At 34.6% G+C, this 115,343-nt stretch carries 108 protein-coding genes, 3 tRNA genes and 2 pseudogenes (1 of these 113 cut by a window edge); 103 read left to right on the top strand and 10 right to left on the bottom strand.

Annotation, left to right across the window (positions count from 1 at the left end):
• Window positions 1-67: 67 nt before the first annotated feature.
• The 10 genes from QOR44_RS06290 to pezT all read left to right on the top strand — a co-directional run bounded on the left by QOR44_RS06290 (window position 68) and on the right by pezT (window position 7,710).
• Complete coding sequence (locus QOR44_RS06290; protein WP_017648288.1) at window positions 68-367, top strand: DUF5962 family protein; 300 nt, start codon at window positions 68-70, stop codon at window positions 365-367.
• A gap of 13 nt (window positions 368-380) precedes the next feature.
• Window positions 381-680 carry a DUF5966 family protein gene (locus tag QOR44_RS06285; RefSeq protein ID WP_025195498.1) on the top strand — a complete coding sequence of 100 codons (300 nt, stop codon included), beginning with the start codon at window positions 381-383 and terminating at the stop codon, window positions 678-680.
• Window positions 681-798: 118 nt separating this feature from the next.
• Window positions 799-3,480, top strand: coding sequence for a hypothetical protein (locus tag QOR44_RS06280; RefSeq protein ID WP_283572700.1), 2,682 nt, complete (start codon window positions 799-801; stop codon window positions 3,478-3,480).
• Between the two features lie 128 nt (window positions 3,481-3,608).
• Window positions 3,609-4,247, top strand: coding sequence for a hypothetical protein (locus QOR44_RS06275; RefSeq protein WP_017648285.1), 639 nt, complete (start codon window positions 3,609-3,611; stop codon window positions 4,245-4,247).
• 39 nt (window positions 4,248-4,286) lie between these two features.
• Window positions 4,287-5,363 (top strand): toprim domain-containing protein, encoded by a 1,077-nt coding sequence (locus tag QOR44_RS06270; RefSeq protein WP_017648284.1) that lies wholly within the window; start codon window positions 4,287-4,289, stop codon window positions 5,361-5,363.
• 53 nt (window positions 5,364-5,416) lie between these two features.
• On the top strand, window positions 5,417-5,644 hold the full coding sequence (locus QOR44_RS06265; protein ID WP_017648283.1) for a DUF5965 family protein: 228 nt from the start codon (window positions 5,417-5,419) through the stop codon (window positions 5,642-5,644).
• Window positions 5,641-6,030 carry a DUF5945 family protein gene (locus QOR44_RS06260; protein WP_017648282.1) on the top strand — a complete coding sequence of 130 codons (390 nt, stop codon included), beginning with the start codon at window positions 5,641-5,643 and terminating at the stop codon, window positions 6,028-6,030. The genes QOR44_RS06265 and QOR44_RS06260 overlap by 4 nt, the downstream gene beginning before the upstream one ends.
• Before the next feature lie 49 nt (window positions 6,031-6,079).
• Window positions 6,080-6,370, top strand: a complete 291-nt coding sequence (locus QOR44_RS06255; protein WP_017648281.1) for a hypothetical protein — start codon at window positions 6,080-6,082, stop codon at window positions 6,368-6,370.
• Window positions 6,371-6,439: 69 nt separating this feature from the next.
• Window positions 6,440-6,916: a type II toxin-antitoxin system antitoxin PezA gene (gene pezA, locus QOR44_RS06250; protein WP_017648280.1), complete on the top strand. Its 477-nt coding sequence runs from the start codon at window positions 6,440-6,442 to the stop codon at window positions 6,914-6,916.
• Window positions 6,916-7,710, top strand: a complete 795-nt coding sequence (pezT, locus tag QOR44_RS06245) for a type II toxin-antitoxin system toxin PezT (protein WP_017648279.1) — start codon at window positions 6,916-6,918, stop codon at window positions 7,708-7,710. Before pezA ends, pezT begins: the two co-directional genes overlap by 1 nt.
• A gap of 65 nt (window positions 7,711-7,775) precedes the next feature.
• On the opposite strand, the pseudogene QOR44_RS06240 reads toward pezT, so the two are convergent.
• Window positions 7,776-9,006 (bottom strand): annotated as a pseudogene (locus QOR44_RS06240) (IS110 family RNA-guided transposase).
• A gap of 303 nt (window positions 9,007-9,309) precedes the next feature.
• Here QOR44_RS06240 and QOR44_RS06235 point away from each other — a divergent pair.
• From QOR44_RS06235 to QOR44_RS06125, 23 genes are all read left to right on the top strand, one after another.
• The gene (locus tag QOR44_RS06235) at window positions 9,310-11,382 is read left to right on the top strand and encodes an ATP-dependent nuclease (protein ID WP_069987943.1); all 2,073 of its coding nucleotides are present in this window, start codon (window positions 9,310-9,312) and stop codon (window positions 11,380-11,382) included.
• Window positions 11,364-13,289: a UvrD-helicase domain-containing protein gene (locus tag QOR44_RS06230; RefSeq protein ID WP_069987935.1), complete on the top strand. Its 1,926-nt coding sequence runs from the start codon at window positions 11,364-11,366 to the stop codon at window positions 13,287-13,289. Before QOR44_RS06235 ends, QOR44_RS06230 begins: the two co-directional genes overlap by 19 nt.
• Window positions 13,290-13,308: 19 nt before the next feature.
• Complete coding sequence (locus QOR44_RS06225; protein ID WP_024390982.1) at window positions 13,309-13,899, top strand: hypothetical protein; 591 nt, start codon at window positions 13,309-13,311, stop codon at window positions 13,897-13,899.
• A gap of 337 nt (window positions 13,900-14,236) precedes the next feature.
• Complete coding sequence (locus QOR44_RS06220; RefSeq protein ID WP_000529541.1) at window positions 14,237-14,596, top strand: SAG1252 family conjugative relaxosome accessory protein; 360 nt, start codon at window positions 14,237-14,239, stop codon at window positions 14,594-14,596.
• A 9-nt stretch (window positions 14,597-14,605) separates the two neighbouring features.
• On the top strand, window positions 14,606-14,971 hold the full coding sequence (locus tag QOR44_RS06215) for a MobC family plasmid mobilization relaxosome protein (RefSeq protein WP_000263045.1): 366 nt from the start codon (window positions 14,606-14,608) through the stop codon (window positions 14,969-14,971).
• Window positions 14,958-16,820: an SAG1250 family conjugative relaxase gene (locus QOR44_RS06210; protein WP_017648276.1), complete on the top strand. Its 1,863-nt coding sequence runs from the start codon at window positions 14,958-14,960 to the stop codon at window positions 16,818-16,820. Before QOR44_RS06215 ends, QOR44_RS06210 begins: the two co-directional genes overlap by 14 nt.
• A gap of 181 nt (window positions 16,821-17,001) precedes the next feature.
• Window positions 17,002-17,757 carry a DeoR/GlpR family DNA-binding transcription regulator gene (locus QOR44_RS06205; RefSeq protein WP_001032085.1) on the top strand — a complete coding sequence of 252 codons (756 nt, stop codon included), beginning with the start codon at window positions 17,002-17,004 and terminating at the stop codon, window positions 17,755-17,757.
• 224 nt (window positions 17,758-17,981) lie between these two features.
• Window positions 17,982-18,407 carry a galactose-6-phosphate isomerase subunit LacA gene (gene lacA / locus QOR44_RS06200; protein WP_000215989.1) on the top strand — a complete coding sequence of 142 codons (426 nt, stop codon included), beginning with the start codon at window positions 17,982-17,984 and terminating at the stop codon, window positions 18,405-18,407.
• 32 nt (window positions 18,408-18,439) lie between these two features.
• Window positions 18,440-18,955 carry a galactose-6-phosphate isomerase subunit LacB gene (gene lacB / locus QOR44_RS06195; protein WP_000686148.1) on the top strand — a complete coding sequence of 172 codons (516 nt, stop codon included), beginning with the start codon at window positions 18,440-18,442 and terminating at the stop codon, window positions 18,953-18,955.
• A 10-nt stretch (window positions 18,956-18,965) separates the two neighbouring features.
• On the top strand, window positions 18,966-19,898 hold the full coding sequence (gene lacC / locus QOR44_RS06190) for a tagatose-6-phosphate kinase (RefSeq protein WP_000604311.1): 933 nt from the start codon (window positions 18,966-18,968) through the stop codon (window positions 19,896-19,898).
• A 2-nt stretch (window positions 19,899-19,900) separates the two neighbouring features.
• Entirely contained in the window at window positions 19,901-20,881 is a 981-nt protein-coding gene (gene lacD, locus QOR44_RS06185; protein ID WP_000244546.1) for a tagatose-bisphosphate aldolase, read from the top strand.
• A 235-nt stretch (window positions 20,882-21,116) separates the two neighbouring features.
• Window positions 21,117-21,950: a PRD domain-containing protein gene (locus tag QOR44_RS06180; protein WP_141444559.1), complete on the top strand. Its 834-nt coding sequence runs from the start codon at window positions 21,117-21,119 to the stop codon at window positions 21,948-21,950.
• Between the two features lie 36 nt (window positions 21,951-21,986).
• The gene (locus QOR44_RS06175) at window positions 21,987-22,304 is read left to right on the top strand and encodes a PTS lactose/cellobiose transporter subunit IIA (RefSeq protein WP_141444560.1); all 318 of its coding nucleotides are present in this window, start codon (window positions 21,987-21,989) and stop codon (window positions 22,302-22,304) included.
• Complete coding sequence (locus QOR44_RS06170; protein ID WP_001013688.1) at window positions 22,304-24,001, top strand: lactose-specific PTS transporter subunit EIIC; 1,698 nt, start codon at window positions 22,304-22,306, stop codon at window positions 23,999-24,001. The genes QOR44_RS06175 and QOR44_RS06170 overlap by 1 nt, the downstream gene beginning before the upstream one ends.
• 72 nt (window positions 24,002-24,073) lie before the next feature.
• Window positions 24,074-25,480, top strand: coding sequence for a 6-phospho-beta-galactosidase (gene lacG, locus QOR44_RS06165; RefSeq protein WP_000169291.1), 1,407 nt, complete (start codon window positions 24,074-24,076; stop codon window positions 25,478-25,480).
• A 24-nt stretch (window positions 25,481-25,504) separates the two neighbouring features.
• Window positions 25,505-25,783, top strand: coding sequence for a DUF3884 family protein (locus QOR44_RS06160; RefSeq protein ID WP_000477312.1), 279 nt, complete (start codon window positions 25,505-25,507; stop codon window positions 25,781-25,783).
• A 22-nt stretch (window positions 25,784-25,805) separates the two neighbouring features.
• Window positions 25,806-26,693, top strand: a complete 888-nt coding sequence (locus tag QOR44_RS06155; protein ID WP_017648274.1) for an aldose 1-epimerase family protein — start codon at window positions 25,806-25,808, stop codon at window positions 26,691-26,693.
• A 188-nt stretch (window positions 26,694-26,881) separates the two neighbouring features.
• Window positions 26,882-27,106, top strand: coding sequence for a helix-turn-helix domain-containing protein (locus QOR44_RS06150; protein WP_000284847.1), 225 nt, complete (start codon window positions 26,882-26,884; stop codon window positions 27,104-27,106).
• Window positions 27,107-27,240: 134 nt separating this feature from the next.
• Window positions 27,241-27,378 carry a hypothetical protein gene (locus QOR44_RS06145; protein WP_176721358.1) on the top strand — a complete coding sequence of 46 codons (138 nt, stop codon included), beginning with the start codon at window positions 27,241-27,243 and terminating at the stop codon, window positions 27,376-27,378.
• Window positions 27,375-27,623: a DUF3173 family protein gene (locus tag QOR44_RS06140; RefSeq protein ID WP_017648273.1), complete on the top strand. Its 249-nt coding sequence runs from the start codon at window positions 27,375-27,377 to the stop codon at window positions 27,621-27,623. Before QOR44_RS06145 ends, QOR44_RS06140 begins: the two co-directional genes overlap by 4 nt.
• A 2-nt stretch (window positions 27,624-27,625) precedes the next feature.
• Window positions 27,626-28,831 carry a tyrosine-type recombinase/integrase gene (locus QOR44_RS06135; RefSeq protein WP_000208707.1) on the top strand — a complete coding sequence of 402 codons (1,206 nt, stop codon included), beginning with the start codon at window positions 27,626-27,628 and terminating at the stop codon, window positions 28,829-28,831.
• Between the two features lie 280 nt (window positions 28,832-29,111).
• Window positions 29,112-29,492 carry an ATP-binding cassette domain-containing protein gene (locus tag QOR44_RS06130; RefSeq protein WP_001883227.1) on the top strand — a complete coding sequence of 127 codons (381 nt, stop codon included), beginning with the start codon at window positions 29,112-29,114 and terminating at the stop codon, window positions 29,490-29,492.
• A gap of 557 nt (window positions 29,493-30,049) precedes the next feature.
• Entirely contained in the window at window positions 30,050-30,583 is a 534-nt protein-coding gene (locus tag QOR44_RS06125) for a hypothetical protein (RefSeq protein ID WP_001042297.1), read from the top strand.
• A 254-nt stretch (window positions 30,584-30,837) separates the two neighbouring features.
• On the opposite strand, the gene QOR44_RS06120 is transcribed toward QOR44_RS06125, so the two are convergent.
• The gene (locus QOR44_RS06120) at window positions 30,838-31,434 is read right to left on the bottom strand and encodes an Ltp family lipoprotein (protein ID WP_000162273.1); all 597 of its coding nucleotides are present in this window, start codon (window positions 31,432-31,434) and stop codon (window positions 30,838-30,840) included.
• Between the two features lie 229 nt (window positions 31,435-31,663).
• Here QOR44_RS06120 and QOR44_RS06115 point away from each other — a divergent pair, with 229 nt between their 5' ends.
• From QOR44_RS06115 to QOR44_RS06105, 3 genes are all read left to right on the top strand, one after another.
• The gene (locus QOR44_RS06115; RefSeq protein ID WP_000582585.1) at window positions 31,664-32,161 is read left to right on the top strand and encodes a DUF8821 family protein; all 498 of its coding nucleotides are present in this window, start codon (window positions 31,664-31,666) and stop codon (window positions 32,159-32,161) included.
• 3 nt (window positions 32,162-32,164) lie between these two features.
• A complete protein-coding gene (locus tag QOR44_RS06110) occupies window positions 32,165-32,581 on the top strand; it encodes a VOC family protein (protein ID WP_000245060.1) in 417 nt (138 codons plus the stop codon).
• 99 nt (window positions 32,582-32,680) lie between these two features.
• On the top strand, window positions 32,681-34,021 hold the full coding sequence (locus QOR44_RS06105) for an MATE family efflux transporter (protein ID WP_000285042.1): 1,341 nt from the start codon (window positions 32,681-32,683) through the stop codon (window positions 34,019-34,021).
• A 58-nt stretch (window positions 34,022-34,079) separates the two neighbouring features.
• Here the strand turns inward: QOR44_RS06105 and QOR44_RS06100 are convergent, their stop codons facing one another.
• Window positions 34,080-34,847, bottom strand: a complete 768-nt coding sequence (locus tag QOR44_RS06100) for an epoxyqueuosine reductase QueH (RefSeq protein ID WP_000567588.1) — start codon at window positions 34,845-34,847, stop codon at window positions 34,080-34,082.
• A 159-nt stretch (window positions 34,848-35,006) separates the two neighbouring features.
• Here QOR44_RS06100 and uvrC point away from each other — a divergent pair, with 159 nt between their 5' ends.
• Window positions 35,007-36,788 carry an excinuclease ABC subunit UvrC gene (gene uvrC / locus QOR44_RS06095; protein ID WP_001003967.1) on the top strand — a complete coding sequence of 594 codons (1,782 nt, stop codon included), beginning with the start codon at window positions 35,007-35,009 and terminating at the stop codon, window positions 36,786-36,788.
• Between the two features lie 41 nt (window positions 36,789-36,829).
• Here uvrC and QOR44_RS06090 read toward each other — a convergent pair whose 3' ends face one another.
• Complete coding sequence (locus QOR44_RS06090; RefSeq protein WP_283572685.1) at window positions 36,830-38,611, bottom strand: glycerophosphodiester phosphodiesterase; 1,782 nt, start codon at window positions 38,609-38,611, stop codon at window positions 36,830-36,832.
• A 169-nt stretch (window positions 38,612-38,780) separates the two neighbouring features.
• On the opposite strand from QOR44_RS06090, the gene QOR44_RS06085 reads away from it, so the two are divergent.
• The 6 genes from QOR44_RS06085 (at window position 38,781) to QOR44_RS06060 (ending at window position 47,245) form a co-directional block, all read left to right on the top strand.
• Window positions 38,781-39,383 (top strand): nitroreductase family protein, encoded by a 603-nt coding sequence (locus QOR44_RS06085; RefSeq protein WP_000670189.1) that lies wholly within the window; start codon window positions 38,781-38,783, stop codon window positions 39,381-39,383.
• A gap of 46 nt (window positions 39,384-39,429) precedes the next feature.
• Window positions 39,430-40,836: a dipeptidase PepV gene (pepV, locus tag QOR44_RS06080; RefSeq protein ID WP_000150950.1), complete on the top strand. Its 1,407-nt coding sequence runs from the start codon at window positions 39,430-39,432 to the stop codon at window positions 40,834-40,836.
• Window positions 40,837-40,932: 96 nt separating this feature from the next.
• Window positions 40,933-41,517: a uracil-DNA glycosylase family protein gene (locus QOR44_RS06075; protein WP_000130593.1), complete on the top strand. Its 585-nt coding sequence runs from the start codon at window positions 40,933-40,935 to the stop codon at window positions 41,515-41,517.
• Window positions 41,518-41,531: 14 nt separating this feature from the next.
• Window positions 41,532-42,266 carry a PHP domain-containing protein gene (locus QOR44_RS06070; RefSeq protein ID WP_001205489.1) on the top strand — a complete coding sequence of 245 codons (735 nt, stop codon included), beginning with the start codon at window positions 41,532-41,534 and terminating at the stop codon, window positions 42,264-42,266.
• Window positions 42,267-42,434: 168 nt separating this feature from the next.
• Window positions 42,435-46,193 (top strand): pullulanase, encoded by a 3,759-nt coding sequence (locus QOR44_RS06065; RefSeq protein ID WP_000823018.1) that lies wholly within the window; start codon window positions 42,435-42,437, stop codon window positions 46,191-46,193.
• Between the two features lie 134 nt (window positions 46,194-46,327).
• Window positions 46,328-47,245 (top strand): TDT family transporter, encoded by a 918-nt coding sequence (locus QOR44_RS06060; RefSeq protein ID WP_000800355.1) that lies wholly within the window; start codon window positions 46,328-46,330, stop codon window positions 47,243-47,245.
• A gap of 41 nt (window positions 47,246-47,286) precedes the next feature.
• Here QOR44_RS06060 and QOR44_RS06055 read toward each other — a convergent pair whose 3' ends face one another.
• The gene (locus QOR44_RS06055; protein ID WP_000239229.1) at window positions 47,287-47,463 is read right to left on the bottom strand and encodes a DUF3042 family protein; all 177 of its coding nucleotides are present in this window, start codon (window positions 47,461-47,463) and stop codon (window positions 47,287-47,289) included.
• Window positions 47,464-47,573: 110 nt separating this feature from the next.
• Here QOR44_RS06055 and miaA point away from each other — a divergent pair, with 110 nt between their 5' ends.
• The 15 genes from miaA to rfbB all read left to right on the top strand — a co-directional run bounded on the left by miaA (window position 47,574) and on the right by rfbB (window position 63,968).
• Window positions 47,574-48,464, top strand: coding sequence for a tRNA (adenosine(37)-N6)-dimethylallyltransferase MiaA (gene miaA, locus QOR44_RS06050; RefSeq protein WP_001226485.1), 891 nt, complete (start codon window positions 47,574-47,576; stop codon window positions 48,462-48,464).
• A gap of 90 nt (window positions 48,465-48,554) precedes the next feature.
• Window positions 48,555-49,793, top strand: a complete 1,239-nt coding sequence (hflX, locus tag QOR44_RS06045; RefSeq protein ID WP_000573351.1) for a GTPase HflX — start codon at window positions 48,555-48,557, stop codon at window positions 49,791-49,793.
• The gene (locus QOR44_RS06040; protein ID WP_000568317.1) at window positions 49,786-50,433 is read left to right on the top strand and encodes a hypothetical protein; all 648 of its coding nucleotides are present in this window, start codon (window positions 49,786-49,788) and stop codon (window positions 50,431-50,433) included. Before hflX ends, QOR44_RS06040 begins: the two co-directional genes overlap by 8 nt.
• Before the next feature lie 41 nt (window positions 50,434-50,474).
• Window positions 50,475-51,404 carry a ribonuclease Z gene (rnz, locus tag QOR44_RS06035; protein ID WP_000405388.1) on the top strand — a complete coding sequence of 310 codons (930 nt, stop codon included), beginning with the start codon at window positions 50,475-50,477 and terminating at the stop codon, window positions 51,402-51,404.
• Window position 51,405: 1 nt separating this feature from the next.
• Window positions 51,406-52,167 carry an SDR family NAD(P)-dependent oxidoreductase gene (locus QOR44_RS06030; RefSeq protein WP_000124580.1) on the top strand — a complete coding sequence of 254 codons (762 nt, stop codon included), beginning with the start codon at window positions 51,406-51,408 and terminating at the stop codon, window positions 52,165-52,167.
• On the top strand, window positions 52,164-54,362 hold the full coding sequence (gene recJ / locus QOR44_RS06025) for a single-stranded-DNA-specific exonuclease RecJ (protein WP_000622226.1): 2,199 nt from the start codon (window positions 52,164-52,166) through the stop codon (window positions 54,360-54,362). The genes QOR44_RS06030 and recJ overlap by 4 nt, the downstream gene beginning before the upstream one ends.
• A gap of 151 nt (window positions 54,363-54,513) precedes the next feature.
• A complete protein-coding gene (locus tag QOR44_RS06020; RefSeq protein ID WP_283572684.1) occupies window positions 54,514-57,078 on the top strand; it encodes a GBS Bsp-like repeat-containing protein in 2,565 nt (854 codons plus the stop codon).
• A gap of 122 nt (window positions 57,079-57,200) precedes the next feature.
• On the top strand, window positions 57,201-57,719 hold the full coding sequence (locus QOR44_RS06015) for an adenine phosphoribosyltransferase (protein ID WP_000365343.1): 519 nt from the start codon (window positions 57,201-57,203) through the stop codon (window positions 57,717-57,719).
• A gap of 117 nt (window positions 57,720-57,836) precedes the next feature.
• Window positions 57,837-58,517, top strand: a complete 681-nt coding sequence (locus tag QOR44_RS06010; protein WP_000221657.1) for a DnaD domain-containing protein — start codon at window positions 57,837-57,839, stop codon at window positions 58,515-58,517.
• 103 nt (window positions 58,518-58,620) lie between these two features.
• A complete protein-coding gene (locus QOR44_RS06005; RefSeq protein WP_000365677.1) occupies window positions 58,621-59,304 on the top strand; it encodes a tRNA (adenine(22)-N(1))-methyltransferase in 684 nt (227 codons plus the stop codon).
• Window positions 59,294-60,082: a Nif3-like dinuclear metal center hexameric protein gene (locus QOR44_RS06000; RefSeq protein ID WP_000647415.1), complete on the top strand. Its 789-nt coding sequence runs from the start codon at window positions 59,294-59,296 to the stop codon at window positions 60,080-60,082. Before QOR44_RS06005 ends, QOR44_RS06000 begins: the two co-directional genes overlap by 11 nt.
• An 8-nt stretch (window positions 60,083-60,090) precedes the next feature.
• Complete coding sequence (locus QOR44_RS05995; RefSeq protein ID WP_000716833.1) at window positions 60,091-61,194, top strand: NAD(P)/FAD-dependent oxidoreductase; 1,104 nt, start codon at window positions 60,091-60,093, stop codon at window positions 61,192-61,194.
• Between the two features lie 58 nt (window positions 61,195-61,252).
• Entirely contained in the window at window positions 61,253-62,122 is an 870-nt protein-coding gene (gene rfbA / locus QOR44_RS05990; protein ID WP_000676112.1) for a glucose-1-phosphate thymidylyltransferase RfbA, read from the top strand.
• Window positions 62,122-62,715: a dTDP-4-dehydrorhamnose 3,5-epimerase family protein gene (locus QOR44_RS05985; RefSeq protein WP_000139156.1), complete on the top strand. Its 594-nt coding sequence runs from the start codon at window positions 62,122-62,124 to the stop codon at window positions 62,713-62,715. Before rfbA ends, QOR44_RS05985 begins: the two co-directional genes overlap by 1 nt.
• Before the next feature lie 206 nt (window positions 62,716-62,921).
• The gene (gene rfbB, locus QOR44_RS05980) at window positions 62,922-63,968 is read left to right on the top strand and encodes a dTDP-glucose 4,6-dehydratase (RefSeq protein WP_000134280.1); all 1,047 of its coding nucleotides are present in this window, start codon (window positions 62,922-62,924) and stop codon (window positions 63,966-63,968) included.
• A 51-nt stretch (window positions 63,969-64,019) separates the two neighbouring features.
• Here rfbB and hylB read toward each other — a convergent pair whose 3' ends face one another.
• Window positions 64,020-67,253 carry a hyaluronate lyase gene (gene hylB / locus QOR44_RS05975; RefSeq protein ID WP_017646963.1) on the bottom strand — a complete coding sequence of 1,078 codons (3,234 nt, stop codon included), beginning with the start codon at window positions 67,251-67,253 and terminating at the stop codon, window positions 64,020-64,022.
• Window positions 67,254-67,470: 217 nt separating this feature from the next.
• On the opposite strand from hylB, the gene QOR44_RS05970 reads away from it, so the two are divergent.
• The 6 genes from QOR44_RS05970 (at window position 67,471) to budA (ending at window position 73,427) form a co-directional block, all read left to right on the top strand.
• Window positions 67,471-67,953 carry an NUDIX hydrolase gene (locus QOR44_RS05970; RefSeq protein ID WP_000163512.1) on the top strand — a complete coding sequence of 161 codons (483 nt, stop codon included), beginning with the start codon at window positions 67,471-67,473 and terminating at the stop codon, window positions 67,951-67,953.
• Window positions 67,943-68,404: an NUDIX hydrolase gene (locus tag QOR44_RS05965; protein ID WP_000796044.1), complete on the top strand. Its 462-nt coding sequence runs from the start codon at window positions 67,943-67,945 to the stop codon at window positions 68,402-68,404. Before QOR44_RS05970 ends, QOR44_RS05965 begins: the two co-directional genes overlap by 11 nt.
• A gap of 91 nt (window positions 68,405-68,495) precedes the next feature.
• Complete coding sequence (locus QOR44_RS05960; RefSeq protein WP_001081531.1) at window positions 68,496-69,686, top strand: AI-2E family transporter; 1,191 nt, start codon at window positions 68,496-68,498, stop codon at window positions 69,684-69,686.
• Complete coding sequence (locus QOR44_RS05955; protein WP_000934874.1) at window positions 69,676-70,902, top strand: tetratricopeptide repeat protein; 1,227 nt, start codon at window positions 69,676-69,678, stop codon at window positions 70,900-70,902. The genes QOR44_RS05960 and QOR44_RS05955 overlap by 11 nt, the downstream gene beginning before the upstream one ends.
• A 109-nt stretch (window positions 70,903-71,011) precedes the next feature.
• Entirely contained in the window at window positions 71,012-72,694 is a 1,683-nt protein-coding gene (alsS, locus tag QOR44_RS05950; protein WP_000140344.1) for an acetolactate synthase AlsS, read from the top strand.
• Between the two features lie 13 nt (window positions 72,695-72,707).
• Window positions 72,708-73,427 carry an acetolactate decarboxylase gene (gene budA, locus QOR44_RS05945; RefSeq protein ID WP_000005480.1) on the top strand — a complete coding sequence of 240 codons (720 nt, stop codon included), beginning with the start codon at window positions 72,708-72,710 and terminating at the stop codon, window positions 73,425-73,427.
• Between the two features lie 53 nt (window positions 73,428-73,480).
• Here budA and QOR44_RS05940 read toward each other — a convergent pair whose 3' ends face one another.
• Window positions 73,481-75,136: an Rqc2 family fibronectin-binding protein gene (locus QOR44_RS05940; protein ID WP_000006729.1), complete on the bottom strand. Its 1,656-nt coding sequence runs from the start codon at window positions 75,134-75,136 to the stop codon at window positions 73,481-73,483.
• 358 nt (window positions 75,137-75,494) lie between these two features.
• On the opposite strand from QOR44_RS05940, the gene trpX reads away from it, so the two are divergent.
• The 13 genes from trpX to QOR44_RS05875 all read left to right on the top strand — a co-directional run bounded on the left by trpX (window position 75,495) and on the right by QOR44_RS05875 (window position 87,950).
• Window positions 75,495-76,499 carry a tryptophan ABC transporter substrate-binding protein gene (gene trpX / locus QOR44_RS05935; protein WP_000790866.1) on the top strand — a complete coding sequence of 335 codons (1,005 nt, stop codon included), beginning with the start codon at window positions 75,495-75,497 and terminating at the stop codon, window positions 76,497-76,499.
• A gap of 12 nt (window positions 76,500-76,511) precedes the next feature.
• Entirely contained in the window at window positions 76,512-77,375 is an 864-nt protein-coding gene (locus QOR44_RS05930) for an ABC transporter permease (protein ID WP_283572683.1), read from the top strand.
• On the top strand, window positions 77,375-78,136 hold the full coding sequence (locus QOR44_RS05925) for an ABC transporter ATP-binding protein (RefSeq protein ID WP_000245087.1): 762 nt from the start codon (window positions 77,375-77,377) through the stop codon (window positions 78,134-78,136). Before QOR44_RS05930 ends, QOR44_RS05925 begins: the two co-directional genes overlap by 1 nt.
• A 296-nt stretch (window positions 78,137-78,432) precedes the next feature.
• Entirely contained in the window at window positions 78,433-80,094 is a 1,662-nt protein-coding gene (locus tag QOR44_RS05920; protein ID WP_001280077.1) for a ribonuclease J, read from the top strand.
• A gap of 56 nt (window positions 80,095-80,150) precedes the next feature.
• The gene (locus QOR44_RS05915; RefSeq protein ID WP_000863790.1) at window positions 80,151-80,939 is read left to right on the top strand and encodes an alpha/beta hydrolase; all 789 of its coding nucleotides are present in this window, start codon (window positions 80,151-80,153) and stop codon (window positions 80,937-80,939) included.
• Between the two features lie 89 nt (window positions 80,940-81,028).
• Window positions 81,029-81,739 carry a matrixin family metalloprotease gene (locus tag QOR44_RS05910; protein WP_001259480.1) on the top strand — a complete coding sequence of 237 codons (711 nt, stop codon included), beginning with the start codon at window positions 81,029-81,031 and terminating at the stop codon, window positions 81,737-81,739.
• 237 nt (window positions 81,740-81,976) lie between these two features.
• On the top strand, window positions 81,977-82,648 hold the full coding sequence (gene rpiA / locus QOR44_RS05905; protein WP_000343882.1) for a ribose-5-phosphate isomerase RpiA: 672 nt from the start codon (window positions 81,977-81,979) through the stop codon (window positions 82,646-82,648).
• Between the two features lie 56 nt (window positions 82,649-82,704).
• Window positions 82,705-83,916, top strand: coding sequence for a phosphopentomutase (locus QOR44_RS05900; protein ID WP_000077187.1), 1,212 nt, complete (start codon window positions 82,705-82,707; stop codon window positions 83,914-83,916).
• A 50-nt stretch (window positions 83,917-83,966) separates the two neighbouring features.
• Window positions 83,967-84,374, top strand: a complete 408-nt coding sequence (gene arsC / locus QOR44_RS05895) for an arsenate reductase (glutaredoxin) (protein WP_000411551.1) — start codon at window positions 83,967-83,969, stop codon at window positions 84,372-84,374.
• 38 nt (window positions 84,375-84,412) lie between these two features.
• A complete protein-coding gene (locus tag QOR44_RS05890; protein ID WP_000173381.1) occupies window positions 84,413-85,222 on the top strand; it encodes a purine-nucleoside phosphorylase in 810 nt (269 codons plus the stop codon).
• Between the two features lies 1 nt (window position 85,223).
• The gene (locus QOR44_RS05885; protein ID WP_283572682.1) at window positions 85,224-86,480 is read left to right on the top strand and encodes a chloride channel protein; all 1,257 of its coding nucleotides are present in this window, start codon (window positions 85,224-85,226) and stop codon (window positions 86,478-86,480) included.
• Complete coding sequence (gene deoD / locus QOR44_RS05880) at window positions 86,464-87,174, top strand: purine-nucleoside phosphorylase (protein ID WP_000022113.1); 711 nt, start codon at window positions 86,464-86,466, stop codon at window positions 87,172-87,174. Before QOR44_RS05885 ends, deoD begins: the two co-directional genes overlap by 17 nt.
• 8 nt (window positions 87,175-87,182) lie before the next feature.
• Window positions 87,183-87,950 carry a hypothetical protein gene (locus QOR44_RS05875; protein WP_000129264.1) on the top strand — a complete coding sequence of 256 codons (768 nt, stop codon included), beginning with the start codon at window positions 87,183-87,185 and terminating at the stop codon, window positions 87,948-87,950.
• A 24-nt stretch (window positions 87,951-87,974) separates the two neighbouring features.
• Here QOR44_RS05875 and QOR44_RS05870 read toward each other — a convergent pair whose 3' ends face one another.
• Complete coding sequence (locus QOR44_RS05870) at window positions 87,975-88,898, bottom strand: LysR family transcriptional regulator (RefSeq protein ID WP_001222599.1); 924 nt, start codon at window positions 88,896-88,898, stop codon at window positions 87,975-87,977.
• A gap of 189 nt (window positions 88,899-89,087) precedes the next feature.
• On the opposite strand from QOR44_RS05870, the gene cpsA reads away from it, so the two are divergent.
• From cpsA to QOR44_RS05780, 18 genes and pseudogenes are all read left to right on the top strand, one after another.
• Entirely contained in the window at window positions 89,088-90,545 is a 1,458-nt protein-coding gene (gene cpsA, locus QOR44_RS05865; RefSeq protein ID WP_000064998.1) for an LCP family glycopolymer transferase CpsA, read from the top strand.
• A gap of 5 nt (window positions 90,546-90,550) precedes the next feature.
• Window positions 90,551-91,282: a capsular polysaccharide biosynthesis protein Cps4B gene (gene cps4B, locus QOR44_RS05860; protein ID WP_000565383.1), complete on the top strand. Its 732-nt coding sequence runs from the start codon at window positions 90,551-90,553 to the stop codon at window positions 91,280-91,282.
• 8 nt (window positions 91,283-91,290) lie between these two features.
• On the top strand, window positions 91,291-91,983 hold the full coding sequence (locus QOR44_RS05855; RefSeq protein ID WP_001033073.1) for a Wzz/FepE/Etk N-terminal domain-containing protein: 693 nt from the start codon (window positions 91,291-91,293) through the stop codon (window positions 91,981-91,983).
• A 10-nt stretch (window positions 91,984-91,993) separates the two neighbouring features.
• Window positions 91,994-92,692 (top strand): tyrosine-protein kinase, encoded by a 699-nt coding sequence (locus QOR44_RS05850; RefSeq protein WP_000197412.1) that lies wholly within the window; start codon window positions 91,994-91,996, stop codon window positions 92,690-92,692.
• 12 nt (window positions 92,693-92,704) lie between these two features.
• Window positions 92,705-94,093, top strand: coding sequence for a sugar transferase (locus tag QOR44_RS05845; RefSeq protein WP_000659576.1), 1,389 nt, complete (start codon window positions 92,705-92,707; stop codon window positions 94,091-94,093).
• A 23-nt stretch (window positions 94,094-94,116) separates the two neighbouring features.
• A complete protein-coding gene (gene pssD / locus QOR44_RS05840; protein ID WP_000686634.1) occupies window positions 94,117-94,566 on the top strand; it encodes a PssD/Cps14F family polysaccharide biosynthesis glycosyltransferase in 450 nt (149 codons plus the stop codon).
• Complete coding sequence (locus QOR44_RS05835; protein ID WP_000578442.1) at window positions 94,566-95,048, top strand: glycosyltransferase; 483 nt, start codon at window positions 94,566-94,568, stop codon at window positions 95,046-95,048. Before pssD ends, QOR44_RS05835 begins: the two co-directional genes overlap by 1 nt.
• A gap of 23 nt (window positions 95,049-95,071) precedes the next feature.
• Window positions 95,072-96,283, top strand: a complete 1,212-nt coding sequence (locus QOR44_RS05830) for an O-antigen ligase family protein (protein ID WP_000778889.1) — start codon at window positions 95,072-95,074, stop codon at window positions 96,281-96,283.
• The gene (locus QOR44_RS05825; protein WP_000415346.1) at window positions 96,283-97,257 is read left to right on the top strand and encodes a glycosyltransferase family 2 protein; all 975 of its coding nucleotides are present in this window, start codon (window positions 96,283-96,285) and stop codon (window positions 97,255-97,257) included. The genes QOR44_RS05830 and QOR44_RS05825 overlap by 1 nt, the downstream gene beginning before the upstream one ends.
• 33 nt (window positions 97,258-97,290) lie before the next feature.
• Window positions 97,291-98,238: a glycosyltransferase family 2 protein gene (locus QOR44_RS05820; RefSeq protein WP_000591739.1), complete on the top strand. Its 948-nt coding sequence runs from the start codon at window positions 97,291-97,293 to the stop codon at window positions 98,236-98,238.
• 83 nt (window positions 98,239-98,321) lie between these two features.
• Window positions 98,322-99,278 carry a glycosyltransferase family 52 gene (locus tag QOR44_RS05815; protein WP_000181210.1) on the top strand — a complete coding sequence of 319 codons (957 nt, stop codon included), beginning with the start codon at window positions 98,322-98,324 and terminating at the stop codon, window positions 99,276-99,278.
• Entirely contained in the window at window positions 99,275-100,675 is a 1,401-nt protein-coding gene (locus QOR44_RS05810; RefSeq protein ID WP_001093052.1) for an oligosaccharide flippase family protein, read from the top strand. Before QOR44_RS05815 ends, QOR44_RS05810 begins: the two co-directional genes overlap by 4 nt.
• Window positions 100,675-101,700: pseudogene (neuB, locus tag QOR44_RS05805) on the top strand (N-acetylneuraminate synthase). Before QOR44_RS05810 ends, neuB begins: the two are co-directional and overlap by 1 nt.
• A gap of 76 nt (window positions 101,701-101,776) precedes the next feature.
• A complete protein-coding gene (neuC, locus tag QOR44_RS05800; protein ID WP_000717636.1) occupies window positions 101,777-102,931 on the top strand; it encodes a UDP-N-acetylglucosamine 2-epimerase in 1,155 nt (384 codons plus the stop codon).
• Complete coding sequence (locus tag QOR44_RS05795; protein ID WP_000727601.1) at window positions 102,928-103,557, top strand: acetyltransferase; 630 nt, start codon at window positions 102,928-102,930, stop codon at window positions 103,555-103,557. Before neuC ends, QOR44_RS05795 begins: the two co-directional genes overlap by 4 nt.
• A 10-nt stretch (window positions 103,558-103,567) precedes the next feature.
• Complete coding sequence (gene neuA / locus QOR44_RS05790) at window positions 103,568-104,809, top strand: N-acylneuraminate cytidylyltransferase (RefSeq protein ID WP_000802354.1); 1,242 nt, start codon at window positions 103,568-103,570, stop codon at window positions 104,807-104,809.
• Window positions 104,810-104,922: 113 nt separating this feature from the next.
• On the top strand, window positions 104,923-105,408 hold the full coding sequence (locus tag QOR44_RS05785) for a hypothetical protein (protein ID WP_001209321.1): 486 nt from the start codon (window positions 104,923-104,925) through the stop codon (window positions 105,406-105,408).
• A 98-nt stretch (window positions 105,409-105,506) separates the two neighbouring features.
• Complete coding sequence (locus QOR44_RS05780; RefSeq protein ID WP_000682956.1) at window positions 105,507-106,160, top strand: uracil-DNA glycosylase; 654 nt, start codon at window positions 105,507-105,509, stop codon at window positions 106,158-106,160.
• Between the two features lie 65 nt (window positions 106,161-106,225).
• On the opposite strand, the gene plsY is transcribed toward QOR44_RS05780, so the two are convergent.
• Entirely contained in the window at window positions 106,226-106,864 is a 639-nt protein-coding gene (gene plsY / locus QOR44_RS05775) for a glycerol-3-phosphate 1-O-acyltransferase PlsY (RefSeq protein ID WP_001021320.1), read from the bottom strand.
• A gap of 113 nt (window positions 106,865-106,977) precedes the next feature.
• On the opposite strand from plsY, the gene parE reads away from it, so the two are divergent.
• The 8 genes from parE (at window position 106,978) to QOR44_RS05735 (ending at window position 114,660) form a co-directional block, all read left to right on the top strand.
• Window positions 106,978-108,927 (top strand): DNA topoisomerase IV subunit B, encoded by a 1,950-nt coding sequence (gene parE / locus QOR44_RS05770; protein ID WP_001118440.1) that lies wholly within the window; start codon window positions 106,978-106,980, stop codon window positions 108,925-108,927.
• 133 nt (window positions 108,928-109,060) lie between these two features.
• Window positions 109,061-111,520, top strand: a complete 2,460-nt coding sequence (gene parC / locus QOR44_RS05765) for a DNA topoisomerase IV subunit A (RefSeq protein WP_000065537.1) — start codon at window positions 109,061-109,063, stop codon at window positions 111,518-111,520.
• A gap of 113 nt (window positions 111,521-111,633) precedes the next feature.
• Complete coding sequence (locus QOR44_RS05760; protein WP_000217780.1) at window positions 111,634-112,656, top strand: branched-chain amino acid aminotransferase; 1,023 nt, start codon at window positions 111,634-111,636, stop codon at window positions 112,654-112,656.
• A gap of 83 nt (window positions 112,657-112,739) precedes the next feature.
• Window positions 112,740-112,970 carry a DUF2969 domain-containing protein gene (locus QOR44_RS05755; protein ID WP_000037098.1) on the top strand — a complete coding sequence of 77 codons (231 nt, stop codon included), beginning with the start codon at window positions 112,740-112,742 and terminating at the stop codon, window positions 112,968-112,970.
• A gap of 60 nt (window positions 112,971-113,030) precedes the next feature.
• Window positions 113,031-113,111, top strand: a tRNA-Tyr gene (locus QOR44_RS05750).
• 5 nt (window positions 113,112-113,116) lie between these two features.
• A tRNA-Gln gene (locus QOR44_RS05745) sits at window positions 113,117-113,188 on the top strand.
• Window positions 113,189-113,313: 125 nt separating this feature from the next.
• Window positions 113,314-114,516: a 30S ribosomal protein S1 gene (rpsA, locus tag QOR44_RS05740; RefSeq protein ID WP_001001614.1), complete on the top strand. Its 1,203-nt coding sequence runs from the start codon at window positions 113,314-113,316 to the stop codon at window positions 114,514-114,516.
• Window positions 114,517-114,588: 72 nt separating this feature from the next.
• A tRNA-Arg gene (locus QOR44_RS05735) sits at window positions 114,589-114,660 on the top strand.
• A 268-nt stretch (window positions 114,661-114,928) separates the two neighbouring features.
• On the opposite strand, the gene QOR44_RS05730 is transcribed toward QOR44_RS05735, so the two are convergent.
• On the bottom strand, window positions 114,929-115,343 hold the 3' portion of the coding sequence (locus QOR44_RS05730; protein ID WP_000612513.1) for a DUF3862 domain-containing protein. It continues 209 nt past the right edge of the window; only the last 415 of its 624 coding nucleotides appear in the window; the start codon falls outside the window, past its right edge — the gene reads right to left on this strand; its stop codon occupies window positions 114,929-114,931.

The raw sequence follows: 115,343 nt of genomic DNA, 5'->3' as shown, positions 1-115,343 counted from the left end.
AAAAGGCTGACAAATATTTTTGAACGCGGTAAAATGAAGTCAAGAAATAACATAAGGAGAATAGATCATGGCCCAAACACTAGAAGAAATGCGTTATCAACTTGAAGAATGGTTGGCACAAGGTTTTACAAGCCCAGAAGATAGGGCAAACTACCAAAACTTAAAGGAACAGTATGAAGATGAAACTCTTGATTATAGCTTTTCAAAGCGTGAAATCACTAGACAGTTGGAACTCATCATCACAACTCGTGAGAATGATTTTCCAAGCTTAGATGAGGTGACGAAGGCAGAATACCTTGATTTGGTTGCCCAACTTGATGATTTAGACAAGGGACAGGCTGACTATTATCGCAAGCAATTAGCCTAGAAAGAGGTGTAAGATATTGGAACAAATTCTACAAAGCCTTCTGATTATCATAGCAATAGGACTGATGTTGCTTGTCCTTTATCGGATTGTGAAAGTTTCAGGTGCTTTGTTACTTACCGGACTTATCAATGGATTAGTCTTTATTGAAATCTATGGGGTTTACCTCTTCCTCACAGAACGAAATCTCTATACAGAAGATTTAGCCACCAATGGTATTTGGAGTTTTACAGGATTTTTTATTATTTTTAATATTCTGCTAGTGCTTGGACTGATGACCAACATCGTGAAAAGGAGAATTATGGAATATAAATAGGGCTACCTAAGTTTGGGTAGCCCTATTTATATTCCATAATTTAGAGACAAACTCATATTGGTATTTGTATGCTTTCTATATATCAGGTATAATCATTATTAATTTGAAAAAAGAAGAGGTGTTTTGCTTGTTTGAAAAATTAATCCTATATTCCCCAATAATTATTCTTATATTGTCCTATATTCTGAAGTTTTTTTGGCTTAGATTTTCAATCTTTGTAGATGAATTAATTTCAGGTGACAAAATAAAATATTTTTCTCATATTTTATTTTGGTCAATTATAAGTTATATATATTGGGTATGCCATCAATACGAGATTTTAATATTTCAAACTAGTGATAATAATTTAGATTTAGTATCACTAGTTTCTCTAGTCTTGACAATTTGGGCAAGTTATGGTGTTTATATCGGTTTTTTACAATTTATGGCTGGTTATGATAATAAAGAAAAAGGAACGTACTTAGGTTATCATAAAATGGATTTTTTGACCAAAAGCAATGTTTGGTACCATTTAACAAATTGTTGGGAATTCTTCGGCTCTTTATTACTTTCAATTGTTATTCCTATTATAGTTAAATTTAATACATCAATTGATATTCGTTATCAATATCTTTGGCAGGCTATAGTTGGTTTCCTATTGATTTTGTTTATTTTTCTTTTGAAATTTAGCTTAAAAGTGGTTAAAATAACCATATTTATCAACAAAAATACAGATGGAGGTCTGAAAGCAGTTATTAAATCGGATATTGAAAATAGATATAATAAATACTTTAATAAATTAATCAAGCAAAAATTTTCTTATGGTGCTAGGGAGAGTTACTTTAGACAAGTCAAAATGGATTTATCCAATATTGACAATAATACAGATAAAATCATATTTTTAAATGTTGTTTATTTTACCAACTCAAGTTCTAAAATAATTGATAAAGTTGAGGGATATAAGGAATGGGATATTGTCAATTATAAGTCCTTTATAAAAGAAAAATACGATTTAATTTCTCATAATAATTGTGAAGATGATAAATTAATTTCTTTTGCAATTTCTTTATTCAAGCTAGATGTTCAGATATTTGATAAATTAATTAAAAAGGATATACGTTGGATAGAGATTGATAATAGTTTTGAGTCTTTAGGTATTACGAGAAAAAAAGAAGTTTTAGGTGTAGAGTATAATTCGAAAGTTCGCAGACTTGGAATTAATTGGTATGAATATAGTAAAATAAATAACATACATTTTTGTATTTTTGAAATATTAGCGGAGATGGCCAAAAATAAACTAGCAATATCACAACTGGTAAATCTAATTCAGGAAAGATTTTCTCAAAATTTTAGTAGGGGCAGTTACTGGGAAACAAATAACACAGATAAATTATTTGTTTTTGAAAAGTCAATTTCTGATTCTAGTCTTCTGATTTCCAAAGAAGACTTTAAAAGAATCGAGAAGATAGATGTATTTTACTCTTCGACCTACCCTGAAATTGAATCTAATTCTGATACTAGCAACATATATTTCTTATTGCATTCAAATATAATAAAAATTGATTTCCATTTTAAAAACGGCGGACAGTATTATGTTAAACGTAATGAGATTAGAGACTATTATAATGAATATGAAGAGAAGGTTTGGAATATTCTGTTTGATAAATATAGTGACTCGGATGATTTGTCAGATGTATTTCTCCCTAATTTAAGAGAGCCTGAGATAATATTAGATTCTTTTGGAGATCGTGATGAGATTGTTATTCGAGACTATGATAATAAGCTTGGCTATTCTAGAATATGTTTTAAGTACCTAACTGATAATTATGACTATGTTGACAGTAGTACTTCAAATTTTACCAATTTATTAGAAATCGTAAAAACGATGTCTGTTAACTACCGTGGGGCATTTGCATTATATCAATTGCTGTATCCAGAAAATCGGAATTGGGATTCGAGTGTTGAAAATTACTTAGAGATTCTATCAGAAGTTTTGTCATCAAGAAGAGAAGAAAGAGGAAAAATTTATAATGATATAGTTTCAATAATCACTGAGATTGAATACGGTAAGGGTCTTGATGAGAAAGTTCTTGGAAAGGTATTTGAGACAAAAGATATTGAACTTATTGATGATGAGTTTTTGAAAGATTTCAAAGGGATTCCTAACTTAAAACTCATTGTAGTTCAAAGTATATTGTCTACCCATACATATGGTTTTAGAAGTATAGAGTTGCAAGACAGATGGGAAAAACAAGATTTAGTTGAACAATATATAAGAGGGCTTTCTATAACCCCTAATTTATTTCCTAGCTATACTGATGATAATAAGACTTTGAATTCATCTATGAGTGAGTTTTTATTGAAGAATATGGAGTTACTAACCTCTTATGATTTTGGACAGTTACCTTTAAGTTCACTTTTATTGTTTGAAAAACTCTTACATCGGAAATGGTGGGGAGATAACAAGCATGATGAACAAGAATTTATGGTTAATCTTATTAAAGAAAAAGTTGAATATCGATTGAGCGGTTATCGTTACAGCCTCGAGAGGTCTTTATTGAAATTTTTCACTTTAAAATTGACAGAGGGTCAAGGGAATCAGTATTTAAGAGTTGTTAATGAAAAAGATTTTAAAAAAGAATTTAAGTTTTCTTTACTTAATCATCTTAAGAGAAATCAATTGACACTAGATATGTATTTAGATGGGATTACTGATGAACTTAAAAAATATGATTGTATAATGATCGGTATTTATGAAAGAGAATTAATTAAAAGAGAGGTAGAAAAAATTATTTTTTCAAATTATTTTTCGCTTGAATAATTGCGATTATAAAATATAGACTTCATAATAAAAGTAACTGGATTACCAATGCGTAGTCCTTTTTCTTGTGATAAAATCTCCAAGTTAATCTTGATATGATGTAGCTATCACTAATAAAGGAGTAAGCCATGTTAAACAAAGCGAAGGCTCAATTTCTAATTGGAGTAGGTAGTTTAATCGCAGTCAGTTTTATGGTTATGATTGGCTATACGATTGGCTCACAATCCATTTCAAAGCAAACAGAGAAGCAAATACGAGCAGAAGCCAATAAACTTGTGACAAAGGAAAAGCAGGAAGAAAAAGCAACGGTCTTATCAGGTGAGCTTGTCAAAGAATTTCTCACTCAATATTATACAAAGGTCCACCTAGGAGAAAATAACACTCGTATCAAGCCTTACATGACGGATTCGGCATATTCAGAAGAGGAAGCAAATCAGAATAAAGCGATTAATCAAGTTTATAAAGATTATATGCTTGACTACCGATTCGAATTAGCCAGTATCTATGTCAATATAGAAAGCAATGTTGCACTTGCGGAAGTTACCTATCAAGTGACCTATGTATCTGATTTGAGTGAGCAACAACAGCGAACCACTCAGACAGAAACCAAGACAGTTATGGTGTCCTACTCCAAAGTTTCCGACAAGCTCCTGGTTAATCAGTTGACTATTTGGAATGGGAAACTAGAGGACATGAAAGAAGCCACAAATGGTACCAATTCCAGCATACCAATGATCCAAGGAACTACAACAAGTGAGAACAACTAGCAGGAGACAGTCTTCTGCTTTTTTTGATAGGGAGACAAGATGACACGAATTAAAGCAGTAAAACAAAAGGCTATTTTAGAAGTTGCGGAAAGTCTGGGTTATTCCTTCAGACGTTTATCAGAACAAATTTATGAACACCCAGATCATGATTCCTTTCGGATTTTTGCGGATACCAATACTTTCAAATGGTTTTCAAGAGATATACAAGGGGATGTAATTGACTTTGTTCAATTAGTGGCAGGTGTTTCTTTCAAAGAGGCTGTATCTTATCTTGAAACCGGGGATTTTGAACAGACCAAAGTAATAGAAGAGGTTTATCAACCGTTTCACTATTATTTGCGTGAAGAACCCTTTCAGCAAGCACGTACTTACTTGAATGAAGTTCGTGGTCTAAGTGATCAGATTATCAATACCTTTGGTAGACAAGGATTGCTTGCTCAAGCTACTTATCAAGCGGAGTCGGTTTTAGTGTTTAAAAGCTATGACCATAATGGGATTTTACAGGCCGCTAGCCTTCAAGGTCTCATCAAAAATGAAGAAAAGCACGATCGAGGTTATCTCAAAAGAATCATGAAAGGATCTCATGGCCATGTCGGTATTAGTTTCGATATTGGGAATCCCAAGCGACTCATTTTTTGTGAATCAGTTATCGATATGATGAGTTATTATCAGCTTCATCACAAGCAGCTATCAGATGTTCGCCTGATTTCAATGGAAGGCTTAAAACTTTCAGTGATGGCTTATCAGACTTTGCGTCTAGCAACAGAGGAACAGGGAAAATTGGCATTTCTAGATACAGTAAAACCAAGCAGATTTAGCCATTATCTTCAGGCAATACAAGAGACGACAACCTTTTTTCAAACTCATTCAAACGTCATAACAACGGCTGTTGATAACGATGAAGCAGGAAGAGAATTTTGTCAGAAACTGTCAGATAAAGGATTTCCGATTTCTCAAGATTTACCACCATTGCAGGGCCTTGAAACAAAGTCAGATTGGAATGATATTGTGAAACAGCAGAGTGAACTACCCTTAAGTGATTTTATCCAAACAGCCCAAGCACAAGTCAATAAGAATCATCCTCCACCAAAACGAGAGTGTGTTTTGGAATTGTGATAACAAAATCAAGTCCGCTATCATAATCTAGAAAGTGACAAGGAGGATACCTTATGAGTGTGATTGAACGTCTGGCTGAAAAAGTAGCTAGGCAAGAAGAAAAGGTCTCACGTGAGACGGAGAAATTGGGAAACTATCGTGATCAACTACAAACAGCTATGTACAGTACATTTATCAAACGGCAACAATCTAGTCAGTTGTCATTTCATGAAGCACTAGAGCAAGCCTTTGGTAAAGAATCTACACTACCCCCAGATTACAGAAATGAGGATACAGAATGAGTAAAACATGGAATTTTGATCAGCCACTAGACGATGTGAAACCAACATCGTCCCATGAAGAACGAGCTAAAATCGCAGCACTTTTTCATAAACAGGTTGAAAAACCAATTGAAGAAGTAGATTATGAGGCTGCTTTTGAACAGCAACAAAAGGAGTCAGAATCTAAAGATGTACAGATGCCTGAATCAAAAGTTAAACAAAATCAGCCGAAGAAGGTAAATATTACAAGTGACTACAAACAGCACTTGGCAGATACCATTGCACAAAATAACAAGGATATTTCCGCCTGTCAGACGCAAATTGAAGAACTTCATCAATTGATTGATGAAAAGAAAATCCAAAATAAAAAGTTACAGGCTATCTCAGTAGCCATTGATGATTTATAAATTAGGTAGTCTTATGCGGGCTACCTTTTTACAATGTAAGGAGAAGATAATGAAATTTTTTCAAAAGAAAACACAGAATCAAGACCGATTTAAACGACTGATCCATCGACTTTCAGAGATGTCAGATATTGAATTAACCAAAGTAGAGAAACTCGTAGATGTGGTTTTCGATACAAGTTTCAAGTCTAGTGAGAGAGCAGAATTATCCCGAAACGATATAACTACTGAGGAACAAAGTCTTGATAGATCAATCCAGGAAGCGAAAAATAAACTGAATACTGGGCAGTTGGAGAAGCGAATAGAGCAGTTTAAGCAATCGAAGAAACCTAAAAACAGATAACGCACCAAATATGGTGCGTTATCCGTTTTTTATGGTATAATGAAAGCAAATATGAGGAGGTCTTTATCTATGATTGGAGACAATATAAAATCACTACGCCGAACACACGATTTAACACAGCCAGAATTTGCGAAAATGGTCGGGATTTCACGCAATAGTCTGAGTCGCTACGAAAATGGAACCAGCACTGTTACAACTGAACTCATCGACCGTATTTGTCAGAAATTTAACGTTTCTTATGTCGATATTGTAGGAGAGGACAAGATGTTAACACCTGTTGAAGATTACCAACTGACTTTAAAAGTAGAAGTGATCAAAGAACGTGGAGCAGCCATTTTATCACAGCTTTATAGATACCAGGATAGTCATAATATTGCTTTTGATGATGAATCTAATCCTTGGATTTTGATGAGTGATGACTTGGCCGAATTGATCAATACGAAAATTTACCTTGTTGATACTTTCGATGAAATAGAGCGTTACAATGGCTATTTAGATGGTATTGAGCGGATATTAGACATGGTGTATCATCGGGTGGTGGCATAATGAGATTGGAAGAATTTAGTAAGGCTGACTTTCAGAAGGCCTTGCAGCGAACCATTCGGGCTTTAACCAGAGGAAAGACGATTCCAGATCGACCGAAAGCTATCTTGCTTGGAGGACAAAGCGGGGCAGGTAAGACGACTATTCATCGTATCAAGCAAAAAGAATTTCAAGGTAATATCATTATCATCGATGGTGATAGCTACCGTTCTCAGCATCCCAATTACTTAGCCCTGCAAGAAAAGTATGGAAAGGACAGCGTGGACTATACCAAGGGATTTGCAGGAAAAATGGTAGAGCATCTGGTTGATGAACTTAGCACACAAGGTTATCATTTGCTGATTGAGGGAACCTTGCGAACTACTCAAGTTCCTCGTCAAATTGCTCAATTATTAGCTTCTAAAGGATATCAGATTTCCTTAGCTGTGATTGGTACCAAACCAGAATTGTCCTATCTCAGCACTCTGATTCGTTATGAAGAGCTTTATGCCATAGATCCCAATCAGGCTAGAGCAACACCAAAAGAACACCATGATGGGATTGTAGAGAACTTGGTTGATAACCTAAGGGAGTTAGAAAGAGAGCAACTCTTTGATTGTATTCAGATTTATCAAAGGGATAGGACTTGTATCTATAATTCTGAAACAGATGAAGGTTCCGCAGCAGAAGTGCTACAAGAGTGTCTCTTTGGAAAATGGAGTAAAGTCGAGGAAGAGATGATGAAGGCAGGACAGGAACGGTTGAGGGAGTTGTGTAATAGAGATAGAGAGGAAAAGTTTGAAAAAAATAAAAGCTAATTGATTTATTGTTTATCCTGATTTTGGGCGCACTAAAAAGAGGTGTTGAAACCTGATTTTTGAGATTAAGCGACATTGAATCCGTGCTGTTGTGCAAAACGAACAGCGTCTTGAACAAACATCGTTTTATCAGGATTTCGTATTTCGGTCAGTCCTAGTAAAACAGGATTGTAGTCTTCTTGTTTCCGTAGCACTTGGTACACAGAAACCAGTAATCTGCGACAGATAGCGATAATAGCTTTTCGATGTCCACGGCGTTTCTTGAGTTTAAGATACTTGTTTCTCAATTCTGGATGCTTATCAGATTTGACAACAGCGTTTGCGACTTGAACAAGGAAAGGTTTCAGGTATTTTCCCCCTTTAGAAATGCGCGTAGAAAACTTTTTCCCAGCACTTTCATTGTTGGCAGGGACAAGTCCAGCCCAGGAACACAGTTTGGCAGCTGAATCAAAGACTGTCATATCGCAACCAATTTCTGAGATGATTCTGAAAGCAGATAAGTCTTCTTTGAAACGAGGTACGGTTTGAATTAGTTTTACTTGATGTTGATAGTCTTGTCCCAGTTCCCGAATCATCTGTTCCAAATCTTCTTTACAGATAGCTAAGGCATCATAATGAGCTTTGATAACTCTGATTTTCTCAGCTTGTTCAGGTGGTAAAGCACCTTCCATAGCGATTTCCAAGTCTTGGACTTTATTCTTCATTCTCTTGTGAACCAGTTGCTCAATACTGGGTTTATCTTGTGGATTGTCAAGGATGCTCTTAATAATAGCTTGAGCACTTTTTCCGAAAAAATCGGAAACGACACTTGCAATTTGAAGATTAGACCAAGTGAGACAGTTCTGATACCGATTTTTCTCGCCAACCTGAAGTTGTGTTAGCTTCATGCGATATCTGAAAAGGTCACGGAGTTGTCTGATTTTGAGCTGGGGAATAAAGCTAGAAGCAACTAAATCATGCTTGAAAAGGTCGGCTATCCATTGCGCATCTTTCTTGTCGGTTTTCTTTCCTCGAATAGCTTTGACATATTTGGGATGAGCTAAGCAGACATTGGTCTGTTCTTCTAGGATATTGAAACCAGGAATCCAGTATTTACCAGTAGATTCCATACAGACATCGAAGCAGGAATAATATTCCAACCAATCACGTAGCTGAGTGAGTCCATTGGTAAAGGTGGAGAAGCGTTTACGATGGTACTCAGTAATTCCTTGATTATTGGTGATAGCAATAACTGCTACGACAAAAGTTTTATGCACATCAATTCCACAACAATTTAGGATAAACGATTTTTAACATAGGAGGAAACTCCTTTCTCAAAAGTAGAGAAGCTCCTATCCCTTGACTGCTCTTCCCTTTCACAAACGAGTCGCTTATCCAAGTATAAGTTTACGTGCTCTTAGTCACAGTTAGTTGTGCTTGATAGGAAGAACCACACCTATAATTATTCGAGGTAGTAGCTGAACTACTCACTTACTCTCCTCCCCGTGATTTATAGTAGTGATAGGGCTTCTCACTGTTATTATAGACAAAAATAAAGAGCATAACACCTTTTCATTCAGTGTTGTGCCTTGAGTGAAACGAAAGGAATAAATTATAATTATGAAAATTAAAAAAATTTATGTACAAAATTATCGTTTATTGAAGGATTTTTCTCTAGAGTTGAAAAATGATTTATCTTTAATTGTTGGTAAAAATAATTGTGGTAAGACTTCGGTTTTATCTGTGTTAGAAAAGATATTCAATAAGAGTTCTAGTAATACCCTAACATGGGAAGATATTAGCTTAAGTCATAGAAAAGAAATTTATGAAAAAATAAAGTTAGTTTCTGGCATTCCTGAGAAAGACTGGGAACCCATTTTGGGTATTAGTCTTCAAATTTGGATTCAATATTCGGAAACAGATTCGTATCAGAATATCAAAACGTTCATGATGGATTTAAATCCCGATAATGATTTTGTTATTCTTGAATTTACGTATATAATCCCTATTCAAAAACTTCGTGATTTAAATCTTCAAGTTAGTGATTTTATAGATGATTTTTCAAAGTTTGAGTCGTTCATGAAGAAAAATCTGAGTAAACTTTTCGAAATGCAGATTTACTCACTGGGATACGATCCTTCTACTCAAAAATTAACAGAAGAAAAATCTGATTTACTTGAAATGAAAGATGTTCATAAAATTATTAAAGTAAGAGGGATCAGTGCTAGTCGAGAAGTATCTAATAAAGAAAATAACCATTCATTGTCTAAGACGTCAAATCGATTTTATAAATTAAATAATGGTGAAGATATTGACAGCGCTGCAAATAATTTATTTCAATCTGCAATTTTAAAGGCCGATGAGACTTTAACGAAAGCTTATAGTGGTGATGATAGTAGCGAAGGTATATTTACTCCAGTCTTTGAACGAGTAAAAAGATTTGGTGGAAATGATAGTGAGGCAGAGTTGGCAATTCATTCATCATTGTCTGAGAAAGATATTTTAAGTAATAATACGACGCTATATTATAAGCATGATGATAGTCTCTTGCCTGAAACATATAATGGTTTGGGGTATTTAAACCTATATGGAATAATTTTTGAAATTGAGACTGTAATGGCAGATATAAAAAAAGATCCTGCAGAGATTAACCTAGTTTATATTGAAGAGCCAGAATCGCATACACATCCACAATTACAGTATATTTTTATCAAGAATATTAAAGATTTGTTAAAAGTACACGATGATGAACTGAAAACACGTGGAGCTACTAGTGGTATTCAAACTTTAATTACAACTCATTCATCTCACATAGTTTCTGATTGTAACTTTGATGATCTAATTTATTTTAAGCGTGATAATGGCACAGCAGTATCAAAAGCTTTTAACTCATTGAAAGAAGAATATGGTGATGAACAATTAGGATATAGATTTGTAAAGCAGTATCTTACTCTTAATAGTAGTGAATTATTTTTCGCTGATAAAGTGATCTGTATTGAGGGTGACACGGAAAGAATTATACTGCCAACGATGATGCAAAAGGTGGATATAGCCAATCCGATAAAACAAAATTCAAATATAATGCCATTACTTTCTCAAAACATTTCAATCATTGAAACAGGTGCTCATTCACAAGTATTTAGAAAACTATTTGAGTTCTTAGGAATTAAAGTACTAATTATTACGGATATTGACAGTACGAAGGAAGAAGAAGTAACGGATAAAAATGGAAGAGTGCGTACTGTTAATAAATCTTGTGCTCCTATAAACGGTACTCATATTAGTAATAACTCTATCATAGATTTTTTTGGAAAAGATAATTTGAAATCTGATACAAAGACTCAATTTGAATTAGTGGCTGAAAAACAAAAAGATGAAAAATGCATTGGGAATTTTCGAATTGCATATCAAATTCCCGAAGATGACAACGGTTATCAGCCTGCTAGTTTTGAGGATGCCTTTATCGGTTTAAATAAAGAATTCATTATTAAACGAAAAGATGGTCTTATTGAATATGAAGCTTTAAAAAATTTTGATGATGGTGAGATAGAAGATTTCTATAAATTTGCTAGGAATAAAGTGAACAAAAAATCTGCATTTGCATCAAGTTTATTATATTTTGAAGATGAAGAAAATACTTGGAAAGTACCTAACTATATTTCGGAGGGATTATTATGGTTGAGAGAACAATAGAATCAGAGGTAGAAAAAATATTTGAAATAATAAAACAAGATCAAAATTTTATTCTTGAGGGTGGTGCTGGAAGCGGGAAAACTTATTCGTTAATTTCCATTATTGAAAAAATATCTATTGAGGAACCGAAACAATCGATTATATGTATTACTTATACTAACAACGCTGTTGCAGAGATTAGGTCACGAATCATTAATGATAATTTATGGGTTTCAACAATTCACGAGTTTATCTGGTATGTCATTGGAAGTTTCCAAAAAGAGATTAAAGAATGTCTTGTTGAGTTGATAAATGATGATTCACAAAAGTTATTCGTTATACCAAAGGAAGTATTTGAAGAAGAAATTATTTCACTTGATTATTTTGATTATGTTCGTGTTGAATATGCTGAATGGTATTCTATGAGTAAAACAGACCAAAATAAAGTTCAAATAAGTCATGACCATATTCTTATAGTTGCTGAAAAAATGTTTTCGAAATATAAGAAACTGTGTGATATTTTAGCGGATACTGCAAACTATATTTTTGTTGACGAATATCAAGATACAAGTCCACTAATTGTGAAAATATTATTAGAACATCTTCAAAAGAGTACTAAGAAAAATGTTGTAGGCTTTTTTGGAGATTCTATGCAAGCTATTTATGATTCAGGGGTAGGAGACTTAAATTCTTATAATTTGGCAAAGATACAAAAAGTTCAAAATCGTCGTAATCCTAAAAAAGTTATTGATTTAGCCAATAAAGTTAGAAATGATGGTTTAGTTCAAACTCCCTCCAACGATGATACAGCTCCCAATATGGAAGATGGGAGTGTCATTGCTGGAACAGTGAAATTTGTCTACGGGAACGATATTAATCAACTTGATGTTCTTAGAAAGAGTAAACTATATAAATCTTTAGAATTTGATATAGCTAAAAAAACAAAAGAATTACGTCTGACACATAAACTTAATGCAGAAATGGCGGGTTTCTCTAAGTTATTTGAATTATATAATACTGATCTATTTGTGAAATTAATTACAGGTATAAAGAAAAAAATCAACGAAAATAAGATATCTGATAAAGGAAAAACGTTTGAAGAACTAGTAGAAGAGGCTAAAATAGCTGTTAGAAGGGGAGGTCCATTAATAATTGATGTGGTTAATTCCATCCCAGAACTTTTGGCTTTTTACGATGAAATTAAGACGTGCTCGTTTGAAGAAGTTAGTAATAAGAGTAAAGTTAATAAAGAATCGCTGTTAGCTTATAAATTTAATGGATTAAGTAATAGATATGAAGCGGGCACAGATAGGGATAGGATTCTTAAAAGGTTAGATTTAATGTATGAGCTATTAGAGCTGTATAAAACAGGTAAGCATAATGAATTCTTACGTATTACTAAATTTAATATATCTTCGTCAGAAGATAAAATTAGTCTATCTAAAGTTATGTCAAAAATCTCTGTTGATGATATTACAATTGGAAAAGTCATAGAACTTGCAGAGGAAAGTGGATTAATTTCAAAGGATGACTTATTTACTAATTTTATTGAAAGTAGGGGACATTATTTATGGTCACGACTTAAGATAATGCCATTTCAAGAATATGTAAATAGTATTGCTTATCTCAGAGAATATGTATCTGTTATAACGCAGCATAAGGTTAAAGGTAGTGAATATGAGAATGTTTTAGTTTTATTAGATAATGGAAAATGGAATCAATATAATTTTGATACCTTGTTTGGAAAAGGTTCTCCTAATGAGAATGTTCAAAATAGAACGAGAAAATTATTTTATGTCACTATTACTAGGGCGATGAAAAATTTAATTATTTATATGCCGAGTAATGATAAACAGATTATTGAAAAGGCACAAGATTACTTCGAATTAGATGATATTGTTGATGTTTTGTCTTTCGTTGATGAATAGATTTTAGTAAGGAGGAAGTATGATTATATTAGACACTGAATTGTTGGAATTTGATATTACTGGTATTTTTGGTTCTGAAATTAATCAACACATTGATTTTTATAATGATGGGGTTAATGAAGCCTATATGGCAATAAAAAATAATGATAAGAGTACTGCATTATCTATTTTACGAGCATTAAAATCACAATTAGATAGGGAATATAAGTATTTCGATTCTAAGAGGTTTTGGGATTTTAATTCTCTAAACGATGCATATAGTTATGTTGACGGTATAAATAGAGCGAGTAGAGCGTTAGTAGGAACACCAAATTATAGAAATATGAATTCTATGCTTTATGATATTAAAGATTATATGACTAGGCATAGATATGAAGAGGATATTCTTTATGGGAATAAATTCGCACTCGCAGTAGATATTCGTTTAGATGAGATGACAAATCAAGAGTATCATTCCCGTGTCGGACAATTACTTCATGGGATAAGAGCATTTTATCTGCGACCAGGAAAAGGAACTGCAAAAGAATGTATTGAACTTTCTAAAGTTTTTTCACAAAAGAGTTTAGAACCGTATGTCTTTAAAGAATATTTTGCTAAATATTTAAGATAATTTTTTGAGAGCTATGGCTCTCTTTTCTCTTACCCTCATTTTTCATTTTGTGATACCTTTTCCAAATCACCTCTATTATCCTAATATCATTCCTAAAAAAATCAATCCATGATTTTTCACTTGGGGTTTGGGGGCGTAGCCACCAAGTTATCTTATCGTTAGCTGTCAAAACTGGAAAGTTCTGGTCAGCTGGCGATATGATTTTTGGGATATTGTGGCCACAATATCTGAGCTCGCAAAGACCGAAAAAGAAGAGAGTGAGGTCTTTAGGAAGCGTACTGACAATGTGAGGCAGCCTGACATTGTCAGACAAGTATAATGTTGAAAGGATAGTAGGATGGGACAAGAAATTAAGTTGATTCGTAAGCAATTTAGAATCACGAGACAAGAAGAAAAACAGATAAAAGAAATGATGAGGGAACAAAAACTGGATAGTTTCTCAGAATTTCTTCGTCAAAATTTGTTGAAAAAGAATTATCAGGATAGAATTTTTGAAAGTTGGTTCTCCCTTTGGCAATCTCAAAAGTTTGAGCAGATTAGTCGAGATGTGTATGAAGTTTTGATTATTGCAAGAGAAAATCACCAAGTGACTCAAGAACACGTTTCAATCTTATTGAGCTGCGTTCAAGAATTGATAGCGGAAGTCAATCAAGTACAACCACTCAGTCATGAGTTTCGTGAAAAATACATGAGATAGGAGGCTACTATGGTTTATCGATATCGCACTAATCTCAAAAAAGTATTTTTAACAGATTCAGAGTTACATCAATTGAATGAACGAATTGCTAAGAGTCATTGTCAAAATTTTTCAGTCTATGCCAGAAAAGTGTTGCTGAATCCCAATATGTCATTTGTCACGATTAACACTGATACCTATGAGCAGTTAGTGTTTGAATTGAGACGGATTGGAAATAACATCAATCAAATTGCGCGTGCGATCAATCAAAGTCATCTGATTTCTCAAGAACAGTTACAAGAATTAAGTAAGGGAGTTAGTGAGTTGATTACTGGAGTGGAGAAAGAATTTCAAGTGGAAGCGAAAAGACTGAGGGAGTTTCATGGTAGTCACTAAACACTTTGTAACGCACGGAAAAAAATACCGTAGGCGTCTGATTAAGTATATCCTCAATCCCGATAAAACGGACAATTTGAAATTGGTATCTGATTTTGGCGTGAGCAATTACTTAGACTTTCCCAGCTATGAAGAAATGGTAGAAATGTACAATGTCAACTTTACCAATAACGACAAGTTGTACGAATCTAGAAATGACCGACAAGAAAAACACCAGCAAAATATTCATGCCCATCACCTCATTCAATCATTTTCTCCTGAGGATAATCTGACACCTGAAGAAATTAACCGCATTGGTTATGAGACCATGATGGAATTAACAGGGGGCTATTTTCGTTTCATCGTGGCAACTCATACAGACAAAAATCATGTTCATAATCACATCCTAATCAACGCCATTGACCGTAATTCAGATAAAAAGTTGATATGGAACTATGCCTTGGAACGAAACCTTCGTATGATTTCAGACCGTATTTCTAAAATGGCGGGAGCAAAAATTATCGAGAAGCGGTACTCCTACCGTGACTATCAAAAATATAGGCAGTCTAGTCATAAATTTGAATTGAAACAACGTCTGTATTTTTTGATGCAACAGTCAAAGTCTTTTGATGATTTTTTAGAAAAAGCAGTGCAGTTACATGTTTATATTGATTTTAGTCAGAAGCATAGTCGATTCATGATGACGGATAGAGCAATGACAAAACCAATTCGAGGACGCCAACTCAGCAAACGAGATTTATATGATAAAGAATTTTTTAGAACGCATTTTGCTAAGCAAGAGATTGAAAGTCGTTTAGAATTTTTGTTGAACCGTGTCAATTCTTTAGAAGAGTTACTAACAAAAGCAAAAGAATTGAATCTAACCATTGACTTGAAACAAAAAAATGTTGTCTTTACTCTTGAAGAAAATGCCAAGCAGATAAGTCTGAGTCATAAAAAAATAAGTGAGACAAAGTTGTATGATACTGCCTTTTTTCAGAATTATTTTGAAGATAAGGAGTTGCTTTCCTCAGAAGTAGTTGAAAGTCTTCGAGAACAATATCATGCTTTTCAAGAAGAACGAGATAAGGATAAGGTATCCACTGAAGAGATTGAAGAAGCCTTTGAGACATTTAAGGAAAAACGAGATGCCGTTCATGAATTTGAAGTGGAACTTGCAGAGCACCAAATAGAGAAGCTAGCTGATAAGGGCGTTTTTATCAAGGTGTCTTTCGGTGTCAAACAGAGCGGTCTTATTTTCATTCCCAACTATCAATTAGATATTCTTGAAGAAGAGAATCGGAAAAAATTTAGAGTCTATATCCGTGAGACAACCTCATACTTTATCTATAACAAAGAACATTCGGATAAGAATCAGTATATAAAAGGGCGAACCTTGATTAGACAGCTAACCAACGATAGTCGAGTGATACCATACAGAAGACCAACTGTTGAACGACTTCAAGAAAAGATTTCTGAGATTAACCTCTTGATTGAGCTAACTGAGACAGACAAAAAATACCAGGACATCAAAGACGAACTGGTCGCAGAAATAGCAGAGCTAGATATCAAACTGACTCAAACAAATGAAAAAAACGCCACCTTAAACAAGATGGCGGAAGTGCTTATCAATCTAAAGAGTGATGATCCGAATAGTCGAAAACTAGCAAGGTATGATTTTTCAAAACTGAATATGACAGAATCAATTTCAATAGAACAAGTGAATAAAGAGATTGTCATGGTTCAACAGGATTTCAAACTTTATGTGAATGACTATGAGAAGAGTACAAAAAGACTGGAAAAATTTCTAAAAATCTTGAATTTTGATAACGGAGTTGACAAACATTTTGATGAGGAGATTTCGTTATAGTATAAAGATATTCAAGATTTATTAGAAGCAAGCGCTTAATATTCAGATTTTGACTTAATTGTTCACACCTTAATAAGAAAATAGTAATAATAATTTATCTATGAGTTTTGTTTAAAAAACAAACAAAAAATGTTGAATAATGTTTAAGGAAGAGATATAATAAAATAAAGGAGGCTGTAAAATGAATAAATTTCAACGTTTAGAAGAGATTACGAAATTAGTTAACAAAAAAGGGACTGTTCGTGTTTCTGAAATTATGGAATCTTTTGGTGTAACAGATATGACCGTTCGTAGAGACTTAATCGAACTGGAAGAACAAGGGTTGCTAAAAAAAATTCATGGTGGAGCAAGAAGTAATTCAGCTTTCCAATACCGAGAGATTTCACATAAAGAAAAACATACATTGAATATAGAAGAAAAACGCCATATTGCTAAATTAGCCGCAAATATCATTGAAGAAGGGGATACTATCTTTTTAGGTCCTGGTACTACGGTTGAGAGTTTTGCAGAAGAAATCAATAATCAACGATTGAGTGTCGTAACAAACTGTTTGCCTGTATTTAATATCTTACTTAAGAAAAAATCAGAGACATTTAAAGTTTTTCTCTTAGGAGGTGAGATGCGGCAGGTCACGGAATCATTTGTAGGAGAAGTGACAAATACAAGTTTAGAAAAAATGCACTTTAGTAAAATGTTTTTTAGTGCAAATGGTAATCGTGAAGATGATGTTATGACTTCAACAGTTGAAGAGGCTTATACCCAACGTTTAGCGATTAGCCGATCGGTTGAACAATATCTTCTGCTGGATAGTTCAAAAATAGGAAAAGAGGATTTTTCAGTCTTTTGCCAACTTTCACAGTTAACAGCTGTTATAACCGATAAAAAAGACGAGGAAAAGGTCAGTCAACTCGCGAAATGGACGGAAATAATTAATTAACAAGGCTTAAATTCTTGCCAGGCAAAAATAATGTTAACATTATCGTCTTCACAGCTAGTTTGGTCATGATTTAAAAGAACATTCTATGATAGATGTTCTTTTTTAGAAACAAATAAACAAAAACAAACAAAAAATAAACAAAAAAGGGTTGACAAGATGTTTTTTAATGTTTATAATATAATTGTAAATCAAACAAAACAACATTTTTGAACAGGAGAAAACAGATGACAGTTATTATTGGTGCTGATAAAGCAGGCTTAGAATTGAAAGAAATCGTTAAATCTTATTTGGTAGAACTTGGTCATGATGTCCAAGATGTTTCTGCTGAAGGTTGTGATTTTGTTGATACAACACTAGCAGTAGCTAAAGAAGTAACTGCTAACGATGTTAACCTAGGAATCATAATTGATGCATACGGTGTTGGCTCATTTATGACGGCTACTAAAATTAAAGGCATGATTGCTGCTGAAGTTTCAGATGAACGTTCAGCTTATATGACCCGCGGGCACAATAATTCTCGCATTATTACAATGGGGTCTGAAATTGTTGGTCCTGGCGTTGCAAAAAACATTGCTAAAGGATTTGTCGAAGGTGAGTATGACGGTGGTCGTCACCAAATCCGTGTCGACATGCTTAACAAAATGTGCTAATAAAAAATAATATAATCAAGAGGTAAAATAAGATGAAAATTGCTGTTGGCTGTGATCATATTGTAACAAACGATAAAATTGCTGTTGTTGACTACTTGAAGACTCAAGGTTATGAAGTCATTGATTGTGGAACTTATGACAATGTTCGGACTCACTATCCAATTTTTGGAAAAAAAGTGGGTGAAGCTGTTGCGAGTGGTGAAGCAGATTTAGGTGTTTGTATCTGTGGAACTGGCGTCGGAATCAATAATGCTGTAAACAAGGTGCCAGGAATTCGTTCAGCTTTGGTACGAGATATGACTTCTGCAATCTACGCTAAAGAAGAGTTGAATGCTAATGTAATTGGTTTTGGTGGTAAAATCACTGGTGGCTTATTAATGACGGATATTATTGAAGCATTTATCCATGCAGAATATAAACCAACTGAAGAAAACAAAGCGTTGATTCAAAAAATTGCAAAAGTTGAAAGTTTGAATCAAGGACAAGCTGATCCGCATTTCTTCGATGAGTTTTTAGAAAAATGGGATCGCGGAGAATACCACGACTAAGAGGTGAATCATGATTTTAACAGTCACTATGAATCCGTCGGTTGATATTGCTTATCAACTGGATGTCTTTAATCTAGATACGGTTAACCGTGTTGCTGAAACACACAAAACCCCTGGAGGTAAGGGCTTAAATGTTACACGAGTTCTTTCTCAAGTCGGAGATGATGTTCTTGCTACTGGTATATTGGGTGGCAAAATCGGTGAATTTATCCAAAAGGAATTAGATCAAGTTGGTATTGAGCATGATTTTTCACCAATATCAGGAGAAACACGCAACTGTATTGCGGTTTTACATGAAGGTCAGCAAACAGAGATTTTAGAGTCAGGACCAACTATTTCTGATGAGGAAGGTAAAGCATTTTTAGAGCACTTTGAAAGCCTGGTTAAGCAAGTAAGTATTATTTCTATTTCAGGTAGCCTACCGAAGGGATTGCCAGTGGATTTTTACTCTAAAATGATTGAGATTTGTGAGCGTTATCAGAAGCCTGTGGTGTTAGATTGTTCTGGCCAAGCCTTATTAGAAGTATTGAAAGGACATGCAAAACCTACAGTAATTAAGCCTAATACAGAAGAATTGTCTCAGCTTTTAAATATGGAAGTTACGGGTGATACTAATGTCTTAAAAGCAACTCTTGATCAAGATTTATTTGACGGAGTGGAATGGGTGATTGTATCACTAGGTTCGAAGGGTGCTTTTGCAAAACATATTGATTCGTATTATCAGGTGACGATTCCCAAAATAGAAGTAGTCAACCCAGTAGGTTCGGGTGATTCAACGGTAGCAGGAATTACATCAGCTCTTTACCATGCAGAATCAGATGAAGAGTTATTGAAAAAAGCCAATTGTTTGGGGATGTTAAATGCCCAAGAAAAACAAACCGGCCATGTTAATATGGCAAACTATTCAGCATTATTTGAACGTATTAAAGTAGAAGAGGTATAATCATGGTATTAACAGAACAAAAACGTCGTTACATGGAAAAATTAAGTGATGAAAATGGTATTATTTCAGCATTAGCATTTGACCAACGTGGTGCTCTAAAACGTTTGATGGCACAATATCAAACTGATGAGCCAACAGTTGCTCAAATGGAAGAGCTTAAAGTATTGGTTTCTGAAGAATTGACGCCATTTGCTTCATCTATGCTTTTGGATCCTGAATACGGTTTGCCTGCCACTAAGGTACTTCATAAAGACGCAGGGTTGCTTCTCGCTTATGAAAAAACAGGCTATGACACCACTAGCACGAAACGCTTACCAGATTGCTTGGTTGATTGGTCTGTAAAGCGTTTGAAAGAAGAAGGGGCAGATGCCATTAAATTCTTGCTCTACTATGATGTCGATAGTGATGAAGCGACAAATCGTCAGAAACAAGCTTATATTGAACGTATCGGTTCAGAATGCACAGCTGAAGATATTCCGTTTTATCTCGAAATCCTAGCTTATGATGAGAAAATCGCTGATGCTTCAAGTGCAGAATATGCCAAAGTTAAACCACGCAAGGTTATTGAAGCAATGAAAGTCTTTTCTGATGACCGTTTTGGTATTGATGTCTTGAAGGTAGAAGTTCCAGTCAATATGAATTTCGTAGAAGGCTTCGGTCAATCCGAAGTGGTATATACTAAAGAAGAAGCTGCTTCTTATTTCAAACAACAGGATGAAGCGACTCAGCTTCCATATATCTACCTGAGCGCAGGCGTATCAGCTAAGCTTTTCCAAGACACTTTGGTTTTTGCCAAAGAATCTGGTGCAAACTTTAACGGTGTCCTTTGTGGGCGTGCAACTTGGGCTGGCAGTGTCAAAGACTATATTGAACAAGGTGAAGGAGCTGCTCGTGAGTGGTTACGTACTACTGGATTCCAAAATATTGATGAATTGAACAAGGTCTTGAAAGAAACAGCAACACCTTGGACAAAACGTATTTAAACATTATAACAACATAAAACAAACAAAATTTTAAAAAATGTCATTTTTTTAAACAGAAAGGGTTTACAAACCTCTTGTCCTGTGTTATAATAAGTTCATAAATCGAATACGGGTAGATCGTAACTATTACGAATAGGCGAGACTACAAATGAATGGAAGGTAAGCCTTTGCTATCTTTAGTTTATTTGTGGTCTCTTTTTCTATCCAATTATAAATCAAGAGGGGGAGGTAATAAATGTATCGTGTTTTACAAGCCCTTAATAATAATGTCGCTTTAGTAAAAGATGAGCATGATCAACAGTTTGTGGTGATGGGACTTGGGATTACTTTTCAGAAACGAAAAGGAGATCTCGTTATTGCTGATAAGATTGAAAAAGTCTTTTCCTTAAAAAGCACAGAATCGCAAGAAAATTTCATGACCTTGCTAAAAGATGTGCCATTAGACTTTATCACAGTCACCTATGATGTGATTGAAACCTTGTCAAGCAAATATTCCTATCCCGTTCAAGAATATCTCTATGTTACCTTAACGGACCATATTCATTGTGCATATAAGGCGGTTCTTGAAGATAATTATCAAGAAAGTAAGTTGTCGAATATTTCACAAGAATATAGCATAGAGTATGTCATTGCAAAAGAAGCTTTGGCGATGTTTCGTCAGAAACTCTTGAATGATTTACCTGATGATGAGATTGGGAGGATAGCCTTACATTTCATCAATGCAAAAGGGGTAACGGCTGTTGAAAAGTCACCTAAAGTAGACTTAACACGATCGGTGTTATCAAAAGTGCAAGAAGAGTTAGAAAGATTAGGAATTAAGCGAACAAAAGAAAATAGTAATTTTTACGATCGCTTAATGATCCACCTAACATACTTCCTTCAATATTTGGATAGAAGTCCAAATGATAATGGGCCTCTCATGGATATGGGGAAACATATTCAGATAGCCTATCCTGAAGCTTATGATGTTGGTGATAAAATTTATCAAATCATAGCCTCAGAAACAGGTGTAGCGATTCATGAAAGTGAAAAGTTTTATATTGTATTACATGTACAACGCTTACTCTAATCACTGAAATCAAAAATTAATAAAGGAGCTTATAAAATGAATAGAGAAGAAATTACCCTCTTGGGATTTGAAATTGTATCTTATGCTGGTGAAGCACGTTCCAAATTAATAGATGCTTTAAAAGCGGCACAAAATGGCGACTTTGAAAAAGCTGAAGAGTTGGTGGAATCTGCTAATTCAAGCATTGTTGAAGCACACCATGCTCAAACAAGTCTACTACAAAAAGAAGCTGCGGGAGAAGATTTGGCATATAGTGTTACTCTTATGCATGGTCAAGATCATTTAATGACTACCATTTTATTGCAAGATTTAATGAAACACATGATTGAACTTTATAAGAGAGGAGCAAAATAATGAATGGATTAATTGCTCAGATTGAGAAAGGGAAACCTTTCTTCGAGAAAATTTCTCGAAATATCTATCTTCGTGCTATTCGTGATGGTTTTATCGCTGGTATGCCAGTCATCTTGTTCTCAAGTATCTTTATCTTGATTGCCTATGTTCCAAATGCATGGGGCTTCCATTGGAGTAAAGATATTGAGAATCTTTTGATGACACCATACAACTACTCAATGGGTATTTTAGGTTTGTTTGTGGCTGGTACGACTGCGAAAGCATTAACCGATTCAATGAACCGCTCATTGCCTAGCACTAACCAAATCAACTTTATTTCAACCATGCTTGCTGCTATTGTAGGTTTTCTACTAATGGCGGCTAATCCAGCAAAAGACGGTGGTTTCTTAACTGGATTTATGGGAACAAAAGGTTTGTTGACAGCCTTCATCGCAGCATTTATTACCGTAAATGTCTATAAAGTCTGTGTGAAAAACAATGTCACTATTCGCATGCCTGAAGAGGTTCCACCAAATATCTCTCAAGTATTTAAGGATTTGATTCCATTCACGTTATCAGTTGTACTTCTTTATGTGATTGAATTGATTGTTCATACTACTTTAGGCGTTAACGTTGCAGAATCAATTGGTAAACTTCTTGCACCATTGTTCCAAGCAGCAGATGGCTATGTTGGAATCACTATTATCTTCGGTGCATTTGCTTTCTTCTGGTTTGTTGGTATCCACGGTCCTTCTATTGTCGAACCAGCCATTGCAGCGATTACTTACGCAAATGCTGAAACCAACCTTCAATTACTTCAAGCTGGTGAACATGCGGACAAGATTTTGACTTCAGGGACTCAAATGTTCATCGTTACCATGGGTGGTACTGGTGCAACTCTCGTCGTTCCATTCATGTTCATGTGGTTAACAAAATCAAAACGTAACAAAGCCATTGGACGTGCATCTGTTGTTCCAACATTCTTCGGAGTTAACGAACCAATCTTGTTCGGTGCTCCACTTGTTTTGAACCCAATTTTCTTTATTCCATTTATTTTGGCACCAATTGTCAATGTATGGATTTTCAAATTCTTTATTGATACACTTGGAATGAACAGTTTTACTGCAAACTTGCCTTGGACAACACCAGCTCCATTAGGTCTTATTCTTGGGACAAACTTCCAAGTGCTAGCATTCATTTTGGCAGTTTTGTTAATCGTTGTTGATGTCATTATCTACTACCCATTCTTGAAAGTATACGATGAGCAAATTCTTGCTGAAGAAGCAGCAGGTACGAATTCATCTGATGCGCTAAAAGAAAAAGTAGCAGCAAACTTTGACACTAAGAAAGCTGATGCTATTCTTGAAAAATCAGCAGCTAAAGAAACTAAAGTAATCACTGATCAAACTAATGTTCTAGTTCTTTGTGCGGGTGGTGGTACAAGTGGACTACTAGCAAATGCTTTAAATAAAGCAGCTAAAGAATATGGTGCACCTGTCACTGCAGCAGCAGGAAGCTATGGTGCTCACCGTGAAATCTTACCACAATATCAACTTGTTATCCTTGCACCTCAAGTAGCTTCTAACTATGAAGATATGAAAGTGGAAACTGATAAACTTGATATTAAATTAGCTAAAACAGAAGGGGCTCAATACATCAAATTGACTCGCGATGGTCAAGGTGCATTGGACTTCGTTAAAGAACAAATGGAAAAATAATATTTCGCAAGGGAAGGTTGGGGGAACTCAATCTTCCTTTATAGTGAAATGAAAATTTAGAAGAGGTATATCATGACTAAAACATTACCTAAAGATTTTATTTTTGGTGGTGCTACAGCTGCTTACCAAGCTGAAGGAGCTACCCACACAGATGGCAAAGGACCAGTAGCTTGGGATAAATACTTAGAAGACAACTATTGGTACACTGCTGAACCAGCAAGTGATTTTTATAATCGTTACCCTGTTGATTTGAAACTTAGTGAAGAATTTGGTGTCAACGGCATCCGTATCTCTATTGCCTGGTCTCGTATTTTTCCAACAGGAAAAGGAGAAGTTAACCCTAAAGGAGTAGAATACTACCATAATCTCTTTGCAGAGTGTCATAAGCGTCATGTTGAGCCTTTTGTTACACTTCACCATTTTGATACACCAGAAGCTCTCCACTCGGATGGTGATTTCCTCAATCGTGAGAACATTGAACATTTTGTAAATTATGCAGAATTCTGTTTTAAAGAATTCTCAGAAGTTAACTATTGGACAACATTTAACGAAATTGGGCCTATTGGTGATGGTCAATACTTGGTTGGTAAATTCCCTCCAGGTATTCAATATGATCTTGCTAAAGTTTTCCAATCACACCATAACATGATGGTTTCTCATGCTCGTGCCGTGAAACTCTTTAAAGACGGTGGCTATTCAGGTGAAATCGGTGTTGTACATGCTCTTCCAACTAAGTATCCATTTGATGCTAACAATCCTGACGATGTTAGAGCGGCTGAACTTGAAGATATTATCCATAATAAATTTATTCTTGATGCAACTTATCTTGGTAAGTATTCAGATAAAACAATGGAAGGTGTTAACCATATCCTTGAGGTGAATGGTGGTGAACTTGATTTTCGTGAAGAAGATTTTGTAGCACTGGGTGCTGCAAAAGATTTAAATGATTTCCTTGGTATTAACTACTATATGAGTGATTGGATGCAAGCTTTTGATGGCGAGACTGAAATCATTCATAACGGTAAAGGTGAAAAAGGAAGTTCCAAATACCAAATTAAAGGTGTTGGTAGAAGAGAAGCACCAGTAAATGTTCCGAAAACAGATTGGGATTGGATTATTTATCCTCAAGGTCTATATGATCAAATTATGCGGGTAAAAGCAGACTATCCTAATTATAAAAAGATTTACATTACTGAAAATGGTCTTGGTTATAAGGATGAATTTGTAGACGGAACAGTTTATGATGATGGTCGTATTGATTACGTGAAAAAACATTTGGAAGTGATTTCTGATGCGATTTCAGAGGGTGCAAATGTTAAAGGTTACTTCATTTGGTCCTTGATGGATGTCTTCTCATGGTCAAATGGATATGAAAAACGTTATGGTCTCTTCTATGTTGATTTTGAGACACAAGAACGTTATCCTAAAAAATCAGCGCATTGGTACAAGAAAGTTGCTGAAACTCAAGTCATTGATTAATCCTTACTATGAAAGTGTGTACCTATGTTTAAAACATTAAAAAGAGTGACAGACGGTGTTTTAACTTCTGCCTATGAAAAAGTTTATATTGTTAATTTTGAAAAATGTCCATATATTCCATACATCGATCAAGATGTTTTAAAATCTTTAGGGAAATGGTATGTCTCTACTGGAGGAGAATGGATTTGTCATTCAGATTTAGAATTAGATGAATTCAAAATATTTTTTAACAATCTCTTAGAAGATTCTTTAAAAGGGAATGTTAGATATGAAATGGACTATATGCCTTTTCAGCAATCATAGAGTATAATTGGGGAATCAACTAATGAAATTAAAAAATGACGAATTAACGGTTGAATTTAAACCAGAGGGGGCGACCATCAGTTCGATTAAAGATCGAGATGGTGTGGAATATCTTTGGCAAGGCAATCCAGAGTACTGGAGTGGTCAGGCACCAGTTCTCTTTCCTATCTGTGGTAGTCTAAGAAATGATGAAGCCACTTTTAAGGTTGGTGAAAAAACAATTTCTGGCTCAATGCCTCGCCATGGGATTGTCAGAAAACGCACTTTTGATTTAGTAAAACATACCGAAAATGAGATACAGTTTCGTATTTTGTCTGACGATGAGATGTTAAAGCAATACCCTTTTCCATTTGAACTCCAATTAACCTATCGCTTGGACGGTAATAAGTTGGAAACAGAATATGCAGTTCGATATTTAGGTGAGTTAGATGCGATGCCATTTTTTATTGGAGGCCACCCAGGATTTAATTGTCCATTATTAGAGGATGAAGCATTTGATGACTATTACCTAGAATTCGAATTGGAAGAAGATTGCACGATTCCAAAAAGTTTCCCAGATACGGGACTTCTTGATTTTTCCAAACGTCAACCAATGCTATCTAAAACAAGAATTTTAGAATTGAATTATGAACTGTTTCAACATGATGCGTTGACGTTTGATAACCTTAAATCTCGGAAGGTTGCTTTGAAATCCAAAAACCATCAAAAAGGATTAAAAGTATCATTCGAAGATTTTCCTTTCTTAGTTGTTTGGACAACAACCAACAAAGGGCCATTTATTGCTCTGGAACCGTGGAGTGGCTTATCTACCTCTTTGACAGAAACGGACAACTTTATTGATAAAACCCATGTCACTTATGTTGAAAAAGGCGAAGTATCTCGCAAAGCATTTACAATTGAAATTTGTTAATGAATTTGGCAATTAGCTTAATAATATTTACTTTAATATTTTTACTTATATCATGAAATTATGATTTATTGATTTAAAATTTATCAATAAACTTCAGTAATATTGAGGTAATATATCAGCTGTCATATTATGACAATTTCCAAGTTTTCTTCTAAAAGTATTCTATACTTTTTATAGGAGAAAGCTATATGTACCAACGTATAAGGGACTTGAGAGAAGACAATGACTTCACTCAGAAATTTGTAGCTGAAAAACTATCGTTCTCTTCCACAAATTATGCAAAGATTGAGAGAGGTGAGGTAGTTCTTACAGCTGAAATACTTATAAAACTCTCTGCACTCTATAACGTTAGTACGGATTATATTCTTGGACTATCAGACTGTCCTCAAAGAATTAAACAAAAAATAAAATAGTCTCTCCTTGATTTGTTCATTGACAATTGAATAAACCGAGGTGGGACTTTCTTATTTGTCGAGCAATTTAGTGAGATACGCCGTGATAGGAGCGAAAATTATTAGCTATAAAATAGAGTGGTTCTCTATCTGCCATGACCACAAATAAGGACAATGATACTTCTGAACGTTCAGGCTGCCATCGTAAAAGGACAGCGGGTGAGATGCCCATGCACGATTTAACCAATCATACCCACGGAGGAAGTAATTTTTTGACAGGAGTGGAGATATGAAAACAGTAACATATAAAAACTTGATGAATATTGGTTTTCCGGAACATACGGCAAGAAATATCATTAAAGAAGCAAAAAGAATAGCAGTAAAAAAGTTTGAAGAAGCTCGCAAAGTTGGCCATAATGCGGTACAATTAAGTAAATCGCCCTTTGACAATAGAAGACTCGGTATTGCTCCTAAAGATATTGTAGAAGAGTTAATCGGAATTTCACTCTCTGAAGCAAGTTTAGAAAGTGAGAATTAAAGATGACTACAAAAAATCAAAAAAAATACAAAGGTGTTTATTGTGATAAGAATGGTAAAATATTTTATCAAGCTGATCTTGGTGTTGACCCTGTAACAGGTAAACGAGTTCAAAAGAAAGCTAGAAAGAATCAGTATGGTAAGCCATTTAGTACAATGAAAGAAGCGTATGATGAACTGGTCCGAATTAGGTATGAGTTTAATAATAATCTTAGTATTGAAAATTACAATATAACATTTGAAAGTTACATGAATAGCATTTATCTAAGAGCCTATAAGCAAAAGGTTCAAGCTGTAACTTATAAAACTGCTTTGCCACATCACAAGTTATTTATTCAGTATTTTGGCTCCAAAACTTTAAAAGAGATAACAGCTAGAGATTGTGAATCTTTTAGATTACATATCATTGAACATTACTCTGAAAACTACGCGAAGAATTTATGGTCACGATTTAAGGCATGCATGGGTTATGCTGAGAGATTAGGATATATTTCAACTATGCCATGTAAGGCGTTAGATAATCCTAGAGGCAAACACCCTGATACACCATTTTGGACTTATATTGAGTTTCAGAACTTTATTAAATCATTTGATTTGCAAGATTATGAAGAATTACAGAGGTTTACAACTATTTGGTTATATTATATGACAGGTGTTCGTGTGAGTGAAGGTTTATCGTTATGGTGGGAAGATGTCGATTTCGAACACAAATTCTTGAAGGTTCATACAACCTTGGAAAAGGATGAAAATGGAAATTGGTATCGCAAAGACCAAACCAAAACACCAGCAGGAGAGCGCCTAGTTGAATTAGATGATGTGACAATATCAGTATTGGAAAACTGGCGAAAAAATCAAGTTTCCAATCAAGATACAGATTACATCATTTCACGATTTGGTGAACCGTTTTGTAAATCAACAATCTGTCGAGTTATCAAGAGAAAAGCTCAAGAAGTTGGAGTACCGGTGATAACAGGAAAAGGTTTGAGACATAGCCATGCTTCCTATCTTATAAATGTTTTGCAGAAGGACATTTTATATGTAGCAAGACGAATGGGACATGCTGATAAATCTACAACTTTGAATACATATAGCCACTGGTTTAATGCATTAGATAAAACAGTATCAGAAGAAATCACTCAAAATGTGATTAGTGCAGGACTAGATTCCATTTTATGCCAAAATTCCTGCCAAACTCTGAGTAAAGGCTAAAAAGCCTATTATATCGCCAACAGAGTAACTTGTGTTATTGTTACTCTTAAATAATCAGTTCCTGATTATTTAAAGGTGAAAGCCTATTTTTAAAGCCTTTTCGTTAAAGTTAAGGCGATTAAAAAAGGGATAATTCATTTGAATATTCCCTAAAAAACACCCCCACAAATTATTGTGGGGGTGTTTTATTTTTATAAAAAAATTTACTGATAAAAGTTGGAGTACTCATTGAAGAGTCTTTCTTTTTAACTGATTTAATCGTATTTGATAATTTATCTCTATGTTAAATATCATTGGAAAGCTAGAAGCGATTGATTCCGGAACTATTCTTGTGAATGGAATCAATTTAAATAAAATAAAAGAAAAAGATTATTTTAAGAACCACCTTAGCTATTTATTTCAAAATTTTGGTTTGATTGACAATAGAACAATTCAGGAGAATTTGGAATTGGCATTTTTAGGTAAAAAAATAACTAAAAATGAAAAACTCTCCCAGATGCGCATGGCGCTTAAAAGTGTCAATTTGAATATCGATTTAAATAGAAAAATCTTTTCATTATCAGGAGGAGAAACTCAACGTGTAGCGATTGCTAAAACCATACTCAAAGATTCTCCTATTATTTTAGCAGATAAGCCTATGGCATCTGTTGATAAAAAATAGTGATGAAATTATTGAGCTAACCTTAGGGCTGAAAACGGAGAAAAAGATTATTATTATAGCAACGCACTCTCCAGATGTTTACAATAAAGTAGATCATATCATAAGAATCAGAAAAAGGTAATAGGTAATACATGAAATTTCAATTATTAAGTATTTTATTGAATGGTATTGTTTTTATAAATGCCACTTTTATTATGTTGACACAAATAAGGAGTATTAGGCAACCGACTAAATTGTTAGTACAAATAATCTTTGTACTGAGTTTATTGTTACTCATAATAACTGTCTACCAGTATTTAACGATGGAAAAAGATTGATACAAGGTTTAAGATTGTCTGAAATAGATACTGTGTAAATAATAAAGCGACTAAATAATGCGAATAAATCAATCTTAGACAGATATAAGGTCTCAACAAGAAGTAGAAATAAAAGTATGTTAAAATAGTTTAAGGGGTGGCGATTGCTATCACAATGTTTGTTATTCACTAACTAGTCTAATTTACAATTATTTTAGTTCAAAAAAACAAGTAGCTATTAGTTATTTTAAGGAGCTTACATTGAATAAAAGGATATTATTTAACCTAGTGATGACATTGTTTTTTATCCTATTAGCTATTGTTTCTATTTTCCTTAATTTTGATTATTTAATAGGTATTTTAGGATTAGGAATTTTGACAATCATACTCTTGTTTGGAAATTATTATCACAGATGTTCCCATCCAAAGAGTCTTAATAGCATATCCCACCACACAGAAAAAAGAAAAGTTAATATTTCACTATATTTATTTTTTACTTTTCTTATTTGTGAGTTAGCTATAATGGAGCTCATGCTATATTTAAACAATACGATATCACTTAAAAACCAAAAAGTATTAGCTTGTTTACTATGTGCCTCAATATTTTGTATGTTGCTTGCTGGATACCAATTTGAAAGTAATAGATTTCAAAGTTCTAAAAATTTTTCAGAAGTAAGATGCTTCGGTGTCGCCGTGAATCCCAGACACCCAATAGGTCGTATAATCTATATAAGTGTCTTTGTTTTAATAGTTATTCTATTTTGTATTCTATTAATTTGGGGACCGACAGACTGATGGACTTATGATTCACAAAAGGACAGAGATTATTATGGAAGTCTCTAGTTTGTGATGCTTAGTATAAGTGTGTTGGCTAATACAGCTATAGATTTATCTATAGTGCTTGTTTATTGGAATTAACCCAAAGATTATTTATTGATAAAAACCCTCCTAAGTCTTAATGAACTTAGGAGGGTTCTTGCTATTTTATAGCTGGAATATTAGCATAAGCTATCAATTCTATTACATAAGGATAGACTATTGGTATGTCATCATTTCAAATGATTTACAGCATATTGGGCTTCATCATTTGTGAATTTATCGCCCAGCGTAGATGTCAATTGTTTATAGATTTCTTCTTTGGATAAAGAAGAACTACTTTGATAACTTTTAGCAGTCTCAAGAGCATTTTCTTTGAAATCTACTTTGAGATGGTCTATAGCGTATTGGGCTTCTTCTTTTGTAAATTTATCAGAGTGGGTTGCCTTATCTGGAGACTCCGAATAGAGCTGTTCAAAGATAGATTGTTTAGATAAATTCATGGTCTTTGAATAAATTTTGGCAGAAATCAAGGCATTTTTTTTGTAATTAACCTTGAGGTTATTAATCACAAAGTTGATGTCTTCTTGACGATATTTCTTAGAATCCTTTTTTAATTTTTCAATGATACTATCTTTAGACATATGGCCAGACTTAGCATATTCTCTTGCTTTTTTGACAATTGTTTTTTGAGTTTTATTAAATTTAACTTTTGCTTTCTTGGTGGCAGCATAAACGTTGTTATGATTAAAAATAGAAGTTGTTGGTGTATATAAGGCTATTCCTATTAAAAGAGTAGCGCAGATAAATAAGAATATCTTTTTGGTCATGTTTAGCTCCATCAGCTTTTTAGGTGAATCAGGTTTACACCTTGATTGATGCTTTGACATCAAGTCTAGATTAATTATAAGTATTAAGTAGAGAAAGGTCAAGAAATTACTGATGTGGTAGTGTTCTAAATGTACTACTTTACTACTTTTTATAAGTGATTAGAATGTACTTTTTCTTCAAAAAAGAGTATACTAAATTATCGAAAATTTTAATCAAAAAGGAAAGAACATGATTATCGACTTTAAAACCGTTTCAACTAAAGGTTTGGAGACTTCTCCAGTGGCAGAAGCCTTGGCTGGTTTGCGTGCAAATGAAGCTCGCTATTTCTGGAATAAATTCAAAGTAGCCTACGAAACATTTCCAGTATCAGACTATCCAGAATTGATGGCAGATATTAATGACCTTCTAAAAAATGAACGTAACCTTGTTTTTGCTGCAAAGCCTTTAGAGATTTCACAGCTTTTTTTAGAGAATCGTATTTTATGGACACATGTTTTCTATGAGGATGGTTTAGCCATTAATATTTTATATGAATTAGATAATCCTAAAAAGAGAGCTGTAGGTTTAAAATTATCAGATGGAATGGATATTCCTATTGAATTAGCGGACAAGTTTAAGTTCGCTCGTCAAAAGTCAAAACTCGCAGGTATAATACGTGGTTCTTATTTTACCCTAAAAGGAGAAAATGAAACTCTGATGCAGCGTTGGTTGGATAATATGAAGTGAGGTATGGTAATGAAAGCAATTGAAATTTATATGAATATTAATGGTCGTGGGGCCGAAGCTATTACATTTTATGAAGAGATTTTTAATACAAAAGCAGAACACGTCACAACTTTTGCACAGGGCTGGCCAGATTGTCCGCCAGAACTTGAACATTTAATTATGAACGCTCAATTTAATATTGATGGTATTCGAATGCAACTTTCTGACAATAATCCTATTTTTGATTTTCAAATTGGACAAAATATGACAGCAGCTTTAATTGTGGAATCTGTAGAAGAAGCACAAGAGTTATTCAATAAGCTTTCTCGAGATGCAATGAACATTAAAATGCCTCTACAAGCAGTTCCGTGGAGTCCAGCTTATGGAAATGTGACTGACAAATATGGTATGACATGGCAAATCAATACTGAGCTTAGCTAAAATGGGGTTGAGGATTATTTCTCAGCCTTTTTAAATAGCATTGACAGAGTATTCTAGCTAAGCTAAAATAAATTGATTAAGGTGAAAAGGAGAAAAAAGATGTATCAAACTCAGACAAATAAGGAAAAATTTGTTTTATTTTTGAAATTATTTATCCCAGTATTGATTTATCAATTTGCTAATTTTTCAGCTACTTTTATTGATTCGGTTATGACTGGACAGTATAGTCAGCTACATTTGGCAGGTGTGTCAACTGCTAGTAATTTATGGACTCCGTTTTTCGCTTTATTAGTTGGTATGATTTCAGCATTAGTACCAGTAGTTGGTCAACATTTGGGTAGAGGAAATAAAGAACAAATTCGCACAGAATTTCATCAATTTCTATATTTAGGTTTGATACTGTCCTTAATATTATTTTTAATCATGCAATTTATTGCTCAACCTGTCTTGGGGAGTTTGGGGTTAGAAGATGAAGTTCTAGCAGTTGGTCGTGGTTATTTAAATTATATGTTGATTGGAATCATGCCGCTGGTGTTGTTTAGCATTTGCCGTTCATTCTTTGATGCATTGGGGTTAACAAGGTTATCTATGTATCTGATGCTTTTAATTCTACCCTTTAATTCATTTTTTAATTATATGCTTATCTACGGTAAATTTGGTATGCCTAGACTAGGAGGTGCGGGGGCAGGTCTTGGAACTTCTTTAACTTATTGGGCTATTTTTATTGTTATTATTATTGTGATGGCACTTCATCCTCAAATTAAAATATATCATATGTGGACTCTGGAAAGAATAAAAGCTCCTTTGATTATTGAAGATATTCGATTGGGATTACCGATTGGTTTACAAATTTTTGCAGAAGTTGCAATTTTTGCAGTAGTAGGCTTATTCATGGCAAAATTTTCTTCCATCATTATTGCAGCACATCAGGCTGCTATGAATTTTTCATCATTAATGTATGCCTTTCCTTTAAGTATTTCCACTGCTCTAGCTATTACAATATCGTTTGAAGTAGGGGCAGAGCGCTTTCAGGATGCAAACACTTATAGTAGGATAGGACGCTTAACAGCGGTAGGGATTACATCAGGAACCTTACTATTTTTATTTCTATTTCGTGAGAATGTAGCAGCAATGTATAATAGTGACCCTCACTTTGTCGCTATTACAGCTCAATTCCTAACTTATAGTCTCTTTTTCCAGTTTGCAGATGCTTATGCAGCTCCTGTACAGGGGATTTTACGAGGCTATAAGGATACAACAAAACCGTTTATGATCGGTGCGGGCTCTTATTGGTTATGTGCTTTGCCATTAGCGGTTATCTTAGAAAAAAATAGCCAGTTAGGTCCGTTTGCCTATTGGATTGGTTTAATCACAGGTATTTTTGTTTGTGGTCTATTTCTAAACCAACGTCTGCAAAAGATTAAGAAGTTGTATTATTAAAGTTTGACAAGATTTATACCAAAAAAGGCTTAGTTCTTTACTAAGTCTTTTTTATCATTTACATTGACTTGCCATTAAATGTGAAGCGTATATTAGGAAATTCTTCTTTGCCGTCTTTATCACTCATGAAAGCTTTCGCATCTTTTTTGATTTGGAGAAGATTTATCCCTTGATCTTTAGCACCGAAGATACATCCACAGTAACATTGGCGGTAGATATCATAATCTTTACACATCTCAACGGAACGTTGGTAACCTTTATTTTTTTTAAGGTCGCTAGGAAGATACTGAGTATCATAAATTTTTTGGACATCAATACCAATAGTATTGATTGTTTGAGAGTTTTTGTGAGGACTAATAGTTAGGGCACTGCCAAAGTAATCAAAACCTAGTTCAACGGCTTTTTCCGCTGTCTTATCAAGACGGAAATCATAGCAAACTTTACAACGATCCCTACCTTCAGGTTCTTCTTCTAACCCATGAACAATTTTGAAAAATTCATTTGGTTCATATGGTGCTGATAAGAATTGTACAGAATATCCAGTATTTTTGTTGAAATCATGAACAAATTTTTGAGTAACATATTCGCGGCGATAATATTCATCTTTAGGATGGATATTTGAATTAGCAAAATAGATGGTAACATCTGCCCATTGTGATAAGTATTCAAGGGTATATGTACTACAAGGAGCACAGCAGACATGCATCAGAATTTTAGGACGGATATCACTAGCTTGCCACTGCTTAACCATTTGTTGCATGACCCAATCGTAATTGATTTTTTGGTTAGGTTTCATTTTTTCAAGAATATTCTCAACGTCTATCATAAAAACTCCTCAATAATTCACTTGTTTAAAGTGTAACATAAAATAATTGCTTAGACTAGGAGTATTGAGGTTTTATTCAAGTATTGGAAGATACAATAGATGTTGGGGGAATAGTATTTATTTCGTAAAGATTACAGTACATTTTGTTATAATAGTTCTATGAATGAACTGATTAAACATAAGCTAGAATTGTTACCAGACAGTCCTGGTTGTTACCTTCATAAAGATAAGAATGGGACAATTATTTATGTAGGTAAGGCTAAAAATCTTAAGAATCGTGTGAGAAGTTATTTTCATGGGAGTCATAATACTAAGACAGAACTTTTGGTCTCTGAGATTGAAGACTTTGAATACATTGTGACAACATCTAATACCGAAGCTCTATTATTGGAAATTAATTTAATCCAAGAAAATATGCCGAAGTATAATATTCGATTGAAAGATGATAAGTCTTACCCATATATCAAAATAACAAATGAACGTTATCCTCGTCTTATGATTACACGTCAAGTAAAAAAATCAGATGGCACTTATTTTGGACCTTATCCGGATTCTGGGGCAGCAACTGAGATTAAGCGGTTACTAGATAGGCTCTTTCCTTTTAAGAAATGTACTAATCCAGCAAATAAAGTATGCTTTTATTATCATTTAGGGCAATGCAATGCACATACAGTTTGTCAAACTAATAAAGCTTATTGGGATAGTCTGAGAGAAGATGTAAAACAGTTTCTTAATGGTAAAGATAATAAAATTGTTAACGGATTAACTGAAAAAATGAAGAGCGCTGCTATGACTATGGAATTTGAGCGTGCGGCTGAATATCGAGATTTGATCGAAGCAATTAGTTTGTTGCGTACTAAGCAGCGTGTTATTCATCAAGATATGAAGGATAGAGATGTTTTTGGTTATTTCGTTGATAAGGGTTGGATGTGTGTACAGGTCTTTTTTGTTCGAAATGGAAAATTGATTCAGCGTGACGTGAATATGTTTCCTTATTATAATGAACCAGAGGAAGATTTTCTAACTTACATAGGGCAATTTTATCAAGATACAAAACATTTTCTACCCAAAGAAGTCTTTATTCCACAGGATATTGATGCTAAGTCGGTTGAAACAATTGTAGGCTGTAAGATTGTTAAACCACAACGTGGTGAAAAGAAACAGTTAGTAAATCTGGCAATAAAAAATGCTCGTGTCAGTTTACAACAGAAGTTTGACTTACTGGAAAAAGATATTCGTAAAACTCATGGGGCAATTGAAAATTTAGGTAATCTTCTTAATATCCCTAAACCAGTACGCATAGAAGCATTTGATAATTCCAATATTCAAGGGACAAGTCCAGTAGCTGCTATGGTGGTATTTGTGAATGGAAAGCCAAGTAAAAAAGACTATCGAAAGTTTAAAATTAAGACTGTTATCGGACCAGATGATTATGCTAGTATGAGAGAAGTCATTCATCGGCGTTATAGTAGGGTTTTAAAAGATGGCTTGACACCTCCGGACTTGATTGTAATTGATGGTGGTCAGGGGCAAGTAAATATAGCGCGTGATGTTATTGAGAACCAATTAGGTTTAGCCATACCTATTGCAGGTTTGCAAAAGAATGATAAACACCAAACACATGAATTACTTTTTGGAGATCCTTTAGAAGTAGTAGAACTACCGCGTAATTCAGAAGAATTTTTCTTACTTCACCGTATTCAAGATGAGGTACATCGTTTTGCTATTACTTTTCATCGTCAATTACGCTCCAAAAATTCCTTTTCTTCAAAATTAGATGGTATCACTGGGTTGGGACCAAAACGTAAACAATTGCTAATGAAACATTTTAAAAGCTTACCTAGTATCCAAAAAGCTGATATTGAGGACATTATTATGTGTGGTATTCCTAGGAATGTAGCAGAAAGTCTCCGAGATTCTCTTAATGATCCTCCTAAATAAAAAACTTAGTAGATACTGTTCTACTAAGCTTTTTATTTAATTTAACCCTCGCTATCAATAAGTTGGAGAGCTCTTTGATAATAATTAGGGCTATTTTTGATATCTTTATTAATGACCTTGAAAAGATTGAGTTCATCTGTGATGATTCCATTAACTGGGCTTTGTAAATAACGTATCATAAGGTTATCACGGTTAATAGTCCAAACATAGAGCTGTTTATTATATTCTTGGGCGAGATATGCAATCCAATCATTGTATGAAAATTCCTCAATCCCATAAAAGTCAACGTTATGATTTTGAAGCGTTCCCCAATGTAGTGGGATTAGGTAACCTGTATCAAGTTGTGGCAATTTTTTCTCAACCTTTTCAATGAGTGTCAAGTTGAGAGACATTACTTTATGCTTGGTTGATAGACGAAGCTCTTTAAATTCTTTGATAAATTCATCCGCATAGATATCGAGGTTTTGATTATACGGTTTCAATTCAATCATGATTTTTTGATCTAGTGACTGAGCGGTCTTCATAAATTCTGCAAATGATGGAATGTAACTAGCAAAACGCTCTTGGTGAATTGGGATTTTTGTAACTTGATCTAAAGTTAGTTTAGAAACATCTTTGTTCATACCAGAGAGTCGTTTGAGATTATCATCATGAATGACTACTAATTTATGATCTTTTGTCATGATAACATCCATCTCTGAGTAATCTGCTTTTGCTTTATGGGCTGCTTTTAATGCTTCAATAGAATTTTCAACGCCATGTGATGTATCACCACGATGGGCTATTAATTCTTTTTTAATTGAAATGTTATCTTGTAAGAGAGCCAGAGCTATAGCATTTTTTAAGGCAGTGGTACCAATAGCTAGAGCTAGGATAACACAAGCAATGTGTTTAAATTTTTGCTTATGTTGGACGCCTTTCCAAGCTCTCCATTGTTGAACAATACTTTTATTTTGTTTAATATCTGCTAATAGGTGACTTATGATTAAACATTTAATAAGAAGTGTTACGGCAAAAAGTATTGATTTTAAAAGGTTATAGAAAGTGGCTTGAAGAGGAAAATTGTTTCCAGAATGATCAATGAATGAAAATGTACCAGCAACAACAGCTAGTGCAACTGTTCCAATTACAGATATAAATAAACTGGTTAAAATAATTTTACTTAGAAGACGCCACTGACGCTTTCCGTGGCTAAGTTTCCAACTCTCTAAAAGTGCTTCTTTAGCATTGTAGTCAGTTAAAATGGTCAGCGGGAGAAAATAGATTAATCGAAGGTTTAAGTAACAAATAAGCAGTAAAAGGGTAGAGTAACCTATCTTTCCAAAGACTGTCTTTGTTAACTCGCCAGAAATAAAGTCAGGAATTTTAAGATGCTCTAGTATACTTGACCTTAGACCAAGGTTAGCTAGAGGAATTGTCAAAAGTAAGTAGATTGATACCCAAATTAGCTGTGGTCCTAAAAGTGATTTTATTTTTTTAGGAAAGATTGTTAGCCATTTTTTGATACTGAGAGAAAATTCAGTTTTCAGTATGGCAATAGTATAGATAGCGAACTCAGTATAGATGAACCCAATTAGGATTACGATATAAAGTATAAAGAGTAATAAAGCTAAGGGATGATTAAAAAGCAAAGTCCAATTGTCTTTAGTCACCGCGGGAGTATTTGACAATATCAATATCCGACGAAAGATAAAACTCAGAATTCCTTTTACTAAATAAGCAACTAAAGTTTGGATTAAGATACCAGTTCCAATGTAAACCCAAAATTGATTTTTTAAAGAGGTTAAGGTTAGAAAAAAATCTTCTTTTAATGCTCGTAGCATGAATAGCTCCTTTTTTATAGTCATTAGATATTGTACCACAAGTTTGTTTGTTTTTTATGGTAGTTTTCAAACCGGTTTCACTTTTTTATCAATTTTGCCTTCAAAAGCTGAAACGCATTTTAAAAAGTGATAGAATAGTAGGGAAAATCAAATAGAATAGGAGGTTTTTATGAAATTTCTAGAATTAAATAAGAAGCGTCATGCTGTGAAACATTTTAATGATAAACCAGTCGACTTTAAAGATGTTAGAACTGCTATTGAAATTGCGACATTAGCGCCATCTGCTAATAATATTCAGCCTTGGAAATTTGTCGTTGTCCAAGAAAAAAAATCTGCTCTAGCAGAAGGTTTACCGGAAAGTAATTGTAACCAAATTAATCAAGCGCAGTATGTTATTGCTTTATTTACAGATACAGATTTAGGACAGAGATCACGGAAAATAGCTCGTATTGGTCGTAGATCTCTTCCTGATGATTTAATTGGTTATTACATGGAAACTCTACCACCACGCTATGCTTTATATAGTGAAAAACAAACTGGAGAGTATCTCTCTTTAAATGCAGGTATCGTTGCTATGAATTTAGTACTTGCCTTGACAGATCAAGGTATTAGTTCTAATATGATTTTAGGGTTCGATAAAGCGATTACCAATGATGTCTTAGAGATAGATAAACGTTTTAGACCAGAAATATTAATTACTGTTGGTTATAGTGATGAAAAGGTTGAACCTAGTTATCGTTTGCCAGTTGATCATATTATTGAAAAACGTTAATTTTTAAGCACAAACTACATAATATTTTATAGAAGGAGTTGCCGTAATGACAATTGATTTTAGAGCAGAAGTAGACAAACGCAAAGACGCTTTGATGGACGATTTAATAAATCTTCTTCGCATTAATTCGGAGCGTGATGATTCACAAGCTGATGCAGAGCATCCATTTGGTCCTGGACCTGTAAAAGCCTTGGAATTTTTCCTTGATATGGCTGAGCGAGATGGCTACGAAACAAAAAACGTAGATAATTATGCGGGACACTTTACATTTGGTCAAGGCGAAGAAGAACTAGGTATTTTTGGGCATTTAGATGTTGTTCCTGCAGGCAGCGGTTGGGATACAGACCCTTATGAACCAGTTATCAAGGATAACCGTTTATATGCTCGAGGCTCATCAGACGATAAGGGACCAACAATGGCATGTTATTATGCTCTAAAAATTATTAAAGAGCTTGGGCTACCAACATCTAAGAAAGTTCGTTTTGTTGTAGGAACTGATGAAGAATCTGGATGGGGAGATATGGATTACTACTTCGAACATGTTGGTCTTCCAAAACCTGATTTTGGTTTCTCTCCAGATGCAGAATTTCCAATTATAAATGGTGAAAAAGGTAATATCACTGAATATTTACATTTTTCAGGAGAAAATAAGGGAGCTGTTAGACTGCATAGCTTTTCTGGCGGACTTCGCGAAAACATGGTTCCAGAATCAGCCACAGCACGTTTCACAAGTCATTTAGATCAGACAACACTTGGAGCTAGTCTAGCTGATTTTGCAAGTAAACATAATTTGAAAGCAGAATTATCTGTAGAAGATGGGCAATATATAGCTACAGTTTATGGTAAATCTGCTCATGGTTCAACACCGCAAGAAGGTGTTAATGGGGCGACTTATTTAGCTCTTTATCTAAGTCAATTTGATTTTGAAGGTCCTGCTCGTGCTTTCTTAGATGTTACAGCCAACATTATTCACGAAGACTTCTCAGGTGAAAAACTTGGAGTAGCTTATGAAGATGACTGTATGGGACCATTGAGCATGAATGCAGGTGTCTTCCAGTTTGATGAAACTAATGATGATAATACTATCGCTCTTAATTTCCGTTACCCACAAGGGACAGATGCTAAAACTATCCAAACTAAGCTTGAGAAACTTAACGGAGTTGAAAAAGTGACTCTTTCTGACCATGAACACACACCACACTATGTACCTATGGACGATGAATTAGTATCAACCTTGCTAGCTGTCTATGAAAAGCAAACTGGTCTTAAAGGACATGAACAGGTTATTGGTGGTGGGACATTTGGTCGCTTACTTGAACGGGGTGTTGCATACGGTGCCATGTTCCCAGGAGATGAAAACACTATGCATCAAGCTAATGAGTACATGCCTTTAGAAAATATTTTCCGTTCGGCTGCTATCTATGCAGAAGCTATCTATGAATTAATCAAATAAAATAATCCTTAAACTAAATATGTGATCAATGATAAAGGGTGGTGAAGACATGAAAGTGTCTTTGCCTCTTTTCATAAGGTTAGATTTGGAGACTTTATGACTGACTTGGAAAAAATTATTAAAGCAATAAAAAGTGATTCACAGAATCAAAATTATACAGAAAATGGTATTGATCCTTTGTTTGCTGCTCCTAAAACAGCTAGGATCAATATTGTTGGCCAAGCACCTGGTTTAAAAACTCAAGAAGCAAGACTCTATTGGAAAGATAAATCTGGAGATCGTCTACGCCAGTGGCTTGGAGTTGATGAAGAGACATTTTACCATTCTGGAAAATTTGCTGTTTTACCTTTAGATTTTTATTACCCAGGCAAAGGAAAATCAGGAGATTTACCCCCTAGAAAAGGTTTTGCGGAGAAATGGCACCCTCTTATTTTAAAAGAAATGCCTAATGTTCAATTGACCTTGCTAGTTGGTCAGTATGCTCAGAAATATTATCTTGGAAGCTCCGCACATAAAAATCTAACAGAAACAGTGAAAGCTTACAAAGACTATCTACCCGATTATTTACCCCTGGTTCACCCATCACCGCGAAATCAAATTTGGCTAAAGAAGAATCCATGGTTTGAAAAAGATCTAATCGTTGATTTACAAAAGATAGTAGCAGATATTTTAAAAGATTAAGGATAGGAGTTGGTATGAGAGATAATCATCTACACACGCATTTTTCCTATGATTGTCAAACGGCATTTGAGGACTATATTAATGGTTTTACAGGTGAATTTATCACAACAGAACATTTTGATTTATCAAATCCTTACACCGGTCAAGACGATGTTCCTGATTATAGTGCTTATTGTCAAAAAATAGATTATCTTAATCAGAAATATGGAAATCGATTTAAAAAAGGAATTGAAATCGGTTATTTTAAAGATAGGGAATCAGATATTTTAGATTATTTAAAAAATAAAGAATTTGATTTAAAACTATTGTCAATCCATCATAATGGTAGGTATGATTATCTGCAAGAAGAAGCTCTGAAAGTACCAACAAAGGAGCTTTTAGCAGATTACTTTAATCGTATGGAATTTGCCATAGGCCGTGTGGAAGCGCACGTTTTAGCTCACTTTGATTATGGTTTTCGTAAGTTAAACTTAGATGTAGAAGATTTAAAACCGTTTGAAACACAATTGAAGCGCATTTTCAGAAAGATGTTATCTAAGGGGTTAGCTTTTGAACTAAATACCAAATCCCTTTATCTATATGGGAATGAAAATCTTTATCGTTATGCTTTAGAGATACTAAAACAGCTTGGTTGTAAACAATACTCTATAGGCTCTGACGGTCATATTCCTGAACATTTTTGTTATGAATTTGATAGGCTTCAAGGCCTGTTAAAGGACTATCAAATTGATGAAAATCATTTGATATGAGGAAATTTTTGATAAAAAAGCTAGGCAATATTGCTTAGCTTTTTTGTAATGTTATTGATAGTTTTAGTGAAAATTTCAAAAAAATAAAGAAATCATTTACTTGTTGCAAGCGCTTGCGTAAATTGTTATGATTTTATTGGTAACAATTCATTAAAAAAGGAGAATGATATGAAAAGAAAAGACTTATTTGGTGATAAACAAACTCAATACACGATTAGAAAGTTAAGTGTTGGAGTAGCTTCAGTTGCAACAGGGGTATGTATTTTTCTTCATAGTCCACAGGTATTTGCTGAAGAAGTAAGTGTTTCTCCTGCAACTACAGCGATTGCAGAGTCGAATATTAATCAGGTTGACAACCAACAATCTACTAATTTAAAAGATGACATAAACTCAAACTCTGAGACGGTTGTGACACCCTCAGATATGCCGGATACCAAGCAATTAGTATCAGATGAAACTGACACTCAAAAGGGAGTGACAGAGCCGGATAAGGCGACAAGCCTGCTTGAAGAAAATAAAGGTCCTGTTTCAGATAAAAATACCTTAGATTTAAAAGTAGCACCATCTACATTGCAAAATACTCCCGACAAAACTTCTCAAGCTATAGGTGCTCCAAGTCCGACCTTGAAAGTTGCTAATCAAGCTCCACAGATTGAAAATGGTTACTTTAGACTACATCTTAAAGAATTGCCTCAAGGTCATCCTGTAGAAAGCACTGGACTTTGGATATGGGGAGATGTTGATCAACCGTCTAGTAATTGGCCAAATGGTGCTATCCCTATGACTAATGCTAAGAAAGATGATTACGGTTATTATGTTGATTTTAAATTATCTGAAAAACAACGAAAACAAATATCTTTTTTAATTAATAACAAAGCAGGAACAAATTTAAGCGGCGATCATCATATTCCATTATTACGACCTGAGATGAACCAAGTTTGGATTGATGAAAAGTACGGTATACATACTTATCAACCCCTCAAAGAAGGGTATGTCCGTATTAACTATTTGAGTTCCTCTGGTAACTATGACCACTTATCAGCATGGCTCTTTAAAGATGTTGCAAACCCCTCAACAACTTGGCCAGATGGTAGTAATTTTGTGAATCAAGGACTATATGGAAGGTATATTGATGTACCACTAAAAACTAACGCCAAAGAGATTGGTTTTCTAATCTTAGATGAAAGTAAGACAGGAGATGCAGTGAAAGTTCAACCCAACGACTATGTTTTTAGAGATTTAGCTAACCATAACCAAATTTTTGTAAAAGATAAGGATCCAAAGGTTTATAATAATCCTTATTACATTGATCAAGTGCAGCTAAAGGATGCCCAACAAATTGATTTAACAAGTATTCAAGCAAGTTTTACAACTCTAGATGGGGTAGATAAAACTGAAATTTTAAAAGAATTGAAAGTGACAGATAAAAATCAAAATGCTATACAAATTTCTGATATCACTCTCGATACTAGTAAATCTCTTTTAATAATCAAAGGCGACTTTAATCCTAAACAAGGTCATTTCAATATATCTTATAATGGTAACAATGTCACGACAAGGCAATCTTGGGAATTTAAAGACCAACTTTATGCTTATAGTGGAAATTTAGGTGCAGTTCTCAATCAAGATGGTTCAAAAGTTGAAGCCAGCCTCTGGTCACCGAGTGCTGATAGTGTCACTATGATTATTTATGACAAAGATAATCAAAACAGGGTTGTAGCGACTACCCCCCTTGTGAAAAATAATAAAGGTGTTTGGCAGACGATACTTGATACTAAATTAGGTATTAAAAACTATACTGGTTACTATTATCTTTACGAAATAAAAAGAGGTAAGGATAAGGTTAAGATTTTAGATCCTTATGCAAAGTCATTAGCAGAGTGGGATAGTAATACTGTTAATGACGATATTAAAACAGCTAAAGCAGCTTTTGTAAATCCAAGTCAACTTGGACCTCAAAATTTAAGTTTTGCTAAAATTGCTAATTTTAAAGGAAGACAAGATGCTGTTATATACGAAGCACATGTAAGAGACTTCACTTCTGATCGATCTTTGGACGGAAAATTAAAAAATCAATTTGGTACCTTTGCAGCCTTTTCAGAGAAACTAGATTATTTACAGAAATTAGGAGTTACACACATTCAGCTTTTACCGGTATTGAGTTATTTTTATGTTAATGAAATGGATAAGTCACGCTCAACAGCTTACACTTCCTCAGACAATAATTACAATTGGGGCTATGACCCACAGAGCTATTTTGCTCTTTCTGGAATGTATTCAGAGAAACCAAAAGATCCATCAGCACGTATTGCCGAATTAAAACAATTAATACATGATATTCATAAACGTGGCATGGGGGTTATACTTGATGTCGTCTATAATCACACTGCAAAAACTTATCTCTTTGAGGATATAGAACCTAATTATTACCACTTTATGAATGAAGATGGTTCACCAAGAGAAAGTTTTGGAGGGGGACGTTTAGGAACCACCCATGCAATGAGTCGTCGTGTTTTGGTTGATTCCATTAAATATCTTACAAGTGAATTTAAAGTTGATGGTTTCCGTTTTGATATGATGGGAGATCATGATGCGGCTGCGATTGAATTAGCTTATAAAGAAGCTAAAGCTATTAATCCTAATATGATTATGATTGGTGAGGGCTGGAGAACATTCCAAGGTGATCAAGGTAAGCCGGTTAAACCAGCTGACCAAGATTGGATGAAGTCAACCGATACAGTTGGCGTCTTTTCAGATGACATTCGTAATAGCTTGAAATCTGGTTTTCCAAATGAAGGTACTCCAGCTTTCATCACAGGTGGCCCACAATCTTTACAAGGTATTTTTAAAAATATCAAAGCACAACCTGGGAATTTTGAAGCAGATTCGCCAGGAGATGTGGTGCAGTATATTGCTGCACATGATAACCTTACCTTGCATGATGTGATTGCAAAATCAATTAATAAAGACCCTAAGGTAGCTGAAGAAGAGATTCATAGACGTCTGCGTTTAGGAAATGTAATGATTTTAACATCTCAAGGGACAGCATTCATTCATTCTGGTCAAGAGTATGGTCGTACGAAGCGTTTACTTAACCCTGATTACATGACAAAAGTTTCAGATGACAAATTGCCTAATAAAGCAACACTTATTGAAGCTGTTAAAGAATACCCATATTTTATTCATGATTCATATGATTCTTCAGATGCCATTAATCATTTTGATTGGGCGGCAGCCACAGATAATAACAAACACCCAATTTCAACGAAAACACAGGCCTATACAGCAGGTTTAATCACATTAAGGCGTTCAACAGATGCTTTCCGGAAATTGAGCAAAGCAGAAATTGATCGTGAGGTTAGCTTGATTACAGAGGTAGGTCAAGGTGATATTAAAGAAAAAGATTTGGTTATTGCTTACCAAACAATAGATTCTAAAGGTGATATTTACGCAGTATTTGTTAATGCTGATAGTAAAGCTAGAAACGTTTTACTAGGTGAAAAATATAAACACCTTTTAAAAGGGCAAGTAATTGTTGATGCTGATCAGGCGGGGATTAAACCAATCTCAACTCCTAGAGGTGTTCATTTTGAAAAAGATAGTTTGCTGATTGATCCATTAACAGCAATTGTGATTAAAGTTGGCAAAGTTGCCCCTAGTCCTAAGGAGGAATTGCAAGCAGATTATCCCAAAACACAATCTTTCAAGGAATCTAAAACAGTAGAAAAAGTAAATAGAATAGCTAATAAGACCTCAATAACTCCTGTAGTTTCTAAGAAAGCCGATTCATATCTGACAAATGAAGCTAATTTGCCAAAAACTGGAGATAAGTCATCAAAAATACTAAGTGTAGTAGGAATAAGCATTCTAGCAAGTCTACTTGCTCTAGTAGGTCTCTCTTTAAAGAGGAATCGTCACTTAAAATAAAAGCAAACTTTAGAAGAGCTTAAAAAAGAAGTTAGTCAATGGACTAGCTTCTTTTCATTAAGTTAATAAAATCACTTATCAGCAAAATCTAATTGTGTTATAATAGATGTAAACGTTTTTTTATGAGGTATATGATGAAAAATTGGGAAAAACCACCATTAGTGATGGCGGGATTAGTATTGGGGTTATTAGCTTTGGGGAACCTTCTAGAGGAATATGGCACCTATTTTCGCTATTGTTTAGGGCTAGTAGCACTTGTTTTTTGGATTTTTTTAATCAAAGGAATATTAAAAAATAAAAAAGAAAGCAGGAGGGAGTTAAGCAATCCTTTGATTGCTTCTGTCTTTACTACTTTTTTTATGGCAGGTATGATTTTATCGACCTATATCTTATTATTTAGAAGTTTAGGAATATGGGTAGCAGTTCTGTCAAAAGGTGTATGGTGGTTGTCATTTATTGCGTTAATCATTCATATGGCTATTTTTTCATGGAAATATTTGAGACACTTTTCGATGGCTAATCTTTTTCCTTCTTGGTCTGTCCTCTATGTTGGTATAGGGGTAGCTAGCCTGACAGCACCAATTAGTGGACAATTCACTATTGGGAAAATAGTCTTTTGGTATGGTTTTATTGCAACTTTAGTATTATTACCATTTCTATTCATTAAAGCATATAAAATCGGGCTACCTTCGGCAGTTAAGCCTAATATAACTACTATTTGCGCTCCAATGTCGCTAATCACAGCGGGATATGTCAATAGTTTTGTGTCACCAAATAGAGGTTTATTACTGCTATTAATCGTAATGGCACAATTTCTTTATTTTTTCATTCTTTTTCAGGTGCCTAAATTACTGATTGGTGATTTTACACCAGGTTTCTCAGCCTTTACTTTCCCCCTTGTTATCTCAGCTACCTCACTTAAATTAAGTATTCAGCATCTATCATTACCAGTTGATATACAGGGGCTAGTCCACTTTGAAATTGGGACAACAACTCTTATTGTTATGATAGTAATGGTACGTTATATTTTCTTTTTAAGGCGAACAATTTAATATAAAATAACTCCCTTACTAGCTAGTAAGGGAGTTATTGTTTAATGAGAGACACGTTTACGTGCAGCTTTTTTACGATTTTCTTCGATAAAAGCTATTTTTTCTTCCTCAGGTTCAATAATTGTTTTTTTGATAGCAAATGCAGCACCTGCAAGAGTAGCAGCTGTTGCAACGACTCCTGTTGCTATTCCTTTAGCAAATGCGAATTTTTTAACCATAATAATTCTCCAATCTATGATGAAGACTCTGCTTCTATCTATGATATAATTATGGTAACGAAATACTAGTTAAATTTCAAGTAAAAACCTTTATAGAATTGAGAAGTATCATGAGAAAAATCAAGCTTATAGCAGTTGTTGGTCCTACTGCGGTTGGGAAGACAGCATTAGGAATTGAATTAGCTAAAACTTTCAATGGCGAAATCATTAGTGGTGATAGTCAGCAAGTTTATCAGAAGTTAGATATCGGAACGGCTAAAGCTAGTAAAGAAGAGCAAGAACAAGCTTATCATCACTTGATTGATGTTCGTGAAGTAAATGAGAACTATTCGGTTTATGATTTTGTCAAAGAGGCAAAAGTAGCTATTGATACGATTATTTCTAAGGGGAAAATTCCTATTATTGTTGGAGGTACTGGCCTATATTTACAGAGTTTGTTTGAGGGCTATCATTTAGGAGGCGAAGTCAATCAAGAAACTCTTATGGCCTATCGTGAAAAATTAGAGTCTCTAAGTGATGAAGATTTATTTGAAAAGTTGACAGAACAATCCATTGTTATACCGCAAGTTAATCGTCGACGTGCCATTCGTGCATTAGAATTGGCGAAGTTTGGGAATGATTTGCAAAATAGTGAAAGTCCGTATGATGTTTTATTAATTGGATTGAATGATGATCGTCAGGTGCTTTATGATCGTATCAATAGACGAGTTGATTTGATGATAGACAATGGTCTCTTAGATGAAGCTAAATGGCTATACGATAACTACCCGAGTGTTCAAGCAAGTAGAGGAATTGGCTATAAAGAATTATTTCCTTATTTTTCAAAGCAAATACCATTAGAAGAAGCTGTTGATAAACTAAAACAAAATACCAGACGTTTTGCAAAACGCCAATTAACATGGTTTAGAAACCGTATGAATGTCGAATTTATTATGGTTGGTGAGGAAAATTATCAACAAAAAATCAAGCGAAAAGTCAGTGATTTTTTATCATCAAAGTAAATAAAGCCGTTTCTCGCATTTAAAGGGCATTATGTTATAATAAAGATTACGTATTTAGAACAAGAAAAAAATATTGAAAGGAGATTATAGGTGATAGAAACTAAAGAAGAGCAAGAACGTGTTATTTTAGTTGGGGTAGAACTTCAAGATACTGAGAATTTTGAAATGTCCATGGAAGAACTTGCTAGCTTAGCTAAGACAGCAGGAGCAAATGTTGTTAATCATTATTATCAAAAAAGAGATAAATATGATAGTAAATCATTTATCGGATCTGGTAAATTAGAGGAGATAAAAGCTATTGTAGAAGCAGATGAGATTGATACCGTTGTGGTTAATAATCGTTTGACTCCGAGACAAAACTCTAATTTGGAAGCTGAACTTGGTGTTAAAGTTATTGACCGTATGCAACTTATTTTAGATATCTTTGCTATGCGTGCTAGAAGTCATGAAGGGAAATTACAGGTTCATCTAGCGCAATTGAAATATATGTTACCACGCTTAGTTGGACAAGGTATTATGCTTAGTCGTCAAGCAGGGGGAATCGGAAGCCGAGGTCCAGGAGAATCTCAGTTAGAGTTGAATCGTCGTTCCATTCGTCATCAAATTTCTGATATCGAAAGACAATTGAAGATTGTAGAAAAAAATCGCGAGACGGTTCGAGAAAGACGTGTTGATTCGACAACCTTCAAAATTGGATTAATTGGATATACAAATGCTGGCAAGTCAACTATTATGAATGTTTTGACCGATGATAAGCAATATGAAGCCAATGAATTATTTGCAACGTTAGACGCTACAACCAAGCAGATCTATTTACAAAATCAATTTCAAGTCACTTTAACAGATACTGTTGGTTTTATTCAAGATTTACCTACAGAGTTAGTTGCGGCTTTCAAGTCTACCTTAGAAGAAAGTCGACATGTCGATTTATTACTTCATGTTATTGATGCTAGTGACCCTAATCATGAAGAACACGAAAAAGTTGTTATGGAGATTCTTAAAGACTTAGATATGATAGATATTCCTCGTTTAGCGATATACAACAAGATGGATGTCACTGAGCAGCTGAATGCAACAACTTTTCCTAATGTGAGAATTGCAGCCAAAAAACAAGGGAGTAGGGATTTATTACGCCGTCTTATTGTGGATGAAATACGACATATCTTTGACGAATTTTCGATTAGAGTGCATCAAAATCAAGCATATAAGCTCTATGATCTCAATAAAATAGCATTGCTTGACACCTACACCTTTGAAGAAGAATACGAGAATATTACAGGCTATATTTCTCCTAAACAAAAATGGAAGCTGGAAGAATTTTATGATTGATTATATTGATTTGGCTTTGACTTATGGTGGTTTTACGAGCTTAGATAAAGTTTATCTAGAGAAAAAACTAGATGACCTCTCTAAGCAACAACGACTTGATTTTATCACCCCACCTCCTAGTGTGATTAATGCTTATTTTGCTGAAATATATCAAAAGCAAGGGCCAGAAGCGGCAACTGATTACTATTTTGAACTTTCCAAAGCCTTGGGCTTGTTTCCAAAACATTTATCGTTTGATGAAGAAAAACCTTTTATTCGTTTGAATTTATCAGGAAAATCATTTGGTTTTGCTTACCTAAATGATCAAGAAGAAGCGAGTGTTTTTTCTGAAGTTAAAGAAGTCATTACACCGCAGTTACTCTTAGAAATTGCACAGATTTTTCCTCAATATAAAGTCTATCAAGATCGGTCTGGTATCAGAATGGCAAAAATAGATTTTGACGAAACAGAATCTCAAAATATTACACCAGAAACAAGTTTACTAGGGAATGTCTTACAACTTAAAAAAGATATTATTAAAATAACTAGTTTCAATCAAGAAGAGCTATTAGAGTTGGTTAAAACAAAGTCAGGTAAATACTATTATTCTAGTCAAGGACGTGAGTCAGTTATTTATATTGATACTAAATCTACTCATTAAATTTATTAAGTTATGGAAGGATTATAAAAAAGTCAACAAGTATGGAAATTCAATTTTTAGGAACTGGAGCTGGTCAACCAGCGAAAGCTCGTAATGTTTCAAGTTTAGTCTTGAAATTATTAGATGAAATTAACGAGGTTTGGATGTTTGATTGTGGAGAGGGTACACAACGTCAAATTTTAGAAACCACGATTAAACCTCGTAAAGTCAAAAAAATTTTTATCACGCACATGCACGGAGACCATGTTTTTGGTCTTCCAGGTTTTTTATCCAGTCGGGCTTTTCAAGCCAATGAAGAACAGACAGATTTAGATATTTATGGACCGGTTGGTATAAAAAGTTTTGTTATGACTGGCTTAAGGACATCAGGTTCACGTTTACCTTATCGAATCCATTTTCACGAGTTTGATGAATCATCACTCGGAAAAATTATGGAAACAGATAAATTTACCGTTTATGCAGAAAAGCTAGATCATACTATCTTTTGTATGGGATATCGTGTTGTACAAAAAGACCTTGAGGGCACTTTAGATGCTGAAGCATTGAAACTAGCAGGTGTTCCATTTGGTCCTCTTTTTGGGAAAGTCAAAAATGGTGAGAATGTTACCTTAGAAGATGGTAGAGAAATTATTGCTAAAGATTATATTTCTGAACCGAAAAAGGGTAAAGTAATCACTATTTTGGGAGATACTAGAAAAACAGATGCAAGTATTAGGTTAGCTTTGGGCGCTGATGTTTTAGTTCACGAATCCACTTATGGTAAGGGTGATGAGCGAATTGCTAAATCGCATGGGCATTCAACCAATATGCAAGCAGCTGATATCGCTAAACAAGCAAATGCTAAACGATTATTATTAAATCATGTTAGTGCTCGTTTTATGGGGCGAGATTGTTGGCAAATGGAAGAAGATGCAAAGACGATTTTTTCAAATACCCATCTTGTTAGAGATTTGGAAGAAGTAGGTATATAAAATGGCAAGAACGATACTGATTACAGGTGCTTCTGGTGGTTTAGCACAGGCAATTATTAACCAATTACCTCAAGACGACCATTTAATTGTCACAGGGAGATCAAGAGAAAAACTTGAAAAGCTTTATGGAAAGAGACCAAATACCTTATGTTTATCACTAGACATAATTAATGACACTGCTGTAACGAATACGATTGAAAAAATTTATGGTGAATTTGGTCAAATTGATATTTTAATTAATAATGCTGGATTTGGTTCTTTTAAAGAATTTTGGGATTATAGTGATGAAGAAGTCAAAGACATGTTTGCTGTGAATACATTTGCAACGATGTCTATAGCTCGTCAGATAGGACATAAGATGTCTCTTGTAAAATCTGGTCATATCGTTAACATTGCAAGCATGGCCGGCCTCATAGCAACAAGTAAAGCAAGTGTTTATGGGGCTAGTAAGTTTGCTGTCGTTGGATTTTCGAATGCTCTTCGTTTAGAATTAGCAGAAAAAAATGTTTATGTGACAAGTGTAAACCCTGGACCAATCAAAACAGGATTTTTTGCTCAGGCTGATCCAAGTGGCGATTATTTAGCAAGTATAGGTCGTTTTGCTCTAACACCAGAAAAAGTAGCTAAAAAAGTAGTTTCTATTCTTGGAAAAAATAAGAGAGAATTAAATCTTCCTTTTATATTAGCTTTTGCGCATAAATGTTATAGTTTATTTCCAAAAACAGCTGATTATTTTGCCAGAAAGGTATTCAATTATAAATGATATCTGCTAAGTATAGTTGGGTCCTCAATAACCAAAAGCCAGACGCTGGCTTTTTTGAGGCTTCAAAAAAAGAAAAGATAAGTGAAGCGGTGGCTTCCTTAATTTATTCGCGAGGTATTAAGACATCAGCGGAATTACATCATTTTTTACAAACTAATTTGGAAAATCTCCATGATCCTTATTTGTTAAATGATATGGATAAAGCTGTTAATCGTATTAGACGAGCTATTGAAAATAATGAAACTATTTTAGTTTATGGAGACTATGATGCTGATGGAATGACATCAGCATCAATCATGAAAGAAGCTTTAGATATGATGGGAGCTGAAGTCCAGGTTTATCTCCCAAATCGTTTTACAGATGGTTACGGTCCCAATGAAAGTGTTTATAAATATTTTATTGAACAACAAGATGTTTCATTAATCATTACGGTTGATAATGGTGTGGCAGGGCATGAAGCAATCGCATATGCTCAAAATCAAGGTGTGGACGTGGTAGTTACTGATCATCACAGTATGCCAGCAGATTTACCTTGTGCTTATGCTATTATTCACCCAGAACATCCTGATGCTAATTATCCATTTCCTTATTTAGCAGGGTGTGGTGTTGCTTTCAAAGTAGCTTGTGCTCTCTTAGAAACAATCCCGACAGAAATGTTGGATTTGGTTGCTATTGGGACGATTGCAGATATGGTTAGCCTAACTGATGAAAATCGTATCATGGTAAAAGCTGGACTTGAAGTTATGAAAGATAGTGAAAGAATAGGCTTACAGGAGCTAATATCTTTATCAAATATTGATTTAAAAACACTAAATGAAGAAACTATTGGATTTAAAATTGCTCCACAATTAAACGCTTTAGGAAGACTTGATGACCCTAATCCAGCTATTGAATTACTGACAGGGTTTGATGATGAAGAATCTCAAGCAATAGCCCAAATGATTGATCAAAAAAATGAAGAGCGCAAAGAAATCGTTCAAACTATCTTTGACCAAGCTATGCAAATGCTTGATCAAACAAAGCCTGTACAAGTTTTAGCAAAAGAAAATTGGCATCCAGGGGTTTTAGGTATTGTGGCGGGTCGTATTTTAGAGAGAACTGGGCAACCTGTTATTGTTTTGAATATTGAAGATGGTATTGCTAAAGGAAGTGCCAGAAGTGTAGAAGCACTTGATATTTTTCAAGCTTTTGACCAGCATCGAGAATTATTCATTGCTTTTGGAGGTCACAGCGGAGCAGCAGGCATGACTTTAGAGGAAAGTAAGGTGGGTGATCTTTCTCAAGTTTTGTGTGACTATATCTCTAAAAAACAATTGGACATGAGTCAGAAAAAAACTCTGACAATTGATAGTGAGCTACGTTTTGACGAACTTAGTTTAGACACTGTTAGAGATTTTGAAAAGTTAGCGCCATTTGGAATGGATAATAAAAAGCCAGTCTTTTTGTTAAAAGATTTTAAAGTGAGTCAAGCCAGAGTCATGGGGCAAAACGGTGCTCATCTGAAATTAAAACTAGAACAAGATGGACAAGCACTTGATTTGGTAGCATTTAATATGGGGAGTCAACTACAAGAGTTTCAACAAGCACAACATTTGGAGTTAACTGTCACTTTATCTGTTAATCAATGGAATGGTGCCACAACCCTACAATTAATGTTGGAGGATGCGCGTGTAGATGGTATTCAATTATTTGATATTAGAAGCAAAGCAAGTAGCCTACCTCATGGAGTGCCAATCCTGTCTCAAGAAGAGCAGAGCAAAGAAGTTATCCTTTTGACTGTTCCCGATCATCCACAAGAATTAAAACAAATGACTCAAGGTAAACAGTTTGATGCCATCTATTTTAAAAATGAGATACCAAAAAATTATTTTATATCTGGTTATGGTACACGTGATCAGTTTGCTAGTTTATATAAAACAATATATCAATTCCCAGAATTTGACGTTCGTTATAAGTTAAAAGAGCTCAGTTCCTACCTTCATATCCCTGATATTTTATTAATTAAAATGATTCAAATTTTTGAAGAACTACATTTTGTTACGATTACAGAGGGGATTATGACAGTCAATAAAGAAGCAGAAAAGCGAGATATCTCTGAGAGTCAAATTTATCAAGAATTAAAAGAGACAGTTAAGTTTCAAGAATTAATGGCTTTAGGGACACCTAAAGAAATATATGATTTTATGATGAGTTGATAATATACTAAAGAAGCCACTTTTTAAGTGGTTTTTTTGGTATATAAATAAGTTATTTCAATAATAATATTGCAAATATTATTAAAATATAATAAAATTAAGAAAATAATGGAATTTTTGATAAAGAATATTAAAGGTGAGGATAAAATCTATGAGACCTATCGTTAGAAAAAAGATGTACAAAAAAGGCAAATTTTGGGTCGTTGCAGGTATCGTTACTATTTTAGGTGGTAGTGCAATTCTTGGTCAAGATGTCAAGGCAGAACAGGCAGAAGCAGTAACTTCAACGATCTCAGAGAAAACTGATAGCAGTCAGACTATTTCGGATACTTCCAAGTTAACGTCACCTGTTAATTCCTCGGAGGCTATGAAAAATAGTACAGAGCCTTTAATAAAAACAGCCTTTGCGACATCTGTTTCATCTAATCCTAGAGAGATAGCAGCTACCCCAGTCAAAACCTTTGATGCTAGCTCAAAAGTTGTTGTAAAAGCTAGTACTGCTGAGCACTCAGCAAATCAAACAAATTCTAATGTTAATCAAATAGCTAATGATAGTGAAGTTATTACTCAACAAAATTCAACAAAGCAATTACCAACAGTGACTTACTCTGCTCATGTTCAAGATATTGGATGGCAAAAGTCGGTTGATAATGCAACAGTTTCAGGTACAGTAGGACAGGAAAAGCAGGTTGAGGCAATAAAATTGTCTATTAAAGCCCCTGAAGGAATAACAGGAAAACTTAGCTATAAAACTTATGTTAAAGGACAAGGTTGGCAACCTTCAGTAGAGAGTGGTCAAGTTAGTGGTACTGTTGGTCAGAGTAGACCTATTGAAGCACTAAGCATTAACCTTACTGATAATTTACAAAAATTATATGATGTCTATTATCGTGTTCATATTCAAGATATCGGGTGGATGGCTTGGGCTAAAAATGGAGCTTACGCTGGAACTTTGGGAATGTCAAAGCGCCTTGAAGCTTACGAGGTAAAGTTTACCCTTAAAGGACAATCTGTTTTAACACCAACTATACCTAAGGGAGAGAGACCTGTCTTAAATTATCAGGTTAAGGTAGGCCAAAATGGTTGGCAATCTAATAAACTTGAAGGACAAATGGCGGGAACTTTAGGAGAATCCAAAGCCCTAGATGGAGTAAAATTCACTCTTAGCACCTTGAAGTATGGGGACATTCTCTATCGTACTCATGTACAAGATAAAGGTTGGGGAGAAATTTTAGGTAGTCAAACAAGTAAGGATTATCAAGGAAAAAGACTAGAAGCTATTCAATTGGACTTAAGTGGGAATTTAAAACAAAATTATGATATTTATTATCGCGCTCACGTCCAAGATAAAGGTTGGATGGCTTGGCAAAAAAATAATAATGTAGCAGGTACAGTCGGAGAATCGAAACGTTTAGAGGCTTTGGAAGTAAAACTAGTAGCTAAAGCTTCAGATTTTAGTTCCCAAACAGATCATTCATTCTTAGAAATGAAGCATCCTGGATTAAGTTATCAAACTTATCTTCAAAAAGATGGTTGGAAACCAACGGTTTTGGAAGGCCAATTAGGAGGTAGTATTGGACTTTCAAAATCTATAAAAGCCATCAAACTTAACTTAGGTAGTACAGCTCTAGGAAATATAGAATATAGAACTTTTCTTAATGGTTCAGGTTGGCAAACTGTTGTTAATGCAGGGAGAGAAAGTAATGTACCAAATGAATCTCAACAAGTAGAAGCTATTCAGATGCGATTGACAGGTCTGCTATCGAAAACCTATAGTGTGATGTATCGAGTTCACATGCAAGATTATGGTTGGCAGGATTGGACTTATAACAATAACATCGCTGGTAGTACTAACCAAGGAAAACGAATTGAAGCAATCGAAATTAAATTAGTTGAGACTGCTAAAATACCTGTAACTGTCCAAACGACCTATAAGGGAACTGGAAACTATAATGTACGAGTGACAAATGTTATTAGTCCTGGGAATTTAAAAATTGCTATTTGGTCAGATAAAAACAATCAGGATGACCTTAAGTGGTATACCGTCACACCCAAAAATCATGACGCTACATTGACATTTAATGTTACAAATCATAGAGACAATGGTAAATACTTTATCCATGTTTATCAGGAAAATGCTTCTAATCAAAAACAATTATTGGTAAAAACTTCTCTACAAGTCGCACATTCAAATTATAATACTCCTTACTTTAGCCAACGTGATGGAAGGTGGGCAAGTCGAAGATATGGTATGGCAACTTTAGGAGAAACTGGTTGTGTACCAACTTCTCTAGCTATGATTTTGTCTTCTTTGAAAGGAGAAACTGTTTTACCAACGCAAATTGCAGATTACCTTTACCATAAGACAGTTGAATTTAATCGTGGTGTTCAAGGAACAACTTCTAGAGGAATTTTAAAAGCAGCCAAAGAATGGGGTGTAACTGCAACTGCATTAGGAACTCAAGCTAACCTTGTACAAGCGTTGAAGGATGGTTATCATGTCCTAGCGGCAGTACAAAATAATGTTTTTGTTCTTCATGGAAGTCATGAAATCGTTCTCAAAGGATATAATAACGGACTGACACATGTCTCTGACCCTTACACACCGTCCTTGTCTGGTTGGTATCCAATTTCACAACTTTGGAAAGAACAGAGCTATTATAGTGAGGATAGAATTGATATTGGAGCACCTTTTGTCAAGGTAACAGATGCCTAATTTTTTAAACCATATGCAAAACTGGCATATGGTTTAAAAGTTTCCAGTACTATTTTATTTAATTTTATGATATAATGAAGAGTAAAACATTTTAGGGGTTTCCCCTTAGAAAGACAAGTGAAATGGATTTAAATAATTACATCGCTTCAATTGAAAACTATCCTCAAGAAGGAATTACTTTCCGTGATATCTCCCCATTAATGGCTGATGGTAAAGCATACAGCTATGCTGTTCGTGAAATTGTACAATATGCTGCTGATAAAGATATTGATATGATTGTTGGACCAGAAGCTCGTGGCTTTATTGTTGGTTGCCCAGTTGCTTATGCTCTTGGTATTGGTTTTGCTCCAGTCCGTAAACCAGGTAAATTACCACGCGAAGTTATTTCAGCTGACTATGAAAAAGAATATGGTCTTGATACATTGACAATGCACGCAGATGCTATTAAACCAGGTCAACGTGTTTTAATTGTTGATGACCTTTTAGCTACTGGTGGAACAGTAAAAGCGACAATTGAAATGATTGAAAAACTTGGTGGCGTTGTCGCAGGCTGTGCTTTCCTAGTTGAACTTGATGGATTAAATGGTCGTAAAGCTATTGAAGGTTATGATACTAAGGTATTGATGAACTTTCCAGGATAAGGCCTATTCAAGATAGATGAATGATAAGGGCGCCTCTAAGTGCTATGATAATAGTTGAGAGGTGCTTTTTGTTACACATTTCATAATTTTAGGACGATAGAGAGGATTTGAAAGGTTATGACTTATTTGGAACAATATCAGTCAGGGCAATTGACTCTACCAAGTGCTTTATTTTTTCACTTTAAATCTATTTTTAAGACAGCAGACGATTTTTTAGTTTGGCAATTTTTCTATTTACAAAATACAACTAATTTATCCGATCTAACACCGAGCCGTATTGCGACATCACTTGATAAAACAGTGGCAGATATCAATCGTTCTATATCGAATTTAACAAGTCAAGGTTTACTAGATGTCAAAACAATTGAGTTGAATCATGAAATCGAGATTATCTTTGATACAAGCCCTGTGTTTGCTAAATTAGATAAACTTTTCGAAGAGGATAATCAAGTAATAATAGACAATAAAACCTCTGATTCGAATCGTCTGAAAGATTTAGTAGGAGACTTCGAACGTGAATTAGGTCGTTTATTAAGTCCTTTTGAATTAGAAGATTTACAAAAGACACTGCAAGAAGATCAGACAGATCCTGATATTGTTAGGGCAGCTCTTAGAGAAGCGGTTTTCAATGGGAAAACAAGTTGGAATTATATCAATGCTATCCTTCGCAACTGGCGGCGTGAAGGATTGACGACACTTCGACAAATTGAAGAGAGAAAACAAGCACGTGAAGATAACCAAATGAAAGATTTAGCTATTTCGGATGATTTTAAAAATGCAATGAATTTATGGGAATAAGTTTACTAGGAGGAGACAGAATGGTTGATACATTAGGTCTGCTCCTTTTCTTTTGATGTTAATGATGTTATACTTTTAACAGAGAAAAACTGAAGGAAATACAATGGATTTACAATTATCAAAACGATTACAAAAAGTTGCAAACTATGTTCCAAAAGGAGCTCGGTTATTAGATGTAGGGAGTGATCATGCTTACTTACCTATTTTTTTGTTGCAGATGGGATACTGTGATTTTGCCATCGCTGGTGAAGTGGTGAATGGACCGTATCAGTCTGCGTTGAAAAACGTTTCAGAACATGGTCTCACTTCAAAGATAGATGTTCGCTTAGCAAATGGTTTGTCAGCTTTTGAAGAAGCAGATAATATTGATACGATAACTATCTGTGGAATGGGTGGTCGTTTGATTGCTGATATTTTGAATAACGATATAGACAAACTTCAGCACGTTAAAACACTAGTCTTACAACCTAATAATCGGGAAGATGATTTAAGAAAATGGTTAGCTGCAAATGATTTTGAAATAGTAGCAGAAGATATCTTGACTGAAAATGACAAATGCTATGAAATTTTAGTTGTTAAGCATGGTCATATGAATTTAACTGCTAAAGAATTGCGATTTGGTCCATTTTTATTATCCAATAACACAACGGTTTTTAAAGAAAAATGGCAAAACGAGCTTAATAAATTAACTTTTGCTTTAAACTCTATTCCTAATAGTAAAATTGAAGAACGCGCTATTTTGGAAGATAAAATACAGGATATAAAGGAGGTTCTTGATGAAAGCTAGAGAACTTATTGATGTATATGAAACTTATTGTCCACAGGAATTATCTATGGAAGGAGATATTTCAGGTCTTCAAATTGGATCTTTAGATAAAGAAATAAAGACAGTCATGGTAGCTTTAGATGTTCGAGAGACTACAGTAGCTGAAGCAATTGAACGTCAAGTAGATCTTCTTATTGTAAAGCATGCTCCTATTTTTCGTCCATTAAAGGATTTGGTAGCAACACCGCAAAATAAGATTTATATAGACCTTCTTAAATCAGACATTGCTGTTTATGTGAGCCATACTAATATAGATATCGTTCCTAATGGACTTAACGACTGGTTTTGTGAATTATTAGATATTCAATATCCCGATATATTATCTGAGACAAGTAATGGTTATGGTATTGGTCGCATTGGTGATGTTAGACCCCAGAGTTTTGAATTTTTTGCATGGAAAATTAAAGATGTGTTTGGTTTAGATAGCGTTCGTTTAGTTTCATATGATAAATCTAATCCTGAAATTCAACGAGTTGCTATTTGTGGGGGTAGTGGGCAAAGTTTCTACAAAGAAGCTATTGCAAAAGGAGCAGATGTTTTTGTAACGGGAGATATTTATTATCATACTGCACAAGAAATGATCACAAATGGTTTGCTTGCGATTGACCCAGGCCATCATATTGAGGTTTTATTTGTTTCTAAAATAGCTACTATGATTGAGCAGTGGAAACTTGAAAAAGGCTGGGATATTTCAGTTTTAGAGAGTAAAGCTCCAACAAATCCCTTTTACCATATGTAGGAGCTATTATGAAAAAGATAGCAATTATTGGTGCAGGAGCAGTCGGAGCGACACTAGCCTATTACTTATCAAAAGAAAAGGATATTCAGGTTACTGTTTTTGATTATGGAGTTGGACAAGCAACTAAGGCTGCTGCGGGGATTATTAGCCCATGGTTTTCAAAACGTCGTAATAAAGCCTGGTATCGCATGGCGAGGTTGGGGGCTGATTTTTATTCAAAGCTAGTCACGGATTTACAAAAAGATGGTTTTGAAACAAAATTTTATCAGCAAACTGGTGTTTTCTTATTAAAAAAGGACGAGAGTCAGTTAGAGTCATTGTTTGCACTAGCAGATAAACGTCGACTAGAATCTCCTCTAATAGGTGATTTACAAATACTAAATAAAAGTGAAGCAAATACTCACTTTCCTGAGTTAGATGGCTATGAACAGTTACTTTATGCGAGTGGAGGAGCACGAGTAGAAGGGGCGGACTTAACACGAATATTGTTAGAAGCAAGTGGTGTTAATGTCATCAAGGATGAAGTTCACTTTACGATAACTGATAATGGCTTTCGTGTTCAAGGAATTGATTTTGATAAACTTGTTTTAGCGAGTGGAGCCTGGCTAGCTAAGATATTAGATGAGCACAACTATCAGGTAGATGTTCGCCCTCAAAAAGGGCAATTGCGAGACTATTATTTTAGCAATATTAATACAGGAAAATATCCTGTTGTAATGCCAGAAGGTGAGCTAGATATTATCCCATTTGATAATGGTAAAGTCTCTGTAGGTGCAAGTCACGAAAATGATATGGCTTTTGATTTAAACATTGATTTAAAAGTCTTAGACAAGTTTGAAGAGCAAGCTATTGGCTATTTTCCGCAATTAAAAAAAGCAGATACGACTTCTGAACGTGTTGGAATTCGTGCCTATACAAGTGATTTTTCTCCATTTTTTGGCCCTGTCCCTTGTATGGAGGGTGCATATGCTGCAAGTGGATTAGGATCAACTGGCTTAACAGTGGGCCCATTAATTGGTTATGAATTATGTCAATTAATCTTAAATAAAGAAAATCAGCTAAATTTAGAGGATTACGATATTACGAAATACGTGAAAAAGATTAGTAGATGATAGCGTTTAAAAAAAGTGTTATAATATGTAGGATTAATATAAATAAGGAGACCTTACTATGAAAGGTATTATTTTAGCGGGAGGTTCAGGTACTCGCTTGTACCCATTAACTCGTGCTGCATCAAAACAATTGATGCCAATTTATGATAAACCAATGATTTATTATCCATTGTCAGTTTTGATGTTGGCAGGAATAAAAGAAATACTGATTATTTCTACTCCACAAGATTTGCCTCGCTTTGAAGATATGCTTGGAGATGGTTCAGAACTAGGAATCTCTCTTTCTTATGCTGAACAACCAAGCCCAGATGGGTTAGCACAGGCCTTCATTATCGGTGAAGATTTTATTGGCGATGATCACGTTGCTTTAGTATTAGGTGATAATATTTACCATGGACCAGGTTTATCTGCAATGCTACAACGTGCAGCTAGTAAAGAAAGTGGAGCAACCGTCTTTGGCTATCAAGTAAAAGATCCAGAACGTTTTGGTGTTGTCGAGTTTGATACTGATATGAATGCCATTTCTATTGAAGAAAAACCAGCGCAACCTAAGTCTAATTATGCTGTCACAGGTCTTTATTTCTATGATAACGATGTGGTTGAAATCGCTAAAAATATTAAGCCAAGCCCTCGTGGAGAACTTGAAATTACTGATGTTAACAAAGCCTACCTTGATAGAGGTGACTTATCAGTTGAGTTAATGGGACGTGGATTTGCGTGGTTAGACACTGGAACTCACGAAAGTCTTCTTGAAGCAGCACAATATATTGAAACAGTACAACGCATGCAAAATGTTCAAGTTGCTAACCTTGAGGAAATTGCTTACCGCATGGGCTACATCACTCGTGAACAAGTCCTTGAGTTGGCACAACCACTTAAGAAAAATGAGTATGGTCAATACCTACTTCGTTTGATTGGAGAAGCCTAATGACTGAACAATTTTTTGATAAAGAATTAACTTGTCGCCCAATTGAAGCCATTCCTGGATTGTTGGAATTCGATATTCCCGTTCGTGGAGACAACCGTGGATGGTTCAAAGAGAACTTTCAAAAAGAAAAAATGATACCGCTTGGTTTCCCAGAAAGCTTCTTTGAGGCAGACAAACTACAAAATAATATTTCGTTTAACAAGAAAAATACTTTGCGAGGTCTCCATGCAGAGCCTTGGGATAAATATGTTTCGATCGCTGATGAAGGACGTGTGATCGGTACTTGGGTTGACCTCCGTGAAGGTGACAGTTTTGGTAACGTTTACCAAACGATTATCGATGCCTCAAAAGCTATCTTTGTTCCACGCGGCGTTGCTAATGGTTTCCAAGTTCTTTCAGATAAAGCAGCTTATACTTATCTCGTTAACGATTATTGGGCACTTGAACTCAAACCAAAATATGCTTTCGTTAACTATGCAGATCCAAATCTAGGCATTCAGTGGGAAAACCTTGAAGAAGCAGAAGTCTCAGAAGCAGATAAGAATCACCCGCTTCTCAAAGATGTAAAACCTTTGAAGAAGGAAGATTTGTAATTTTCAACTTCTTAAAAGGCATTAATCTTAGCAAGTAAAAACGAATTGGCAATGTTGTTTGACGCAAGGGTGAAAGGAAACATGCAAAAGGCTTGTTCTCTCAGGGATTTGAAATATTGATTTCTTAGGCATGACATTCCATAGAACTACTTCTAACAGAACAGTATCCTTCAAACAGCAAAAAGAAAAAATTTTTCGGAGAAAAAATGACTGAATTTAAAAACATTATCGTAACTGGTGGAGCTGGTTTCATCGGATCAAACTTTGTACACTATGTTTACAATAACCACCCAGATGTTCATGTAACTGTCCTTGATAAATTGACATATGCAGGTAACCGTGCTAACATTGAAGCCATTCTTGGTGATCGTGTTGAGTTAGTTGTTGGTGACATCGCTGACGCTGAATTGGTAGACAAATTGGCTGCCAAAGTGGATGCTATTGTTCACTATGCGGCTGAGAGTCACAACGATAACTCATTGGAAGATCCAAGTCCATTTATCCATACAAACTTTATCGGAACTTACACTTTGCTTGAAGCAGCTCGTAAATACGATATCCGTTTCCACCACGTGTCAACTGATGAAGTTTATGGAGATCTTCCACTTCGTGAAGACCTTCCAGGAAATGGTGAAGGACCAGGTGAAAAATTCACTGCTGAAACAAAATACAATCCATCATCACCTTACTCATCAACTAAGGCAGCTTCTGACCTTATCGTTAAGGCATGGGTACGTTCCTTCGGCGTAAAAGCGACCATTTCGAACTGTTCAAATAACTATGGACCATACCAACACATCGAAAAATTCATTCCACGTCAAATTACAAATATCTTGGCAGGAATCAAACCAAAACTTTATGGTGAAGGTAAAAACGTCCGTGACTGGATCCACACAAATGACCATTCAACAGGTGTCTGGGCTATTTTGACTAAGGGTCGTATTGGTGAAACATACCTTATTGGTGCCGACGGTGAGAAAAACAACAAGGAGGTTCTTGAACTTATCCTTGAGAAAATGGGTCAACCAAAAGACGCTTACGATCACGTGACTGACCGTGCTGGTCATGATCTTCGTTACGCTATCGATTCTACAAAATTGCGTGAAGAACTTGGTTGGGAACCACAATTCACAAACTTCTCAGAAGGTTTGGAAGAAACAATCAACTGGTACACTGAAAACCAAGATTGGTGGAAAGCAGAAAAAGATGCTGTAGAAGCCAAGTATGCTAAAACTCAAGAAGTCATTAAGTAATTGAACCAAAAAACCTATCATTTTGATGATAGGTTTTTTATGTACGGCTAGTTAGATAGCTAATTGGTCTGTTTTTGTCATTGTTTGAGGTTGGTAATAGACATTTTGATAGTCATTACCAACTTTTTGTACTAGGTAAAGTCCCGCTTTATTCATTTTGAATTGATTGTTAATGAGACTCTCTTGATTATCGTGTTTGATAACAGCCCAAGTTTGACTGTTTTTATCATAGATAACTTGTTGTTTTGAACTATTTTCTAGTAATTCTACTTCTTTGCTATTGGCTAATTTATCAAAACTTGTGCGATCAATGTTTGGAACCATCATGTAACCATAGCTATCACCTTTGTTGTCATGTTTTTGGCTTATAGTGATAAAAGGATTGCTAACGATTGAGGTATTTTTAGAAGTACGATTAATGCTGTTCCAAGTACCTGTTTGCTCTTTGCGTTCAATATCAATAGTGCTATTTTTAAAGAAGATATAACCAATATTGCGACCAGGTTCTTTTGATTCTAAAAAGACACTTTTTGTATCTGTAAATTGTTGAGAACTTGCTTGTTTTAAATCAATAGTTTTTCCATTGACGTATGTAGTATAAGGTGTTTTAGAATCGTCTTTTCGTTGATCAATTGTTGTAGAAACATTTCCAACGCCGTTAGTATTCTTGATGTTGCTACCTAAAAAGACAATCTTATCATTTAAGATAACCCAACCTTTTTGTGCTGTTAAGGTGCGATCCCAGTTAGTAAAGTCCATAGCGGCAAGAGCAAAGTGATCATTAAGTTTGACGGAACCAACAAAGTCAGATGTTCCTGTAACTTGGCCAGTCATAACTTTAGAATTTTTATTGGTTTTGTCATATCTATTCATTAATTTCTTTATAGTGTCTTCACGACCAGTATCTTTTTCAGTTGTTCCAGCCATTTTATAAGGATTGACGGTTGGCCAAAAATGATTACTATAATGAGATTGATCACTATTATAAAGATAGAACATACCATCTCCGGTATACCAACCACGTGTATTTTCATCATTCATTCCTTCATAGTTGAGGGTACGTTTAGAATGTAATGAAAGTGCGAAACCAAAGTCTTTCTCGGCATTATAATAAGCTAAGCGGTCCATGCTATTAAAGGTTGATAAATTACTTTTTAAAGGTTTAGTAGCGACTGTACTGTCATTAAGCAGCTTATTCATGTTGGCAATATCGGAATACGATTTGAGGTTATTGAAGACGTTGTAGAATTTATTTGAAGTGATAATCGTTTTAATAGTTGATTTGAGGTCTAAGTTTCGCTCTTCATTAGACATGTTAGCCAATCTGAGGAAACCTCTGAGAACTTCAACTGCAGCCGCATGCGAAGAAGAAGCCTCTCTACTAATTGAGCGTCCACGACTCATATCCATTAACTCACCTTTTACAATTAAAGGTAAAAATGATTGATTAATCCATTTATAAATCATATCGAGTTCTTGATTAGAGATTTTATAGTCAGTTTCTTGAATGATAGGCAGTAATTGTGTCAAACCATCTATCAGAACATTACCATAGGCGCCAGTATAAGCAACATTTGTATGGTCGATGTAAGAACCGTCAGCATAGAAGCCTTCAGCTTTAGTAGCAGTAGTAAAAAGATTTTTTAGAGAATGAGAAGTTTTTTCGATAATAGTATTGTCTTTACGAAGTAAACCTTCAATGATTTTAACGCGCCCCATATCTACTAGATTACCGCCAAGGGCTTTAAATGGATTGACAAGCGTTTTACGGAAATATCCTGCATCAGGAACAAAGTGTTCAATTGGGTCGGTATAAGTTTTTATTTCAGCGTCAGTGAAGTAGTTATTCATGAGAGCTAGGGTAGCTGTAATTGAGCGAGGAACACCGATTTCAAAATCCCACCAATTGGCAGAGCCTTCTATATCTTTATTAACATTGTAGAAGTTTTGATGAAGCCAAGCCAGGCTCTCTTTTACAGTACGAATAGCTTTTTCATTTTTGTAAATAGTAGAGTGTGGGTTGGTGATTTGTTTAGCTAAATCTTCCAAACGACGATAAGTAGCGGTTAACTGTGCTGAATTATTGAGATCTTTCAAGTCTTCCCAAAGGAAAGTGCGATTAGAATCCAGTTTGATAGCTTTGATGTTTTTGGCGTTAGTTTCATCTAATTTCTGATTAAGCTTTTGCATGTTCGAATCATTAGTATCGTAAACATGATTACCAATAGTCACGTCGTTCCATTTGTCGAGGAGTTTTGTAAAGTTATCTTCTGTTGAAGCTGTAACTGATAACGGTACTTCTTTAATTATTTTGCCAGATTTATCAGATATTTTAACAGTTGTTGAACCAGTAGCGCTTGGATACAATATTCCACCAACAATTTTCCCAAGAGACGGATTGGTTAGAGTGTATTGGTAGTCAGCTTTATTAAAAACGTAATTTTTGTTTAAAGCCGTATTAACGCTTTCTTCAATTTGTGTTGTGACGGGTTGTGGATGCTCTGAGTCTTTAGGGCCTTTTGCTTTCATTGATATATTATCAAAAGTAACAGAACCAGTTCCTTTTTCATAATAAAGTTCAAGTGTCACCTCGGAGACATTTAACTTTGGGTTATATATCTTTGTTAAGGTATGTTTGTTAGTAGTACCGCTGGTCATCTCAGAAAGCCAAAGTCGCGTATTGTTGTCTTTTTTCTCCATAATACGAAGGAAAGCTTGTCCAGCCTTGTTACTTGTTTCAATATCAAACTTAACCTCATATTTTTTAGTGGGATCAATGTTCACTTTTTGTGTTACAGCACCTCGAAATTCTTTGTCGCTGGATAGGCTTACTTGGCCTTGTTCGGTACGTTGGATAATAGGTGATTTATTTACAGATTTAGTTTGGTCGATATAAGTATTCCAATCCTTGGCTCCGTAAAGATTTGTCCATTGACTTTTCTTATCAATGATTGTTTCTTTAAAATCTCCGTTTTTCACCAGCTCCTTATTTTGAGTTTGATTATCTACTACTTGTTTCATTGTGCTATGAGTGGCTGTTGCAGTTGCGGTTGAAGCTGTGGGGTTAGACAGATCTTGTTGTGTGGTTGTGGTGCTAGTCTCTTTGACAGTGGTACTTTCAGTCTGGGGAGCTTCAACATTATTAGTTTGAGTATCTCTTATTTGGGACGTTGAGGTAGTTTTGGTAAACTCTTCAGCTTTAGCTTGGTAACTATTGTTAACCAATATTGTTCCTAAAATAAGGGCTGAATAAAGCATAATACGATGTTTCTTTTTGATTTCCATTTTTTACTCCTTAGGTTTTAAAATTGTAAACCGGTTTTTCCTAATTATAGCATGCTTTAAAGGTTTATGATAAAGAACCTTTAAAATGTCATCAAAGTGAAAAGTAAATAACTGGTAAACAAAATAATTTGTTTAATCATCTGTGTGCTACTTTGATAGTAAATTGCCTAAATAAAGGCTATTTTTTGTTATAATATGAGAATGAGAGGAGTTTGAAATGACTAAATTAGCAACAATTTGTTACATTGACAATGGCAAGGAATTACTTCTATTGCACCGCAACAAAAAAGAGAATGATGTTCATGAGGGAAAGTGGATCTCGGTAGGCGGTAAACTGGAGGCAGGTGAAACTCCTGATGAATGTGCTAAGCGTGAAATTCTAGAAGAAACCCATTTAACAGTAAAAAAAATGGATTTTAAAGGAGTCATCACTTTTCCTGAATTTACGCCAGGTCATGATTGGTATACCTATGTCTTTAAAGTAACAGATTATGAAGGAGAGTTAATTTCAGATGATGAATCACGAGAAGGAACTTTAGAATGGGTACCATATGATCAAGTTCTCTCTAAGCCAACGTGGCAAGGAGATTACGAAATTTTTAAATGGATTTTAGAAGATGTTCCTTTCTTTTCTGCTAAGTTTGTTTATGATGAACACCAAAATTTAATTGAAAAGACGGTTAATTTTTATGAAAAATAGAGATTTTAGGCTTAGAGAACAGCTCGAAACATTCGGAGTCAGAGTTTCTGCTTTAATCATAGAAAATCAAAAACTGCTATTAATATATGCTCCTCATCTCGATAAATACTATTTGCCAGGTGGGGCGCTTCAAGTTGGAGAAGATAGCAATAAGGCTGTTGCGAGAGAAGTACTTGAGGAAATAGGTCTTCACAGCCAAGTTGGTGATTTAGCCTATATTATTGAGAATCAGTTTAATATTAAGAGACATCATTATCACTCAGTTGAATTTTTATATTTTGTTAATCTCTTGGGTCAGGCGCCAGAATCTATCAAAGAAGGAACGCATAAGCGACATTTTGTATGGCTTCCAATAAAAGAATTAACAAAAATTGATTGTAATCCTAATTTTTTAGCACAGGATTTGATAGAATGGCCAGGTCATGTTGTGCATAAAATTGTTCAAAATTAACTTTTTACTCTCTTGTTTTGAGTTTAATTTAATTTAACGTGTTATAATAAATGAGAATTAAAATTAGAATTCATCTTGAAAGGATATGTGAATGAATCGACCATCAGAAAAAGAATTTAAAAATAGTTTGTTTTTTAAATGGATCTTAAATAATCAAGCAGTTATTGCTCTCATGATTACCTTTTTGGTATTTTTAACGATTTTTATTTTTACCAAAATCTCTTTTATGTTTAAACCTGTGTTTGATTTTCTTGCTGTGCTGATATTGCCGCTTGTAATTTCTGGATTGCTTTATTACCTATTAAAACCTATGGTTACATTTTTAGAGAAGCGGGGAATTAAGCGTGTAACAGCGATATTAGCAGTTTTTACTATTATAATCCTTCTGTTAATTTGGGCAATGTCTAGTTTTATTCCCATGATGAGTAATCAATTACGCCATTTTATGGAAGATCTCCCTTCATATGTGAATAAAGTGCAAATGGAAACAAGTTCGTTTATAGATCACAACCCTTGGTTAAAATCTTATAAAGGGGAAATATCGAGCATGTTATCTAATATCAGTAGCCAAGCGGTCTCTTATGCTGAAAAATTTTCAAAGAATGTTTTAGATTGGGCAGGAAATTTAGCTAGTACAGTTGCACGTGTGACAGTAGCAACAATCATGGCTCCCTTTATTTTGTTTTATCTTTTAAGAGATAGTCGCAACATGAAGAATGGTTTCTTAATGGTTTTACCAACCAAACTACGCCAACCAACTGATCGTATTTTGCGAGAAATGAATAGTCAAATGTCAGGGTATGTGCAAGGACAAATCATTGTTGCTATTACTGTTGGTGTTATTTTTTCAATAATGTATAGTATTATAGGCCTCAGATATGGCGTGACATTAGGGATTATTGCCGGTGTGTTAAATATGGTTCCCTATTTGGGAAGTTTTGTCGCCCAAATTCCAGTGTTTATCTTAGCGCTTGTCGCAGGACCTGTTATGGTTGTTAAAGTTGCGATTGTTTTTGTTATTGAGCAAACTCTAGAAGGACGCTTTGTCTCACCCTTGGTTTTAGGTAATAAACTTAGCATTCATCCAATTACAATTATGTTTATTTTATTAACCTCTGGAGCGATGTTTGGTGTTTGGGGAGTATTCCTCAGTATTCCGATTTATGCATCTATCAAAGTTGTTGTTAAAGAATTGTTTGATTGGTACAAAGCTGTCAGTGGGCTATATACAGTAGATGTTGTTACTGAAGAAAGAAGTGAAGAAGTTAAAAATGTTGAATAGTGAAAAAATGATTGTTTCTATCCAAAATCAGGATTTAGAACATGCTAACAAGTATTTCGAAAAAGCGTTGAAAAATGATCCTGAGGAAGTCTTGTTGGAACTAGGAGCTTATTTGGAGAGTATTGGTTTTTTACCCCAAGCAAAACGTCTCTATGATCAAATCCGACCAAATTATCCAGAAGTTGCTATCAATTTAGCTCAAATTGTTGCCGAAGATGGAGATATTGAACAAGCATTCTTATACTTAGATTATATCTCAGAAGATAGTCAAGAGTATGTTTCAGCCCTCCTTGTTATGGCTGACTTATATGATATGGAAGGCTTGACTGATGTTGCGCGTGAAAAGCTTTTGCTAGCCAGCAAACTTAGCGATGACCCATTGGTTACATTTGGTTTAGCTGAAATGAACCTTAGTTTGGAACATTATCAAGAAGCGATAGAAGGATATGCCTCACTTGACAATCGAGAAATCTTAGAAACGACTGGAGTTTCAACTTATCAGCGTATTGGTAAATCCTACGCTATTATGGGGAAATTTGATGCAGCTATCGAATTTTTAGAAAAAGCCGTTGACATTGAGTATGATGATTTAACAGTTTTTGAGTTAGCAACAATCCTTTATGATCAAGAAGAATATCAAAAAGCTAACCTTTATTTTAAACAGTTGGATACTATTAATCCAGACTTTGCTGGCTATGAATATATCTATGGTTTATCTCTTCGTGAGGAGCATAAATCTGAAGAAGCTTTACGTCTAGTTCAGCAAGGTATTCGTAAAAATAGTTTTGATGGTCAACTTCTCTTACTAGCCTCACAATTATCGTATGAATTACATGATGTTCATTCGTCGGAGTCTTATTTGAAACAAGCTGAAAAAGTTTCTGAAAATCAAGATGAAATTGTTATGAGATTGTCAAATTTGTATCTTGAAGAAGAGCGGTTTGAGGAAGTTTTGGAATTAGACAATGATAATTTAGAAAATATCCTTGCAAAATGGAATATCGCTAAAGCACACAAGGCTTTAGAAATGGATGATAGTGTAGACTATTATCAATCTTTGTATAATGATTTAAAAGATAATCCAGAATTTTTACAAGATTATGCTTACATTTTGAGAGAATTTGGTTACCTTGATAAGGCACAAGAAGTAGGAAAGGCTTATTTAAAATTAGTTCCAGATGATATAGAGATGTCAGAATGGGTGAATAACATTTAAATAGGAAAACACTTACAGAAAAAAATAAAAAATTCACAAGTAAATTTTCACAATCTGATGTAAAAACTGTGATATAATTGAACCATTCTTGTGAAAAGAGGGAGATAAAATGACAGAATCACATAATCAATATGGGGCTGACTTAATTGTCGATAGCCTCATTAATCATGATGTCAAATATGTTTTTGGTATCCCAGGAGCTAAGATTGACCGCGTATTTGACACTCTAGAAGATAAAGGTCCAGAGTTAATTGTTGCTCGTCATGAGCAGAACGCGACTTTTATGGCTCAGGCTGTCGGGCGTATTACGGGAGAACCAGGAGTTGTTATTGCAACTAGTGGACCTGGGATCTCGAACTTGGCAACAGGGTTAGTTACTGCGACAGATGAAGGTGATGCTGTTCTAGCAATTGGTGGACAGGTTAAGCGAGGAGATTTATTGAAACGTGCTCATCAATCAATGAATAACGTTGCTATGCTGGAACCTATTACAAAATATTCTGCTGAGGTTCATGACCCTAATACTTTGTCAGAAACTGTTGCAAACGCCTATCGTCTTGCTAAATCTGGTAAACCAGGAGCAAGTTTTATCTCTATTCCTCAAGACGTTACAGACAGTCCAGTCTCAGTAAAAGCAATCAAACCTCTTAGTGCACCTAAATTGGGTTCGGCATCTGTTTTAGATATTAATTATTTAGCGCAAGCTATTAACAATGCTGTTTTACCGGTACTGTTATTAGGAAATGGCGCATCTTCAGAGGGAGTAACTGCTGCCGTACGTCGACTTCTTGATGCTGTTAAACTACCAGTAGTAGAAACTTTCCAAGGTGCGGGTATTGTGTCACGTGAGCTCGAGGATGAAACATTCTTTGGTCGTGTAGGCCTCTTCCGTAATCAACCTGGAGATATGCTTTTGAAGCGTGCAGACCTAGTTATTGCTATCGGGTATGACCCTATTGAATATGAGGCGCGTAACTGGAATGCTGAAATTTCTGCTCGTATTATTGTTATTGACGTTGAACAAGCAGAAATTGATACGTATTTCCAACCCGAGCGAGAACTGATTGGAGACATGGCACATACACTTGATTTACTTTTACCAGCTATTAAAGGATATGAATTGCCTGAAGGTTCAAAAGAGTATTTGAAAGGTCTTCGTAATAACATTGAAAACGTTAGCGATGTTAAATTTGATCGTGACTCAGCTCATGGACTTGTTCATCCTCTTGATCTCATTGATGTACTCCAAGAAAATACCACCGATGACATGACTGTTACAGTTGATGTGGGAAGCCATTATATTTGGATGGCTCGCTACTTTAAATCATATGAAGCGCGTCACTTGCTCTTCTCAAACGGAATGCAAACATTAGGAGTTGCTCTACCTTGGGCAATTTCTGCGGCTCTTTTGCGTCCCAACACAAAAGTTATTTCAGTTTCTGGTGATGGTGGCTTCTTATTCTCAGCTCAAGAGTTAGAAACTGCAGTTCGTCTTCATCTACCAATTGTTCACATTATTTGGAACGATGGAAAATATAACATGGTTGAATTCCAAGAAGAAATGAAGTATGGCCGTTCTTCAGGTGTTGACTTTGGACCAGTTGATTTTGTAAAATACGCTGAAAGTTTCGGTGCTAAAGGTTACCGTGTAGACAGCAAAGACAGTTTTGAAGAAACACTCAAACAAGCTCTAATTGATGCTGAAAATGGACCAGTGTTGATTGATGTGCCTATTGACTATAAAGATAACGTGACACTAGGTGAAACAATCTTACCTGACGAGTTCTACTAAGATGAGGTCTAATATGTCAGAAACAGTTAAATTATTTCAATACAGTACCTTGAGTTCACTGATGGCAGGATTGTACAAAGGCAGTCTAACTATCGGAGAATTATTAACTCACGGTGACTTAGGAATCGGTACTGTTCATATGATTGATGGTGAATTGATTGTATTGGATGGGAAAGCTTATCAAGCTATTGGTACAGATGGTAAAGCAGAGATTATCCAATTATCAGATGATGTGACAGTACCCTATGCAGCGGTTTTACCACACCATATCCAAAAACAATTTGATATCAATGCTGAGACAGATAATAAGGATTTGGAAGAGATGATTCTAAAAAACTTTGAAGGTCAAAATCTCTTTAAGTCTTTAAAAATCAAAGGAACGTTTTCAAGAATGCACGTTCGTATGATTCCAAAATCTCCACAACATAAACGTTTTGCAGATATTGCATCTAATCAGCCAGAATTTACCAGAGAGAATGTATCTGGTACGTTGGTTGGGATTTGGACGCCGGAATTATTTCATGGTGTGGGGGTAAAGGGGTTCCATGTCCACTTTATTTCAGACGATTTAACTTTCGGTGGGCATGTTATGGATTACTCGCTCACACAAGGAAAAGTTGAAATTGGGAAGGTTGACCAACTTGACCAATGTTTCCCAACTCAAGATCAAGAATTTTTGGAAGCTAACTTTGACCTACAAAAGCTTAGAGAAGATATTGATTTAAGTGAATAAGAATACCTATAAATAATTAATAACACTAAAAATAGACAGGGATATGTCCCAGTCTATTTTTTTAGTTTAAGGCTATCTATTTTTTCTTGTGTGGGAGTGACTCGTAAGGTTTTTTGACCAGTGTAAGTTACAAAACCTGGCTTAGTACCACTTGGTTTATTGAGTTTTTTTGCTTCAATCATGTCTACTTGAACAAGATTGGAGAGACGAGCTTTAGAGTAATAAGCAGCTAACTCGGCGGCATCTGTCTTAACCTCGTCACTTGGATTGAGGTTATCCCGAATTAACACATGACTTCCGGGGATATCCTTGGCATGAAACCACAACTCCCCTTTACGAGCCATTTTAAATGTTAACTCGTCATTTTGGAGATTATTACGTCCCACCATAATAATAGTCTTGCCATCGGATGCTAAATATTGTTCAGGTTTTTTGCGCTTATGTTGTTTATCATGTGCGCGTCGCTTAATAAATCCAGTTTCAACAAGTTCTTCACGAATATCATTGATATCTTCCATAGAAGCATGATTTAGCGATGTTTCAACAGATTCAAGGTAGGTGATTGTATTTTCCGTATCTGAAATAATTCCTTTTAAATGTTTTACAGCTTCTTTTAATTTTTGATATTTTTTAAAGTAGCGTTGGGCATTTTGGTTGGGTGTTAAAGCTCGATCAAGTGAAATCTCAATCGTTTGGTTGGTGTAATAATTATCAAGCACAACGACATCTTGATTATTTGGTACCATAGAGAGATAGGTAGTTAGAAGCTCTCCTTTTTGGCGAAATTCCTCTGCATTTTCAGTAGCTAGAAGTTCGTCTTGTTGCTTAGCTAGTTTTTTGATATTTTTCTCTAACTCACTTTGAACACGGTGAATGAGGTCACTAGCTTGCTGTGCTATGCGATCTTTTTCAGCCTTCTCTTGGTAGTAATAATCTAACAATTGTCCAAGAGACTGAAATGTTTCGTGAGTGCTTGAGAATTGGACAGCGGAAAAGGATTTTTCTGTTAGGCTAGGATAATATTCTCTCGAAAAGAATTGACGAAAATCGTTAAGTTTATTGTCTTTCAAACAGTGAGATAATTCTAGGGCAGTATCGCGTCCTAAACCTTGGAAGAGCTGTTGGAGGTTTTTAGGGCTTAGATCATTAGTTTGAAGCAGCTCAAATAGAGTTTGATCAGAAATATCAAAAGGATTGATTGCTTTTGTTTTGGGTGGGGCAATGTAAGTCGAACCAGGAAGGATAGTACGGTAGGAGTTTTGCGAGAAACCAACATGCTTAATTGATTCAATAATTTTATGTTCATTTTTATCAATCAAGATAATGTTACTGTGTTTTCCCATGATTTCAACAACAAGTGTCGCTTTAATATGATCACCGATTTCGTTTTTATTAGACACGACGATTTCTAATATACGGTCATTTTCAATTTGTTGAATGGTTTCAATCACTGCACCTTGCAAATACTTTCTCATAATCATTGTAAAAGTATTTGGATTTTGAGGATTTTGGAAATTTGCTTCGGTAGTTTGGATACGTCCAAATACAGGATGAGCAGATAGGAGTAGTTTATAGTTGCGACGATTATTGCGTATTGTTAATACCAATTCATGGTCAAAAGGTTGGTTAACTTTTTGGATACGTCCTTTTTCAATCTGTTCTTGTAATTCATTTGTGAGGTGATGTAAAAAAAATCCATCAAAAGACATGGCGTCCCCCTTATTCTAAAAATTATAGCTTATTTATTATACCATAGGCTGAGCTAAAAATATTTTTTTATAACGCAAAAGGCTTGCAATTTTCAGAATATAGTATATAATTATAGAAAAATTCATGAGAAAGGATGACTAGTAAATGACTAAAACATTATTTACCAATTGGCAAAACTGGCGTAGATAAAGTTGTGTTTATGGGTGCATAGATACGACTTTTTGGAGTACTTCAAAAAAGTATCTATGCGCTGGTCTAGTCTAACAATAGAGAGCGCAAGGTAAGTTATTTATCAGGCGCTTTTTCTTTTGCGCTAAACTCCAGAAAGTCAGGGTATTATTAAAGTGAGGAGAAAATATGAAAAATAAAGGACTGATAGCTACGCTAATTCTATTGACTATATTAGTGGTTGGAGAATTATTTTATAACAAATCAGAAAAACGTCTTAATTTATCAGAAAAGCAAGTTGTTAAAATTGGTATTTTACAGTATGTAACCCATGATGCTTTGGATGCTATTGAAAAGGGAGTTGAAGATGGTCTAGCTCAAGAAGGATATAAAGGGAAAAAAGTTAAATTAACCGTTTTAAACGCCGAGGCTGATCAAAGTAAAATTCAAGCGATGAGTAAACAATTAGTTAATCATCACAATGACATTTTGATTGGAATTGCGACACCATCAGCACAAGGTTTAGCAGCTTCGACTAAGGATACTCCTATAATCATGGGAGCTGTTTCTGATCCTTTAGGGGCCAAGTTAGTAACGAATATGAAGAAACCAACAACTAATGTTACAGGATTATCAAATGTTGTTCCGACCAAGCAAACTGTGCAATTAATCAAGGATATAACTCCCAATGTTAAACGTATAGGAATTCTTTATGCTAGTAGCGAAGATAATTCTGTGTCACAAGTAACTGAGTTTACAAAATATGCTCAAAAAGCAGGGCTAGAAGTTCTTAAATATTCTGTACCATCTACAAATGAAATTAAGACAAGTATGTCAGTTATGACCAAAAAAGTAGATGCTGTCTTTGTTCCACAAGATAATACTATTGCGAGTGCTTTTAGAACAGTTATCGTAGCAGCAAACCAAGCTAATATACCTGTGTATTCCAGTGTTGATACTATGGTTGAACAAGGAAGTATAGCATCAGTAGCGCAGAGTCAATATGGCTTAGGGTTAGAAACTGCAAAACAGGCCATTAAAGTCCTAAGAGGGAAGCCAGTTAAAGATGTACCAGTCAAAGTTATTGATACAGGGAAGCCAAGCATCAATTTGAAAGCAGCCAAACACTTAGGAATTAAAATTCCTAAGAAGATTATGAAACAGGCAGAAATTACCGTTAAGGTTGACGATTAGAAAGAGGGTTTTATGATTATTTCATCAGTTTCACAAGGTTTATTATGGGGGATATTAGGATTAGGGATATACTTAACCTTTAGAATCTTAAAATTTCCAGACATGACAACAGAGGGCTCCTTCCCTCTAGGGGGAGCGGTTTGTGTTACCTTAATGAATCAAGGGGTTAATCCTATTTTGGCGACGATTCTAGGCATGCTATCAGGGATGTTAGCGGGATTTGTTACTGGTTTACTTTATACTAAAGGAAAGATACCGACGATTTTAGCAGGGATTTTAGTAATGACCTCATGCCACTCTATTATGCTAATGGTTATGAAAAGAGCAAATCTAGGTTTAAATGAGATTCAAACATTGAAAGATTTTCTTCCGTTTTCAAATGATTTAAATCTTCTTGTATTAGGTTTGATAGCTATTCTCTTGGTGATTTCTGCCTTAATTTATTTTCTCTACACACGCTTGGGGCAAGCTTATATTGCAACAGGAGACAACCCTGATATGGCAAAGAGCTTCGGCATTGATACCGACAAAATGGAAATGCTTGGCTTAATTGTATCAAATGGCTTAATTGCTTTATCAGGAGCTTTAGTAAGTCAACAAGATGGATATGCTGATGTATCAAAAGGTATAGGTGTTATTGTTATTGGGTTAGCTAGTATTATTATTGGAGAGGTACTTTACTCTACTGGTTTAACTCTCTTTGAACGTTTAATTGCTATAGTGGTGGGTTCTATTCTTTATCAATTTTTAATAACGGCAGTAATCGCTTTAGGATTTAATACGAATTACCTAAAATTATTTAGTGCAATGGTGCTTGGAATTTGTTTAATGGTTCCTGTCCTAAAAACGAAGATTTTGAAAGGAGTACGCTTATAATGGTGATGAAAATCATAGAGTTAAAAGAAGCAACCGTACAAGTCAGTAATGGTTTAGCAGAAATGAAAACGATATTAGATCATGTTAATTTGAGTATTTATGAACATGACTTCATTACAATATTGGGTGGAAATGGAGCTGGAAAATCAACGCTTTTTAATGTAATTGCAGGTACCTTGATGTTAAGCAGTGGAAATATTTACATCATGGGACAAGATGTTACTAATTTATCAGCAGAAAAACGAGCTAAATATTTATCACGGGTATTTCAAGATCCGAAAATGGGAACAGCACCTAGGATGACAGTTGCTGAAAATTTATTAGTTGCTAAATTTCGAGGTGAAAAGAGACCGTTAGTTCCTAGAAAGATTACTAACTATACCGAAGAATTTCAAAAATTGATTGCTAGAACTGGTAATGGACTTGATCGCCATTTAGAGACACCTACAGGTTTATTATCAGGTGGACAAAGACAAGCACTTAGTTTATTAATGGCAACTTTGAAAAAACCAAATCTGTTATTATTGGACGAACACACAGCAGCGCTTGATCCTAGAACAAGTGTTTCGCTTATGGGCTTGACTGATGAGTTTATCAAACAAGATTCGTTGACTGCCTTAATGATTACACATCATATGGAAGATGCTCTCAAATATGGAAATCGTGTATTAGTAATGAAAGATGGCAAGATTGTCAGAGATTTAAATCAGGCACAAAAAAACAAGATGGCTATAGCTGACTATTATCAATTATTTGATTAAAAAGAAGTGAAATGGAAGTGTTTCACTTCTTTTTCTATACATTTTGCAAGAAATTATTTTCAAAATATGATATACTAATAATGCTGTAAATCGACTTGTAGAGACAAGGACCGTAAGTACAAATGGAATGAAAATAAGGACACACTCTTTAATTCATATTCCTATTATTGATTAATAAGGTTTTTCTTCAAACCCAAGAAAAGTTACCGATAAATCAATTACTAATGATAATAATTGGACAATTTCTTGTCTGCTTTATAAAAAAGAATTAACAAAATTTAAGGAGAAAACTCATTATGAGCGACATAAAAATCATGGCTCTTGGAGGTGTTCGTGAAAACGGAAAAAACCTATATGTAGTAGAAGTCAATGATTCTATCTTTGTTTTGGATGCTGGACTCAAATATCCTGAAAATGAACAACTGGGTGTTGATGTTGTTATTCCAAATCTTGATTACTTAATTGAAAATAAAAAACGTGTTCAGGGGATTTTCTTAACCCATGGACATGCGGATGCTATTGGTGCATTGCCTTATATTATCGCCGAAGTCAAAGCACCTGTGTTTGGTTCACCTCTCACAATTGAATTAGCTAAGTTATTCGTTAAAAATAGTACAGCAGTCAAGAAATTCAATAATTTCCATGTGATTGATAGTGAAACGGAAATTGAATTTCAAGATGCGGTGATTTCGTTCTTTAAAACGACTCATTCAATTCCAGAGTCAATGGGAATTGTTATTGGGACAAAAGAGGGAAATATCGTTTACACAGGTGACTTTAAATTTGATCAAGCTGCAAGGAAATATTACCAAACAGATCTGGCGCGTTTAGCTGAAATTGGTCGTGATGGTGTTTTAGCACTTTTATCAGATTCTGCAAATGCTACAAGCAATGAGCAAGTTGCTAGCGAATATGAGGTCGGTGATGAAATTAAGAGCGTTATTGAAGACGCAGAAGGTAGAGTCATCGTAGCGGCAGTTGCAAGTAATCTCATTCGTATTCAACAAGTCTTTGATGCAGCGGCAGAAAACGGTCGTCGAGTAGTTTTAACGGGTTTTGATATTGAAAATATTGTTCGTACGGCCATTCGTATGAAACGCATTCATATTGCTGATGAAAATATGATTATCAAACCTAAAGATATGACACGTTATGAAGATAACGAATTATTAATCCTTGAAACTGGACGTATGGGAGAGCCGATAAATGGTCTCCAAAAAATGGCGATCGGACGTCATCGTTATGTTCAAATTAAAGATGGTGATTTAGTATTTATCGTAACAACACCAAGTATTGCAAAAGAGGCAGTTGTAGCGCGTGTTGAAAATCTGATTTATAAAGCTGGTGGCTCAGTTAAATTGATAACACAGAATTTGCGCGTATCAGGTCATGCAAATGGTCGCGAATTACAATTATTAATGAATCTATTGAAACCTAAATACCTTTTCCCAATTCAAGGAGAGTATAGGGATTTGTCAGCACATGCGGGCTTAGCTCAAGAGGTAGGAATGTCAGCAGATGATATTTATATTGTGAAGCGTGGTGACATCATGGTTCTTGAAAAAGATGGCTTCTTCCATAGTGGATCTGTTCCTGCTGGAGATGTTATGATTGATGGAAATGCTATTGGTGACGTTGGTAATATTGTACTTCGTGACCGTAAGGTATTATCTGAAGATGGAATTTTTATTGTTGTTATAACTGTCAGCAAAAAAGAAAAGAAAATTATTTCTAAAGCTCGTGTTAATACGCGTGGTTTTGTGTATGTGAAAAAAAGCAGAGATATTTTGCGTGAGAGCGCAGAATTAGTTAATACAACGGTAGAAGATTACTTAAGTAAAGATACATTTGACTGGGGTGAACTTAAAGGGAAAGTGCGTGATGAGGTCAGCAAGTTCTTATTTGACCAAACGAAACGTCGCCCAGCAATCCTTCCTGTGGTTATGGAAGTTCGTTGATAGTGTTAAGAGGTTACCAAATTTTGGTAGCCTTTCTTGCTAGAATGGAGGTTTTTATGGCATTTTTTAATATTGAATATCACTCTAAGGTACTAGGAACGGAACGTCAAGTCAATGTTATTTACCCAGATGCTTTTGAGATGTCTGATGATAAAATTGATGATTGTGACATTCCTGTTTTGTATCTTCTCCATGGAATGGGGGGAAATGAGAATTCTTGGCAAAAACGCACAAATATAGAGCGTCTTTTACGTCATACTAATCTTATCGTCGTGATGCCATCAACAGACTTAGCATGGTATACCAACACAAAGTATGGGTTGGATTATTTTGATGCAATAGCTATCGAGTTACCAAAAGTTTTGAAACGTTTCTTTCCTAATATGTCTGATAAGAGAGAGAAAAATTTCATTGCCGGATTATCTATGGGGGGATATGGAGCATATAAAATAGCTCTACTGACTAATCGTTTTTCTCATGCCGCCTCTTTGTCAGGTGCACTTTCTTTTGACTTTGATCTATTATTCAATAATGGCAACGATAACATTAACTATTGGTCGGGAATTTTTGGTGATTTGAATAACACTGATAACATAGAGCGTCATTCACTAAGGCGTTACGTTGAGTCTTTTGATATGAAGACTAAATTTTATGCATGGTGTGGTTATGAAGATTTTCTTTTTGAAGCTAATGAAGTCGCAATTGATGAACTTCGTCAATTAGGTTTAACTATTGACTATTCCAATGATCATGGTAAACATGAATGGTATTACTGGAATCAACAATTAGAAAAAGTCTTAGAATGGCTCCCTATTGATTATGTCAAAGAAGAGCGCCTTTCGTAGTATTAGCTAAATCGTTGAAATCCAAGTAAAGTCTTGTTATACTAAATCATTAAGTTTTGGGAAATTAGACACAGAAGGTGAGATAAAAAATGAGAACACTATTTAGAATAATATTTGCTATTCCAAAGTTTATCTTTAGATTGATTTGGAATATCATTTTGGGAATATTCAAGACAGTTCTTGTTATTGCGATTATTTTATTTGGTTTGTATTACTATGCGAATCACAGTCAATCAGAATTTGCTAATCAACTTAGTGACATTATTCAGACAGGAAAAACATTTTTAAATTTTGCTGACACTAATCAGCTCAAAAATTCCTTTACTAATCTAGCTACGGATAACGTTCACCATTCAGAAAATACCAGATGGGATAAAAATCAGGCAACTATCTATATAGCAACTAGAGATTCTGAGTTGGTCTCTGCTTATAAGCAAGCAATCTCCAATTGGAATGCAACAGGTGCTTTTGTGTTACAAACAACAGACAATCCTAATGCTGATATTATTGCTAAGGATTACTCAGATGCTAAAACACAAGCTGCGGGTGTAGCTGAAACCGAGAAAAATGCTTTAACTAATCGTATTTCAAAGGTAACAGTTAAATTAAACACATTTTACCTTAAGAATAAACAGTTTGGTTATGACCATACTAGGATTGTTAATACGGCCGAACATGAATTAGGACATGCTTTAGGTCTAGGACATAATGATCAACAACATTCCGTTATGCAGTCAAAAGGTTCGCATTACGGCATTCAAGAAGTTGATATTCAAACGCTAAAAAACTTATATGCATAAAAAGATGAGCTAAGAAACTCATCTTTTTTGTTTGAACACTTATTTTAGGTGATATAAGTGCGTTAGCAATAGATTATTAAAAATAAAGAATTTGACTATCGCTACTAACTAAAATGCATAAAGAACAAAGAAAATGTTTTCAAAAATCACTTAAAAAATGGTATAATGTGTCTTGAGATAGTGTTTTGAATAGACTTATCAAAAATATTAGATAACATTAACTTAAAAGGGGAAAATATGGACGAACTAAAAAAACTTGCTGGAGTGACCGCTGCAAAATACGTTAAAAACGGTATGATTGTAGGTTTAGGGACAGGTTCTACAGCATATTTTTTTGTTGAAGAAATTGGACGCCGTGTCAAAGAAGAGGGATTGCAAGTCGTAGGCGTTACAACGTCAAACCGTACGACTGAGCAGGCAAGAGGATTAGGTATTCCGTTGAAATCAGCAGATGATATTGATGTCATTGATGTCACTGTGGATGGAGCAGATGAAGTAGACCCTGATTTTAATGGTATCAAGGGTGGCGGTGGTGCGCTGCTCATGGAAAAAATAGTAGCTACTCCAACTAAAGAATATATCTGGGTTGTCGATGAGAGCAAACTTGTTGAAACGTTAGGTGCATTTAAATTGCCTGTTGAGGTTGTTAGATATGGTTCTGAGCGTCTTTTTCGGGTTTTTAAATCAAAAGGTTATTGTCCTTCTTTCCGTGAAACAGAAGGTGACCGCTTTATCACTGATATGGGGAACTACATTATCGACCTAGATTTGAAAAAAATAGAGGATCCAAAGCAGTTAGCGAATGAACTTGACCATACAGTTGGTGTTGTTGAACATGGTTTATTTAATGGTATGGTTAATAAAGTTATAGTAGCAGGCAAAAACGGTCTTGACATACTTGAAAAATAGTTATTTAAATAATCGGTTTTAGGAGCTAACCGTAACCTCCTTAGAAAGAAGATATAATGTCACAATTTGATCGCATTCACTTAGTTGTCTTAGATTCAGTGGGTATTGGAGCGGCACCAGATGCCAATGATTTTGTCAATGCAGGAGTTCCTGATGGTGCTTCAGACACGCTTGGCCACATTTCAAAAACAGTTGGACTTGCGGTGCCAAACATGGCTAAAATCGGACTTGGTAATATTCCTCGTCCCCAAGCGCTTAAGACCGTCCCTGCAGAAGAAAATCCAAGTGGCTACGCGACGAAGTTACAAGAAGTATCACTTGGTAAGGATACAATGACAGGGCATTGGGAGATCATGGGCTTAAATATTACAGAGCCATTTGATACTTTCTGGAATGGTTTTCCAGAAGATATTATCACAAAGATTGAGGATTTTTCAGGACGTAAAGTTATTCGTGAAGCGAATAAACCTTATTCAGGGACAGCTGTTATTGATGACTTCGGACCACGCCAAATGGAAACTGGTGAGCTCATCATCTATACCTCAGCTGACCCAGTCCTACAAATTGCAGCTCATGAGGATATCATTCCTCTAGAAGAACTCTACCGTATTTGTGAATATGCTCGTAGTATCACAATGGAGCGTCCAGCTCTCCTTGGTCGTATTATCGCTCGTCCATATGTAGGTGAACCAGGCAACTTTACGCGTACAGCCAACCGTCACGACTATGCAGTATCACCATTTGAAGATACCGTATTAAATAAACTAGATCAAGCTGGCATCGATACTTATGCTGTTGGTAAAATCAATGATATTTTCAATGGTTCAGGCATTAATCATGATATGGGACATAACAAATCAAATAGTCATGGTATTGATACTTTGATAAAAACAATGGGGTTATCAGAGTTTGAAAAAGGCTTCTCCTTTACTAATTTGGTTGACTTTGATGCTCTCTATGGTCACCGTCGTGATCCTCATGGTTATCGTGATTGTCTTCATGAGTTTGATGAGCGTCTTCCAGAGATCATTTCAGCAATGCGTGACAAAGACTTACTTTTGATCACTGCTGATCATGGTAATGACCCAACTTATGCAGGCACAGACCATACAAGAGAATACATTCCTCTCTTAGCCTATAGCCCATCTTTCACAGGAAACGGCCTTATCCCAGTAGGGCATTTCGCAGATATTTCAGCAACAGTTGCGGATAACTTTGGTGTTGATACTGCGATGATTGGAGAGAGCTTCTTGCAGGACTTGGTATAAATTTTTATTTCCTTAAGACACTTGTAGCATTAAAAATTGAGAGGAAGATGATGGAAAAAATTAGGATTTACCATAACCCAAATTGTGGGACATCAAGGAACGTACTTGCCATTATTCGTCATTGTGGTATTGAACCAGAAATTATTTATTATCTGAAAACACCACCTAGCAGGATGGAACTGGTTGAACTGTTGTTAGAAATGAAACTTTCTGCGAGGGAACTTCTAAGAACAGATGTTCCTGCTTATGAGAAATTCAATTTGGAATCTTCTAGCGTTACAGATGAAGAAATGATTGATGCGATGATACAAGATCCTATTCTTATCAATCGTCCCATAGTTGTTACGAGTAAAGGTGCAAAACTCTGCCGACCCTGTGAAGAAATTTTAACCATTTCACCTGTAAAGATGGAAAAAGATTTTGTTAAAGAAGATGGACAGATTATCCAAAGTTTATAGCATATTGTATAGTGAATAATGGTTTAGGAGGTAAGTAAATGACATTATTAGAAAAAATTAATGAGACTAGAGACTTTTTGCAAGCAAAAGGCGTCACAGCACCAGAATTTGGCCTTATTTTAGGCTCTGGTTTAGGAGAATTAGCTGAAGAAATCGAAAATCCCATTGTTGTGGATTATGCAGACATCCCAAATTGGGGACAGTCAACAGTAGTTGGTCATGCTGGAAAATTAGTGTATGGGGATTTATCAGGCCGTAAGGTATTAGCGCTTCAAGGTCGTTTTCACTTTTATGAAGGAAATACAATGGAAGTCGTTACTTTCCCAGTACGTATCATGAGAGCATTGGCTTGCCACAGTGTGCTTGTGACTAATGCAGCAGGTGGGATTGGATACGGACCAGGAACTTTAATGCTGATCAAAGACCACATCAATATGATTGGGACTAACCCTCTCATAGGTGAGAACCTTGAAGAATTTGGACCACGTTTCCCAGACATGTCGGATGCTTATACAGCAGCATATCGACAAAAAGCTCACCAAATTGCTGAAAAACAGAATATCAAACTCGAAGAAGGTGTGTACTTGGGTGTATCAGGACCCACTTATGAAACACCTGCAGAAATTCGTGCATTCCAAACAATGGGCGCACAAGCGGTAGGTATGTCCACGGTTCCAGAGGTGATTGTTGCAGCTCACTCAGGGCTTAAAGTGTTAGGAATTTCAGCAATTACTAACTTTGCCGCTGGTTTCCAATCTGAGCTCAATCATGAGGAGGTCGTTGAAGTTACTCAGCGTATTAAAGAAGATTTCAAGGGATTAGTTAAATCATTAGTTGCTGAACTTTAAAATGGTTTCTCGATTATACTATGCTGTCAAGTTTATGATAGCCGTTCTATTTATGACAGTTATGGCAGGAGTTGGAGCTATCTTAATGCACTATGTATTAATGTTTACAGAGTGGTTAGCATTTGGTGATAGTAGAGAAAATACTCTGTCTTTGTTAAATAGTGTCACACCAATTAAAAGAGTGTTATCACTTACTTTAGTCTCCTTTTTAGCATCCCTTAGTTGGTATTACTTACAAATCAAACCAAAGCAAATAACTAGTATTAAACAACAGGTTGTTTTTAAGGATTCTTCTGTAAAAAAATCACCTTACTGGTTACATATAGGTCACGCATTTTTGCAATTGATTTATGTAGGAGCTGGTGGTCCTATTGGAAAAGAAGGAGCGCCACGAGAGTTTGGAGCCATAAATGCTGGGAAAATATCGGATTTATTAGCACTTAAAGTGCTGGATAAACGTTTATTAATCATTAGTGGTGCAGCTGCAGGTTTGTCAGCAGTTTATCAAGTACCCCTAGCTAGTGTATTCTTTGCTTTTGAAACTTTAGCTTTAGGAATCTCACTGAAAAATATTGTGACATTGCTAGCCTCTACTTTTGGTGCAGCTAGTATTGCTCAATTAGTTATTTCGACAGCCCCTCTTTATCATATTTCAAAGATGAGTCTGAATTCACAGTCATTAGCTTTTATGTTCTTGATCGTTTTATGTGTAACTCCGATTGCGATTAGCTTTAGATATTTAAATCAAAAAGTGACAGAGAGATGTATTAAAAATATAAAAATATTGTTAAGTTTGCCAGTAGTGTCATTGATAGTATCTGTTTTATCAATAGTCTATCCCCAGATTTTAGGAAATGGTAATGCCCTAGTTCAAGAAGTCTTTAAAGGGACCACAGTTAGCTTAATCGCTATTTTAGTTGTTCTCAAGATGATAGCAACATTATCCACTCTTTACGCTGGTGCTTATGGCGGTATACTGACACCATCTTTTTCCATTGGTGCTTGTTTAGGTTTTTTGTTAGCTAGTATTTCTATTCCTTTACTTCCCCACATATCGATAGTAACCAGTATGTTGGTTGGTGCAGCTATTTTTTTAGCTATTACAATGAGAGCGCCACTGACAGCTGTCGGTTTAGTCATATCTTTTACTGGTCAATCCGTTATAACTATTGTTCCCTTAACTATAGCAGTACTTTTTGCTACTGCCTATGATTATTTTATAAGAAAAATGAGGAGTTTATATGTCAATCCATATTGAAGCAAAACAAGGTGAAATTGCAGATAAAATTTTACTTCCAGGAGATCCACTCCGTGCGAAATTTATTGCCGAGAATTTTTTAGAAGATGCGGTGTGTTTTAATACAGTTCGCAATATGTTTGGTTATACAGGTACCTATAAAGGACATCGTGTTTCTGTTATGGGAACTGGTATGGGTATGCCTTCAATTTCAATTTATGCTCGCGAACTAATTGTTGATTATGGGGTTAAAACATTGATTCGCGTAGGAACAGCAGGTGCTATTAATCCTGATATCCATGTTCGTGAACTTGTTTTAGCACAAGCAGCAGCAACAAATTCTAATATTATCCGTAATGATTGGCCTGAATTTGATTTTCCGCAAATTGCTGATTTTAAACTTTTGGATAAAGCTTATCACATCGCAAAGGAAATGGATATTACAACTCATGTAGGCAGTGTATTATCTTCAGACGTGTTTTATTCAAACCAACCAGATCGTAATATGGCCTTGGGTAAACTAGGTGTTCATGCTATTGAGATGGAAGCAGCAGCTCTCTACTATCTTGCAGCTCAACACAATGTTAATGCTCTTGCTATGATGACGATTTCAGATAACTTGAATAATCCAGAAGAAGATACAAGTGCAGAAGAGCGTCAAACAACATTTACTGATATGATGAAAGTTGGGCTCGAAACACTTATTTCTGAATGAGGATAGAAATGACAGATTTTTCAACTGCTCTTAAAGTATTAGTGGATCAGTATTCTTATCATAATGCTTTCTTATTATTACAAAAACATGGTCCTTTAAACTCAGATTTATTATTTTTATTGGAAATGATGAAAGAGCGTCGAGAGTTAAACATTGATTTTCTTTTTGCTCATCAAGAACAAGTTGTTATATTACAAGAAAAATACAATATAAAGCTTTTGCATAACCCGTATGATTTAGAGTTGCTGGCAAATTACATCATGGATTTAGAAGCAAAAGTAAAAAACGGATTAATCATAGATTTTGTCCGTAGTGTTAGTCCTATTTTATATCGTCTATTTATGATTTTACTTGCACAAGAAGTACCTCACTTGCATGATTACATCCATAATGCAAGAGATGATCACTACGATACTTGGAAGTTTAAAGAATTAAAGGAGTCAAACCACCCAGTCCTTTTGGCATTCTCTGAAAGGTGGCACGATAGTCGCTTGACTTCTAAAAGCCTGGCAGAATGTTTACAATTAACCGACCTTGATGAAGAAGTGAAATCGACCATCATTCAATTAAGACAGTTCGAAAAATCAGTCAGAAATCCTTTGGCTCACCTGATTAAACCTTTTGATGAGCAAGAACTATATCGTACAACTCAATTTTCTTCTCAAGCATTTTTAGACCAGATTATCTTCTTGGCAAAGGTAATTGGTGTTGAGTATGATACTGTTAATTTTCACTACGATACGGTTAACAAGCTTATTATAAAGATACTTGAGTAATTTAAAAACAGTTCTGAGACAATCTCAGGACTGTTTATTTTTATGATTAAACGAAACTTCCTCTAATAAATAGTCAATAAATTTTTGTCCCATTTTTGAAAGGTTTGCTTTGTCGTGTCGGATATAGACAATATCAATAACATCATCCACGTCAAGAGGGATTGCGACAATTTCGTCACCGTTCAATTTTGAGTTGAGGATACCAGTTGCCACTGTATAACCATCTAATCCAATCATTAAATTAAACAGAGTTGCTCTATCACTGACAACAATGGATTTTGGGTGAGGAATTTGAGACATCATTTCCTCAGAAAAGTAGAAAGAATTATGCAGGCCTTGATCATAACTCAGATAAGGATAATCTTCTAAATCCTTCATACTTAATTTTTTTCTATTAGCTAAGGGATTGGATTTGCTCACGAAAATATGAGGTGTAGTAGTAAAAAGAGTTGTGGCAATTAAGGAATTATCGTCGAATAATTTGGTTAATACATCTCTATTATAGCTATTAAGAAACAGAACACCAATCTCTGAACGGAAATTTTTAACATCATCAATAATTTCCCAAGTCCTAGTTTCACGTAAAAAAAGTTCGTATTGGGTCATGTCTGTGCCATTAAAGAGAGCTACAAAAGCGTTAACCACAAATGCATAGTGTTGTGAAGAAACGCTGAACAGCTCACGACTTGTATTATCACCCTTATAACGCTCTTCAAGAAGTGCTGTTTGTTCTAGAATTTGTCGCGCATATGACAGAAATTCCATACCATCTTTTGTTAACGTTATTCCTTTTGGATTTCGAATAAAAATTTGGATCCCCATCTCAGTCTCAAGGTTCCTAACAGCGTTTGAAAGTGAAGGTTGGGTAATGTAGAGTTGTTTAGCGGCTTCATTCATGCTACCAGTTTCTACAATCTTAATAACATATTGTAATTGTTGAATTCTCATAACTCTAGTTTAAACTAGAATGTAAATAAATTCAATTAGATCAGCTAAATTATCAATATAGATCAATTGAAAATGTTATTTAGCTAATATAATCAGATTATTCCAATATTACTTTCGTTGAATATTGTATTGAAAAATGATATAATATCCAAGTAAAATTAAGGTTTTTTTAAGTATTGGAGAATTACAATGTCTAATCATTCGCGCCGTCAACAAAAGAAACACTCACATACACCTCTACGGGTGATTAATTTATTTCTTTTGGTGATTTTTATTTTGTTAAGTGTAGTCTCATTATTTCTTATGTATCGTCACCATTTTTTGGCATTTAGACACCTGAACGTCATTTATGGAGTTGTAATTGTTTTAATCATTTTAGCAAGTTTATTTCTTTGTATTAAGAATAAAGCTAGAATTTTTACAACTATAATTTTAGTATTAGCTTCTATTTTCGTTGCTACTACTTTATATGGATTTAAGTCAACCATTGATTTGACAAATAATCTAAATAAAACTGCTTCATACTCTGAAATTGAGATGAGTGTAGTTGTACCAAAAGATTCTAAGATAACCAATATAGAAGCTGTCAGCAAATTAGCCGCACCAGTTAAAAACGATACTTCAAATATTACTGATTTGATAGAACATATAAAATCAGAAAAAGGAATCTCTATTACACCACAAAAAACAGATTCTTACCAGGATGCATACAATAGAATTAAAAATGGTGATAGTCAGGCTATGGTTTTAAATAATGCTTATGTTAGCTTAATTGAACTTAGCACCCCTGATTTTAAATCGCAGATAAAAACGATTTATACTTACAAAATTAAGAAAAAAATTAATCGTAAAAATACTAATCATAAAGAAGGGGTATTTAATATCTATATTAGCGGTATTGATACTTTTGGCTCTATATCAACAGTATCAAGATCTGATGTAAATATTATTATGACGGTTAATACCAATACCCACAAAGTATTGTTAACGACAACACCACGAGATGCCTATGTAAAAATTCCAGATGGTGGGGGCAATCAATATGATAAATTAACCCATGCAGGTTTGTATGGCGTTGAGACATCAATGAAAACACTTGAAAACCTTTACGACATCAACCTTGATTATTATGCTAGAATTAATTTTTCATCATTTTTAAAATTAATAGACCTCTTGGGAGGAGTGACAGTTTATAACGATCAAGCTTTTACAAGTAAACATGGTAATTTTGACTTCCCTGTTGGTCAAGTAACATTGAATTCTGAGCAGGCTTTGGGCTTTGTTAGAGAACGTTATTCTCTACAAGGAGGCGATAACGATAGAGGTAGAAATCAAGAAAAAGTGATTGCAGCTATTATAAATAAGTTAGCTTCTAGTCAGTCAGTAACAAAATTAAATAGCATTACCTCACAGCTCCAAACGTCCGTTCAAACTAATATGACTATTGATAATATTAATGATTTGATTAACAATCAATTGTCAACTGGACAACGCTTCACTGTCGAGTCACAAGCATTAACCGGTCATGGTTCAACGGGCGAACTTCCTTCATATGCAATGCCAGGAGCTCAACTTTATATGATGTCAATTGATCAATCTAGCTTATCTAATGCAAAATCAAAAATTAAGAACACAATGGAGGAATAACAAGAATGATTGATATTCATTCTCATATCGTTTTTGATGTAGATGATGGGCCCAAAACGCTTGAAGAGAGTTTATCTTTAATAGAAGAAAGTTATCGACAAGGTGTTAGAATAATTGTTTCGACATCACATAGAAGAAAAGGTATGTTTGAAACACCTGAAGATATTATATTCAAAAACTTTTCTATAGTTAAACACGAAGCGGAAAAAAGATTTGAACATCTTCAAATCTTATATGGTGGAGAATTGTACTATACAAGTGATATGTTAGAAAAACTGAAGTTAAAGCAAATTCCAACTTTAAACAATACGAAATTTGCTTTAATTGAATTTTCTATGCAAACTTCTTGGAAAGATATTCATACAGCTTTGTCAAATGTTTTAATGCTTGGTATTACACCAGTCGTTGCGCATATAGAGAGGTATAACGCTTTAGAGAATCAAAAAGAACGGGTGAAGGAAATTATTAATATGGGGTGTTACACACAAATAAATAGTTCCCATATTTTGAAACAAAAACTTTTTAATGATAAGCATAAACGCTTTAAGAAAAGAGCCCGTTATTTTTTAGAGGAAAATTTAGTGCATTTTGTAGCGAGTGATATGCATAACCTTGATGTTAGACCGCCATTTTTAGCAGAAGCTTATAAGATTATCTGTAGAGATTTCGGTAAAGAACGTGCTAACCAACTTTTTATTGAAAATGCTCAATCTATATTAAAAAACCATTACATTTAGGAGATTTCATGAATAAAATAGCTAATACAGAAGTTGAAATAAATATATTCAACCTTTTAAAAAAATTGTGGAAAAAGAAATTTTTAATCACATTTGTTGCCATTGCATTTGCAACAGCTGGACTTTTCTATAGTCTTTTTATTGTTACGCCACAATATACTTCTTCAACAAGGATATATGTCATTAACCCTAATACCCCTAATAATAGTATTACTGCACAAGATCTACAAGCGGGGAGTTTTCTTGCAAATGACTATAAGGAGATTATTACGTCTACTGACGTTCTAGAAAAAGTTATTTCTTCTGAAAAGTTGAATTATCCTTCGTCTCAGTTGCTACAAAAAATAACAGTTTCTATTTTAAAAGATACACGTGTTATTTCAATATCGGTCGAAGATGCTAATCCAAAAATGTCTCAAAAATTAGCAAATTCAGTTAGAGAAGCAGCAGTTTCAAAAATCAAGGCAGTTACTCAAGTAGAGGATATCACTACTCTTGAGAAGGGAAATTTACCTAAAGCACCATCTTCTCCTAATATTAAAAAGAATGTACTAATCGGGTTTATTGTTGGTGCAGGATTATCAACTATTGTTTTAGTTATTATGGGTATTTTGGATGATCGTGTTAATACTGAAGAAGATATTGAAAAGGTCCTAGGACTTACTTCTTTAGGTATAGTACCAGATTTGAATAAACTTTAAGGAGAATATAATGACTCGTTTAGAAATAGTTGATAGCAAGTTAAGACAAGCAAAAAAAACAGAAGAATACTTCAATGCGATCCGTACAAACATACAGTTTAGTGGAAAGGAAAATAAAATTCTTGCAATTACCTCTGTTAGGGAAGGGGAAGGAAAATCCACTACTTCAACAAGTTTAGCTTTATCTTTAGCTCAAGCAGGATTTAAAACATTATTAATTGATGCGGATACTAGGAACTCTGTTATGTCTGGAACCTTTAAAGCAACTGGAACTATTAAAGGCTTGACGAATTATTTATCAGGTAATGCAGATCTTGGAGATATTATCTGTGAAACCAATGTTCCTAGACTGATGGTCGTTCCTTCAGGGAAAGTACCACCAAATCCAACAGCATTACTTCAGAACGCTTATTTTAATAAGATGATTGAAGCTATTAAAAATATATTTGATTATATTATCATCGATACTCCACCTATTGGTTTAGTTGTTGATGCCGCAATAATCGCTAATGCTTGTGATGGTTTTATTTTAGTAACCCAAGCAGGCAGAATAAAACGTAATTATGTTGAAAAAGCAAAAGAACAGATGGAACAAAGTGGTTCAAAGTTCTTAGGTATTATTCTTAATAAAGTTAATGAATCTGTTGCTACTTACGGCGATTACGGCGATTATGGAAATTACGGAAAAAGGGATAGAAAAAGGAAGTAAGGGGCTCTTGTATTGAAAGAAAAAGAAAATATACAAAAGATTATTATAGCGATGATTCAAACAGTTGTGGTTTATTTTTCTGCAAGTTTGACATTAACATTAATTACTCCCAATTTTAAAAGCAATAAAGATTTATTGTTTGTTCTATTGATACATTATATTGTCTTTTATCTTTCTGATTTTTATAGAGACTTTTGGAGTCGTGGCTATCTTGAAGAGTTTAAAATGGTATTGAAATACAGCTTTTACTATATTTTCATATCAAGTTCATTATTTTTTATTTTTAAAAACTCTTTTACAACGACACGGCTTTCCTTTTTTACTTTTATTGCTATGAATTCGATTTTATTATATCTATTGAATTCATTTTTAAAATATTATCGAAAATATTCTTACGCTAAGTTTTCACGAGATACCAAAGTTGTTTTGATAACGAATAAGGATTCTTTATCAAAAATGACCTTTAAGAATAAATACGACCATAATTATATCGCTGTCTGTATCTTGGACTCCTCTGAAAAGGATTGTTATGATTTGAAACATAACTCGTTAAGGATAATAAACAAAGATGCTCTTACTTCAGAGTTAACCTGCTTAACTGTTGATCAAGCTTTTATTAACATACCCATTGAATTATTTGGTAAATACCAAATACAAGATATTATTAATGACATTGAAGCAATGGGAGTGATTGTCAATGTTAATGTAGAGGCACTTAGCTTTGATAATATAGGAGAAAAGCGAATCCAAACTTTTGAAGGATATAGTGTTATTACATATTCTATGAAATTCTATAAATATAGTCACCTTATAGCAAAACGATTTTTGGATATCATGGGTGCTATTATAGGTTTGCTCATATGTGGCATTGTGGCAATTTTTCTAGTTCCGCAAATCAGAAAAGATGGTGGACCGGCTATCTTTTCTCAAAATAGAGTAGGTCGTAATGGTAGGATTTTTAGATTCTATAAATTCAGATCAATGCGAGTAGATGCAGAACAAATTAAGAAAGATTTATTAGTTCACAATCAAATGACAGGGCTAATGTTTAAGTTAGACGATGATCCTAGAATTACTAAAATAGGAAAATTTATTCGAAAAACAAGCATAGATGAGTTGCCTCAATTCTATAATGTTTTAAAAGGTGACATGAGTTTAGTAGGAACACGCCCTCCCACAGTTGATGAATATGAAAAGTATAATTCAACGCAGAAGCGACGCCTTAGTTTTAAGCCAGGAATCACTGGTTTGTGGCAAATATCTGGTAGAAATAATATCACTGATTTTGATGAAATCGTAAAGTTAGATGTTCAATATATCAATGAATGGTCTATTTGGTCAGATATTAAGATTATTCTCCTAACACTAAAGGTAGTCTTACTTGGGACAGGTGCTAAGTAAAGGTAAGGTTTGAAAGGAATATAATGAAAATTTGTCTGGTTGGTTCAAGTGGTGGTCATCTAGCACACTTGAACCTTTTGAAACCCATTTGGGAAAAAGAAGATAGGTTTTGGGTAACCTTTGATAAAGAAGATGCTAGGAGTATTCTAAGAGAAGAGATTGTATATCATTGCTTCTTTCCAACAAACCGTAATGTCAAAAACTTGGTAAAAAATACTATTCTAGCTTTTAAGGTCCTTAGAAAAGAAAGACCAGATGTTATCATATCATCTGGTGCCGCTGTAGCAGTACCATTCTTTTATATTGGTAAGTTATTTGGTTGTAAGACCGTTTATATAGAGGTTTTCGACAGGATAGATAAACCAACTTTGACAGGAAAATTAGTGTATCCTGTAACAGATAAATTTATTGTTCAGTGGGAAGAAATGAAAAAAGTTTATCCTAAGGCAATTAATTTAGGAGGAATTTTTTAATGATTTTTGTCACAGTGGGGACACATGAACAGCAGTTCAACCGTCTTATTAAAGAAGTTGATAGATTAAAAGGGACAGGTGCTATTGATCAAGAAGTGTTCATTCAAACGGGTTACTCAGACTTTGAACCTCAGAATTGTCAGTGGTCAAAATTTCTCTCATATGATGATATGAACTCTTACATGAAAGAAGCTGAGATTGTTATCACACATGGCGGTCCAGCGACGTTTATGAATGCAGTTTCTAAAGGGAAAAAAACTATTGTGGTTCCTAGACAAGAACAGTTTGGAGAGCATGTGAATAATCATCAGGTGGATTTTTTGAAAGAGTTATTCTTGAAATATGAATTAGATTATATTTTGAATATCAGTGAATTAGAGAATATTATTAAGGAAAAAAATATATCTACTAGTAAAGTAATATCACAAAACAATGATTTTTGTTCCTCTTTCAAAAATGAACTTTCTAAACTATTTGAATAAATATATTTTGTTGGAGAAAAAAATTGAAATTAACTATCAATCCAAAGTATTTGTTAATAGGAGGAATTTTCGCTTTAACCCTATTTTCAAAGCCAATGCAACTTTTGTTACTTTTAGCATTAATAGTTTTACTTATTTGTAGTAGTTATAATGAAAAAATGAAATTTTTAAATATGGCTGAAATTTTTTTCATTGTATTTTATATTATTTATTTAACTTCAATATTGCTACATTCTTTGTTTAAAAATCCTGATTTTGATAGAATTTTAGCAGCTTTTAACTCGTTGATTATCGGTATAGTATCATTGGCTTTTTATCATTATTATAAGAATACAACTTTGGAGTTAGATAAAATATTAAAAGCATTTTTATTTAATGGGTTAATCCTATTTTTTTTAGGGGGAACATATTATTATTGTTTGCATAATAATATTCAAAATATCAGTATTTTTGGTAGAGATTTGATTGGGTCAGACTGGATTAATGGTATGCATACTCAAAGAGCAATGGGATTTTTTGAATATTCAAACCTTATAATTCCTATTACAGTGGTAACTAACTTATATATATATATATATATGAAGTTAAGAAACTATTCAATTATGACCATAGGTGTTGTATTATTATTTACCTTTATTTTACCTATTGGATCGGGCTCCAGGGCTGGAATAGTAGCTATATTGGCGCAGATGTTTATTCTTCTTCTAAATACAGTTGTCGTAAAGAAGAAAACTATAAAATTTTTATTGTACATACTTCCGTTTCTACTAGTAATAGTAATGATGTTATATTTTGATAACTTACTATCTATATATTATCGTATAATTAATTTGCGATCCGGGAGTAGTGAATCCAGATTTTCTTTATATAAAGATACAGTAAACATCGTTATAAATAATTCTTTATTATTTGGAGAAGGAGTTAAAGAGTTATGGTTAAATAGTGATCTACCTTTGGGGTCGCATTCAACGTATATAGGCTATTTCTACAAAAGTGGCCTGCTGGGATTAATGAATATAGTTCCAGGTTTGCTTTTAATTTTTACTAATATTGGTAGGAAAGCTAAACAATCAGCTTTTTATTATGAGATAGTAGGAACACTTATAACTTTATTCTCATTTTTTGCACTTGAAGATCTTGACGGAGCTAATTGGCTTATTGTTTTTATTTTTACAGTGTTAGGAATTTTAGAAAATAAGGATTTTTATAGTCAACTTAAAAGGTGGAAAAGTTAATGGAAAAACGAATACTTGTTTCTATCATTATACCTATATACAACTCAGAAGCATACCTTAAAGAATGTGTGCAATCCGTACTACAACAGACTCATCCATTGATAGAAGTTATACTAATTGATGATGGATCCACTGATAATAGTGGAGAAATTTGTGATAATTTATCTCAAGAAGATAATCGCATACTTGTATTTCATAAAAAAAATGGAGGGGTCTCTTCGGCAAGGAACCTAGGTCTAGATAAATCCACAGGAGAATTCATAACATTTGTGGATAGTGATGATTTTGTAGCACCGAATATGATTGAAATAATGTTAAAAAATTTAATCACTGAGAATGCTGATATAGCAGAAGTAGATTTTGATATTTCGAATGAGAGAGATTATAGAAAGAAGAAAAGACGAAACTTTTATAAAGTCTTTAAAAACAATAACTCTTTAAAAGAATTTTTATCAGGCAATAGAGTGGAAAATATTGTTTGTACAAAATTATATAAAAAAAGTATAATTGGCAACTTGAGGTTTGATGAGAACTTAAAAATTGGTGAGGATTTACTTTTTAATTGTAAACTCTTATGTCAAGAGCACCGTATAGTCGTAGATACGACTTCTTCCTTATATACTTATCGAATTGTAAAAACTTCCGCAATGAATCAGAAATTCAACGAAAACTCATTAGATTTTATAACAATTTTTAATGAAGTAAGTAGTTTGGTTCCTGCCAAATTGGCTAATTATGTTGAAGCGAAATTTTTAAGAGAAAAGATAAAGTGTCTCCGAAAAATGTTTGAATTAGGTAGTAATATTGACAATAAAATCAAAGTACAACGAGAGATTTTTTTCAAAGACATTAAATCATACCCGTTCTACAAAGCGGTAAAATACTTATCATTAAAGGGATTATTAAGCTTTTATTTAATGAAATGTTCACCTAAACTATATGTTATGGCATATAGAAGATTTCAAAAACAGTAGCTGGAGAAATTGGGAAAGAGAATTTATAACTTCATGATAAAGAAAATTGAAAAGGATTTAATAAGTGTAATTGTACCTATTTATAATGTTGAAGATTATTTAGTTGAATGTATAGAAAGCCTTATTGTTCAAACATATCGAAATATTGAAATATTATTGATTAATGATGGTTCGACGGATAATTGTGCGACAATTGCCAAAGAATTTTCTGAAAGAGATTGTAGAGTTATCTATATAGAAAAGTCGAATGGTGGGTTGTCAGAAGCTAGAAACTATGGAATTTATCATTCAAAGGGAAAATACTTAACTTTTGTTGATTCAGATGATAAAGTTTCCTCTGATTACATAGCGAATTTGTATAATGCTATTCAAAAACATGATTCGTCTATAGCTATCGGTGGCTATTTAGAATTTTATGAAAGACATAATAGCATAAGAAATTATGAATATTTAGACAAAGTGATATCAGTTGAAGAAGCACTACTAAACATGTATGACATTAAAACTTATGGTTCAATTTTTATTACTGCATGGGGAAAATTATTCCATAAATCTATATTCAATGATTTAGAATTTGCATTAAATAAGTATCATGAGGATGAGTTCTTTAACTATAAAGCATACTTAAAAGCTAATTCTATAACATACATAGACAAGCCTCTCTATCATTATCGTATACGAGTAGGTAGTATCATGAATAATAGTGATAATGTTATAATTGCTAGAAAGAAACTTGATGTTTTATCAGCATTAGACGAGCGAATAAAACTTATAACAAGTTTACGTAAGTATTCCGTTTTTTTACAAAAAACAGAAATATTTTATGTCAATCAATATTTTAGGACTAAAAAATTTTTAAAACAACAATCTGTAATGTTTAAAGAAGATAACTATATCGATGCTTATAGAATGTATGGACGGTTACTTAGAAAAGTGAAGTTAGTTGATAAATTAAAACTTATAAAAAATAGGTTTTTCTAGAAATGGCTGTTTAATAGTTGTAATGTGAGTGACCACGAATTGTTGGATAACTATCAAAAAGACTAATTTAGGGGAAAAATAAAATGACTAATTTTGTGTGTCATACTTTATACCATCTACTGATTACTATAATAAAGTTAAAAGATAAAGAAAATACTAGAATATTTATTTGTGACACTATCACGGATTATGAAACTTGGGTAAAGATATTAAATGATCAGGGAATAAGAACTGAATCATTTAAAGAGTTTGCTTATCGGGAGCAGTTACAAAATAAAAATATTGAAGAAGTGATGGAGCTTGTAGATTCAGACTTAAATCACTACTTTGAGAGAGTAGATACACAAGTCTATCTATTTAATGATGATACTTTAATAGGTCGCTATATGGTGTATTTAGGTAAAAATTATCATCTAATTGAAGATGGTTATAACTGTTTTCAAGCCAAGTTATTCTTGGGTGGTTCTGTCGTAAAACGAGTAATTAAAACTTACTTATTTAAAAAGTATGTTCCGTATGGTTTTTCAAAATATTGTCTCTCAATTGAGGTTAATTCTTTAGTGGGGTTACCTCATGACATAAGGAGTAAGAAATATAAAGAACTACCGAGAAAAAAATTATTTGATAGTCTTAACAAAGAACAAAAATCACTGATTTTCAAAATATTTAAAACAAAACCATTAACTATAACTCCAAAGTCAGTATTATTGTTGACACAGCCACTTGCACAAGATAAATGTTATAAAACACCTACAGAGAGGTTTCAAAGTATTCAAGAGCAATACGATTATTTTGACGATATTGTCCAGGAATATAGAACGTTAGGGTACAATGTTTATTTAAAAGTTCATCCTAGAGATGTAGTAGATTATTCCAAATTGCCGGTAGAGCTATTACCATCAAATATCCCTATGGAAATTATAGAGTTGATGTTAACAGGTCGGTTCGAATTTGGGATAACACATTCGTCCACCGCGCTGGATTTTTTAACTTGTGTTGATAAAAAAATAACTTTAGTAGATCTGAAGGATATTAAATGAATACTAAGAAATTACTTCAATCTGGTTTTATTTATACAATCGGGAATTTATTGGTGCAAGGATTAGCCTTTATCACACTTCCCATCTACACTCGGGTCATCTCAACAGAAGTTTATGGCCAATATAGTTTATATGTTGCTTGGATGAATATTATTATGCTTTTTATTGGCCTTCAGACGAGCGGTTCTTTAAGTTCAGCTCGGGTCAAATACGGAGAAGAATTTAAAAGCTATTCTGGGAGTGCCTTTTCTGTAGGTAATATATGGTTTCTTATTATACTTTTGATGGCTTTTCTATTTAGAAGTTTTCTTGCACCATTAGTTGGTTTTTCTGAATCTATTTTTTTATTAATGGTGTGTCAAAGTTACGCTAGCTATGTGGTGACTTTCTTTGGTCAGTATTTTATACAACAACAGAGGAGTTTGGCTAATTTAATATTATCCTTAGCCAATGCAGTTTCATCTGTTGCACTATCTCTATTTTTAATTTTTCATTGGTCCGATGACTTTTTATCTAGGGTTTTTGGAGCTTTTGTTCCTACTATAATAACTGGAATAGTTGCCTTTGCTTATATTTATTATCATAGCAAATCTTTTTACAATCCTAAGTATTTTCGGTTCATTGTCACTGTGTCTGTTCCTTTGATTTTCCATTTGTTAGGACACCAGTTGTTGGGGCAATTAGATAGAATTATGCTAGCTCGTTTATACAATACTAAAGAAGTTGCAATGTATAGTTTCGGTTATTCGCTTGGAATGATTATTCAGATTGTTTTGAATAGTATTAATATGGCTTGGATTCCATGGTTTTTTGATGCTAGAAAAGAAAAATTACTGCAACTTTCAACTTATATTAGCCGTTATCTCTATTTAGGAGTTTTCTTAACATTAGGTTATTTGACTGTTTTTCCTGAGTTAGCTCAAATAATGGGAGGAGACAAGTATAGTAGTAGTGTTCAATTTATTTCTTTAATTATTGTCAGCTACTTTTTAGTTTTTCTCTATACATTTCCTGTAAATATCCAATTCTTCTATGCTAATACGACATGGATTCCTATTGGGACATTATTAGCTGCTGGTGTAAATTGGTTACTAAACCTTGTATTAATTCCTCATTATGCAGCCTATGGCGCTGCTATGGCTACAATAATATCTTATTTAGCCTTGTTGATTTTTCATCATATTGTTTCGAAAGTTAAATACCACTATTCAGATGTCTCAGTTAGGCAGTACATCATTTTAAGTGGTATAGTATTTAGTTATGCTATGTTAATGAACATGTTCCTAGATAATATCGTTATTAGATGGAGTTTAGGAATAATTATTCTTATAGTATATAGCATTGTTTTTCAAAAAGTCATTTTAGACTTATTGAGTAAAAAAAGAAGGAGAAGATAATGGTTTATATTATTGCAGAGATTGGTTGCAATCATAATGGAGATATTAATCTTGCGAGAAAAATGGTAGATGTTGCCGTGTCTTGTGGTGTTGATGCTGTTAAATTTCAGACTTTTAAAGCTGAGAAACTTATTTCTAAATTTGCTCCCAAAGCTGAATATCAAAAAGCAACTACAGGAACAGCAGACAGTCAACTTGAGATGACGAAACGTTTAGAGTTAAGCTTTGAAGAATACTTAGAAATGCGTGATTATGCAATTTCAAAAGGTGTGGAGACCTTTTCAACACCTTTTGATGAAGAGTCATTAGAGTTCTTAATTTCTACAGACATGCCAATTTACAAAATTCCATCAGGAGAAATCACTAATTTACCTTACTTAGAAAAGATTGGCAAGCAACAAAAGAAAGTTATTCTTTCGACGGGTATGGCGGTAATGTAAGAGATCCATCAAGCGGTGAATATTTTACGTCAGAATGGTACAACCGATATTTCTATTTTACATTGTACAACAGAGTACCCAACACCTTACCCCTCTCTAAATTTAAACGTTATTCATACTTTGAAAGATGAATTTAAAGATTTAACGATAGGTTATTCGGATCATTCAATTGGATCAGAAGTACCTATCGCAGCAGCAGCAATGGGTGCAGAAGTTATTGAAAAACACTTTACTTTAGATACTAATATGGAAGGTCCGGATCATAAAGCCAGTGCAACACCTGATATTTTAGCTGCTTTAGTTAAAGGGGTTCGCATTGTTGAACAAGCCTTAGGTAGATTTGAAAAAATCCCAGATCCAGTAGAAGAAAAAAATAAGATTGTTGCTCGTAAATCAGTCGTTGCTTTAAAACCAATTAAAAAAGGCGATATTTATTCAATAGAAAATATTACGGTGAAGCGCCCAGGTAATGGTATTTCTCCTATGAACTGGTATGACATCTTGGGACAAGAAGCGCAAGATGATTTCGAAGAGGATGAAGTTATTCGTGATTCACGCTTTGAAAATCAATTGCCCGAGTTATAATAACACCTAATTATAATCGGCAACAGATGTATTACACGGCTAAGATTATGTAATTACTATATATAGAAGGGATACGATGAAAAAAATTTGTTTAGTAACTGGATCGCGTGCTGAATACGGAATAATGAAGCCATTGATTCAAAGATTATCAAAAGATAAAGAAGTCAACTTACAAATTATTGCAACAGCAATGCATCTGGAAGAAAAGTACGGCTATACTTATCGTCAAATTGAAGAAGACGGTTTTGATATTGCTTATAAAGTTCCCTTACATCTTTATGATACTGACAGAAGAACTGTATCTACTGCAATGGCACATTTACAACTAGGATTGACCAAAATTTTTGACAAGGAAGACTATGATCTAGTCATCATTTTAGGGGATCGTTATGAAATGTTACCAGTTGTGAATGTAGCGTTGATTTATAATGTCCCAGTATGCCACCTTCATGGAGGGGAGACCTCATTAGGCAATTTTGATGAGTATATTCGCCATGCAATTACTAAGATGAGTCACCTACACTTAGTCTCTACAGAGGACTTTCGTCAACGTGTGATTCAGATGGGAGAACAACCTCAATTTGTAATTAACACAGGAGCTCTCGGAGTGGAAAATGCTCTATCAATTCCTCCTCTAACCAAAGGAGCAATAGAAAAGCAATTAGGTATTGCACTAGAGGAATCCTATTTTGTTGTTCTCTATCATCCTGTTACTTTTGAACAAGGAAAAAGTGCTGGAGAACAGATGAAAGCGGTACTATCAGCCCTTTCTAAATTTGGTGTACAGTGTCTATTTATAGGATCCAATTCAGATACTGGTTCTGATGATATTGCAAAGGCTATCAATACTTATTTGATAAATCATGAAAATAGTTATTGCTTTGCTTCTTTATCAACCCAACTTTATCATTCCTTAATTCGTCATTCACTAGGACTGATTGGTAATTCGTCTTCTGGTTTAATAGAAGTTCCTTCTTTGATGAAACCTACTCTTAATATTGGTGATCGCCAAAAAGGTAGGCTACATGGAGAAAGTGTAGTAAGTGTACCAGTCGAAACCTCCTCTGTATTGGAGGGATTATCAAAATTGAATGAAGTGACCAACTTTGACAATCCCTACTACAAAGAGAATGCTTCATCTATTGCATATGAAGCAATAAAGCTTTATTTGAAAGATGAACCTTCAATTTCCCAACCATTTTATGATTTAAAGGAGAATAATCTAAAATGAAAAAAAAGTTGGCATTTTTAGGCGCAGGAAGTCATGCTGATGCGATTGCTCCGGTTATTGATCCTCTTGTGTATGATTTCGTAGGTTTTTTTGATGATAAAGATATTACGGAGCATGATGGTTATCCTGTTCTTGGAAAACTTTATGATGTGCTACCTTACCTTGAAGATGGCTCAATAGATGCAGTATTTATTACAATAGGTGATAATGCTAAAAGGAAAGAACTATTTGAATATGTAGCAAAGGATTATTATGACTTTATTATTAACATCATTAGTCCCAATGCTTTAGTATTGACACCAGATAGTATTTGTGGGCGTGGTATCTTTATTGGTTTTGGGGCTTTTATAGGTTCTAAAGTGAAGCTGTTTGATAACAACGTTGTTAATACAGGAGCGCTCATTGAACATCATACTGTTGTAGAATCACACTGTAATATAGCACCTAATGCTACCATAAATGGTCTTTGTTATATTAGAGAAGAAGTTTATGTAGGTAGTGCCAGTGTTATTATTCAAACCTTGGATATTTCATCATGTACGACAATTGGAGCAGGAGCTGTTGTTGTAAAAGATATTATAGAACCTGGAACCTATGTAGGGGTTCCAGCCAAAAAAATAAAATAAAGGATATGTTATGAAGCCAATTTGTATTATTCCTGCGCGATCAGGGTCAAAAGGATTACCAGATAAGAATATGTTATTCCTAGCAGGTAAACCCATGATTTTCCATACTATAGATGCTGCAATTGAATCTGGAATGTTTGATAAGAAAGATATTTTTGTTAGTACAGATTCAGAATTGTACAGAGAGATTTGTTTAGAACGCGGTATTTCAGTGGTGATGAGAAAACCGGAACTTTCAACTGATCAGGCAACTTCGTATGATATGTTAAAAGATTTTTTATCTGACTATGAAGATAATCAGGAGTTTGTGTTACTTCAAGTAACTTCTCCACTAAGAAAATCATGGCATATAAAGGAAGCAATGGAGTATTATTCTTCACATGATGTTGACAATGTTGTAAGTTTTTCTGAAGTTGAGAAACACCCTAGTCTGTTTACAACATTATCTGATGAAGGCTATGCTATAGATATGGTGGGAGCAGATAAAGGTTATCGTCGCCAAGATTTACAACCTTTATACTATCCGAACGGCGCTATTTTTATTTCTAATAAAGAAACTTACTTAAGGGAAAAAAGTTTTTTCACCTCTAAGACATATGCTTATCAAATGGCAAAGGAATTTTCATTAGATGTTGATACGAGAGATGATTTTATCCACGTCATCGGTCACCTCTTTTTCGATTATGCCATTAGGGAAAAAGAGAATAAAGTTTTTTATAAAGAAGGCTATAGTCGTTTGTTCAATAGAGAAGCTTCAAAGATAATTTTAGGTGATTCAAAAACGATATCTATCTCACTAGAAAGTTACCATAATTATTCCCAAGGTGGTGTAACATTAGCAACGATGTTGGAAAACTTACCTAACTTTTTGACAGCTAATGTAACAGAGGCTTTTGTTTCTATAGGGGTAAATGATCTCATTACAGGTTATAGTGTGGAAGAAATATTCAGCAATTTCCAAAAACTCTACTCATTATTAGCTGAGAATAAAATAAAGATGAGATTGACAACTATTGCTTACACCCTTTTTAGAGAAACTGTCAATAATGCAGATATTGAGAAAATCAATCAATGGCTAACAGAATTTTGTTATCAAAATCAGATTCCACTGTTAGATATTAATAGATTTTTATCAAAGGATGGTAATCTAAATTATCATTTAACTAGTGATGGATTGCATTTTACTCAAGAGGCTAATGATTTGTTACAAAGTCAATATCAATTATTTGTAGACGAAGTTAAAACCTTATAATATTTATTTTATAAAGTTATTCATCTTATTTTTGCGATTTCAATAGTGATATGGTATATTTAAAGTAAGCTACGTATAGTTTTACCAGTCAGAAATAGTAAGGATGGTTGAGTATGAGAGAAACTGAAACACACGATCACCAAGCGCTAATTCAAAAATTGTTAGTCAGTATTCATTATTTAACCTTGTTTCGTGATGAAATTATATTAGTAGAAAAAACCCCATCTTTACTGGGGAAACATTTTTCTATTGCTATTGTGCAGAATGAACTAGGTGAGATACTTTCTAAAATAGAAGCTTTGAGTAAGCAAAAAAAACTGATTCGTTCTATTTATTGGTATGATGAATCGTCATTTAAAGTCATGAATAAGGCTCTGGCTATTGTAGAAGAATGGATTAAGGGCTTAGATAATCTTTTAGAATTCTGTCAATCACAGACGGTTTTTCAAGCAATTTTAGGTGATGAACGTGCACATGTATTTGGAATCCTTATTGATGTTTATACTTCTTTAAACATTATAAATACTTCTTTGAAAGAAGAAAATTCTAGACCAGTGTCCTTATCTGATTTGGCTCTAGGTCTTAAGGACGAAGATTAATAAAAAAACGTTACTGCTTTGAATGAATAAAGCAGTAACGTTTTTTATAAAATATTGCTATACTAGTAATACAGATATCTAAAAGTAAGGAGTTATAAATGAAACATTCTAGTTGGCATGATTTAATAAAAAGAGAACTACCCAATCATTACTACAATAAAATTAATACATTTATGGATGCAGTTTACGAAAGCGGAATCGTTTATCCTCCAAGAGATAAGGTGTTCAATGCCATACAGATAACACCACTAGAAAACGTAAAAGTAGTGATTATTGGCCAAGATCCTTATCATGGACCTCAACAAGCTCAAGGACTCTCATTTTCTGTTCCAGACAATTTACCAGCTCCTCCTTCACTTCAAAATATTCTAAAAGAATTAGCAGAAGATATTGGGTCACGTTCACATCATGACTTAACATCATGGGCGCAACAAGGAGTGCTGCTATTGAATGCTTGTTTAACAGTTCCAGAACACCAAGCTAATGGTCATGCTGGGCTTATATGGGAACCTTTTACTGATGCTGTCATCAAAGTGGTTAACCAAAAGGAAACACCAGTAGTCTTTATTCTGTGGGGTGGCTATGCTCGAAAGAAAAAGTCGCTAATTGATAATCCTATTCATCATATTATTGAGAGTCCTCATCCGAGTCCCCTATCTGCTTATCGTGGTTTCTTTGGTAGCAGACCTTTTTCTAGAACAAATCATTTCTTAGAAGAAAAAGGAATAAATGAGATTGATTGGTTAAATTAGAAGGGAGATCTACTCTCGAAACATTGTTAGTCTTATAATAAAAAACCGCTACTAGCGGTTTTTTATTATTTATTTTTTTGTTTACTTAGGTTTAAGCCAAACGGAACCAAATTTTCTTGCCTTTTTCGAATACGTTTGATATTATCCTGATGTCGGATAATAATCGTGAGGGCCATTAAGATAACCACAGTGGTAAATATCCAGTCGTAGTCCGTTAATATAAAACCTACTAATGGAAAAATTAAGACACTAAGGATACCTACGACAGCTACTGTAATACTGGATAGGGAAATCATGCTAAAAAGATAAAGCGTTAATAAAAAGATAACTAATAAGTAAAGGAAAAAAGAAGGTGTAAATCCTAGCAAAACCCCAGCGCTTGTAGCAACGGCTTTCCCACCTTTGAATTGTGCAAAAATAGGGAAAGTGTGACCTATAATAGCAAAAAAACCGATAAAAAATGGAGATACTGTCGTTATACCTAATATGATAGGAATAAGTGTTGCTAGAGTCCCTTTTAAAATGTCAATAGTCAAAGTGACAATGCCAGCTTTTACACCTAAAATACGGAAGGTATTCGTGGTGCCAGTATTACCACTACCGTGTTGACGAAGATTGACTTGGTAAAAATATTTACCAATCCAAAGTCCAGTTTGGATAGAGCCTAACAGATAGGCAATGATAATCATAATTATAATATTCATACCCTTATTATAACATAAGCATAAAAGTCTTTTTGCTATTTTTAAAAAAATAATTTTGCAAAAACAGCAAAAAACTTGTAATATAAAAAAGATGAAAAAATTTGGAGGTCACTTTGGCTAAACAAGATATAACAGTGACGAATTATGGCGACAATGCTATTCAAGTCTTAGAAGGATTAGATGCTGTTCGTAAGCGTCCAGGGATGTATATCGGTTCCACAGATGGAACTGGTTTACATCATTTAGTGTGGGAAATTGTAGATAATGCAGTTGATGAAGCTCTATCAGGTTTTGGAAATCGCATTGATGTGATTATTAACAAAGATGGGAGTATAACTGTTACAGACCATGGACGTGGTATGCCAACTGGAATGCATGCTATGGGAAAACCTACTGTTGAAGTCATCTTCACGGTGCTTCATGCAGGTGGAAAATTTGGACAAGGTGGTTATAAAACATCAGGTGGTCTCCATGGTGTTGGATCATCTGTAGTTAATGCTTTGTCTTCTTGGTTAGAAGTTGAAATCATTCGCGACGGAGCTGTTTACAGACAACGTTTTGAAAATGGTGGTAAGCCCGTTACAACCCTGAAAAAAATCGGCACAGCACCAAAATCAAAATCTGGAACATCTGTCAGCTTTATGCCAGATCAATCAGTATTTTCAACGATAGATTTTAAGTTTAATATAATTGCAGAGCGCTTAAAGGAATCTGCCTTTCTCTTAAAAAATGTTACTTTAACCTTAACAGATAATCGTTCAGAAGAAGCAGAGCATCTAGAATTTCATTATGAAAACGGTGTTCAAGATTTTGTAGAGTATTTAAATGAAGATAAAGAAACGTTGACACCAATCATGTTTTTCGAAGGTGAAGAACAAGAATTTCATATCGAAGTTGCTTTGCAGTATAATGATGGTTTTTCAGATAATATCCTTTCTTTTGTCAATAATGTTCGCACTAAAGATGGTGGAACACATGAAACTGGCTTGAAATCAGCTATTACAAAGTCTATGAATGACTATGCACGTAAAACAGGACTTCTTAAAGAAAAAGATAAAAACCTTGAAGGTTCTGATTATCGTGAGGGGCTATCAGCCATTTTATCTATTCTTGTACCTGAGGAGCACTTGCAATTTGAAGGTCAAACTAAAGATAAACTAGGAAGTCCCTTAGCACGACCAATTGTTGATGGTATTGTTTCTGAAAAGTTAACTTACTTTCTTATGGAAAATGGAGATTTAGCATCTAATTTAATCCGTAAGGCAATAAAAGCACGTGATGCGCGTGAAGCTGCACGTAAAGCTCGTGATGAAAGTAGAAATGGGAAAAAGTCGAAAAAAGATAAAGGTCTACTTTCTGGAAAATTAACCCCTGCACAATCGAAAAATGCTAAGAAAAATGAACTCTATTTAGTCGAAGGAGACTCTGCAGGTGGCTCTGCTAAGCAAGGTCGTGATAGAAAATTTCAAGCTATTTTACCGTTGCGAGGAAAAGTATTGAATACAGCTAAGGCAAAGATGGCTGATATTATAAAAAACGAAGAAATTAATACAATGATCCATACCATTGGTGCAGGTGTTGGTCCTGATTTTAATCTTGACGATATTAATTATGATAAAGTTATCATTATGACCGATGCTGATACTGACGGAGCTCATATTCAAACACTATTATTAACTTTCTTTTATCGCTATATGAGACCTCTTGTTGAAGAGGGACATGTCTATATTGCTTTGCCACCTTTGTATAAAATGTCAAAAGGAAAAGGTAAGAAAGAAATTGTTGAGTACGCTTGGACAGATATAGAGTTAGAAGAATTACGACAAAAATTTGGTAAAGGCTCACTATTACAACGATATAAAGGGCTTGGGGAAATGAATGCCGATCAATTGTGGGAAACTACTATGAACCCTGAGACAAGGACATTAATTCGTGTAACAATTGAAGATTTAGCAAGAGCAGAACGTCGAGTTAATGTCTTGATGGGTGATAAAGTTCCTCCAAGACGCCAATGGATTGAAGATAATGTCAAGTTTACTTTAGAAGAGAATACAGTATTTTAATAAAGAGCCTTGGTTATTCATGTTTTATAGTGTACAAGTAATATTGTATGCGTTAGACAAGAGAGCCAATCATTCATTTCAAATAAGTGGAAAAATAATACTAAGCCACTCCAACTAGGAGAAAATTATAAATATGTCTAATATTCAAAATATGTCCCTTGAGGACATTATGGGAGAGCGTTTTGGGCGCTATTCTAAGTATATCATTCAAGAACGGGCGTTGCCGGATATTCGTGATGGCTTAAAACCTGTTCAACGTCGAATCCTTTATTCAATGAATAAAGATGGTAATACTTTTGAAAAGGGATTTCGCAAATCTGCAAAGTCAGTCGGTAATGTTATGGGGAATTTCCATCCTCATGGGGATTCCTCTATTTATGACGCGATGGTTCGTATGTCTCAAGATTGGAAAAATCGTGAGACATTGATTGAAATGCACGGAAATAATGGTTCTATGGATGGAGATCCTGCGGCGGCTATGCGTTATACGGAAGCCCGTCTATCAGAAATTGCTGGTTATCTTCTTCAAGATATTGATAAGAATACCGTACCCTTTGCGTGGAATTTTGATGATACAGAGAAAGAACCAACTGTTTTACCAGCTGCCTTTCCCAATCTTTTAGTCAACGGAGCAACAGGAATATCTGCAGGCTATGCAACAGATATTCCACCACATAATTTAGCAGAAGTCATTGATGCTGTCGTGTACATGATTGATCACCCTAAAGCTAAATTAGATAAATTAATGGAATTTCTACCTGGTCCAGATTTTCCAACTGGCGCTATCATTCAAGGAAAAGATGAAATTCGTAAGGCATATGAGACTGGTAAGGGGAGAGTAGCGGTTCGCTCGCGAACTGCTATTGAAACCTTAAAAGGTGGTAAGAAACAAATTATTGTTACTGAAATTCCTTATGAAGTTAATAAGTCAGTTTTAGTAAAACGAATCGATGATGTTCGTGTTAATAATAAAGTTCCAGGAATAGCAGAGGTGCGTGATGAGTCTGATAGAGATGGCCTTCGTATCGCTATTGAGCTCAAAAAAGAAGCCGATGAAACAATTGTCTTAAATTATCTTTTTAAATATACAGACCTACAAGTGAATTATAATTTCAATATGGTTGCTATTGATGACTACACCCCTAAGCAGGTGGGTCTATCAAGAATATTAACTAGCTATATCGCTCACCGAAGAGAAATTATTATTGCTCGTTCAAAATTTGATAAAGAAAAAGCCGAAAAACGTCTCCATATTGTTGAGGGACTGATTAGGGTTCTTTCTATTTTGGATGAAGTGATTGCATTAATTCGTGCTTCTGAGAATAAAGCTGATGCGAAAGAGAATTTGAAGGTCAGCTATGAGTTTTCAGAAGCTCAAGCAGAGGCTATCGTCACATTGCAATTATATCGTCTCACAAATACTGATATTGTGACGTTGAGAGAAGAAGAAGAAGAACTTCGTCAACAAATCACAATGCTCAAGGCAATTATTAGTGATGAACGTACGATGTATAACGTAATGAAACGTGAGTTACGTGAGGTCAAAAAGAAATTTGCCAATACTAGACGTTCTGAACTTCAAGAATTAGCTGAAACTATTGAAATCGATACTGCAAGTTTAATTATCGAAGAGGACACATACGTCAGTGTTACTAGAGGCGGATATGTAAAACGCACCAGCCCTCGCTCTTTCAATGCATCAACTGTTGATGAACTTGGTAAGCGAGAAGATGACGAATTGATATTTGTGAGCAATGCAAAGACTACCCAACATTTATTGATGTTTACTAACCTTGGTAATCTTGCTTATCGTCCAGTTCATGAATTAGCTGATATTCGATGGAAAGACGTTGGTGAACATTTATCACAAAATCTTGTTAACTTTGCTTCAAATGAAGAAATTATTTATGCTGAATTAGTAGATGATTTTACTAAAGAAACTTATTTTGCTGTCACTAGCTTAGGGCAAATAAAGCGTTTTGAACGTCAAGAAATCAGTCCATGGCGGACATATAAGTCAAAAACAGCTAAATATGCTAAGTTAAAAAGTGTAGAGGATTATGTTGTGACTGTTGCCCCTATCCAATTAGAGGATGTTATACTTGTCACTTATAATGGTTATGCGTTGAGATTTAGTATAAATGATGTACCAGTCGTCGGTAGTAAAGCCGCAGGTGTAAAAGCGATGAATTTAAAAGATCGTGATCACATCGTATCTGCATTTATAGCTAACACCACAAGTTTATATTTATTAACTCATAGAGGAAGTCTTAAACGAATGGCCATTGATGTTATCCCCACAACTAGTCGTGCTAATCGAGGACTTCAAGTTCTTCGTGAATTGAAATCCAAACCGCATCGCGTTTTTAAAGCAGGACCTGTATATTTAGAGGATTCATCTTTTGAATTTGATTTATTTAATTCAGTATCGAATCATGAAGGAGATACTTTCGTACTTGAGATTATGTCTAAAACAGGAAAAGTTTACGATGTTGATTTAAGTCAATGGAGTTTTTCTGAACGTACAAGTAATGGCTCTTTTGTATCTGATAAGATTTCTGACGAAGAAGTATTCTCAGTTAAAATTAAGTAAAAACATATTTGTGTTTTTACTAGTTTGGTAATTTATCTGAATTTTACAAATAATATTGAAAAAATAATGATAATAGCGTACAATAGTTAGAAACCCAAAGAAAGAGGTACCTTATGACAGTAAATTTAGATTGGGATAATTTAGGTTTTGCTTACAGAAAATTACCATTCCGATACATTTCGCATTTTAAAGATGGGAAATGGGATGATGGCAAGTTGACAGATGATGCAACACTACATATTTCAGAAAGTTCACCTGCTCTCCATTATGGGCAACAAGCTTTTGAAGGATTGAAAGCTTATAGAACTAAAGATGGCTCTATTCAGTTATTTCGTCCAGATCAAAATGCAGAACGACTTCAAAGAACAGCAGATCGTCTTTTAATGCCACATGTTCCGACAGACAAATTTATTGCAGCGGTTAAATCTGTTGTACGCGCTAATGAGGAGTTTGTTCCACCGTATGGTACAGGAGCAACATTATACATTCGTCCCTTATTAATTGGTGTGGGAGATATTATTGGAGTTAAACCTGCTGAAGAATATATTTTTACGGTATTTGCAATGCCAGTAGGTAGTTATTTTAAAGGTGGTTTAACACCAACTAACTTTATTGTTTCCAAAGAATATGATAGAGCAGCACCGAATGGTACAGGAGCTGCAAAAGTTGGTGGTAACTATGCTGCTAGTCTTCTTCCTGGGAAATATGCTCATGAGAAACAATTTTCAGATGTTATCTATCTTGATCCAGCGACACATACTAAAATTGAAGAGGTTGGAGCAGCTAATTTCTTTGGAATTACTAAAGATAATCAGTTTATCACCCCTTTGAGTCCTTCAATTTTACCTTCAATTACTAAATATTCATTGCTTTACCTTGCTAAAGAAAGGTTTGGTATGGAAGCGATTGAAGGAGATGTCTTTGTCGACGAATTAGATAAATTCACAGAAGCTGGCGCATGTGGTACAGCCGCAGTTATTTCACCAATTGGAGGAATTCAAAACGGAGATGACTTCCATGTCTTCTACAGTGAGACAGAAGTTGGTCCAGCGACACGCAAACTATATGATGAGTTAGTAGGGATCCAGTTTGGTGATGTTGAAGCACCAGAAGGGTGGATTTATAAAGTAGATTAAGTCTATACTAAAAGCTTGCTCTTGCAAGCTTTTAGTATTTTGTGTACAATAAAAAACAATAAAAAGAGATATTGGAGTTAATAGTGAGTAAAAAAGATAAGAAAATTGAAATTCAAATTTCAGACGCTCAAGTAACAGTTAATGGAACTAAGGTTGATGGATACCAACTCGTTATTGGAAAAAAAATTGTAGGTCAAATTGCAGAGCTAGATTCTAAATTTGCTGTGATTAAAGGTGAGCAAGTGAGTGGATTCTATAAAAATTTAGATCAAGCTATGGGAAATATTATTGAAGAATATAATCTTAATCGCTAATATTTATTTAAAAAGCTTGCGTGCTAACAACATCTGTGGTAGAATAGTCAGTGTTGTTACGGAAAGATAGCGAAGAGGCTAAACGCGGCGGACTGTAAATCCGCTCCTTCGGGTTCGGGGGTTCGAATCCCTCTCTTTCCATTATTTGGGGTATAGCCAAGCGGTAAGGCAAGGGACTTTGACTCCCTCATGCGTTGGTTCGAATCCAGCTACCCCAGTCAAAGGTATCAAACTTTTGTTTGACACCGTCAAAGAGATATTTGTTGTCCTTGCGGGTTACCTTGAGAAAATATATTGTTATCAAAAGCTAGCTCGGCTAGCTTTTGTTGGAGGATTTTTTAGAATGAATGAATTTGAAGATTTGCTAAACAGTGTTAGCGAAGTGAACCCTGGTGACGTTGTCACTGCGGAAGTTTTAACAGTTGATAACGGTCAAGCAAACGTTGTTATCGATGGTACTGGTGTTGAAGGTGTCTTGACACTTCGTGAATTGACTAACGATCGTGATGCTGATATCAATGATTTTGTTAAAGCTGGCGACACAGTTGAAGTACTTGTTCTTCGTCAAGTTGTAGGTAAAGATACTGATACAGTAACTTTCCTTGTATCTAAAAAACGCTTGGAAGCTCGTAAAGCATGGGACAAACTTGTTGGTCGTGAAGGTGAAGTTGTTACTGTTAAAGGTACACGTGCTGTTAAAGGCGGACTTTCAGTTGAATTTGAAGGACTTCGTGGTTTCATCCCAGCTTCAATGATTGATACTCGTTTTGTACGTAACACTGAAAAATTTGTTGGACAAGAATTTGATGCTAAAATCAAAGAAGTTGATGCAGCAGAAAATCGCTTCATCCTTTCACGTCGTGAAGTTGTTGAAGAATCAGCAGCTGCTGCACGTAAAGAAGTTTTCTCAAACATTGAAGTAGGTTCAGTTGTAACTGGTAAAGTTGCTCGTTTAACAAGCTTTGGTGCTTTCATTGACCTTGGTGGTGTTGATGGACTTGTACACGTAACTGAATTATCACATGAGCGCAATGTTTCACCTAAATCAGTTGTAACTGTTGGTGAAGAAGTTGAAGTTAAAGTACTTTCAATTGATGAAGAAGCTGGTCGTGTATCACTTTCACTTAAAGCAACTACACCTGGCCCATGGGATGGCGTTGAACAAAAACTTGCTGCTGGTGATGTTATTGAAGGTAAAGTAAAACGCTTGACTGACTTTGGTGCTTTTGTTGAAGTGTTACCTGGCATTGATGGACTTGTACACATTTCACAAATTTCACACAAACGTGTTGAAAATCCTAAAGACGTATTATCTGCAGGACAAGAAGTTACTGTTAAAGTTCTTGAAGTTAATTCAGATGCAGAACGTGTCTCACTTTCAATGAAAGCTCTTGAAGAGCGTCCAGCGCAAGCAGAAGGTGAAAAAGAAGAAAAACGTCAATCACGTCCACGTCGTCCACGTCGTCAAGAAAAACGCGACTACGAGCTTCCAGAAACACAAACTGGATTCTCTATGGCTGACTTATTCGGTGATATTGAATTATAATAATTAAAAGACTTGCTTTAGCAAGTCTTTTTGTTTTTGTTGATAAAGTATGCTATAATGTAACATGTACTACCATCTTTAGTGTAATGGATATCACACAAGATTCCGGTTCTTGGGATAGGGGTTCGATTCCCTTAAGATGGATAATAGATGCTCCATAAAGCTTTATGTTATAGGTTTTATATTAGTTTATCTCCAACCTTGCCTCACAAAGTGATTCTCCTCATTTCTGATAAGTAAAACTAAGGTTGACAAATAAGGGAGAATCAGTTTGAAATCTGTGTAAGTTAGTATCATAATTAGTTAATATGACTATTAAGGGGCTAAGTTAAGATACTAAGATTAAACTATTGTGTAATAAAATATTTCTAATAAGTAATTAAGGTATTAATAAAAAGGCGTTAATGCCTTTTTATTTTAAACCATGCTGTTGTTTGTTAGTGAGTTTATCATTTTCAAATGTAAGGTTAATTCCTGGATCACTATCTGACGACTGAATGCCACTAATCCATGCAGCCTGTAGTTCCTCTTTATCTGAAGAAACTGCTTGAGAAATATCATCAGGTTCTCCTAGAAGTTCTTTTACTTTATTGTATGACATGCCATTTTTTAAACTATTATAATCTTTTGTTGTGATGTTGGCATCACGAATAAACTTAAAATTACTAATTGAACGAACAATGCTACTATCGTTTAATAATTGTATAGTGATGGAGATATCATCGACATTCCAACGATAGCCTTTAAGAGTGACATTTCCCGCTGGTGTATCAAATTTTTCGTTTGGTTCGCCATCAAATAATTGTTTTAATTCAGCGAGACTAGTG

Origin of the sequence: Streptococcus agalactiae, from assembly GCF_949788565.1 — a bacterium.
GTDB lineage: Bacteria > Bacillota > Bacilli > Lactobacillales > Streptococcaceae > Streptococcus > Streptococcus agalactiae.
Note: the sequence above shows the minus strand (reverse complement) of the source record. Positions and strands in the feature narration are given on the sequence as shown.

Excerpts from the sequence above, each read along its gene's own strand:
- QOR44_RS06290 (WP_017648288.1), top strand. The coding sequence starts at position 68 with ATGGCCCAAACACTAGAAGAAATGCGTTATCAACTTGAAGAATGGTTG.
- QOR44_RS06275 (WP_017648285.1), top strand. The coding sequence starts at position 3,609 with ATGTTAAACAAAGCGAAGGCTCAATTTCTAATTGGAGTAGGTAGTTTA.
- QOR44_RS06270 (WP_017648284.1), top strand. The coding sequence starts at position 4,287 with ATGACACGAATTAAAGCAGTAAAACAAAAGGCTATTTTAGAAGTTGCG.
- QOR44_RS06265 (WP_017648283.1), top strand. The coding sequence starts at position 5,417 with ATGAGTGTGATTGAACGTCTGGCTGAAAAAGTAGCTAGGCAAGAAGAA.
- QOR44_RS06260 (WP_017648282.1), top strand. The coding sequence starts at position 5,641 with ATGAGTAAAACATGGAATTTTGATCAGCCACTAGACGATGTGAAACCA.
- QOR44_RS06255 (WP_017648281.1), top strand. The coding sequence starts at position 6,080 with ATGAAATTTTTTCAAAAGAAAACACAGAATCAAGACCGATTTAAACGA.
- pezA (WP_017648280.1), top strand. The coding sequence starts at position 6,440 with ATGATTGGAGACAATATAAAATCACTACGCCGAACACACGATTTAACA.
- pezT (WP_017648279.1), top strand. The coding sequence starts at position 6,916 with ATGAGATTGGAAGAATTTAGTAAGGCTGACTTTCAGAAGGCCTTGCAG.
- QOR44_RS06235 (WP_069987943.1), top strand. The coding sequence starts at position 9,310 with ATGAAAATTAAAAAAATTTATGTACAAAATTATCGTTTATTGAAGGAT.
- QOR44_RS06230 (WP_069987935.1), top strand. The coding sequence starts at position 11,364 with ATGGTTGAGAGAACAATAGAATCAGAGGTAGAAAAAATATTTGAAATA.
- QOR44_RS06225 (WP_024390982.1), top strand. The coding sequence starts at position 13,309 with ATGATTATATTAGACACTGAATTGTTGGAATTTGATATTACTGGTATT.
- QOR44_RS06220 (WP_000529541.1), top strand. The coding sequence starts at position 14,237 with ATGGGACAAGAAATTAAGTTGATTCGTAAGCAATTTAGAATCACGAGA.
- QOR44_RS06215 (WP_000263045.1), top strand. The coding sequence starts at position 14,606 with ATGGTTTATCGATATCGCACTAATCTCAAAAAAGTATTTTTAACAGAT.
- QOR44_RS06210 (WP_017648276.1), top strand. The coding sequence starts at position 14,958 with ATGGTAGTCACTAAACACTTTGTAACGCACGGAAAAAAATACCGTAGG.
- QOR44_RS06205 (WP_001032085.1), top strand. The coding sequence starts at position 17,002 with ATGAATAAATTTCAACGTTTAGAAGAGATTACGAAATTAGTTAACAAA.
- lacA (WP_000215989.1), top strand. The coding sequence starts at position 17,982 with ATGACAGTTATTATTGGTGCTGATAAAGCAGGCTTAGAATTGAAAGAA.
- lacB (WP_000686148.1), top strand. The coding sequence starts at position 18,440 with ATGAAAATTGCTGTTGGCTGTGATCATATTGTAACAAACGATAAAATT.
- lacC (WP_000604311.1), top strand. The coding sequence starts at position 18,966 with ATGATTTTAACAGTCACTATGAATCCGTCGGTTGATATTGCTTATCAA.
- lacD (WP_000244546.1), top strand. The coding sequence starts at position 19,901 with ATGGTATTAACAGAACAAAAACGTCGTTACATGGAAAAATTAAGTGAT.
- QOR44_RS06180 (WP_141444559.1), top strand. The coding sequence starts at position 21,117 with ATGTATCGTGTTTTACAAGCCCTTAATAATAATGTCGCTTTAGTAAAA.
- QOR44_RS06175 (WP_141444560.1), top strand. The coding sequence starts at position 21,987 with ATGAATAGAGAAGAAATTACCCTCTTGGGATTTGAAATTGTATCTTAT.
- QOR44_RS06170 (WP_001013688.1), top strand. The coding sequence starts at position 22,304 with ATGAATGGATTAATTGCTCAGATTGAGAAAGGGAAACCTTTCTTCGAG.
- lacG (WP_000169291.1), top strand. The coding sequence starts at position 24,074 with ATGACTAAAACATTACCTAAAGATTTTATTTTTGGTGGTGCTACAGCT.
- QOR44_RS06160 (WP_000477312.1), top strand. The coding sequence starts at position 25,505 with ATGTTTAAAACATTAAAAAGAGTGACAGACGGTGTTTTAACTTCTGCC.
- QOR44_RS06155 (WP_017648274.1), top strand. The coding sequence starts at position 25,806 with ATGAAATTAAAAAATGACGAATTAACGGTTGAATTTAAACCAGAGGGG.
- QOR44_RS06150 (WP_000284847.1), top strand. The coding sequence starts at position 26,882 with ATGTACCAACGTATAAGGGACTTGAGAGAAGACAATGACTTCACTCAG.
- QOR44_RS06145 (WP_176721358.1), top strand. The coding sequence starts at position 27,241 with ATGACCACAAATAAGGACAATGATACTTCTGAACGTTCAGGCTGCCAT.
- QOR44_RS06140 (WP_017648273.1), top strand. The coding sequence starts at position 27,375 with ATGAAAACAGTAACATATAAAAACTTGATGAATATTGGTTTTCCGGAA.
- QOR44_RS06135 (WP_000208707.1), top strand. The coding sequence starts at position 27,626 with ATGACTACAAAAAATCAAAAAAAATACAAAGGTGTTTATTGTGATAAG.
- QOR44_RS06130 (WP_001883227.1), top strand. The coding sequence starts at position 29,112 with ATGTTAAATATCATTGGAAAGCTAGAAGCGATTGATTCCGGAACTATT.
- QOR44_RS06120 (WP_000162273.1), bottom strand. The coding sequence starts at position 31,434 with ATGACCAAAAAGATATTCTTATTTATCTGCGCTACTCTTTTAATAGGA.
- QOR44_RS06115 (WP_000582585.1), top strand. The coding sequence starts at position 31,664 with ATGATTATCGACTTTAAAACCGTTTCAACTAAAGGTTTGGAGACTTCT.
- QOR44_RS06110 (WP_000245060.1), top strand. The coding sequence starts at position 32,165 with ATGGTAATGAAAGCAATTGAAATTTATATGAATATTAATGGTCGTGGG.
- QOR44_RS06105 (WP_000285042.1), top strand. The coding sequence starts at position 32,681 with ATGTATCAAACTCAGACAAATAAGGAAAAATTTGTTTTATTTTTGAAA.
- QOR44_RS06100 (WP_000567588.1), bottom strand. The coding sequence starts at position 34,847 with ATGATAGACGTTGAGAATATTCTTGAAAAAATGAAACCTAACCAAAAA.
- uvrC (WP_001003967.1), top strand. The coding sequence starts at position 35,007 with ATGAATGAACTGATTAAACATAAGCTAGAATTGTTACCAGACAGTCCT.
- QOR44_RS06090 (WP_283572685.1), bottom strand. The coding sequence starts at position 38,611 with ATGCTACGAGCATTAAAAGAAGATTTTTTTCTAACCTTAACCTCTTTA.
- QOR44_RS06085 (WP_000670189.1), top strand. The coding sequence starts at position 38,781 with ATGAAATTTCTAGAATTAAATAAGAAGCGTCATGCTGTGAAACATTTT.
- pepV (WP_000150950.1), top strand. The coding sequence starts at position 39,430 with ATGACAATTGATTTTAGAGCAGAAGTAGACAAACGCAAAGACGCTTTG.
- QOR44_RS06075 (WP_000130593.1), top strand. The coding sequence starts at position 40,933 with ATGACTGACTTGGAAAAAATTATTAAAGCAATAAAAAGTGATTCACAG.
- QOR44_RS06070 (WP_001205489.1), top strand. The coding sequence starts at position 41,532 with ATGAGAGATAATCATCTACACACGCATTTTTCCTATGATTGTCAAACG.
- QOR44_RS06065 (WP_000823018.1), top strand. The coding sequence starts at position 42,435 with ATGAAAAGAAAAGACTTATTTGGTGATAAACAAACTCAATACACGATT.
- QOR44_RS06060 (WP_000800355.1), top strand. The coding sequence starts at position 46,328 with ATGAAAAATTGGGAAAAACCACCATTAGTGATGGCGGGATTAGTATTG.
- QOR44_RS06055 (WP_000239229.1), bottom strand. The coding sequence starts at position 47,463 with ATGGTTAAAAAATTCGCATTTGCTAAAGGAATAGCAACAGGAGTCGTT.
- miaA (WP_001226485.1), top strand. The coding sequence starts at position 47,574 with ATGAGAAAAATCAAGCTTATAGCAGTTGTTGGTCCTACTGCGGTTGGG.
- QOR44_RS06040 (WP_000568317.1), top strand. The coding sequence starts at position 49,786 with ATGATTGATTATATTGATTTGGCTTTGACTTATGGTGGTTTTACGAGC.
- rnz (WP_000405388.1), top strand. The coding sequence starts at position 50,475 with ATGGAAATTCAATTTTTAGGAACTGGAGCTGGTCAACCAGCGAAAGCT.
- QOR44_RS06030 (WP_000124580.1), top strand. The coding sequence starts at position 51,406 with ATGGCAAGAACGATACTGATTACAGGTGCTTCTGGTGGTTTAGCACAG.
- recJ (WP_000622226.1), top strand. The coding sequence starts at position 52,164 with ATGATATCTGCTAAGTATAGTTGGGTCCTCAATAACCAAAAGCCAGAC.
- QOR44_RS06020 (WP_283572684.1), top strand. The coding sequence starts at position 54,514 with ATGAGACCTATCGTTAGAAAAAAGATGTACAAAAAAGGCAAATTTTGG.
- QOR44_RS06015 (WP_000365343.1), top strand. The coding sequence starts at position 57,201 with ATGGATTTAAATAATTACATCGCTTCAATTGAAAACTATCCTCAAGAA.
- QOR44_RS06010 (WP_000221657.1), top strand. The coding sequence starts at position 57,837 with ATGACTTATTTGGAACAATATCAGTCAGGGCAATTGACTCTACCAAGT.
- QOR44_RS06005 (WP_000365677.1), top strand. The coding sequence starts at position 58,621 with ATGGATTTACAATTATCAAAACGATTACAAAAAGTTGCAAACTATGTT.
- QOR44_RS06000 (WP_000647415.1), top strand. The coding sequence starts at position 59,294 with ATGAAAGCTAGAGAACTTATTGATGTATATGAAACTTATTGTCCACAG.
- QOR44_RS05995 (WP_000716833.1), top strand. The coding sequence starts at position 60,091 with ATGAAAAAGATAGCAATTATTGGTGCAGGAGCAGTCGGAGCGACACTA.
- rfbA (WP_000676112.1), top strand. The coding sequence starts at position 61,253 with ATGAAAGGTATTATTTTAGCGGGAGGTTCAGGTACTCGCTTGTACCCA.
- QOR44_RS05985 (WP_000139156.1), top strand. The coding sequence starts at position 62,122 with ATGACTGAACAATTTTTTGATAAAGAATTAACTTGTCGCCCAATTGAA.
- rfbB (WP_000134280.1), top strand. The coding sequence starts at position 62,922 with ATGACTGAATTTAAAAACATTATCGTAACTGGTGGAGCTGGTTTCATC.
- hylB (WP_017646963.1), bottom strand. The coding sequence starts at position 67,253 with ATGGAAATCAAAAAGAAACATCGTATTATGCTTTATTCAGCCCTTATT.
- QOR44_RS05970 (WP_000163512.1), top strand. The coding sequence starts at position 67,471 with ATGACTAAATTAGCAACAATTTGTTACATTGACAATGGCAAGGAATTA.
- QOR44_RS05965 (WP_000796044.1), top strand. The coding sequence starts at position 67,943 with ATGAAAAATAGAGATTTTAGGCTTAGAGAACAGCTCGAAACATTCGGA.
- QOR44_RS05960 (WP_001081531.1), top strand. The coding sequence starts at position 68,496 with ATGAATCGACCATCAGAAAAAGAATTTAAAAATAGTTTGTTTTTTAAA.
- QOR44_RS05955 (WP_000934874.1), top strand. The coding sequence starts at position 69,676 with ATGTTGAATAGTGAAAAAATGATTGTTTCTATCCAAAATCAGGATTTA.
- alsS (WP_000140344.1), top strand. The coding sequence starts at position 71,012 with ATGACAGAATCACATAATCAATATGGGGCTGACTTAATTGTCGATAGC.
- budA (WP_000005480.1), top strand. The coding sequence starts at position 72,708 with ATGTCAGAAACAGTTAAATTATTTCAATACAGTACCTTGAGTTCACTG.
- QOR44_RS05940 (WP_000006729.1), bottom strand. The coding sequence starts at position 75,136 with ATGTCTTTTGATGGATTTTTTTTACATCACCTCACAAATGAATTACAA.
- trpX (WP_000790866.1), top strand. The coding sequence starts at position 75,495 with ATGAAAAATAAAGGACTGATAGCTACGCTAATTCTATTGACTATATTA.
- QOR44_RS05930 (WP_283572683.1), top strand. The coding sequence starts at position 76,512 with ATGATTATTTCATCAGTTTCACAAGGTTTATTATGGGGGATATTAGGA.
- QOR44_RS05925 (WP_000245087.1), top strand. The coding sequence starts at position 77,375 with ATGGTGATGAAAATCATAGAGTTAAAAGAAGCAACCGTACAAGTCAGT.
- QOR44_RS05920 (WP_001280077.1), top strand. The coding sequence starts at position 78,433 with ATGAGCGACATAAAAATCATGGCTCTTGGAGGTGTTCGTGAAAACGGA.
- QOR44_RS05915 (WP_000863790.1), top strand. The coding sequence starts at position 80,151 with ATGGCATTTTTTAATATTGAATATCACTCTAAGGTACTAGGAACGGAA.
- QOR44_RS05910 (WP_001259480.1), top strand. The coding sequence starts at position 81,029 with ATGAGAACACTATTTAGAATAATATTTGCTATTCCAAAGTTTATCTTT.
- rpiA (WP_000343882.1), top strand. The coding sequence starts at position 81,977 with ATGGACGAACTAAAAAAACTTGCTGGAGTGACCGCTGCAAAATACGTT.
- QOR44_RS05900 (WP_000077187.1), top strand. The coding sequence starts at position 82,705 with ATGTCACAATTTGATCGCATTCACTTAGTTGTCTTAGATTCAGTGGGT.
- arsC (WP_000411551.1), top strand. The coding sequence starts at position 83,967 with ATGGAAAAAATTAGGATTTACCATAACCCAAATTGTGGGACATCAAGG.
- QOR44_RS05890 (WP_000173381.1), top strand. The coding sequence starts at position 84,413 with ATGACATTATTAGAAAAAATTAATGAGACTAGAGACTTTTTGCAAGCA.
- QOR44_RS05885 (WP_283572682.1), top strand. The coding sequence starts at position 85,224 with ATGGTTTCTCGATTATACTATGCTGTCAAGTTTATGATAGCCGTTCTA.
- deoD (WP_000022113.1), top strand. The coding sequence starts at position 86,464 with ATGTCAATCCATATTGAAGCAAAACAAGGTGAAATTGCAGATAAAATT.
- QOR44_RS05875 (WP_000129264.1), top strand. The coding sequence starts at position 87,183 with ATGACAGATTTTTCAACTGCTCTTAAAGTATTAGTGGATCAGTATTCT.
- QOR44_RS05870 (WP_001222599.1), bottom strand. The coding sequence starts at position 88,898 with ATGAGAATTCAACAATTACAATATGTTATTAAGATTGTAGAAACTGGT.
- cpsA (WP_000064998.1), top strand. The coding sequence starts at position 89,088 with ATGTCTAATCATTCGCGCCGTCAACAAAAGAAACACTCACATACACCT.
- cps4B (WP_000565383.1), top strand. The coding sequence starts at position 90,551 with ATGATTGATATTCATTCTCATATCGTTTTTGATGTAGATGATGGGCCC.
- QOR44_RS05855 (WP_001033073.1), top strand. The coding sequence starts at position 91,291 with ATGAATAAAATAGCTAATACAGAAGTTGAAATAAATATATTCAACCTT.
- QOR44_RS05850 (WP_000197412.1), top strand. The coding sequence starts at position 91,994 with ATGACTCGTTTAGAAATAGTTGATAGCAAGTTAAGACAAGCAAAAAAA.
- pssD (WP_000686634.1), top strand. The coding sequence starts at position 94,117 with ATGAAAATTTGTCTGGTTGGTTCAAGTGGTGGTCATCTAGCACACTTG.
- QOR44_RS05835 (WP_000578442.1), top strand. The coding sequence starts at position 94,566 with ATGATTTTTGTCACAGTGGGGACACATGAACAGCAGTTCAACCGTCTT.
- QOR44_RS05825 (WP_000415346.1), top strand. The coding sequence starts at position 96,283 with ATGGAAAAACGAATACTTGTTTCTATCATTATACCTATATACAACTCA.
- QOR44_RS05820 (WP_000591739.1), top strand. The coding sequence starts at position 97,291 with ATGATAAAGAAAATTGAAAAGGATTTAATAAGTGTAATTGTACCTATT.
- QOR44_RS05815 (WP_000181210.1), top strand. The coding sequence starts at position 98,322 with ATGACTAATTTTGTGTGTCATACTTTATACCATCTACTGATTACTATA.
- QOR44_RS05810 (WP_001093052.1), top strand. The coding sequence starts at position 99,275 with ATGAATACTAAGAAATTACTTCAATCTGGTTTTATTTATACAATCGGG.
- neuC (WP_000717636.1), top strand. The coding sequence starts at position 101,777 with ATGAAAAAAATTTGTTTAGTAACTGGATCGCGTGCTGAATACGGAATA.
- QOR44_RS05795 (WP_000727601.1), top strand. The coding sequence starts at position 102,928 with ATGAAAAAAAAGTTGGCATTTTTAGGCGCAGGAAGTCATGCTGATGCG.
- neuA (WP_000802354.1), top strand. The coding sequence starts at position 103,568 with ATGAAGCCAATTTGTATTATTCCTGCGCGATCAGGGTCAAAAGGATTA.
- QOR44_RS05785 (WP_001209321.1), top strand. The coding sequence starts at position 104,923 with ATGAGAGAAACTGAAACACACGATCACCAAGCGCTAATTCAAAAATTG.
- QOR44_RS05780 (WP_000682956.1), top strand. The coding sequence starts at position 105,507 with ATGAAACATTCTAGTTGGCATGATTTAATAAAAAGAGAACTACCCAAT.
- plsY (WP_001021320.1), bottom strand. The coding sequence starts at position 106,864 with ATGAATATTATAATTATGATTATCATTGCCTATCTGTTAGGCTCTATC.
- parC (WP_000065537.1), top strand. The coding sequence starts at position 109,061 with ATGTCTAATATTCAAAATATGTCCCTTGAGGACATTATGGGAGAGCGT.
- QOR44_RS05760 (WP_000217780.1), top strand. The coding sequence starts at position 111,634 with ATGACAGTAAATTTAGATTGGGATAATTTAGGTTTTGCTTACAGAAAA.
- rpsA (WP_001001614.1), top strand. The coding sequence starts at position 113,314 with ATGAATGAATTTGAAGATTTGCTAAACAGTGTTAGCGAAGTGAACCCT.